The following is an 86,541-nucleotide window of genomic DNA, read 5'->3' on the forward strand; positions in this document are numbered from 1 at the left end:
CATTGCGGATCAATTGGAACAGATTTTTAGACCCTTTGAACAGGTTGATAATAGCCAGCGTAAGTCAGAAGGCACAGGTTTAGGGTTGGCGATTAGTCAACAAATTGTCAATTTAATGGGTAGCCAACTTCAGGTGCGTAGTACTCCAGGAGAAGGCAGTCTATTTTGGATGGACTTGGAAATTCCTGTATTGGACTATGGCGATGGTAATAACCCTATAGCTTTAAATCACACCATTGTTGGTGTTAAAGGGAAAGTCCCCAGTATTTTAGTGGTTGATGACAGTGCAGAAGACTCTAACCTGTTGTTAGATTTTCTTGATTACATGGGATTCCAAGCCCATAGTGTTGATAATGGTCTCTCAGGCTTAGAGTTTGTCAAACAGCAACCCCCTGATCTGATTATCACTGACTTGATCATGCCAAATTTAGATGGCATTGAATTTCTTCAGCAGTTACGCCAGACACAAGAGCTCAATACCATACCTACTATTGTCATCAGCGCTAGTGTTTTTGAAGCTGACCGCCAACGAAGTTTAGCTGCTGGAGCTAATGTTTTCTTACCCAAACCCATTGATTTAGATGCTTTAACAGAAACACTAAAAACACTACTCAACCTACAGTGGATATATGATGAGAGTGATTGTAATAATCTTACCCTTGACACACGTCAGCCTGCTGACATAGGTGTCCATATACCTGTTTTAATTCCCGATGCTGTTTTAGATGAGCTCTATGACTGGGCGATGATGGGGAATGTTCAAGATATTGAACAAAAGCTAAAGACCCTAGTGGTGACAGACGCTCAATCACAACAGTTAATTAACACCCTACAAAAGTTGGCTGAAAATTTTCAAATTTCAGAAATCAAACAACTATTGCAAGTTCACGTGTCATCGAGAAGATTTTTATGAGTGTCTCCTGTGATAAACCAGTGCGGATCTTGCTTGTGGACGATAAACCCACAAACTTAAAAATGCTGTCCGATGCGCTAAAAGGTAATGATTGGACGATGCTGGTTGCTACTGATGGAGTATCTGCCATTGAACAGGCTCAATATGCTCAGCCTAGTCTCATTTTACTGGATGTGATGATGCCAGGTATTGATGGTTTTGAGACCTGTCAGCGGCTAAAGACTAACGCTAAAACGAAAGCAATACCCATTATTTTTATGACCGCCCTCTCGAATTCTGACTATAAAGTGCGCGGGTTAGAGATGGGGGCTGTAGATTATATCACTAAACCTTTTCAGCAAAAAGAAGTCATCGCTCGCGTCAAACTTCATTTGCATTTGAAATTTCTGGCTCAAGAGTTAGAAGAAAAAAATAAATTGTTAACCCAGGAGATTACTGAAAAAACTGTGGCAGAATCTCGGCTGCAACAATTAGCTCAAGAACTTGAACATAGGGTTGAGCAACGTACGGCTGAATTGTCAGATTCCCTAAACAAATTGCAGCAGGCTCAGTTACAGCTAGTCCAAAGCGAAAAAATGTCGGCATTGGGGAATTTGGTGGCAGGTATAGCCCATGAGCTCAATAACCCCATTAGTTTTTTGCAAGGTAATTTAGGGCCTCTCCAAGAGTATATTCAAGATCTGTTAGCTTTAGTTGAAGCGTACCAAAAGACATTCCCAGAGCCAGGGCAGGCCATTCAAGAGCAGATTGAAACAATTGAATGGGACTTTTTACGCCAGGACTTAGAAAAGATTTTGTCTTCATGGTTCACTGGCATGGAGCGTATTCATAATATTAGCGATAGTCTTCGAACTTTTTCACGGGCAGACAAAGAACATAAGGTATTGTTTAATGTCCATGAAGGTCTTGATAGCACATTGCTAATTCTGAGGCATCGCCTCAAGGCCAATGAAACTAGGCCAGAAATCGAAGTTAAGAGACATTACCAGAATATTCCGGAAATTGAGTGTTTTGCGGGGCAACTCAATCAGGTGTTTATGAATCTGTTAGCCAATGCCATTGATACGTTGGATGATGTTAATCAATCATCCAGTTGTGACATGGGTCAATCCCGAGTAAATCTGATAACTGTCAGCACTGGCTTGGCAGTAAATAGTAATAATATTGTGATAAAAATTGAAGATAATGGCGCAGGTATGGATGAAGCGATCAAACCACGCATTTTTGATCATTTATTTACAACCAAAGAGGTTGGTCGGGGGACAGGTTTGGGCTTAGCTATCGTGTGGCAGATTGTAGTTGATAAGCACGGTGGCTCTATTGATGTGACATCTACTTTAGGACAGGGAACGTGTTTTACCCTGATGTTGCCGCTCCAATCTGGAATAATTTAGCTAATGAAAGCAGATTAACGTTGTTGGTAGGCGATATTGATGCCATTGGAATAGGTTCGTTGACATCGCTTCTCTGTTATTCTAGACCCCGTTATCAAACGCTCATACTGCTGAAACGTTGAAAATTATGCCACCAACGGGACACCCGGAGGCAGCTTATAGTTTCTAACTTTGCCGGATGGCATATCAATCGGATTATGGCATTGAGAGACAAATTCTTAGCTAAAGTATTGTTGGGGTTAGGGCAATGTGGCTGTTTACTCTTGTATTCGGCTATTGGCCAAAGGCCTGAAGGCGCTCTCATAGCCCAGGTATCGCCGCTCCCTCCTGATACCCCCCCCGACATACCGCTCCCTCCTGATATCCCCCCCGACATACCGTTGCCAGATGAACCCTTGCCACCTTCGTTACCTTCGCCCGATGAGTTGCTATCGCCTGGTGGAGATACATTATCGCCGCAGGATGATTTAGGTGAGGGTGATGCTGCTTTCTATGTGGCAGATATTGAAGTTGTTGGCAGTACGATTTTTGATGCAGACGATTTTGCGGATCTGCTGGACCAGTACCGTGGTCGCCAGGTTAGTTTTAATGAACTGTTACAACTGCGTTCGGCCATTACTGATCGATATTTAGAGGCAGGATATTTAACGTCAGGGGCGTTTATTCCACCCCAAACCCTGGTCGATGATACGGTCATTGTTCAAGTGATTGAGGGTGAGTTAGAAGAAATTATTGTTCGGGGCACCCAGCGGTTACAGCCCGACTATGTGAGGAGCCGTGTGGGTTTGGTGGCCCAGCCACCGCTTAACGTTGATAACCTTTTAGCGGGTTTGCAGCGGTTACAGCTAGATCCATTAATTGAGACAGTTTCTGCTGATTTGCAGGCAGGTGTGAGCCAGGGCACTAGTTTGCTGGTTATCGATATTGTTGAGGCTGATTCATTTGCGGTGAATACGGGCTTGGCCAACAGCCGGTCGCCCAATATTGGGGGGACTCAGGTAAGTGTCGGTGTAGACGAAGGCAACTTATTGGGTATTGGCGATCGCATTACTCTGGGCTATAAGCACACTGATGGCAGTGATGGTGTGGACTTTAGCTATACTCTGCCAGTTAGCCCCAATGATGATACGGTGCGACTGGCCGCTGGGTATGCCGATAGCCAGGTGATCAATTCTGCCTTCTCAGTGCTCGATATTTCCTCTGACAGTGCCTATTATGAGTTGGGCTATCGTCGCCCTTTGATTGAAACCCCCACCCAGTCGGCGGCTTTGGGCCTCACACTCTCCCACCAAACCAGCCAGACCCGTTTAGGCCTTGATGATATTGGGCCATTTCCCCTGTCTCCGGGGGCCGATGAGAATGGCCGCACTCGCATTAGCACTGTGCGGTTTTTTCAAGAATGGACCCAGCGGAGTCAGCGTCATGTACTGGCATTGCGATCGCAGTTCAATGTCGGTGTTGATTTACTCGGTGCCAACATCAATACTGATGCACCTGACAGCCGTTTCTTTTCCTGGCGAGGCCAGGGACAATGGGTGAAACTGTTGGGCAAACCAGATCAGCTCTTTTTTCTACGGGGTGACATTCAGGTTACCACTGACGATTTGCTCTCCCAGGAAGAGTTCAGTTTAGGCGGTGCTCAAAGCGTACGGGGCTATCGGCAAGATGCTTTGCGACGGGATAACGGGGCGCTGTTATCGGCAGAGCTGCGCTGGCCCATCGCCAGGGTGCCAGAGCTGGATGGCCTGTTGCAAGTGACACCCTTTGTCGATGTGGGCACCGTTTGGAATGATGACGGGAGTTCACCGGGACCCGATACGCTAGCAGGTATTGGTTTTGGCCTACTCTGGCAACAGAGCAACAACGTGTCAGCCCGCATAGACTGGGGCATTCCCTTAGTTGATTTGGATACGGACGATGAAGGCCTGCAGGACAGTGGGATTTATTTCTCAGTGCAATATACGCCGTTTTGAGGTTGCTCCCAATCTAAGGTAGGGCCTCTGGGTTAACGAATCTGCTGAATGATTGTTATGCCATCCAGCAATGTGCGATCGCTACTAATGTGCGATAGTTTTACCTGGGCATCATCAGAAACCCCTGACTTTAAACGCTGCTGTCGTAGTTGTTTAAAGCTACCGGCGGCTAAAAGATTGAGCTGAGGGGAGGTAATATCATTCTTCTTACGCTTCAATGCATAAGACTCATTGGCCCGTTGCATATGGCGGTCAAATGTCCGCAAAAACTGTTGTGGCTCAGCGAGTTTTGTCGCTTCTGCCAATTCCATATTGAGAACGTAATAGGGATCAATGAGAGATTTTGAGAGAGTGACGCAAAAATCTTCGATGGGGAGATTGCCCTGCAAAGCTGCCATTGCCTGGGTAACATGATATTCAGTGGTTTTTTCTGAAATCGCTGAGAGGACTCCCCCCTGGCGATAACGAAAGACGATTACTGGCACACCTTGGTACATATCCACCACCTGTAGGACATCGCCAATGTCATAACGACAAAAACCTGAGTAGTTGGTGACGAGCACGCGATAATATTCACCCACTTCTAGCTGGTGAGGCAGTAACGTTTGGGGATTGCTCTTTTCCCATTGATCGGGAGGAACAAATTCAAAGAAGTTTGTTTTGATAGCTAAAATAGCCCCATCTGCATCAAGTCGACAATAGCTACCAAATGTGGCTTCTGAGGCGGCATAGGTGCCCCCAAAAATCGGTGTTTTGCCAAAATATTTGTCAAAACGCTCGAAGTAAAAATCTGAGGGGCCGCCACGGGCGGTGACCAAAAAAGATAAATTTGGCCAGACATAGCGGGGTAATAAACACCCATGTTGCTTGAGTAAGGTTTGTAGCTGTTTGGCCCGTTGCGGCTGAGGCGATAGGTGTTTTTGTAGAGTCTGACGCAGTTCAGGCTCTAGAAGAATGTCTTGGGAAATATCACCGCGGCCAATATCATCGATCAAGGCTGGCCCAAAACGTTCTAAGTAGCTGCAAAACTGCAGCATAATGAGCGGAAAGTTGGCAGCTATGGACGTGAGGTTTTCCTGACGGAGTCCAAATAGCAGACAGACATAGTTACGGGCAGCTGTGTCGCTCACCCGCATGGCGTCGTAGGGCTGGGGAAATAGCTGTTTGAAGACCCAAGGATGGGTGCTTCTTATCTGATTGCCGCTGACGTGGCCATAGGTAATGCCACCCTCAGTTTGCCCTAAGGGCGTAATCAATGTGGTTAGCAATAGCTGCCCCAAGCCTCTACCCTGGGCTTGAGCTTGCTCAAAGGCATAACCCATGGCAACCTGATTGGCATAGGAGCGAGTTTGCTGGACTCGTTTAGTGATGGGGATGAGCTTGCGGCTGCCGGTGGAGCCGCTGCTCATGTTAAAATCCTGCACCGGAAACGGCGACACCACGTTAGTTTCGCCGGCTGCCGCCCGTTCAAAATAAGGGGAATATCCGTCATAGCGCCAACAGGGCACCCGCTGGCGAAATTCCTCAAGGTTACTGATGCGGTCTAGTTTTAATGCTTTTCCCAGGACCGTGTCTTGCTGTTCTTTCAGTAATTTTTGTAGAAAGCGAGCTTGGATGGCTTGGGCCTGGGGCAGCTGACGGGTAAAGGCTCGTTGCTGCCACTGGGCGGCCATCGCAAACACAGTTAAGGATAAATGCATGGGGGCATGGGGCATGGGCAACTTCACAATCCGTCTTGTCTGCGTAAAAATCCTTCACAATAATAAGATGAAGCAGTAGATTTATTGGCGTGCCTCTGTGTTTGTCCTTAATGGAGTTATCAATGCCTCAGCCTCTAGTTTTTGTCATTAGCTTTGTAGCGGCCTTTGTGTTTGCCAGTTTTGTTGAGTATTGGCTGCATCGGCTAATGCATTCCTCCCCTCAAATTGGCCAGCGCCATCGCGATCACCATCGCCGCAATGAAGGCCAGGGTGTGGTGTGGGAGTTTCGAGATTATGTCGTGGGAAGTGCGATCGCAATGGCCATTCCCTTTATCTTTTCCCTGCTGGTGGGTTTAGGCTGGGCCAGCGGCGCGCTAGTGTATGCCGCCTTTTCTGCCTATGCCCACCAGCTACAGCATGAAAACCCTCGCAAGTGCTTCTGGATGAAGATGCCCGTCCACTACATACACCACAAGTACGGCATGTGGAACCACAACTTTGGCCTGGGCGTTGACTGGTGGGACCATATTTTTGGAACTTACAAGCCAGTCGAGTGGCCAACGGAAGACGATTTGCCAGAGCTACCCATGCTGGCAGTCAGATGGTGGTAGGTCTGTAGAGGCGTTCCAGGGAACGCCTCTACAGACGCCTCTATACACCGTTTCTACCGGCTAAAGCTTTCGTAATTTTCCTTAGCCTGTTTCACCTGAGGTGATAGCGCTAAAAGTTTGGATATAGCCGCATTTACCCAAGACAGAGGAAAATTAAAGGGGCGCTCAATATCTAAAAACAACACCACACGATAGCCATTGGTGTCGTTCCAAACCTGGTGGTAGTAGGTGTCATCAAAGATCAAGCTTTTGCCCTCTTCCCAATGGGTAATGGTGGTGTCCACCCGAATGCGACAGGCTTCCTTCGGTTCTGGCACCCGGAGACCCAGGTGATAGCGAATTAGGCCTTTGTGTTTGCCGCGATGTTCAGGGATGTGTTTCCCAGGGGCCAAAATAGAAAAGAAAGCCACCTTTAAGCCAGGAATATCCTGGAGCAGCTCCCAGGTTTGAGGGCATTTTTCACAGTTTTTAGTAGCAACAAAGCCAAACGCACAAAAATAATAGGTTTTCCATTTATTATCTGGGCTAATCCGATTCTGGCGCGGCATAATATCCTGAAAACTGGGCAGAGCATCCACATCAGCTAACACCTGATCCAGCTCTTGGCGAATGACAGTCCAGTTGTTCTCAAGTGTTGTTGCCCAAGGGAACGTTTCCGGTGGAAAAATAGACGCATTGCCGAGGGGAGATGAGTTGCCAAGCCACGCTTCAAATCGGCGATACCAGGGGCGGTCAAAAATTGGGTGAATAGGGGTGTCTGGACTTTGGGGCTGAGTGATTTGCATAAACAGCGTAATACGTTAAGACAAGCTAAAAAACACTCTAAAAACTGGGCAAAACCCGTGGTTACATCAGTGTAAAGATATAGTATCTGGTTAGGCCCACATGTCAGCATGCTCTACCCCTGCTTCCCTATGAAATCGTTTCTGCTTTTTGTCCTTGGCTCCGTAGCGTTCTATGGAACGCCGGCGATAGCCCAGGTAATTCCTGCTGAAAATACCCCTGAAGTAGCAGGTACTGTGGATCAGGATGGCTACTCCGTGATGTTGAATAACAGCGTTGATCGCATGGAGCTAGAGTGCCGCGCTTATCTGGCGGTGAGCTTTCCTAACGGGATTATCGACCCGGCTTACTTGCGAGAAGACCTGGAAGCCACTTTTTTAGAAGCCGGACGTCGAGGTGGCATAACCCCTGACACTCTCTACAATTCCAGCGAAATCATTGCCAATCGGGTGGGTGAGCTTATGGAACTCAGTGATCAAGCTGCTGATATCGAGTCAGGTCTCAAGCTACAGTTTCTCTATGAAGAGATGGAATCGTTTGTTTGTGAACGATTAGCGAAGGGCTAGTTGATAGGTAACACGACCCATACAAGCTAGCTCAGCTATGGCGTAAACAATCGTTCAAATCGTTTCTGCAAAAATGCTGTTAGCAGCTGTACTTTAGGGGATAAGTGTCGATTGATCGGGTAAATCACACATAGCGATAATGCCTGAGGTTGATAATCCAACACCACTTCTTGCAGGTCCCAGCAAGCTAAACTTTGCTTAACAATGAACTGAGGCAATAAAACAATCCCCAATCCGCGAATGGATGCGTCCCTGAGCACTTCACCATTATTTGAGCACATTGACCCAGTGACAGTGACTCTATTTTCTTTATTACCATTTGATAATACCCACTCATGGCGACCTGACAATTCACCATAGGCCAAACAATTATGGTTACCCAAATCCTGTGCTGATCGAGGAATTCCTTGATGCCATAAATATTCAGGGGCAGCGCAGAGTAAACAATTGAGTTGAGCCAATTCATGCACCACCAACTGCAGGGATGTTTGGGGTTGGGCAATGCGTACCGTGAGGTCGAATCCCTCTGCTAATGGATCTATAAACCGATCTTCCAACGTTAGCTGTACTTGGACTCCAGGATATTGCGCCATAAAATCTGCCAGAATGGGGCCTAAATGCATGGTGCCAAAGGTCATTGGAGCATTGATTCGCAGCGGTCCGACCGGTTCAACTTGGGTTTGGGAAACTGCCAGTTCAGCTTCCTCTAGGTTTGCCAGAATACCCAAACAGCGTTCGTAAAAGGCGGTACCCGTCGCCGTTGGCGTGACCTTGCGGGTACTGCGTTGCAAAAGTTGTGCCCCTAATTCTGTTTCTAGGCTAATCACTAATTTATTGACTGCTGATCGCGACATCCCCATGTCCCGCGCCGCGGCGGCAAAGCCCTTAGCTTCCACGACCTGTACAAAGGCATGAATGGCCGCAAACTTATCCATGCTGACCTATCCTTTCAATCAATCTTGAATAGCTTTTTTCGTGAATCTCAAGTAGGTTCATTGTTGCCTAAAAAAGGACAATGCGTCAATTGAATTGATTATTGTCTTTTTTAAAGACGCAATTCATAATTGGATTAGTTCCACCCAATACACCACACGGGAGGTAGACCTATGATGACTGTTCGCCCTGCATCAGAACGAGGTAGCGCTAATTTTGGTTGGCTCGATAGCCGTCATACCTTCTCTTTTGGCAGCTATTATGACCCAGCCCATATGGGGTTTGGTACTCTGCGGGTTATCAATGAAGACAAAGTGGCTCCAGGGCGCGGGTTTCCTACCCATAGCCATCGCGATATGGAGATTATTTCCTATGTTGTGGACGGTGCTTTAGAGCATAAAGATAGTATCGGCAATGGCTCCATCATCCGCCCTGGTGATGTGCAGCGCATGTCTGCAGGTAGTGGCATTAGCCACAGTGAGTACAATGCTTCTAAAGAGAGTCCTGTACACTTTCTCCAAATTTGGGTGTTGCCTGACAAGCAAGGCATTGAGCCTGGCTATGAACAAACGTACTTTAGCCCTGAAGAAAAACAGGGCAGATTACGCTTGGTTGGTTCCCAAGACGGTCGCGATGGATCCATCACCATCCATCAGGATATGAATCTTTATGCAGCTCAACTAGGGCTCAACGAGCAAGTTGACTATACGCTGCAAGACAATCGTCTTGCCTGGGTTCAGGTGGTGCGCGGGCAGATTAACTTGAATAAGAATCTCCTTAGTGCCGGTGATGGAGCCGCAATTTCGGCCTCTGAAGCAGTCTCCATAGCAGGTCAAACAGATGATACTGAGATTCTGTTATTTGATATGGCTGCATAACCAGGCAAGTCATGCTCAATAGGAGATAGCCTGCAACCATGGGCCTACTTATGTAGGCCCATGGTTTGTCATTGGGATGTTTTTTGCAAGTGCTATTCTGACCTAGCTAACATTAGGGATAGTTTGATGATTACTCGTGGATTCCTAGCATCATTTCTCGGAATAGTTTCCATAGCTACTGCGGCACAGGCTCAGATGAGTGATGTACCCCGGTTTGATACTAACGGAGATTTTTTCTCAGCGCGTGTGCAGGGCAACCGAGGCATGTATCCCCACTGGCAATGGGTTGTTGTAGAGACGGATAACCTGGGCCTTAACTGTCGCAGCGACAACGGAGATGTCATCGTTGTACTGGCCTATGGTGCGGTTGTTGACTCTGTCTTTGAGGGCGATGATGCCATTAGCCTGGTCAACGGTCAACCTTGGCTCAAAGTGAACGCAGACTTAAGGGATGTGCAGCGTAGGGTGGTGGATGACTTTGCTGTTGCTTATACCTGTTATGTTCGAGCCAATAATCAATATATTGTGCCCTTAAATCCAGATACTCAGTGAGATGTGTGAGGTCTCACATGGCCGCAGACTGTGACCATTTTTCTTCACTTAATATCCATCGGTTAACAGTTTGCTGAAAGTTAATCCAGCCTGGAGTTGTTTCATAGGTTTTAACGAGCTCAAACCCCACTTTAGCCAAGGTTCTATTAGGGGCTGGATTCATAGCATAAGGCTCACAAACTAATCGTTTAAGTTCAAATGTCTGAAAGTATTTGCTAATGCTTTGCCCAATAAAATAAGTTCCATGATTTCTCTGGCGCGTTTGAGGTTCCCAGAGATGTAAATGCATGTAGGCTTCTTGACCAAATGTAATCTTATTAATGTTGGAATGACCGATGGCATGGTTATCCAATTCCCAGAGAATATAGTAAAAGTGTCTTTCAGATATTGGGCGGTTAAGGTCTTTGTTCAGAAGGGCTTTCCATTCATCAGCACTGGGTAACTTGGTAGGTTCAACTCCCATGCCTTTAAGGAACTTAGACTCTGCTTTCAGAAAGTATTGGATAATTTGGTCAATGTCATTAGCTTCCAATTCCCTAATAGCTCTATTCAAGAATCTTTACCTCAATCGTTTTGATTTGTAACCTGATTTTCATACTAAAAAAAATGATTCTAGTGGCTAGATAAATTCAGGTTGATTCTGTTATGAATTGTAGACATTTTGGCTGTACTCCTTGACCATTTAGGGTATGTGTAACATAGAATATAGATGTAAAGACCGTTCATCCTTTGATTCAAAAAGCTTTGAATATTGAAGGACGGAAGTAGGGATATTTTCCTGAAGGAACGCGCCTCTGCAATGTGTATTTTTAGGAGGCGATTCTCATGACATCTAACGCTTTAACCGCTACCGAGCTAATTACCGTACTGACAGTCTATTGCATCGTATTTTGTCCGGTTTTGTGCTGGACGATTAGTGGTTCATTACCTTTCAAGCAGCCTTCTGACTCATTTGACGAGCACTCTCACGCTTAGGTTTGTTTGCATTTGACCAATATGCAATCGGTACGGCCTTGCTGATCTTTATGATGCTGTCGTTAGGCATCATAACTGTAGCTTGGCGCACATCGTTCACAACAACAGTTATAGCTGAGAGCTCTGAATATCAGCGACTATGTGTGCAGTAAACTGCTGAATACATTCAGCAGTTTACTATGGGAGATAAAACACAAGCGTCAACGGTAACCCGTTGATGCCTATTTTGTGCACTGCTTAAATCTATAGCTTCCAAATGGGCCGCCGATAACTCTAGTAATACAAGATTGAGTTATTGAAATAGCCACAATTTAACACGCTTACATTTTGAGGCGTTATGTATAGGTTCTGACTCAGGGGATGATTCTTACGCACTTGAGCACTGAGAGTTTCTGAATTGCTTGTGAAGCAAACATTACCTGAGACAACAAAAAATGTGCCGCCAGTCATTTGTCCAATATCGGCTTGGGAAATTAAAACTGGTCCACTACATGTGGTGAGGGGCATGACCAGATAAGCTTCAATGTAATCTTCACCACTGATTTCCATTGTGTTAAATCCGACACTGGCAATGTCTTCGCCTTCATACACTAAAGCTTCACATAGTTCGCTGGCGAGGGCTTTGTTGCCCCACCATGGTTGGTTTCTAAGTACCTGGTCTGTAGCCTCATGATCTAACTCAACACTGTAGGATGAGCCGTAGACATCGACAGTCACTGGCTCGCTAGGAGATGCATAGGTTGATTTGACCAGTGCTAACAGTGCAATAAATCCTACAGCGGTCCCAGTGAAGAGTTTTTCTAACATTCTGGTGGTAGAGAACCTATCTAGAATAATGATTCTGATGCTTTAAGTATTGCCCAACACTTTTTTGAGCTAAACAGAAAAAGTCGATTTGAAATAATGCTTAATACCTCTTTGTACTTAAAATAGTCGTTGCATTAGTGCATGCTTATAAATTTGAAACAACAGTATCATTCGGTATACGTAACCCTTACTCTTAACGACGTTTGATAAATTTCATCTCGCCTGCAAAGTCTCCATCTTGTTCGACTGCGATGGGTGTCCAACCCAGGTGAAGATAAAAGCCATAAGCCCTCAAGTTGGGATTATTTCCAGTGACTAGCGAAATCTCATTAATGTTGCTGGACCATAACCAATCTTCAGCAGCTTGCATCAGCTGACGACCGGCACCCCGACCTTCAAAGCTGGGGCGTACAAACATGCCAAAAATATTTTTTTCTGTTTGATTGGCAATGGAGAAACCAATATCCTCACCATCTAGTTCAGCAATCCAGGCGCAGCAGTCGGTTTCAAGCATTTCTGCGATCGATGCTGGAGTAATACCTAGTTCAGCGATGTCTTCACGGGATTGATGATTTTCAATAACGCTGGTTCTGATTTCAAACAGCGTTTCAATATCTTGCCGCTGGGCAATTCGAATATTCATGGTGGATCTAAGCATAGTCTTATGGGTCAAAAAATATAGTGTTGCTGATCCTCGGGTAGCGTTAATCTGATCAATGCCAATGTAGGAAGATTCTGTCAGGTCAAGTTATTTCCTGGATCAGCAACGGTCAAGATACGAGGTCTTGTTAAGCAGGTTAACGATGTATTTGTCTTTGTCTTAGCTCTGTTGTTCTGGGATGAGGTCGACGAAATGGAGCCAGGGCTAAATGGATAAGCCACATAAGCGGAGTGCTGCCAGTCCAGCAGGCTAATAGGCCGATAATGCCTAACCACCATGGCCAGCTGATGTGCAGGGCAATCCCTATACCGATAAATAAGCCCACCATAAAATTTCCGGCATGGAAATTAATTGATGCACCCATATAGTCAGACGTGTGATATCTGGAGTTGAGCCAATATGCCCACACGTTAGAACATAGGGTGATGCCTGCGATCGCAAACAACACAATTGTGACTGTGTTCATGATGATTTGACTATTTGCTTAGCTTGACCTAGTTAGGCTGCATAAAACTGCGTTTGTTCTTGGGGTAATTTTATGTGATTAGGCTTGAAGGATAGCTCCAGGCAGGTGCATGGATAGCCTGCATTGCTACCTTCAAATGTGTGGACTACCTGAAAGCCTTCGCTGGCGTAGAGCCTACGGGCACGGGTATTGCCACTCAAAACGACTGTCCAGGCTTGGGAGCCAGCGAGCTCTAACCCTAGCTGTAGAAGTTCTCTGCCAATGCCAATGCCAAAGTAATCTGGGTCTACATATAGCCAGGAAACTAAATTTTCGTCAATGCCGACAAAACCAACGACTTGGCCTTGAATGCAGGCAACAAATTTTTCTGAGCGATGAAAATTGTCGATATCTTCTGGGTCCTCTGCCAGGGGCAAAAAGCTATTGGCATCGCAAGAACCTTTTAGCTCATGGGGCCGAGCGCGATCATGGATGTCACATACAACTGACCAATCTTCATCGCAATAGGCTCGGAGTAAAATCGGGCTTTGTGGGATGAGTTGTGTAGACATAGACAGACACCTTGACTGCTGTCGCTTAAACAACAATCCCTTAAGTATGGATTTCGGATAAATCTCATACATGACCCATAGGGGGCCTTTATGTCAGGTGTAGTACAAACAGTCAGGGCAATGCTGGTAGTTGGCAGTCGTTTGTATCGTTGAGTCTGTTCAAGACTATGCTTGAAAAGCAACTGATAAAGGCCTTAATAGGACGATGCCGTTGTGATGGTTAAAGTTTAATGGCACTTAAAAAACAAGAATGAGAGCCAGTTTCTATGAAGATAAACTGGCTCTCATCACTATTTTGGTGCCCAGTTGACATTGCAGTTGTGGACAAGTTGATGTCGCTAGGGCTTTTCTCCCAGTTCATTCAGTAGCTTATATCTGAGCAATACATCAGACATACTAGTCTCAGACGCATTAGTTTTTAGCTTTTTCCTGGGCTCTTCTTTTTTGCCAAGGACGTCTTTGGAAAAGAGCAGAAAAACTGTAGCGAACACTATAATTGCGGGAAAAAGTGTCATGGGAACTCCTTGGTATAACGATCAACAAGATGGCCTAGGCTTGCCTAAGTCACCTCAACACATAAACTCCTCATACCTATCACTTGTCGGACTTGAATGATGATTAATGGACCAATCACCATCAAAGCGTTAATTATGTTCGCTTACCCAAGATAGTGGCTTGGTTTTTGAAAAGTAGGTAAAGACTCTTAGTTTTTCTTTACCTTTGCGATCGCATATCCTAAATGACAGACATAATCATGCTTAAAATTAAAGGCCAGCCGCTATTACAGCAAACTGGCCTCAGCTGATAAGTTGTGATCGGTTAAACCGTTAACACTGATGATCAAAAGTTGTCATATCGGGGAAAAACAAGCCGTTCGTTTGTGTGAACAACCGCCTAAACGAGAGAAGCCTCTTTCCCTTCAGCAATACCCCCTACAATCTCAGGGGCAATGGCAAAGTCCTCTGCTACTAAGCGGGCTGTCATCTTTGCAGACATCATCACACTGGGTGTACCTGCACCAGGCTGTGTGCCTGCACCGACCATATATAGGTTAGCAATGTCCTCACTGCGGTTATGGGGTCTAAAGAATGCCGACTGTATCAATGTGGGTTCAGGGCCAAAGGCATTACCAATGTGGGCCTGTAGCGTAGTCTCAAAGTAGTCAGGTGTGATGTAACTGCAATGGACTAGGCGCTCCTTGATGTTGGGCAAATATCCTCGTTCATCCATGAACGTCAACACATTGTCTTTTAGTTTTTCACCCATCTCATCCCAGTTGATGCCAGAGGCATTATTAGGAACAGGTACAAGAATGTAGGCTGCATGGTGTCCTTCGGGGGCTAGAGACGGATCTGTCAACGTCGGTAAGTGAACGTATTGAGAATAGTCTTTGGGCATAACCTTGCGACCAAAGATATCTTTTAACAGTTCTTCGTAGCGAGGGCCTAAGATAATGCTGTGGTGTCGCAGTTTGGTGTTCTCATTGCCATCGGCCTTAAAGCCCAGGTACAGTACAAATGCCGACATGGACTGTTGAGTCACTTTTACCCGTAGGTCGCTATTCCAGAAGCGATACTTGGGCTCAATCATCTTGCCATAGGTGGTGGCCCAATCGGCATTGGAAACAACAGCATCAGCTGTCATGACGGTGCCATCAGCTAAGGTAATGCCTTTGACTACTTTCTTGCCGTTCTCTTTTTTGACATTAATTTTGTTGACCTTGGTGTTGTAAACAATCTTGCCACCCAGATCCTCAAACTTGTTGACAAAGCCACTGACCAAAGCACCGGTACCCCCCATGGCAAAGTGAATGCCCCAGGTGCTTTCAACAAAGTGGATCATGGCGTAGATGCCAGGTACTGAAAGGGGATTGCCGCCCACCAGCAGCGGTTCAAAGCTGAAGACCTGGCGCAGTTTGTCACTCTTAAAGTACTTGCTAGTAAAGCTAAATAGAGTCCGTACAGCGTCTAGTTTCAGTAGTTCAGGCACTACCCGGAGCATGGAGCCGACGCTGCCAAAATGGGTATAGCCCAATTCCAAAAAACCCCGGTCAAAAACAGCTTTAGCTGCAGCGTGGAAACGTTGGTACCCTTCAAAGTCGCCGGGTTCACCCAGCTCTAAAATTTGTCGGCGAGTGTTCTCAGGGTCACTGTCGTAGTCAAAGAATGTGCCATCATCAAAGTAGATGCGGTAGAAGGGGAGTACAGGAACAATCTTGACGTAGTGACTGGTGTTGGGGCCACCGGAAATGCCGGACTTGATACGCTTGCTTTCATCGACAATTTCTGCCGGGAAGTCGTCCTGGGTTAGGGCTGCTTGATCACGCTCCAGAGAGAACAATTCTTCAATAAAGTGGGGCACTGTGATGACTGTGGGACCCATATCAAAGGTGAAACCATCTGCTTTACGCACGTAAGCGCGACCACCAGGGGCATCCAGCATTTCCACAATAGTGGTATCAAATCCTAAGCTTTGGAGGCGGATACCCATGGTAAGTCCACCAATTCCAGCTCCAATGACGATGGCCTGCTTGCGCCCCATAACCAACTCCCATCCCAATGTAACGAACACTTAATATTTCTAATATTGTAGCGTTCCAGGGCCGTAGCACTACCCCAACTCAAATGTAGTCACCCCAAAAATTCCGCTAAGCGGCAATTCTGGAGTTGTCTGGGTATACATCCGTGTGGTTTCAAATACGTAGTGCATGTTGTATCGCTTGGCTAGTGCGACTGCTGCACCATTGACTTCCGGCACATCTAAGTAAAATGAGTCCCCTGCTGGCACTTTGGCTATTAGGGCCTGAAAAATGCCATCGGCAACGTTTGCTGTGTCGGCAAATAAGGGGCCAATTTTGTATCCGCTGTGACAGAGGCGCAGAACGCCATAGCCTTTTAGGGTTTGTCCTTGCACCATGGCAACGGCATGGCTGTTGGGTTGCGCGATCCAGCATGGGGTAAAGTGCGATCGCACCTCAGGAAAAAATCGTCCATCATATTCAATCACGGTTTCTACCGACAGATTTGCCAGCGGCACACAGCCCGAATCATCCGCTTGACCATTACCCACACCTGCGTAGCGAATATTCCGATACGCCAGGCTAAACCCAGATTTAACGTAGTTATCTTGCTGAGCAACTACGCCGTCTAGACCGACATTTCGTCCCTTTAAATATGCAAGTGCACTATGCCAAATGGCTAGCCCATACCCTTGCCCCCGAAATTCTGGCTTCACAATATAAAAGCCAATAAACCCAAAGGATTCACCGTATTTAACGGCTGAAATTGAAGCGATGGGTGCTCCATCTAGAAATCCCATCAGAAACCCTGTGGGGTCGGCATTATAAAAGCAATCGGCATCGTGCAGGCCTGGATTCCAGCCTTCTGCCGCAGCCCAGTCAACGGCGAGGTCGAGCTCACCGCGAGTCATGGGTCGAATTTGGTAGATGGGTGAGGTCACGGTGTTTTGATAGTGATGAGGGGGAATTTTCAGGGATAAATAATTGCTGTCAGGGCTTTACTCAGAAGGCCAGCTTTCCTGACAGCAATAGCTCTGATACTAAGCCCCTAAACTCTGCAGCGCTAAACGAAACTGCTCCAAACGTCGACGGTTCACACCTAGATCTGACTCTCCTAACCGTGCCGCAGAGCGCATCGCAATGCTATTACCATCTTGCAGAAAGTAAAACTCAGCATCATCCACAAACCCCATCAGACGGCTGGTAAACTCCACCAAAATATAGTCATCAGTCTGTTCGATAATCTCAGTGCGGGGCTGATTGTTAATAATGGCCACCAGCTGAGTGCGAACAGCGTCTTTGTCAGCCGTATACTCAATCGGTGCAATATAGTGCTCATCATCGCTGGCACTACTGCTAACACAGTTAGGCGACGTAGGGCAGGCAACCAGTTGCTGATCATGAATGCCAATGTTAGTCGGCGGTGTGCCCGTAAATACACCCTGCAAGCCAGGTAAAACAGCTATAGGTGCAGCCACCGCAGGGGCACTGGTGAACACTAAGCAAACGGCAACTAACAGGGGAAGTAATACGCGAAATAATTGCATGGGGACTGGGTCTAAAAGTTCTGTAAGCTGCTATCAGTAAGGACTCATTTAAACCGAAAAATTCTGGTTAAGCCGGATGTCAGAATTCAGGAGTCAAAATCCAGCCCTTCGCTGACTTCTGATTCCTGGTTCCTGACTCTCCACGCCGCCAAGATTTGTCAGTTTACTTTGATTCCCTTCAGCTCCTATTGATTGTAAGGGCGTTACCAAGTTAAGGAATGATTCTGTCGAGGATATCTAATGGGTGCCGTGCGGTACGACATCAACCCTATCTGGGGGCTAAGCCTATGGGTAAGCTGCGTTATTTATGGTTAGTGCTGCTGACTGGAGTAAGTGCCTGTGGTCCTAAGAAGCCAGTCATTCCTGACGATGTTGAAGCGATTGCCCATCGCTGTTATGAAACCGTGGCTACCGCTGAGAAGACGCCAAAACTTGCTCCTTCAAAGGCCATGGAAGACGGAACCTTTTTGATTCCTTGGTCCATTGTAGAATTGCCTGATGAACGTGGTTCGTGCATCGTAGACGGTCGCGGAGCGGTGTTGCTGTTGACAAGCAATGCCGCTGACACGCAATCTGAAGAGCAATCAACCGAACAACCTGCCTCTCAAGAGTAGTCGTGTTATCTGTGCGTTAAGGCGAGCTGATAATTAAGCAGTCCCGCAATCTTTAGGAATATGCTGAGTCTGAGCGGTAGTATTCGTCTATGCCCAGATATCAGGTTGCTATGGCAGACTACCTAACGCTTAAAAATGTTCTGAAGAGCAAAATATCAGCTCGTGAATCAGAGCTATCGCTAATTGATAATCTCTGTCGGTCGTATTTTTTATTTCATAGCGAACCCACTGAAAAAGTGTGTCTGTTTTTCCATGGATTTACGGCTGGTCCCTATCAGTTTATTCCCATGGCAGAAACCTTACACAAAGCAGGGTGTAATGTGCTAGTGCCCTTGTTACCGATGCATGGTTTGGCAGGTCAATGGGGGCCGGGTAATCCCCCGCCGCTAGCAGAAGACCCCCGCATCTATCTTAAGTTTGGGTTGCAGTGGCTTAAAATTGCCCAGAGAATGGGCTCGAAGGTGATTATTGGTGGTTTGTCTGGTGGTGCGACCCTGGCGACGTGGCTGGCCATGGAAAAAGCTGCTGATATCTATCGGGCACTGTTATTTGCACCTTACTTTAGTGCCAGCAGCAAGGTGATTGACTTATTTGTTAGGCATATTGATACCTATTTTGAATGGGAAAAATTAATGGGTCCCAGCTATCCAGGGTTTGAAATTTCTGCCCTGCGAGCAGTGTTACGAATTGCAAAATATAACTTTAAGCGGGTCAAAAAGTCTCCCATTGCCCCGATCTTTATGATCTCTAGTGAAAGCGATCGCGCTGTGAACAACTACGATCACCATCGTTTCTTTGAAGCAGCACTAGAGCATCAACCCTATTGCTGGTACAACAGCTTTGATCGGGTGTTAGATATCCCCCATACGATGATGACTGAAGCGGAGGGGAATCGATTTACCAACTTGTTGAATGTGATTACGAAGGCATACATTGAGAGTAATCTGACTTGGGAAGAGGTGGAGGAAATTGCCTATCGCATGACCAAACGCCGCACATTTAATTCGGTGGTGGCTGATCTGGGTTGGCAAGATAAAGTATCCCGTGATATGCCTGCCATGATGACCCTGGTGGATAAGTGGGATATTGCAGTTAAGCGGGAGTTGAAGGGGCGTAAAGGATGGAGACGCCATAGACGGCGGAATGATTAAGACAACAGGGAATGTCCAAATGCCTGCTGGTAGCAAGTAGGAGAGTCAATAGTGAATAGCGGAGCCAGTCTATTGTTAGAAGGGACAGTTGCAGAAGCACTGTTAACGCCGACTGAAACGGCAGTTCTGTGGGGACTGCATCACCCCTATTGGGTGGTTGCGATCGCGATCTCTCTAATTATTCTGCTCCAAGTCGGCCTTTCCCTTGCTGGTCAACTGCTGCGCCGTCTACTTAAGTGGCTAGGACGCTCTCCCTTCTCCTTGGGGCGTTGGCTCATTACCAAGACCACAGCTGGAGAATCAGCCCAAGAACAACACGTTGCAACAATTTTGCAGCGATTAAACAACCTTCAGGAAGAGCAGGCAATATTGTTGGCAGAGCTAAAAAAGCAATTGCCCAACAAAGAAGAGTTTTGAGTTTTAGGTTTTGAATTTTGAGTTGATGCGGTTTTTCTACAATTCCTGCTTTCGTAAAAATGGCACCACCGCCTCGCTCACCTTATCAGCCCAATCTTCTTGGGCATAATGGCCTACTTCTGTCATTTCGATATACTCGCCATCTTCAACTCCTTTGGCGAATGCTTTGGCGCTTTCTGCTGATAGCCAGGGGTCCGATATGCCCCAAGCCACTAAGGTAGGACGTGACCAGTTGGCAAACCCTTGGGAAATTTGCTCAGTAATTTGAGGCATTTTCATCGCGCGGATTGTCCACATCAATGAACGGCCCACATCAGAGCTTTTTAGAAATGGACGGCGGTAAACATCTAGATCGTCATCCGAGACCTGGTAAGGACCACCACCTTCCAGGGTGCGATCCACCAAGAGCGGGTCTTGGGTCACCATGTCACCTACAAAAGGCCAGCCCATCATTTTTACAGAGAAAGGTAGCTCTGCTTTGGGTGGGAGAGGTGTATTGAGAATAATTAATCTTTCGATTTTGTCAGGGTTCTGCGCAGCGTAGAGTAAACCAGTAACCCCTAAAAACCCCTGCACTACTAGGGAAAAACGGCTCAGCTCCAAAGTATCGATATAGTCGCTAAGGGCTTTGAGATAGGTGGCCTGGTCATAAGCAAATTGACGTTTATCAGGTTTTGAAGAGGAGCCGTGGCCAATCCAATCAGGGGCAATGCTACGAAACCCTTGTTCAGCCAGTGCTGGCTGAACATCGCGCCAGCTGTAACTTTGGGATACCAGACCATGGAGCATTAAAACAGGTGGCTTATCGTTGGGGGTGTCGGGCACTAGCTCGCGATATACCCAGTTCAGATCCCCAATTTGCACATCCTTGAGCTCGATTTTGGCCATAGCTTTTTTCTCCCACCTGTGGGAAAAAGCTTACCGCATTATTGACAGCCAGGGGATAAGCGTCTAAGTAGCTCTGAAAGTAAGGGCGACAGGAGGGGGCGATCCGCCACAGATTAATGGACCAGCGTTCGAGGTCAGGGCTAATCACCCGATGGGGATTTTGACTGTTGAACACGATAATTGACCCCGGTGGTAAGCGATGGATTGTTTCCGTGGCCCGCTTTTGGTGGAGTTTATCGTAGCCAGTATAGTTCGGGGTATATCCCCACTGAGTTGGAACAGTTGACAGGTTAATACTGACAGCTGGACAGGCGGCATAGGGATCGTCGCGATGCTCACGAATGCCCACACCGCCATAGGCAACGAGTCCCACATCGGGGGTAAGTGCGTCCTGATCGGGTAGGGCAACTTGGCTAGCCCGTTGATAGATGGTGCGGCAGAAGCCCCAAAACTGGGTGTGCTGCACGGCGGGTTGATAAGACCGACCACAGCTGCCTAAAATCGGCTGATGTTCAAGCCAATAACGCTGTCGTCCTATACCATAGCTAGACGTATCCAGTTCTAATAGGGATCGATGCTTGTTGAGATGTTTGCGGAGCTTATGCTGCTTGGCAGGAGGTAAGATGCTGACTATTTTAAGCATGCAGCTAACGGATGCTAGGGCTTGGAATTCGAGCGGATTAATGGTCCTGCACTACTCTACAAATCTGCTATTGGTATGGAAATAGATTTGAGTAAACATTAACGATTAGATGCGTCTGTTAATAATTGATCGTTATCCAGTTATATAAGGTATCCCGCTGTTGGCTGGGACGATTAAGGGTTGCGATCGCACCCGTCAAATCGTCCACTGACTGACAAGTACCCCCTTGCGCTCCGGCCATGGAGGTAATGTGCTCTTCCATCAGGGTGCCACCAATGTCGTTGCAGCCCCAGCGTAAGGCTTCAGTAGCACCATCCAGACCAAGTTTTACCCAACTAGGCTGATGGTTTTTGATCCAACGACCCAAATAAATACGCGCCACTGCCGTTAGTAATAGTGCATCTGAGATCACTGGCTGATCTCGACCGACTCGTTTCCGCAAGGGAGCTGGCGCATCCTGTCCCACAAAGGGCAACAATATAAACTCAGTGATGCCTGTGTCACCCTTTGCTAAAGAGCGCTGTTGCAGCTGACGTAGTTTTTCAAAGTGGCCAATTTGCTGCTCAATGGTTTCAATATGGCCTGACAGCATTGTGCTGGTGGTGGGCATGCCTAGCTCGTGGGCCTGGGTGACAATCTCGATCCAGGTGGCAGTGTCAATTTTTTCAGGACAGAGCACCCGTCGCACCCGATCATCAAGCACTTCAGCGGCGGTCCCTGGGAGTGAGCCGACACCGGCTTGGGCCAGTTCACCTATGACCGTTGCAAAGTCTAAATTGTCTTCGCGGGCAATAAACTGCACCTCCTGGGGTGAGAAAGCATGGATGTGGAGGTGAGGAAACGTTGTCTTGATGGTGGTGACGAGCTGTTGGTAATAGTCCAAAGAGCGACCGTTAATTTTTGCCGTTGGGTGCAGGCCTCCCTGCATGCAGATTTCCGTTGCGCCTGTCTCTACGGCAGCGGTTGCTTTTTCTAGAATATTTTCCCAGCTGAGCCAGTAAGCCCCCGCCTGCCCTGCATCGCGACGAAATGCACAAAAGCTACAGTGCTGTTCGCAAATGTTGGTGTAATTTATATTGCGATTGACCACATAGGTGACGGTGTCTCCCGCTTGCTGTTGACGTAGTTGATCAGCAGTCGCTCGGATGGTTTCCACGGCTGCGGCTGTGGTCTGGCTCAGTAAGGTGATGCCGTCGTCTGGCGAAATATTCTCACCGTCTAGGGCTCGGTCTAAAATGTCGGCTATGGTCGGGACTACGGGGAGGGGCATTACACTCGTTGCGGTATAGATCTAATGGACTGTGGGAAATTAATTCCTCAAGAGATCGTCGATGATCGCGGGGTATCTAAAAGGGCGTGCCAACGACTTTCTACATTCTCCAACTATCACGTTAAATTTGACCTGATTTCGAAATCATTATGATGCAACTACTAGCGGGTGACATCGGCGGTACCAAAACAATTTTGCGGTTGGTGCAGTCTGGCACTCATCCCCAAGAAACGCTCCATGAACAGCGCTTTGTCAGTGGCGATTATGCTGATTTGGTGCCGATGGTAAAAGACTTCCTGGCAGCAGTTTCAAATGCCCAGCCCCAAGCGGCCTGCTTTGCTATTGCTGGACCTGTGGTCAATAATCGTTCCCAGCTCACAAATTTAGCCTGGTCTTTGAGTGGCGATCGCATCGCTGATGAACTGGGTCTCAAAACGGTAGAGCTGATCAATGACTTTGCTGCCGTTGGCTATGGTGTACTAGGACTAACGTCAGATGATGTGTGTACGCTACAGTCGGGAACCCATGATGATCAAGCGCCCATTGCCATTATTGGTGCTGGGACTGGACTGGGCCAGGGGTTTTTAATTAACTGCGGTGGCCAATACCAGGTATTTCCTTCTGAAGGTGGCCATGCCGACTTTGCCCCTCGCTCTGAACTGGAGTTTCAGTTACTGCATTACCTGTTAGACAAACATCCTATTTCCCGTGTTTCTGTCGAGCGGGTGGTTTCTGGCCAGGGTATTGTCTCTATCTATCAGTTTTTACGCGATCGCAACTTTGCCACTGAGTCCGAAGAACTCGCTCAAGTGGTGCGTAATTGGGAGCAAGGCGCAGGCAAACGCAGCGAACTCCCCGATCCAGCCGCTGCCATTTCCAAAGCTGCCACCGTTGACCGTCTTGCTGGCCGCACCATGGAAATTTTTATTGATGCCTACGGGGCGGCGGCTGGCAATTTAGCCCTCAAACTTTTACCCTACGGCGGCCTTTACGTAGCCGGTGGCGTCACGGCCAAAAACATGCCCCTGATCCGCGACGGCAGTTTTCTCACAGCCTTTAGCCACAAAGGTCGCGTGGGCCCACTGCTGGATAATGTGCCCATTCACTTGGTTACCAATCAAAGCGTAGGGTTGATTGGGGCAGCGTTACGGGCGGGACAACTTGCGTGAGGCTCCCCTGTAGGGGCGTTCCATGGAACGCCCCTACAGGGGAGATTTTCCCATGGCCCATTCCCTATTTCTTTCCCAACCTTTCCAATTTCCTTTCAAAACTTCTCGCTACAATAGTGGGCTAGTGTATGACGACTAAGACGTTATGGCAGGGCATAGTAAATGGGCCAATATCAAACGCCAAAAGGCACGGGTTGATGCGGTTAAGGGCAAAGTATTTGCCAAGCTGTCACGGGAAATTATTGTGGCAGCAAAGCATGGTGGCGGTGACCCCGATGGTAATTTTCAGCTGCGGACGGCCATTGATAAAGCGAAAGCAGCGGGGGTGCCCAATGACAACATTGACCGTGCGATCGCAAAAGGGACTGGCAAATTAGGCAGCGATGGTGACTTAGAATCCATTCGTTACGAGGGGTATGGTCCGGGCGGTGTTGCTGTACTGGTGGAAGCCCTGACCGATAATCGCAACCGCACCGCTGCCGATCTGCGAGCGGCGTTTAGCAAAAACGGTGGCAACCTTGGCGAAACTGGCTGTGTCGGCTGGATGTTTGACCAAAAAGGCGTAGTTGTCGTCAAGGGTGAGTTGGAAGAAGATGCCCTATTAGAAGCGGCCATTGAAGGGGGAGCTGAATCTTACGAATTGACCGAAGTGGATGAAGATACCCCCGGTGCAGAAGTGTTGTGCCCCCCTAGCGATCTGGAGAATCTCAGCATTCATCTCAAAGGTGAAAGCTATACAGTGAAGGATATTGAGGTGCGCTGGGTACCGAGTAATACCGTTGATGTGACCGATATTGATCAAGCAAAGTCTCTATTAAAAATGATGGATGCTTTGGAAGATCTTGAGGATGTGCAATCGGTGACTGCTAACTTTGATGTTAGCGAAAAAATACTTCTAACTCTGCTGTAACCTTGCAAGAACGTGATGTAAACAGCCTGTGAACTCAACAAGTTTGCTTAATGCATTGCTCTAAAACAATGGTGTTTCTTCAAGAAAATTTCCCGATGATCATTGGCTATGAGGAGAGGTTGTTTGAAAATCTTTCCTGATCATTTATAAGCAAAGCCTATTCTTTATTGGTCTATGGGAAGATTCCATTTAAAATCAGGATACAACTGTTTAACCTGGCTAAGCTGAGGTTGGATTTCTACAAAAGGTACTTGTAGTTTCTGAGACAGATCAAGTACGTTGTTTGCAAAGTCAGCAACACCTGCAATACCACCTCCCAAAGTAACTACTATACTTAGGAGAGAAAGAATTCTCATACGAAGCTTGGATGGATTTTTTTCTTTTTGCTTTAAATCACTGCGTAAATCCTCAACATATGTTATAGCAAGTTCCTTATACTGGCTACTGAAAGATTCGGCTATTTGAACTAAGGATTCCAATATCTTTTCTATGCTATCAGTTCCACTGATATTCTGCTGATATTGAGCATCTATGGAGTTTATAAAATTTCCAGAAGACGAACCACTACCAATACTGTTAGCACCGGTTATTTGCGAACCACTGATGTTGATTTTATCGTTCATGATTATATAATAATCCTCGAATATCCTATCTAGCTATTCTTTCTTCAAAAAAGAACAGCTAGATAAAGTAATAATCAGAAACTTGATGTTTCTCTAACTTTACTTTTTATCCTCCCTTATAAAAAATGCTTAATTTTAAAGCCTTCAGAAATACCCTAAAGATCTTCATCAATTATTTCCTCATTCTCGATAGAGTTGTTAGCTGAAAACCCACTACCAATGGTATTCGAACCCGTAACTTGAGACTTACTGATACTAATTGTATCTCCTTCACTAACTCTCTTATCCATGTTCTGTTCAACCGTTACACTTACGGTGCTGTTGTAAAAATTCATTGGATTACTTTGTGTCTGACTTTTACCATTATCGTGAGCTTCCTTCGGCTTGGTATAACCTTCATCTCGACTCTTGATCATTTCTGATGATAGATCTTCTCTGTCGCTTCCAGTAACATTGATAATGCCAGAACCTACTACATTAGAAAAATCACTCTTTCTGAGAACTGCGTTCCTAAAGTAAACGTTAGTTAAAGAGGATTTACTAAAGCTAGTTTGCAACCTACGTATGAGCGAATCGAAAGCCTGATTAATTAACGGATGCTTCCTTCTTCTATCATCATCTGAGCTAACAGCATCATTTGCAAACATCTCACCGAAAAGCAACATTCCGATAGCTAATATAGTCACTAATAGAGCTGAAATTAAAGCACTTTCACCTTCCAACTTCTCCTTAGCAAAAACTCCTGCAGAAAGCATTGCTCCTAGAAATGCTCCAAGTATCGAAGGTATTAAAGTTAATATCCTCCTGATAAATAAATATCTCCTGTCGCGTCGATCAATTAAGTCAGAGTTCTTTAATACTTGCTTATCTAATTCCAAGTTAAGATAAGATACCTGTGATTGAGTTATAATTCCAACAAGACCTCCCATAACGCTCGCAAAGCCAAGGATTGATGTTGTTGCGAATGGATCAGGTAGTAAGCTTGTGAGTAAGAAAGATAAGGTTGTGATCCCAACTATGAACATTGCAAATACGGCACGAGTACCCTTGTAAATTGCAATAACGATTGATATAAAAAATATTATTACAAAGATAAAACCAAGGAATGAATTAAACTCACTGACTTGCGCTATATTGCCATCAGTAATGCTTTCACCACAATAAGCTTCATTAACTTTTTCAATAGGTACAGAAGCTAGACCATACATAAATACCGATGAGTATCCACAAATCAGCCCTGCTATTGCTCCGATTGGGATACAACAGAGCCTTAAGATAAAAAACCAAAATCGCGTAAAACCAGCCTTTACACGATCAAAACTAACATTAATAAGCCTTGTTTTTTGGAAATTAGCTCCATGAATCAAAGAGTCTGAAAAGCTTATTTGTTCAAGAGTAATTCCCTTAAAAGATGCTCCTCGTAAATCTGCATACGAAAAGCGACTGCTATATTCTTTGAGTTTCTGGCCACTTATTTTTGAGAAATCAAAACCTCTAAAATCTGAACGTTTTACATTATTAGTTGTAGTTGCCAAAACTTTACCCTCTTTAGATCTAAGAAACTTTTGAAGTGATAGCTGTCGATTTTATATCCAAGCTTTAAACGATTGCTTGTAAAAAGTGAAATATTGATTTCCTTAAGTATTCTAGAGATTACAAATCCAAGAACCTCTGAACCATCTTACTTGACATATAAGCGCTTGCTCAGAACCAACTCTTCTACTTGCATTCGCTCGAACGCTGTCTCTTTCTGCTCGAATGCTATTGAGAATTATTGTTAAAAGATTATTCACGTTCAAATTATCAAGTCTGCTAATCAAAGTTTCGCTTCTTACAGAGAGTAAAACCTGTTCCAAGGTTCCAACTTGCGAAGATCGTAATCCTGACCTCAGTTTTTCGACATCTCCCAAATTCTCAAATGTAGCTTCAAAAGCCAGAGTTAACTCGATACTACCGAGTTCGGATCTTGCTAGCTCTCTGAGTGAATTTCCTGCCTCTATCCTGACCGATGGATATTCTCGCTCATTCCAAAATACCCCAGTTAAAGATTCTATAATTCTTTTTCTGTAGTAATTAGAGGTTTTCTCCGATGTAAACGCAATTTGAGTGCCTAATGAAATCGCAGCATTCTTTCGTACAGTTATATCTTCATCATTGTTTACTGCATTGATTAGTGCTTCTGTTAAGCAAGTATTTTTATCGTTTTGAATATTTTTCAAAACTTCGGTTACATAGTTATTGTTATTGATATCGTTAGCTGACGGTTCTTCTCTGGGAAGTGCACATTCCCACTCTTCGTGTAACAGTCCTCCAGAATAAGTTGCTGCAATTGCTCTGATATTAAAAGGTTGATCAGACTTTAAACTGTTTACAAATAGTCTAGAAACACGGCTATCGTCAAACCCTAGCTGCCCCATCGAATATAGTAAAACTGCTTTCAGTTCATCGGAATCTGTGCTGTCCGAATTATAGTGAGCAATTAAAAGAGCATTCAGCACTTCTTGGGGATCAAGACCTACCATTGTTCGATAAGCATTTACACCTATCTGAGACACTGCATGAGCTGCTGTTGCCTGTAATTCAATAGTTTCAGACCCACTGGCATTAACAGCAATAGAATGTAACTCTGTCAATGCTAAAGATCCAAGCCTTGGATGAGTATTACCAATCTTGCCCAAAGCATAGGCTGCCGCTGCACGAGATGATGAATCGGTTCTACTTATCAAAATGTCTTGTAGTACATCCTGAGCTTCAACAGAAGCTGTTCTCATTTCACCTAAAGCATAGATGATTTCATTAGCTAACCCAGTATTAAATGTCGACTGTCTTAAACGAGCAACTAATGCTGTAGTCAAAGTTGAACTAGGCAATGCGGTTTGCCAGTCTGGATGACTATTTTCAGCATTACTACTGTAAGACACTTGTGCCAGGAGTCTAATAGCATGAGCAGCTTGCCAAGCGACAGTAGCCTCTGCTTCAAGGTCTTGTGCTAATTTTGGAATGACCTCTCTAGGATTAGCTTGTAAAAAACTTTGAATAGACTGAGCCACAACACGGGGTTCATCATTCCCTAAACGCCCTAGTAACAAATAATAGCTCTCATCATTGCTACTTTGATTAATTTTACCCAGTGCTTGAACAGCACTGGCTCGAATTACTGCACTTTCCTTGTCTTCAGCTAATCTCCTCAGTGTGTCTGTTACAGACTTGGTAAGGATAGACTCACGATTAATTTCAGGATGCCAAGCACTGCTAACTATATTAGTTAAACCTAAGCAAAGATTCTCTCGTCGAAGCAGTCCAATGGATGCATTTTCACAATCCTGTGCGAGTTGTATCGCGTCACTTGAAAAGTCTCTAAATCCTAAATTCTTAATAAAGATTTCTCTTTCTGATGCACTAAACCATTCAAAAGCATTAGGACCTAAAAGAGATAGAGTACCAACGGCAGTATCACTTAGACGTGTGTCTAGGCGTGTGTCATCTGTGTCATCAAGCTCAACTGTCGATGCTAGAGGTAGCAAACCTTCGTTGATGATAAGAGCAATTTTGTCTCGCTTTTGATTACGGTCAAACCGAGTCGAGGCTTGAACATATAGAGCAATCTCCTCCAACAGTTCTACCCGAACGAGGTTCAAATTATTTGATTTAACAATAGGTATCTTATCAATACTGCCTAGATCTAGGGTAACTAAAGCTTTCAAAGCTTTTGTGTCTGGTTCTCTCAACGCAATCTGCCCTAATGCCTCCAGAGCTGGTCTACGTAACTCTTGTCGAAGCAGATAATAATCAGATACCTCTTCTATACCCCATCCCTCTGCTTGATATTCAGCAGGTAGCTGCGCTCTTTGCTCCTCATTTTCTGGATCTTCAGGGGCAAAGTCGGGCAAACGCTCAGGTAATCGAGATGAGCCATTGGCTAAATTACTTGGTAAACATCTACTCTGTTGAATTGAGGCAGTTAGGGGATCTCCTGCTGTTGGGTCAGTTAAACGATCTTCTGAATATTCATGAGAGACAATGCCATACTCCAATGAATCAAAATGAAAATAGCGATCAAAATATGGGTGCTGTCTAAAGTCTTGGTATTGTGCTGGGGTTAAACACCAATCTAACTGACGATTTCGTCGTTCATTATTTTTACCTTCCTCCCCTACATTTACAGGGCAGTTAGCATTGGGTGTCAAATTCCGTCTACTGTTACCAGCTAAGCTGACCAAGCAACTAACTACAGCCTGTCGCCGCCAGTAATATGGATCAATCTGTCCAAGTGCAGCGATCGCACCGCTCTTCATAAGTCGTAGCTGTTCGATCAGTGATGGTTCATCTAAAACTGGCTCTCTTGTACCAGGTTCTTCTAGATTTGAAACTGTTTGACGATTTGACGCGCAAAAATGTCTGTAGGGCTGAGGATAAACATAAATTCGATCCATTAATTCTTGGACGACAGCATCATTATCAATGCCGACAGCTTCAAGAGCATAGCCAGAACCCGCACAGGCTAGTAATGAACTGTAGGGTAGAGAAAGTGTATGTTGAGCTTGGTTTAAATCATTAGCTGTGTCGTATAGTGCCTTACTGTCATTTTCTAATGCATCAAGTAAGTTACGACTCAAGCGCATTAACCGCCTCTGATCATTGGCATCCAACCATCTATCACTGCTGTGGAGCTCTTGTTCGTTGAGTTTATATAGCCCTTCCCATAATTCCTGTAGTTCTGCATCAGCTCTACTATTGCTACTCTCAACAACGCTAGTAACAGCCGCTTGCACGCGATTACTAGCATCAAGGTCTGAGGTTAGTAGCCGACGAAACCGACTAATGTATTTTTCTTGCCCATCATCAGGTTTATAGCTAATAAATTGTCTAAGGGATGTTCGTTCTAGACCAATTTGGTCCAATGCTTCGATAACAACTGCCCGAGTCACTGGATTATGAAAGTAGCTTAAATATTCATCCTTTATTGGCTGGTCAATTCGGGGATCAGGAAGAGTAATGGGGTGTAGAAGTCTCTCTATAAGATCATGTTCTCTAGAGTCAATCTGAGCAAAGACATAACTAGCAATGCTGTCCCGCACACTGTCAGAAGCGAATGTATTAGAGTCATTGCTTGCTAACAGCACATCGCGCACCCTTAAAACCCATAATAGGTCTTCAACTATTTGCTTTTCTTCTAAGCTAGCCTCTATTTTCCCGTCGCTAATACCAATTTGACCTAGCACAAATGCTGCGGCTACAGCTGCTCGATCAGTTTTAGAAACCTCTACATTTGGTATTTCTAGTTTGCAGGTTTCGTGCAAAGTATTGCTCTTGCTCTGCCAAGAGATACTAATGTCTGAAGCCATTTCCGCAGCTAATGCACTAATTTCTTCAAGAAACATTTCATACTCATACTGACCTAGGGAAAGTGTCTGTCTCAATTCATGAGGTTTTTTACTCTTAATGAATTCAAATAGTACTTGTCCTAAGTTATTTTGAGCATTAAACCTCTCTGTACTCATATCCACAGAGGTAGGTATAGTCATAACCTTGAGGCAAGTTTTGAGTTCCTGTAATTTTTGTGTGATACCTTGAGCACTTTCATTATCCCCAGATAACCCAAACTTTTCTTTAAGCTCTACTGCTTTACTAGTTTGCTCTAAAGCACGACCGTAGCGCCCTATGGTAAAAGCAACAGTAGCAATAACATTTTCTGATTGCTTTTCGTCTATACCATAGTCGTTGAGGCCTAAAAATAGTGCTTCTAGTACGCTGATTTCTCCACCGTCAATCTTGTATGCAAATTTTTGCTGCTGTAATATTTTTGGATGGAAAGATGCAATTTGGCCTAGGGCATAAGCTGCCTGCTGACGAATTTCCCAGCTTCTGGAACTCAAGCTTCTGCCAAGGAAAACAGCGAGTTTTTCCAAGGAATCTGAACTTTCTTCGGTTAGATTGAGCCTTCGATAATTAACACCGCCTGCAGCTTTTGTAGCAGATAACTGTAGTCGCTCATTACGGCTACCATTAATAGATCCCTCAGCTGCCTTAACTAACTCTCTAAAATCCTTGCTGTAGTACTGACGAAATGCGACTTCGGCTGTTTGCCTGAGCTCTTCATCCTTATCTACAGCGAATCCTTGTTCAAGGGTAACAAATAAGTTGTCTGCTCCTTGTGACAGGGATCTTGGTCTTAGGGGGATTTGAACTCCTGCATCGTTCGCTTGGTTATTAAATGTTGAATTAGATTGCGTTTCCAGTGAGCCAGATGACTGTGGCTCTCTCCTCGCGTCAAGGCGACTGGCAATATCAAGTGCTGATAGCTGTTCTGCAGTCTGCTGTTCAATGGCGTCGCGATCATTGTGATATTCATCTAAATCTTCTTGAGCTACACCATATAGGTTTCTAACTGCAAAAGAATAGAAACGATCCCCAACACTACCAAGGCGTTCTATAGCTGCGATCGCACCTGCTCGAACCTCACCAGTCTCTTCAGCATTAGCTGCGATCATATTTAATAAGCATAAAGTATGAGAAGACAGCACGTAAGGGGAATCAGTCTCCTCTTCAACGTCATTACCATTCTCCTCATCTTCAGCAGTCCGTATTGGGCAATTTACGTTTGTATTATTTGAGCTGGAGCTTGGATAAAAGATCGATGCTGCTAAAGCTTCGATAGTTGCAATCCGAATATCAATCAGTAGGGCATCAGAAGCAACATCACGATTCTCAATCTCTAAAACTGTTTGTAGATATTTTTTCAGTAAGTCATCCGTATTCTCAGAAATGAGCTTCAGCTGTCCTCTATAGTAATCACTATCAGACCTTGCTAGATATTGCTGTAGTCCCTGTCCTATATCCTTTAGAGCCTTAAGAGCTGTTAAATGAAAAGCTACTTGAGCTCTGTAGGTAGCTGCTTGAACTTTTTCTGTTTGTGAAGCATTACTACCAGCACTTAGTCTTTCACGAAAGGTCCTAGCGTCTTCAGTATTAGATATGTCTAACGTAATAAGACTATCATCGCTATTCACGAAAAAACTTACGAGCTTTTCTAGATGCTGATCCCCATTCGATGAGGCTACCGACAGAATTGCAACTTTGCTTAGTAGAGTCATAACAGAAGTTTGCAGTTGCCATGACTCAGCGGAGTTAGTAGTACGTTGAGTTTTTAGAAGCCTCTCAGCTATACTCAGTAATCTGCTTATATCTAAAGGATCTATATAATAACTATCGGTTTCTGGCTTGATTTGATCAATAACTGCTCCCAAACCATGTAACACCATTGTTTTATCGGTGTCATCGATGCTTTGTTCTTCTGACTCTAAAACTATTAGCAGCTCATTAAAAATACGACTTAAGTCTTGGTTGGAGCAGCTATCGATAGAGTTAATAACTTCATATAGCTGATTGCTGAAATCCGTGTTCTGTCTCTCTAAACTTTCTAGATAAATGTTTTCACATCTATCACTTCCATCGATCTGAGCGAAGCGTGAGTTGCGACTTAGGTCGGAAGGCCTTGGTGTAATCGCAAAAGTAATATCAGCTACCAATAACGGGAATATGCCAATACCTGCCAGTAAACGCTTGAGTACTTGCTGAGAAACCTGCTGCTTCATAGATGCCCAAATCTATTGATAGAAAAACACTTACAAAATAACAATATGATTTGAAAAGTACGTATATGCACTGACACAATCACAATCTTCAAATATCTTTAGAGTAAATGCTCTTAAATTGAGATGTATGAAAACGATTAGCGTTGATACGTGAGTTTGACTATAATTTTAGGCGAGTAAATAATAAAAAAGCAAAGGTTGTTTGAGAAGATTAATATCATAACAGTTGAAAGCTTGATAGCTTGATTCACGTACATTTGCTGTACTTAGAAAGGTATCTTCGTTTGTTTAGTAATGAGAGAGTAATGTGTTTTTGTTAGATTTTTATGACATTTAAATTGATAATGATGTTTGTTTTGACTTAGCTTTTGACTCTTTTAACCACTGATTATGTAAAGGGTGTTTCGATGTTCAAGATTGAGAACAAGATAGTTTGGCGAATTTTAGGTCGTTCAGTCTCTTTAGGACTTCTCTCGCTTATATCTTCTGAGATAGTTGAGGCGAACCCTGTTCCTTCTAATGATGGAACAGGTACTATTGTTACTATTGAGGGATCTCAATTTAATATTGATGGCGGCCAATTTTCAAGAGATCAGGCAAATCTTTTCCACAGCTTTCAGTCGTTTGGGCTTACCCAAGAGCAGATTGCCAATTTCTTATCCAATCCTCAAATTGAAAATATCCTAGTACGTGTGGGCGGTGGTCAGGCATCCCTGATTGACGGACTTTTGGAGGTCAGTGGTGGTTCATCGAACCTGTTTTTCATGAACCCTTCTGGAGTTGCCTTTGGACCTAATGCAATTCTAAACCTGCCAGCTGATTTCATAACCACTACGGCGAACGGTATTGAGTTTGAAGACGGTTGGTTTAGTGCATCAGGTGTCAATGACTACACGTCCTTATTAGGTACCCCTCAAGGTTTTGCATTTACAGGGAGCCAACCTGGTGCGATTTTAAATCTTGCTGATTTATCGACCCAGTCTGGCCAAAACTTGGCTCTGGTTGGCGGTACAGTTATTAGTTCAGGTACATTGTCAGCTCCCAATGGAGAATTGTTGGTGACTTCTGTGCCAGGTAACCAAGCCATTCGTATTGGCCGACCTGGTAGTTTTTTGCAACTTGAAGTTAAATTACCCAGTGAACTGGAGTCTTTGCCCCAAGATTGGGCATTACCAGTTTTGTCTTTGCCGCAGATGTTAACTAGCACAGCGGAGGCTGCTAATACCTCTGTAGAGGTCGTATCTGACCAGGTTCAAGTTGCTGGTGGTGAGTTCCAAGTTTCACCAGGAGATATTTACGTTCAACAAGCAGATGGTGGTTTTCTAAGCCTTTTGTCAAGTAACGATTTAACCTCGGTTAGTGGAGATTTTCAGGCAACTCAGGACCTGCAACTTTCTGCTAATGATGCTCTACAGTTACGAGATACCCTAGAAAATCCCTTTATTGCCGTTGCAAGAAATAATTTGCAACTACAGGGCAATCAGTTCGTTGATATCTTAGCACTGACTCATCCTGAGACAGCATTTGCTAGTGGTGGTAATTTGCAATTAGTGAGTAGCCAACCTATCTCGGCTGATGCTCACTTTTCTAGTGGCGGCAGCTTTTCAATTCTTGATCTAGATGCAGCTCCTGGTGACTTTAGGAGTTTATATGACCCCATTATTAGTGCTAACGGTGATGTTGTATTTGGTGACTATATAGGGTCTTCTCTCAAAGTTGAGTCACGAGGAAGCATTCAAGGTGGCAATATAATTATCACTTCTCCTGATGTAGGCCTCACCGGTTCTGATCCAGACATTAGACTTTTAACAAGTGCCCGTACGGTTATTCTTCGGGCGGGATTAGATACTCTAGCAAATCCTGATAACCTCCCCGCCTCAGCTGGAAGCTTTTTCTTTCCGACTCAATTTGAACCAGTTGATGGACTTTCAAATCCAGGAGATATAGTTGTAGGTAATATTCAAACTAGTTTCGGTGAAACTGGGGGGAATATTCTACTCAATGCAGAAGGCAGTATTACGGCTGGTAATTTGGATACATCTACCTCGTCTTCAGATGCAACTGGAGGCTTAGTTAACATAAATGCAAGTGGTAATATTACTTTAGGTAATATTAGATCTACTGCACGAGAGAATAGAGGTGGTCAAGTTACTATTAACTCCGCTTCGGGCGACATTGTTGTAGGTGATATTGATGCTTGGGCTTTTAATGGTCCTGGCGGAGATATTAATATCTCCGCTATTTCGTCTACTGGTGATGTTACTACTGGCAACCTTCGAACCGAGAGTTTTGGACAAGATAGAACAGGTGGGACTGTTAGTCTTGCTGGAAGCAGCATATCGACGGGAACAATAAATTCTAATCTAATTTCTACGACTTCATCGACGTTAATTGAACCTCCTCCAACATCAACTTTCGTGTCTTCTCCAGAGGTTGAAGCGGAGATCAACACGGCTGAGTTAGACGCACAAAGAAGCGAAGAGTTTGAACAGTATTTTGGTCGTGACTTTACTCGCAAAATTGTAGATTCCAGTACTATTCGATACGCTTTGCATGAAATGGAATTACAGGAGCCATCTACTAAGGCTGCTGTAGTATATATATCTTCTGATGATAAGCGTGTTTTTATCCGTGTTGAAACAGCTCAAGGTGGAGCTATTGAAATTGAGAGCATTGCTGATTTTGAGCAAAAGCTAACTGAGGAAAGGAGAATTGATCCTGATGATCCCGAAGTTGATGATTCTGGATTCGTTTTAGATAAAGCTGTTTCTCACGATGCGCAAACTGGCTTAAACTCTGCTCGTAGTAATAGTAATATCTATAGAAGAAAAAATCAGTTAGCAGAGATATTGGCGCAAAAAGAGCCAGAGCTTCTTTCTTCTGAGGCTGATGATACTGAGAGTGAGCAATTTGAGCTTGAAGAAACTAATGAAGTCTCTCGTGATAGTTTAGTGGAAGAGGTTGAAAATCTATGGAGAGAGATTCAAAAGCCAGGTACGGATACCCATTTGCAGTATTCTGATCGCTTATACGATTTACTCATTCGTCCAATCGAGGCTAAGTTTGAAGAAGAGGGAATAGAAAACATCAATACTCTACTGTTTTCTATGGAAAGTGGATTAAGACTTATTCCCCTTGCTGCACTCTACGATTCGGAAACAGATCAATACCTCACTGAGAAGTATAGAATTAGTGTTATTCCAAATTTTGAATCCCTTGATATCCGTCGTAGTGATTTGACGAAAGCAGATGTGCTAGCAATGGGGATCTCTGAGTTTCAGAATTCTGATATATATCCTCCTCTTAGTGCAGTTCCGTTAGAACTGAAGCTTATTCAAAATATATGGAACGGTAATACTAATGGAGGTGATACTGAATTTGAGCAGTCTTCAAATCGTTTTGTTGAGGTAAAGTCGAATCAACAGGTTACGTTAGACAACGTCCGAAATGCGCGGAGAGATCATCCGTTTCAGATTGTTCATCTTGCAACCCATGCAAATTTTAGTGCAGGCAGTGTTAGTGATTCTAAAATTCAACTGTGGGATACTACGCTACCCTTAAATGCTCTCCAAATTGATACACTTAATTGGCGGAAACCACCAATTGATTTGCTGATTTTGAGTGCTTGTCAAACCGCTTTAGGTGACTCGAACGCGGAACTTGGTTTTGCTGGGTTGTCTTTGCAAGCAGAAGTTAAGTCTACATTGGCTAGTCTTTGGTATGTCAGTGATTTGGCTACATTAATTTACATGATGGAATTCTATCGTAGCTTAGGTAGTTCGAAGACAAAAGCAGAAGCCGTCCAAAAAACTCAGCTAGCTATGTTAGATAAACAGCGTCTTCGACAGAATCTTCAGGAGTTAGAGATCATAATAGAATCTTTATTAGTGAGCCAAGATGCTACATGGGCTAGTAATACTGAGGAAGTATTGACAGAAACTGCAATTCAAGGAATTAGAAATATCCGAAAGAGATTGCGCGAAAATAGGTCTGAAGTTGTAGAGCAACTGAGTCATCCTTTTTACTGGTCTGCTTTTACCTTGATAGGGAGTCCTTGGTAAGTATTGCTAGAAGCAAAGTTCTTTGTTCTTTGAAAAGAATTTTTGCGCTTAAGCAGATTTTACATGGTTGTTGGTGTTTTCTTTAAGATGTATTCTATCTCTTCCAGTCGGCATTATGTTCTGTCATTTTTTAGTTTTTCCCTTGCTTTGTCAGTCACTACATCTACGCAGGCTCAACCTTCTGAGGTGCAATCGAAAACTCTTAAAACTTCTTTGTTAGAACAACCAGTCAGTCTATCGGGAAATTTTGCCTTAGAGAATTCTAGCCTTCACTTAGAATATGAGAGTAGTAATGCTAACATTACTACTCTAGTAGGAACTAATTCTGAAGGCTTCAATGATGTGGGCATTTCTGTTTCTAATTTGGATTCAGATCCGGCGGAAATAGCTGACAATGTTCCTGTCAATGTGGTTTCAGGTGCTACATCATTTGTTTGTAGCCAAGATGATGTCTTAAGTGTCTCCTCCAATCAATTGATTGAATATGATGATCATGAAAATATTGTTATTTTAGAATACTGCTTTAGTGAAAGTTCTTTGTACGATAGAAGAAATGGAGACAAAAAGAATGAGGAGTTTGCGGCAAAGCTTGATGCTCTTCTTACTCCTTTCCTTGGACAAACAGTGCTACCTGCACAGATTAGGAATATTCAAGAGGCTGTAACGCTACAATATCTTAGTGCTGGTTATATTACGTCTCGCGCAATAGCTCCACAAGTATTGCTTGATGGGACTTTATTAATTCCTGTAATTGAAGGTTTTATTCAAGATGTAAGGGTTACGAGTCAATATTCTTCAGAGTATATCTACGATAGTGAGAGTAAACCTGTAGATAATGAAGAGCTTATACTTCAAGAACTCGAACCTCAATCCTTATTAGACAACTTTGATGAGACAACAAGAAGCTTGGAATCTAGCGTAGAACCTATAAGGCTTGGAGAGCGCACTCCTTTAGGAAACTATATTCGAGCACAATTGAGACCGGTAATAGGTGATATACCGATATCAGATGATATGTTGGGCTTCGAATTTGAACGCCCAGTTAATTTGTCAGATTTAGAAAGCTATGTCCGTCTACTTGCTTTAGAGCCTCGCTTTGAAACGGATCGTACCTTATCAGTATTACGTGTTCCGGAATTAGAGCTAGGGGAAGATACGTCTCTTGAAGGGGGCAGCATATTAGATATCACGGTACAGGAGGTTGTTTGGGATGTCGAAGCATCATTTAATAACTACTCACCACCCAGCCTAGGAGATCTTGGACTCGATTGGAATGCAAACTATTTTAACGAATACGGCGAGACATTTGTAGTTAACGGGCGACTAAATTTGGATGAGGATACTACTGGATCTGTTTTTAGCTCTGAGGATAGAGATATTTTGAGCGATGAATTATTTTCATCTTGGCAGGTTAGTTATAGTCCTCCTCCAATAAATCGTGGATTAGGGCGCTTAAATTTCAACGTATCTCATGATCAAAATGATGTTGTGCAGGGCAATTTTGCACCCTTTGGTTTTCGTTCTGATACTGAAAGATACTCCCTAAATTATCGTCAACCTTTAATTCGTTCGCTTCGCCGAGAATTAGCTCTCGAGTTTGGTTTCTCAGTCGAAGAAAATCAGACCTTCATTGGGAAAACGCAGCCTTTCAGAGTTGGTTTAGGCCCAGATGATTCTGGTGTTAGTCGTACATCAACGCTATCCTTCGCTCAAGAATATACTGAACGGGATAGTGATGAACTATGGCTTCTACGTTCTCAGTTTAATTTGGGGTTAGATTTATTTGATGCCACCAGCAATGACTCATCCATTCCAGATGGTCAATTTTTTAGTTGGAATGGTCAAGCCCAGTTTCTTAAGACACTGAGCAACAAGCACACTTTGTTTACTCGTGCGTCAGTCCAACTGACTCCGAACAGTTTACTACCGCTTAACCAATTTGTAATGGGAGGAGCACGTTCCGTTAGAGGCTACCGAGAAAACTTTCGTTCTGGCGATAATGGCATAGTTTTTTCTGTAGAAGACCGTATAGATTTTGATTTGCTTGGTAGCGAGAAGCTACAATGGTTAGACTTACAAGTTATTCCATTCGTTGATGCGGGGTGGATTTGGAATAACGATAATAATCCTAATCAGACATTAGATCCTAATTTTATTGCAAGTGTTGGAATTGGCCTGCAAGCTAACATCCTAGAGTCAGAAAGGTTGAAAATTAGACTAGACTACGGTGTGCCACTCGTTGATAGAAAGGAATTGGATAGTAGCTTGCAAGATCAAAGATTACATTTCAGTATTAGCTACAACCATCACTTTCACTGAGTTAATGCTGTTCCTATAGTATTAGATTAACCTAGATCTATACCTATTATGTATACGCCTTATTCCAGGTTAAACATTTGGCTTAGTATTTGATGAGAAGGTGTATAAAACGAACTCTGTATTCAACCTAGACTACTAGATGGACAACTCTTAAAAAACACAATAACTATTCACAGTTGCTTATGGAAAAGCTGACTCACTTCAAAAAATATATGGACATATCTACATATTGTTAGGCGATAGCAAAGATACTACTTTAATTGTTTTTTTAGAGCATCGTATCACTTTAACGGTTTTACTATAGTAATAATTCTTGGTTTATCAAATGCCTAGATGAACCGACTATGCTTTTTCTGCACTCAGGGAGAATTCGTTCAAGGTATAAAAACTACAATGCCTGAATAACGTATGTTTGGGGTGTTGAGGATGTCAGTCAGTCTAATCGAAGAGTTGAAAACTATTCGTGATTTTCGCTCTGGCAAAGGTCGTCGGTATCCCCTTTGGTTGATCTTGTTGCTGATTGTGATGGGGACAATGAGTGGTTGTCAAGGGTATGCCGCTCTGGAAGACTTTGGCACCCGTCACTACTCGGTCCTCTGTGACGCCCTAGACTTAACCCTGAAAAACAAACGATTACCCTCTGATACAACCTTTCGACGGATCTTAGAGCGTCTTAACTTTCAAGTACTCAATGCCCATTTTGAACGATGGGCCATGCAATATACCGATATCACTGCCAACGATTGGATGAGTCTCGATGGCAAAAGTATCAAAGGGACCGTGATTGAGGGGGGCACAGAGTATCAAAATTTTGTCACCTTAGTGTCGTTGTATGCCCAATCTCAAGAGACTGTGTTGGCTGTCGAGCAATTTGAAACTCATCAGACGAATGAAATCAAGGCCGTCCAAACCCTCTTAGATCGCCTGCATCTGACATCGGTGGTGTTCACCTTGGATGCTATCCATGCACAAAAAAACAACTGAACAGATCATAGACGGTGACAATGACTATGTGATTACCCTCAAGGCGAATCAACCCACACTTTATCAACAGGCTCAGATGACAGTAGAAGCGGCCATCCAATCCAGTGACTATGACCAGTTCATTGACATTGACACGAGTCGTAATCGCTATGTTTGTTGGATTGTTAAAGTTGTTAACGACCTGACGGATATTGACCTGGATTGGCGAGGGCTATCCTCAATCATTGAGGTCACCCGCTGTGGGCTCAGAGAAGGTAAGCTTTTCCATGAAGTTCATTACTATATCAGTTCCCTTCAGGCTACGGCTGAATCACTTGCCCAAGGCATTCGGGGGCATTGGGGGATTGAAAATCTAGTGCATTGGGTCAAGGATGTCGTCATGGGAGAAGATCATGCTCCTTTTGCAGCTTTTAATGCAGCGACCAACTGGTCCATTATCCGTAATATGGTCATCAATATTGCACGGCATAATGGCTATCATTCTTTGACCAAAGCTAGGCGATTCTTAGCTCATGACATTCCAACAATTCTTTCCTTTCTTAAATGAATTCTCCCTGCTTTTTCTGCACTTTTATTCATAAAGTTAGACATCTTCAATAGATGTCTAACTTTATGATACAGATGCGATAGCTTATGAGTTTTTACAACACCTTGTCTAGACTCAAGCTTAATAGTGGAAAAAGCGCTTTAAAAAGAAAAATGCCTGACCCCATAAAGCCCCCAGGGTCAGACAGCTCACCTGTAAAACGCATGGATACAAGATTCAAATAAACCATCCAAATGCCCCCTCGGATGATTAGTCGCCTTGCACGCGTTCTTCAGAATTAGCTTTATTTTCCCCTGCTTATATGGGTAAAAGCTTCCTCGTAAACACGTAAATTAGAGCCAAAATTGACGGAAAATCTGAGCCAATTTACGTATATTTACCCCTGGTTTTTATGGGCGGTCTGAGCAGGAGGCTAGTCGTTATCAGTGTGTGTTACTCGTCATCACTGACAACTTTTTCTTTATAGAGGGTCAACAGCTTATCCAAGACGCTTTCAATGGCCAGAGAATCTGTAACAACTTCAATGGCATCATCTGCTTGGCGCAGAGGAGAAATCTCTCGCGTACTGTCTTTATGGTCACGCTCACTAATGGCTTGAGCCAAATCAGACAGCTCAGGAACAGGCTGGTTCTGGTTAGCCAAGTCTCTTTGACGACGACGAGCCCGTTCTTCAACGGATGCTGTTAAAAAGATCTTGAGCTCAGCATCGGGGAAGACATGGGTCCCAATATCTCGACCATCTGCCACGACACCACCGGTTAGGCCATATTGCATCTGCTGTTTGACCAGCGCTTCCCGCACAGAACTCTGGGCGGCAATCGTGGATACGTTGGCAGTGACCTCTGAGGTGCGAATAGCTTGGGTTACCAATGTATCGTTTACCCAGACTTCCGGGGGGTGAGGGCCTGCATCGGTAGGAGTTGCAACAAGCTTGATCTCACACTTAGGTAGCAGGTCAGCAACAGCAACTTCATCGTCTGGGTTGCATGCCTGGGCAAGAACGTACCAGGTAAAAGCACGGTACATAGCCCCAGTATCTAAATAAAGCAGACCCAATTGCTGAGCCAACTGCCTAGCCACCGTTGATTTACCAGCACCAGCGGGACCATCAATGGCAATGATGGGTCGCCGTGCCCGTAAAACGACGTTATCGATTAATCGTGTAGTCCCTACAAATGCTGCTACTGCCAACATACCAACTGTTTCAACTTTTTCTAAGGGGGCCAACGTATATGGATTTACCAGTTCGATGTACTGGGGAGCGACAGCGGGTGCCGTTTCTAAGTACTGAAAGACGATGCAAGCGAGAGAATGTTGCGATCGCACACCTGCTTTAAACTTCTCTTTGGCTCTCCTTAACCCCCGATAGAGTATAACTGCTTGTTGACGTTCCTGCTCGCTTAAATACTTATTCCTAGAACTAAGGGCTAATCCGTCCGCTTCTCGCACAGTTGGGCAACCAATGATGCTTCCTGGCAGATTTAAGTCCTTAACCAATCGGCGAATGATGGCTAATTGCTGCGCATCCTTTTGACCAAAATAAGAGCGCTGTGGTCTCACGAGGCTAATAAGTTTCGTGACGACCGTGGCGACTCCGTTAAAGTGTTCAGGGCGAAACTGTCCACACAGGGGTCTCGCCAATGCGGGAGGGGGCAAAACTGTAACCAGAGCGTCAGCGTCTTGAAAATTAGGTCCGTAAAGGTCTAACGCTGTTGGCGCGAAGATACAGTCAACGCCAGCAGCTTCACACATTCTGGCATCTAAGTCTAAGGTTCGCGGATAGGCTGCGAGGTCCTCATTGGGGCCAAACTGTAGGGGGTTAACAAAAATGCTGACAATGACCAACTCACTATCGCGTCGTGCCCGATGAATCAGACTGAGATGACCTTGGTGCAATGCTCCCATGGTAGGCACTAGACCAATGGAGCCAGACTGTTTGCGTAGCCAACATCGCAATCCTTCTATCGTTTTTAGTAAACGCAAGACAGTCTCCTGGCAACCGCCTTAGACACAAGGTTTAACGATAGCAGACGGCCTAGTTGTCTTACTAAGACAATCATCTAGGGATAGGCCCGTAGCCTGTCTCTAGATGATTGCAACACTTGGGTGTCGCCATGGCCACATAGGGTTAGACCTGATTGACCCAGACTAACGCAGCACTTCAACTTGTACAGGACCGACACCAGCTGCTTGCAGCCCAATGGCACTGGCCGCACCAGCTGAGAGGTCAATGATGCGCCCACGGCTGAAAGGGCCACGGTCATTGATGCGGACCACAACCTGCTGACCATTGTTCAAGTTGGTGACCCGAACTTGAGTGCCAAAGGGTAGGGTGCGGTGAGCGGCAGTCATGGCGTATTGGTTAAAGGATTCACCACTGGCACTCATCCGACCGTGAAATCCTGGCCCATACCAGGAGGCCATGCCACTATAGCTAGAACGGATGGCTGCCACTTGCTGTGGTTCGGGTCTACCGATGACTTCAGTAATGGGCTCTGTCGCACCATCACCGATAAGACGGCGTAACCGATTGGTAATTTGCAGAACGTTTTCTGCGTCATTTTCGGTGGCATCGGAAAGCTGCACTGTTTCACCCAGGGTGAGCAGCGGGCTGTCTCCAGCTTTGACCATGTAAGTGCCGTCATCCCAATGGGCGGTGAAATCTGTGTTGCGATCGCTCAATTGCTCCAGCTGTGATGCCATTTGAGTTGCATCAGCAATAACCCTGTTGGTTGTAGCTTCTTCTAGGGGCACCCAACCAGATACAACCTCAGCTGTATCAGATGAATCGATGTAGGTTAATACGGGAATATCTTTAACGTAAACCGTTGCAGCTTGCCGACTTTCATGGGCATGGGCATTAACGCGAACGGTGGTCGTCGACCGATTAAATTTCTGAAGCGTATCGGTTGAAGACGACTCCAAGGACTGGTCGTTGACTGAAACCTCAAACGCTCCACTGGGACCTGTATCAAAGGTTTGGGCATGGACCCGTTCAGGAATCGAAACGGCAGTGGCAAGCAATGTGGCAACTGCTACACGACCAATAAACTTTTTGTTCATAAATCAGAGTGCACCAGGCATATGCGTCTACATCGCAGAGCGAGAAGTGGCAAATTCAATGGATTGAATAGGGTAGCTTCAAGATGACAATGCATCGCGGACAAAATAAAAATTGGCAACGCGAGCTAATTTATCACGAAGATTTTGCTGTTTGGAACCGCATTTTTGACCGGGAAAACAGACAATGGCCTAGCGGAACATCTTTACAATTTCTTCATTCGCCAGTTACAGGCTTCGACAGCCAAGGCTTATAGACGGTTTTCTAGCTGTCCTAGCAGACTAATTAGTTTTTGAAAAATTATGTATGGCTTTGCAATGATTACAGATTATTAATAGATGCCAAATAACCTTACAGTTCGTTTTTAGACTTTGTCCCCGTGGTAGGTCTAGTTTCCATGACCAATAATGTTCTTGTCAACGGACATATCATGAAGATTCTATAGGTTTGGGCATTGTCTTTGGGTATTGTCTTTAGGCATTGTCTACTGGAGGTATCGCCCATCTTCCCTTAGGGGCTGAGGCCCTTAGCGCGTAGGGTGGGCATTGCCCACCGTCCACAAGTATTCTAAGGGATGCTATTTCTTGTAAGGTCTATGGATTATCGACAGGCAGGGGTGGACGTTGAAGCAGGTCGTGCGTTTGTGGAAACTATTCGCAGCCTGGTGGAAGGAACTCGCCGTCCTGGAGTGTTGGGTGGTTTAGGTGGGTTTGGCGGTTATTTTGAGCTTCCCGAGGGATATTCTCAGCCCGTTCTGGTTTCGGGGACAGATGGTGTAGGTACCAAACTCAAGTTGGCCCACATGTTGAATCGTCACAATACAGTGGGCATTGATCTTGTGGCCATGTGTGTCAATGATGTGCTGACGTCAGGGGCGGAACCTCTCTACTTTTTAGATTATTTGGCTACGGGGCAATTGGCCCCTGAGCAGCTGACCCAGGTGGTAGCAGGGGTGGCCGAGGGGTGTCGTCAGTCGGGCTGTGCCCTATTAGGTGGAGAAACGGCTGAGATGCCTGGATTTTATGGTCAGGGTGAGTATGACATGGCCGGATTCTGTGTCGGTATTGTCGAAAAAAGTGCCATTTTAGACGGTTCTCGGGTGCGCATAGGGGATGTCTTAATTGGACTACCCAGCAGCGGTGTGCACAGTAACGGCTACAGTCTGGTGCGCAAAATTATGGCGGAAGCGCCCCGGCAGGAGTCTTTGGGTGGGCAAGCCGTAGATCGATCGGTCGGTTATGGCTGGGATGAATGCCCGGAGCTATTGGCGGGTCAGTCCCTGGGCGAGGTGTTGCTGACACCCACTCAACTCTATGTAAAACCAGTGTTAGCTGCCCTGAAGAGTGGCTTAGAAATTCACGCTATGGCTCATATTACGGGGGGTGGTTTTCCTGAGAACTTGCCTCGTTGCCTCGGTGAAAATCAATCTATATATATAGAGGCGGATAGTTGGCCCATACTGCCGGTATTTAAGTGGTTACAAGCAGCTGGCAATGTAGCGACTGCTGAAATGTTTAAAACCTTCAATATGGGTATTGGTTTTGTACTGGTTGTACCTGCTGATCAAGCCGAAGCTACGTTGGCTCATTTTCAATCTGCCTATCAAATTGGCACTGTGATTGATGGAGATAAAGTGGTCACCGGGTTGCCAGAAGGTTAGGATACGTTGGGGAAAGAAAATTTTGTCTAAAAAAATTTTCCCCATCTACACTCGGAGGAACTAATTTTGAGCGCTCGGACGGGTAGCTGGCAGCCAGCTGCGATCGCACTTTTGGCCATTATTACCGGCCTGATTTTGACCAGCACTTTGGTCATTATTAATCCTGGTCAGGCCGGTGTCTTAAGCATTCTAGGGAAAGCCCAAAATGCCCCCTTGCTAGAGGGGATTCACATCAAGCCACCCCTGGTGTCTTTTGTGGATGTTTACGATGTTACGGTTCAGAAATTTGAAGTGCCCGCTGAAAGTTCCACTAAGGATCTTCAGGATTTACGGGCTCGATTTGCCATTAACTTTCGGTTAGATCCTAGCAATATTGTGGAAATCCGCAGAAAGCAAGGAACGTTGGCCAATATAGTTACCAAGATCATTGCCCCCCAGACCCAGGAATCCTTTAAGATTGCTGCTGCCCGTCGTACTGTAGAAGAGGCGATTACGCAACGAACTAAGCTAAAGGAAGATTTTGACGATACTCTCAGTAGCCGTTTAGAAAAGTACGGCATCATCATTCTCGATACGAGTGTTGTTGATCTCTCATTTTCAGAAGAATTTGCCCGAGCGGTAGAAGAAAAGCAAATTGCTGAGCAAAGTGCTCGTCGAGCTGTGTATGTAGCCCAGCAGGCTGAACAAGAAGCCCAGGCAGAAGTCAACCGGGCCAAAGGTCGCGCCGAAGCCCAGCGTTTGTTGGCTGAAACATTAAAGGCCCAAGGGGGGGAACTGGTGCTTCAGAAAGAGGCCATTGAAGCCTGGAAACTCGGTGGTTCCCAGATGCCCAGGGTGTTGGTTATGGGAGATAAGGGCGGTCAGGTACCCTTTATCTTCAACATGGAAAACGAATAGGCGAGAACGTAATCACGTTGTTGTCGATAATTACGCCTAATTACCAACCCCGATGTAGAGACGTTCCATGGAACGTCTCTACATCGGGTCTCGTTTTATATGAGAGATCTCGGTTTTCTAACGTACGTGGATGTGAATAAACCCGTTATCATTGCGTTCGATGCTGCCGGTTAAACCGTTGTGCTCAAAGGGAAATTGATTTGCCTGACCGGTACGTACCTGTTCTAACCCCCCTTCAATCTCTCGGGTAGATTGTCCATTGAGCATACCTGCTAGCGCTGTGCGCATGATTAAACGATCGTAAGAAGGGGCAAAGACGGCCTCGGCTTGCTGAATAGTGTCACCAGCAGCATTGTATATATAGGCAACGGTTGCTCTATTGGGATCTAGCTCGTATACAGCCGTTGTGGCTGATGGAGACACAGACTGTCGTGTGGGTTCCCCCAGGCGATTAACAACAGCTGTTGCCGCTGTGCCAGGGGCAAAGCCAGGTACGGGTACGATACTGCCATTGCCAGGTGTAGCAGTATTGGGATTGCCACTGTCTTTTAATATTAGTCGTGGCGATGTGGCAACAGGTGTTGGCGGTGCGCTCTCAGCAGTTGTTGGATCCGGAAGGACTTCTGTTGAAGTGCTGGGTTCTTCTGCTAATGTTTCCTCTGGCTCAGGTTGGGGGACTTCGGGAAGTCTAATCTCTGGCATAGAGACTTCAAAGTCTTCTGTCTTGTCCCTTACATTACTGACCGCTTGGCGAACAGCAATATATACGCGATAGCCTAAAAATCCTGAACCTGCTATCAGTCCCAGGAGCATAAGAGAAAAGAATGTTTTAATAACGCCTGGACCCTGTCGTTTCTGTTGTTGCTTCTCCTTAGCACCAGTTTGAAAATCATCCTGACCTGAAACATAGCCTGAAGGGCTGCCAGGGGCCACAACCTGGGTCGCTTGGGTGGTGGGTGGTTGTATCCCCTGTTTGTTGGCTGCTGGTAACAGCATTAGCCAGGTGGCAATTGACTGGGGGCGCTCAGTTAGTTGCAACGCCATGCCCTGGAGGATTGCCTGTTCTGTGCTGGGGCTGAGAGTGGCGTTGATCTGTCGAGGGGGAGTGAGGGGGTGGTGCGATCGCACTACAGAGGCTACCGGCACTTGACCGGTGACAGCAGAGTAGAGGGTGGCCGCTAAACCATAAACATCTGAGGCCGCTGAACGTCTTGCCTTGGGCAAATACTGCTCTAGGGGAGCGTAGCCTTCAGAAACTAAATTTGTATGGGTTTGGGTTTGACCACTCACCAGTTCTCGGGCAATGCCAAAATCAATCAAAATCGCATTGCCCTGGTTAACCATGATGTTTTGAGGTTTCACATCGCGGTGAAGCAAGCCTTGGGCATGCACGGTTTGTAATGCACTGGCAATTTGTCGAATATACTGTAAGGCTAGGTCTTCCTGTAAAGGTCGATTGGGAAAAATAAGCTCTGATAGCGGTTGCCCTGGAATAAAATCCATGACCAGATAGGGGCGCTCCGCCTCGATAAAAAAGTCAGTAACGTTAACGATATGGGGATGCTGGCACTGAGCTAAACGACGTGCTTCTGCCTGAAACTTTTGCAGTTGCTGATCGTTTTCTGCATCATTGGTTGGCCAACGTAGCGTCTTAATGACGACTACTTGATTGAGGCTTCGGTGCATAGCGCGATAGGTCACCCCAAAACCGCCGCGTCCCAGCTCGTTCTCGATGACGTACTTTCCGTTTTGGAGACGGGTGCCCACCAAATTTATGCCGCTCACCGTGCCACTTTGTATAATTTCACACGATTACCTCTAACATAAAATTTCCTTGAGTGCATGATATTAGCGACAGCCTAAAAACTGTGCCATGGGTTGCTGTCAAGATAATCCTAGACAAGATATGACCCAATGTCTCAATCGTTTTAACCTCTTGGGAGCAAGGGGCTTAATATATCTGACTATCCGTGGTAGGTTCAGAATCATATTTTCATATCTTTTAAAGAAATCTTTAAGATTGGGACCAATTTATGCTTTAATGTCCGCTGGGACGGATATTTTCAATGTTTTCCGGAGTTCTTGTTCATGAAGTCTGAGCAGAAGCAACGTCTTTTAAATGCAAAGGAAAATATAAAGGCAGCTCAGCTATTAGCCCATAGTCACTTTTACGATATTGCTATTTCTCGCGCCTATTACGCCATGTTGTATGTGGCTGAGGCACTTCTCCTGGAGCAGACTGCAGCTGTACCTACTCAAAATGAAGCTGTCAATAGTCTATTTTCAGAACAATTTTCAGAAAAAAGGCCTCTATTTCAACCCTATAGTGCATATCTAAACGATGGCTTAAACGCAAGACTGCGCGCAGATTATTCTCATACAGATAAAGCCACCCTGGCTGATGCTAAGCAACACATTAATCGTGCTAACGCGTTTTTAGATTTAGGTAAGCATTATCTCTCTACTGAAATAGCGCCAGCAGAGCCAGCGGAAGTTGGTGCTCGCCGACGCAGTTAGTGGTGTTGCCTACTGCTGTATTTGTTTACGGCGTTCAGCTAGCTTAAGTAGGGTTTCGGCATGGACTGCTTTGGTGATGGGATAGAAGTATGCCAGCACCATGCCACCCACGAGTAAGATCAAGGGCACAGGTCCCATAAAAAAGCGAATTGCCCACAGTGCAGAATCTGGCTGTGTGGCAAAGCTTTTGTCGAATCCTGATGTTTCTAGCGCTAAACTGACGAGAAAAATACCGACAGCAAGCCCTATTTTTTGTAGCAAAGTCATAAATGCATAGAAGGCCCCTTCACTACGTTGCCCTGTTTTGAGTTCATTAAGTTCGATCACATCTGGCAAAATCGACCAGGGAACAACATAGGCTGTGGCTACACCAAAACTGGCAAGGATACATAGTCCATACATGGTCATGAGTTGCCCTGGCTGTAGGGAAAATAGAGCAATTTGCACCATTGTCCAAACGCCAGCTCCTAAAAAGTAAAGCCCTTTTTTACCAATACGTTTAGCCAATAAGTTGCAGACAAACATCATCAGAATGGCCGTACCTTGTACCAACAGTGCGGCTAAAAAATAATCATCGGCTCCCATCCAAAAAGTCACGTAGAAGGGAATGATGGCGGCTGTAATCTGGAGCGCCAGCCATGAAAAAAGATAAATTCCTACGACAAATAGAAAGGGGCCATTGCTTAAAACAATTTTTATCTGCTGTAAAAATGAACCGTTGTTGTCAAAATCGCTGTTTTTAAGCGATTTCCCGAGATAAGCTGCCTGTTCTTGAGAGTGCCGAAATGTGCCAAAGACACACCAATAGATCGTTGCAATTGAAATGCCACCCCCCAGGATGCCCAGGATGCGATATTGCTGTTGGGGATCTGTGGTAATTTGACCCACCACCAGGCCTAACGCCAAAATTAGCACCGCCCCTGCTAAGGAGAATGACAGTCGAAAGGATGTAAGCTCTGTCCGCTCGTCATAATCCTGAGTCATTTCGGCGGTCAGAGTCGAGTAAGGCAAGTTTGTCGTCGTAAAAAATATCTGAAATACCACAGAAACAAAAACGTAGTACCAAAACAGTACGTTTTGATTGGTACTCCCTGGAACAATCCAATTTAGGAAAAACGTAGCTCCAAATGGAATGCCCGTTAGCACTATCCATGGATAGCGTCGTCCCCAACGGGTGCGGGTGCGATCGCTCAAGATCCCGACAACTGGATCATTGACAGCATCCCAAATTTTGCCAATCAGCAACACGGTGCCTGCTTTGAGCGGGTCTAATCCAGCAACATTGGTTAAGAAAATCAGAAACGAAAACGCTAATAAATTAGAGGTTAGACCCGCTCCCATATCCCCGGCACCGTAGGCCAGTTTTGTAGACCAAGTCAGTTTTGGAGGATGCGATGGTTTGCCTGAAGTTTCCATAGTGTGGAGAGGTTGCTAGAAATTATTAAATCATCTGTAGAATGAGGCTCAAACCTGACTGTATCGTCACACCAAGCGTCACACTAGAATCTTTGTACGCTGCCATTGCCTGGTGGGGCAACGTTTTTAAGAAAAGACGCTGCTTTCAGGCCATGTAACAACGCTATATTATTGCCCTATTGGTGTCCCCCCTTTCCTCCGAGTTATCCATGTCCGTAACTTCAGATCTTGCAGCTACTAGGCCTTCTACCGATACTGATCTTTATGTGTCTTGGTCAGACTACTACCAAGCCGTTGAAAATTTAGCAGTCGCTATTCATCAGTCAGGATGGCAATTTAATCAGATTGTCTGTCTGGCTAAGGGCGGTCTGCGGATTGGAGACGTTCTTTGTCGTATTTATGGTCAACCGTTGGCTATTCTCTCCACATCGTCCTATGGCGGTGAAGGCAACCGGACCCGTGGGTCAATCACATTTTCTAGGGATTTGAGTATGACCACCACCAATCTTGGCACCCATGTTCTTTTAGTGGATGATCTGGTGGATTCAGGCCAAAGCTTGCAGCGTAGCATTCGCTGGTTGCAGCATCGATATGGGTTCTATATTGACGATATTAAGACTGCCGTACTTTGGTACAAAGCCTGTTCAGTGATTAAGCCTGACTATTATGTTGATTATTTAGAAACCAATCCATGGATTCACCAACCCTTTGAAAAGTACGAAGAGATGACTATCGATGACCTTGCGGAATCCAAAGAACGATAAATATTAAGCAATTTGGCTGAAAAATACTGTGGTTTAAACCGTATAGTCTGGGCTTTTATGCTGTTTTAGCAGAAGTTGTTTGTTTTTGTTGTTATTGGAGTGAAATAAACTAAAAATGCTTCAAAGAAATCAGCTTCTAGCCCCTTCTATTATTGTTTTAGTGGCGCTTGGCGTGATTGGAACAGTGTTTGGATTAATTTGGGGGAGTCTAAATCAGCACTCAAACTATTCTCAAACGACGACACAATCTGCGGATGGGTCAATAGCAGCGGCACCAACGCCAACACAGCATTCTCTGGCACAGCATACCGCCACGGTACTCAGTGTTGCCATGCAGCCAGAGGCAGCCCTTGTCGCTAGCGGGAGTTATGACCAAACGGTTAAGCTTTGGGATCTAGATACAGGTAAAGTACAGCGTACTCTCAACCATGCAGGGCGGGTGAATAGTGTCGCGTTTACCCCTGACGGAAAATATTTGATATCAGGTGGAGGTGACGGCAACATCGTTGTATGGAACGTTGAAACAGGATTAGAAGAACATATATTTACGGGTCGCTCTGGTCGAATAGTGAGTCTAGCAGTGAACGCTGATGGCACTCTTATCGCTAGCGGAGGCAGTAACGGCACCATTCGAGTTTGGGATCTTGACCTGAGACGTGAATTTACAACCTTGGTGGATTCTGGAGCACAGGTGAACAGTTTGGCATTCTCTTCTGCCAGTTTTCAGGAATTAGTGAGCGGCGATCAAGATGGAGTGGTGACTCTGTGGGATGTTGTGACCTCAGAATCAGTGCGAACTTACAAATCGGGAACGGATAGAATAACAGGTGTTGCCGTTAGTCCCGATGGTCAATATATTGCTAGCAGTAGCTATGATACCAATGTGCAAATTTGGAATTTAGCAACCGGCGTGGCTGAACAAACCTTAAGCGGACATGATTTTGTTGTCGCTAATGTTGTATTTAGTGACGATGGAGGGGTGCTGGCTAGCAGTAGCTTTGATGAAACTGTTAAGGTATGGGACTGGAAACAGGCGGTAGAACGCTGCACTTTGCGGGGCCATTCTGGATTTGTGTATAGTCTTGCCTTTAACCAAGAGGGCACTATATTGGCAAGTGGTGGGTATGATGGCTTGGTAAAAACTTGGCTACTGACAGATGAGAAGACTGGCTGTTTGCCAAGCTAAAAGGCTTATAGGAGGGGGGTAAGTTCTCAGGGATAAGGATTTTATAAATCCAACAATCGTGCTGACAATTATCTCTGAAGAAGCATGCTATAGAACGCTTTTGCGCAAAAATAGGCTCTAATTCAACCCTCATTTCTGAGTTTGAAATCAACTAAAGCCGAGAACTCAAAATTGAAAACCTAGCTGATTTTCTCTAGTTTGCATTTATCACTTGGCAGCCTGTTTGGCATCTTCAATCCAATCGTCAAAGGTGCCTTGGTTGTCGCGGATCCAGTCTTCTGCATGACGACGAATGTCTGCGGGAGTGTTTTCTCCATCACGCATACGCTGATTTTGCAGGCTGACGTCTGTGATGGGAATATTAACGAGTTCAAACCATCGAGCGATGTCTGGATGTGCTCGTAAAAACTGTCGATTGGCTAAAATTTCAATCTGATTAACTTCAAAGCCAAGATTTTTACCATCAATCACAGAGGCGTTTTCTTGAATACCGACAACGGGAACGTCTAACCAGACAACATCCTCATCGGGTACCAGCACACCACTTACCCATAGCGGAGTCCAGGTGTAGTAAAGTACTGGTTTACCTTCATTGTAGCGCTTGATAGTTGTCTCCATCAAGGCAAAGTAATTCTCATTATCGTGCTCTACAGTATCTCGCAGATTGTAATCGTTGAGATGAGATTCGATCACGTCTCGGCATCCCCATCCTGGTGGGCAACCGATTAAGTTGGCTTTACCATTCCCATCGGTATCAAATAGCTTAGCAAGTTCTGGATCTCTCAGATCTTCCAAGCTACCAATACCTTTTTGGGTCGATGTTTCTTTGTCAATTAGATAGCCCTGTAAAGCATTATCGATTAATGGGTTGACTCGTTTTAGTTTTTCATGGCCTCCATTTTCTTCAAAGAAATTCCGATGGAGGGGATTCCAATGAACGGCTGTGTAATCTAAGTAGTCACGGGAAATAGCCTGGTGAATAACGTCATATTCCAACTCAGAACCAGCGATTGGTTTATAGCCTAATGATTCTAAGCCAATATTAATTACCTCTGTTTGAAACAGCTCTTCTAAAGTTCCATAGGCTGAACGAATTACGTTATCTGAACTGACTAATGAAACATTCTGGCTTGTGTCGTTGCTGCAACTAGTAAACAGTGTTAGAGCGCTGAGGGCCGTAACCAGTGGGCAAAATCGTTTCCCTGGTTTCACGACACAACTTGATAAATTAAGCAATAAATCTCTCATGATTAGTCGATATATTCGTCAAGTAATAAAGTTATTGTTATGGGGGTTAATTATATGCTGCATTAATGATAAACCTCGAAAAAAACTCTGGTTTCTTAACTTGTTTTTAACCTTTTCGTTCGTCTTTAATGATACTTAAGTGGCGTCATTTTGTAAGAGATAAACATCTAAATGGTTGCTGTTTATACTTGTTTGATACAGTAACTATGGCGATCTCTTTGATGCAAAGGTTGGGTTGATTTCGATGCTGAAAAATTGTTTTTAAACATACTTACCAAAACTACTAAATTCAGGAAATAAGACTCACAATCAGGATGAAGATTTTATTTGTCTGCGATGGAAACATTTGTCGCAGTCCGACGGCGGCCACCTTCTTTTGTTCTATTTTAGAAAATGGCAGTATTGAGGTTCGTTCAGCTGGTATTTATGCATCGGAGGGGCGACCGATGATTAATAAGATGCAGCAAACGCTTGCAGAGTATGGATTTTCTGTTGAACATTGTTCCCAGAAGATTTCGTCTGAAAATTTGGCCTGGGCTGATTTGATTTTTACCATGACCCGGCCCCAGAAGTTTCTTCTCATCAGTATGGTGCCAGCTATTGCTGATAAGGTATACACAATACAGGAATACATTGGTCATCCAGCCCAAGATATTCCGGTGCCCCATGGTGAGACATTTCAGGCATATCGACAATGTGCTGAATTTATTCAGCGGAGTTGCGTATTGCTCTATAGAGAATTGTGTCAAGCTGGATGCGATCGCAACAAATAGTGCACAATTTTGACAAGTTGTTGACTACTCAACCTTACTTAACCCCTTTGACCAGGCCAGGGCAGCTTCCCAAATCAAATCGTAAACCGGATCTTTAATGTCATAGTATGCATCAATATCATCGCCATGACGCTTGGCAATTTCTCGTTTAATCAGCTCTACAGATTTGGCTGAATTTGGGTGACTACGAAGGTAATCGCGAAATAACAAAGGATATTGTTGATTAGGATTGCCCTCAACTCTCACGTGGATGTTTGCACGCCGTTGCCCATCCGGTTGATGGAAGAATTGTTTTTTCCATAGGTGAGGAGTGGCATCTGCACCCAGGGGAACGTGATCACAGGTAATATGCTCCCGATGGTAATAGCCTGCCTCCGTTAGCTTTTCTGGAATGTTGGGTGTAAGGGCCTGTACGGTGAGCTGAATGTCAATAACGTCTTTTGCTCCCAAGCCAGGTACTGAAGTTGAACCAATGTGGTCAATACAGAGAGCCTGTGCTCCTAAAATTTTTGTCAAAGCGGCTTGAATCACTGCAAATTCTTGGGGCCATGTGGGTTTGTAAGAGTGGATAACGATCATGGTTTTTGTCAATTAATTAAAGCCGTTGAGTTAATTGTTCTGATGCTGTCGCTTTTGCCGCTTCATGGCTATGCGAATCCATCGCTGTAGTAGTTGTTTCCAAGCCTCGAAGTCGACATCACTGGGATTTGTTGCCTGCCAGGCCAGGCGAGCGGTGATGTGATTGTTCCATTGATTGAGGGCAGGATAGTCTGTTAGCCCTATGCCCAGTCTGCAGAATAATGGCACCGTTGCACCCACTACAATGTCAGCCAAGTTTAAATGAGTGTCGCCAAAATAACCTCCTTTGCCCACGTGACTATTCAGAAATGTTAAAGCAGCATTGAGTTGTTGTTTGACATCTGCTGTCAATGGAACATGGTCTTGGTTAATTACTTTAGAGAGTTTTGAGACCAATTCATTGACGGTTACCATTTGAATCATTCTCATGGTTGTCCGTTCCCTATGACATGCCGGTACCAATGGAATATGGGGATGCTGATCCTCTAGATAGTCTAGAATTGCGATGGATTCAATCACGCGAAAGCCATTTTCAACAATCACAGGGATATGGTGAAAGGGGTTGAGGGTGAGGAAATCAGTCTGAAACTGTTCACGTTTACTCAGATCCACGATGACGGGTTGATAGGGAATCTCTTTTTCCAATAACGCTAGCCAAACACGTCGGGAGATAGGCGATAGGGGGTGATAGTAAAACGTCAGCATCGAGTCCTCCTTAATCCTTAATAGAAATAAAATTTAAAAAAAGACCGATCGGTCTTTTTTGAGGAAAAAGCAATGGTGAAAAAAATAACCTGAGGCTAGGTTGGGTGGCTCCCTACTCCAAAAGACCTAGGGGGGTGGAGTCATCTGTTTGCTGAAGGGTTGCAATGTATTGAAATAAATGCTGTTTAGCCCAGGATAGGTGGACGTGATCACCATAGAGATGGCTCATCATTAAAGCACCTTCCAAGGTGGAAATTACAATGGTAGTGGTGGCATCTGCATTGAGTGAAGATTTAATTTCACCATGTTTGATGCCGAGACTGATAATTTTGCGAATCATTTGCCGCCAGTTATCCATGGCTTGGCAGGTGCGATCGCGCAAAGTTGGATGGGTGTCATCGCTCTCAATTGCCGTATTCATTAACGGACATCCCCCTTTGAAAGCGGGTTTATCCACCATGCTGCAAAAGGTTTCAATAATGACCTTAAGACGTTCAATAGAGTGGCGCTTCCCTTGCAGAGCAATTTTGTATTGCTGTGCCACCAAGCCAACGGTAAAGTCAAAAGCCGCCAAGGCTAATTCATCTTTGCTGCTGAAATGGTTATATATGCCTCCTTTTTTTAATCCCGTCGTCTGCATGATGTCAGCCATTGATGTTCCCGCATAGCCCTGCTGGTTAAAAACAACAGCCGCTTGTTGGATAATATGGGCCTTTGTAGTCTGGGCTTTAGACACAGTCGCAACAGGTAAACAAGTTTAGAGCCTGAGAAAATCCTAAAAAGACCGATCGGTCTTTCTTGAAAGTATCAGAATAGCTATCGCCAAGTAAAGTTCACCTGCATAGGTATCTAATCCAATGGTCAACTTTTTCGTAATAGGCGCTTCAAACCAAAAACTGACGAATTTCATCAGCGAGTTGGGCACTCCCTTGATCAGCGGTCACCAGTTCTATTTGCTCGGAGCTAACGGCTCCTAAGCCTAAATCAGCTGCTCGCCTAATCTGAGCCTGATCCCAAATTGACCCACTGGATACTTCGCGAGTTGTGCCTAGCTTGCGTAGCATGGCAATGCCAACCGCATCAATGGCAATGCGATCTGTGCTGGCTAGCATGAGCCCTGCCTGTACCCGCCGTCCCTGTTCAGGACCGCCGCCGACAAAGGCATCTACACCATCAATCATGATGAGCGAGGGGCGATGGGTTTTATTGACTTCGGCGATCATTAACCGTTGGCTGCTAGAGCGATGTAATTCACGCATATAGTCATGGTCATCACCCGGCACATAGCGAGCCACCATGCCGATGGTATTTTTCAGGGACAATGTAAAGTGGCCACCAAACCGATGGGTTTTAAGACAGCAGACATTGACAATGGCATCGGCATTAAGAACAGGCCGGGCGATCGCAAATCCCTGGGACCAGTTTGTGCCAGTCGCTGCAAAATATTGCCAGTCGTCTCGGCTCAACTCATCAAACACAAGGGTGTTGAACCCATAGCGCTGACTGAGATTGAAAACCTGCATTTGGGCCATAGCGTTGCGAGTGTTTGCCATGCCAGACCGGTCACCAACGGTAATAGCGCTTGCTCCAGCTGCCTGAATTTCTTGCACCAAAGTTTCCAATACAACTGGATCTGTGGCAGCTGGAGCTGGATCGCCTGTGTTGTAATTAGGTTTAATAAATACGCGCTTTTGCTTAAAGCTAGGGGGCTGCAACAACGCTATGGCCTGCCTTACACCAGCTGCTCGATCCGTCGTTTTAACAAGAGCCACTCGGTGGGGATTAAGGCCAGTTGCTGCCAGGGGGGTAGCTAAGCTTGAAGATAGCTCTGGGGGGAAGCGAGATTGTTCTGACGTGGAGGCTGATTCTGCACTACATGAATTGAGAACAGGGGGTAAGGTGGCTGCACCTGCCAGTAGCCCTAAATATTTCAGTAGGCCGCGACGAGTTGGTTGTTGGTTGGATTGGGGGGACATGGCAAGCAGAGGCTTTTTGTAACTAGAGATAGATCGCCTCCATTCTGATTAGCGCATATGAGAATTCCCTGAACCCTAATTTCTTACTCACATAAAAATTGCATAACGACATTGATGCTTTGGCCCATAGAACGACATTGATTTCATTCTGTTCGATATACCCTACGTAGCGTTAGAGACCTGATGGATTGACAAAAATCCAAACAATGCATAGCCTTATCTCAGGTGGTCAGACTTTAGGACGTTGTTGGACCTCTTAAGTTTAAGAAATGTAAATATATTAAGTTGATCTTAAGGCCATAGCTAGATAATCAGTAACAAGTTCTGAAGTTTGTACTGAGTTCAGCTTGTCGTTCCAACTGACTTACTTGACTTGCGCAGTGATATGTGAACCGCGTTGATGATTGTTGTGTTGATAGGTAGGAGCTATGGGATCACTCGCTTAGCTGTGGGGACTAATGGTTTGCCGGTGATGGATCTTGTTGGCAAATTGTTTTATAAGTGTGTCAACGTTATTCCGAGAGTCTCGTTTGAAGACAATGTTTGCCGAATCTTCTATAGGGTCATCTGTTTCACAAGAAATTGACTTATCTAAAGTTAATCAATTAGACTCGCCGTCTTCATTCTCTAAAGCTTGGGCTGTTCGCTACATGCGCATGGTCAAGGAAGGAGCATCACGACCCGTCTTTTCTGATGAACGTGAATTGCGGGCTGCAGTTGCAAAGATGCTGCATCAAGATTTGCGCTCCATTAGTGCGAGGGCATGGAACAAAACCGAGCAACTTCTCTCACAACAGGTAGTACAACATCAGTTAGACCCCGATATTATTGACCCATGGGCGATTGCTGGTGATGTGTTTCAGATCTTTGACAGAGCGTTTGAAAGCTACGCCTCATTTGTTTACCCTGAGCGATTTGCCGTCAATATTGCCCCAGATTTAGGCATTATTCGAGCAAAATTTACGGCTGTAGATCCTAGGGTCATTGGCTTTGTCAGTATGCAGTTCCATTACACTGGGCAGCTATTGCTAGAATCAGTTGAACCATCGCAGCGGGGAATATTACAGCTTTATTTCAAAGCAATTGATGATCACCTCTATATGCCGCTGCAAAGAGCCTATGATGCTGCATCGTATTACGGCTATAATTCGTCGGAACTAAAGGTTGTGCGAACGCTTCTACCTCAGAGTAGTACCATTGCCCAGCATGTGGTAACTCAAGTTCTAGAGGTTTTCCCAAGGCACCAGTGCTATAGTGGCTCTTTGGGTTCAACAACTGTTAGGGCCTCTAGTACCCGAGATACAGAAATGTTTCAAATTTATCTTTGGGTCTGTTTACTAGAGAAAAATACCAGTGTTGTTCAGCAAGAACTGTTTCCGTTGTGTGTGATGCTATATCCCACATTCAATGTGAGATGGGAGCTAGTGCGCTATATGCTAAAGCTATTACAACGAGAATATGGTCAGCTGCTCACCTCCGATGAGTTTGCCCTATGTTTACCTCACTTTGATTTACTCCAAACCATATTTTCTGCAGAGGTTGTGGAAGCTGCCTATAGTTTTTAGGTTTTAGGTATTTTTACGTCAAATCTCCGTTGATGCAGAGATGGCGGATAGGTGTGATATCGGCATGGTTAATGATGTTCTGTAAGGCTCTATAGAGCTTTGCTGATACTGTTACGTTGATTCATGATTTGGTTGGCCTTGATGTGACGGAGTTTCAGAGGAATTTTTAGGTGGGTTCTGGAAAGTTTAGGATGGTGATTGTATAAAAAAGAGCCTCTATTTCAGAACAAGGAAGCTCCCATGACACAAAAAATTACATTGTCTGGAAAAGTTCGCGATTTTAAAGACAGCCATAATGATTTTCAACATGTGATTGCTGCCGAGAAAAATATTGTTGAATCTAAACTTGGCGTTGATAAAAAACCTATTTATAAGGGAGGGAAAGGTAAAACCACCACAGGTAAGGAGAACTTTGACCAGTGGTTCCGTGACGTTGTAGATGTTAACAAGAGTAAGCAGTTAGATATTCTTTTGGAAGATGCCGACAATGACGGTGTCTTTACCTATGAGAATTCGGAATTTTTCCCCATTGACAATGAGCTATTTGGCAATGAGGGACGTGCCCATAACTATCACTTTACCTACGAAATTCACGCTAAGTTTACCTATAAGGGCACTGAGAAATTTACATTTGTCGGCGACGATGATCTGTGGATCTTTATTGACGGCAAGCTAGTGATTGATTTAGGTGGTGTGCATCCACCCATGACCGATACCATTGATCTTGGTATTAGTGCTGGCGAAACTCAGTTTAACCAAGCTTTAGCAACCGGTGAAACTCTTGTTCTAGAAAAGGGCAAAGATTATACCTTTGACCTTTTCTTTGCTGAGCGGCACACTACAAAATCGCATTTTCGCATTGATACCTCTCTCCTTTTGGAGCCCGCTCCAGAGGTCTGCATTAAATCGCCCGATCCTAAAGCAACTGAACCTTACAAAGGTGAAGTTTGTATTGATACAGGCAAGTTCCTAATTTGCACGGAAGAGCCCGTCATGCAGGATACTGTAGTTTCCTACAGTGTTAGTGGCACAGCTACAGAGGGCAAGGACTATAAGGCAATTAGTCGCAGTGTCACGATACCCAAGGGTAAGAGTGAGGTCTGCATTGAAGTGAAGCCTCTAGCTGATGCCGTTGCTTGTGAAAAGGATGAAACGGTTGTGGTGACTCTAGAACCTGGTAAAGGCTATACAGTGGGTGACTGCAAGGTGGCCAAGGTTGTGATCGCAGAAGCCCCTCGGAAGATCAGCTATCTATTTATCTACCTGGTTTTGGCCTTCCTGGCCATCTGCGGCCTCTGGTACTTCCTGCATTAGTCCATTAATGTGACACGGTAACATTCAAATAGGTGTCTGTGATCCTTTCAACTGAGTGCGACTGATGTTTTCAATCATTGGAAACATCAGTCGCACTGTTTTCAGGTAGAGGTTTAACAGCCATATCCAATGACTGTTGGTTATATGGGGCTTTGCAAATACTTGATACCTGGCTTTAATTCTTCAAAGAGATGATAAGGGCATTGGGTCATACCCAATGCTGCATAGGTCTCCTTGGCTCGCATATTGTCTTGTTCAACATAGAGACGAAATCCGCAAACATCTGGCTCCTGATGTGCAAGCTCTTTAATGAATTGGTACATGCGGCGATAAATGCCACGACGACGATAGTTGGGACTGACAAAGACACTTTGAATCCACCAGAAAAGACTGTTTCGCCAGTCACTCCACTCTGTCGTAATCATCAAACAAGCCACTACTTGAGTGTCAACCTTAGCAACGATGTAAAAGCCCCGGGATGGGTTGTTCAATAAAGAATTTACCCCTGCTAAGATCACTTCAGGAATCAGGTCTTTATTCTCAGTTTCCTGTGCCATGGCTCGGTTGAAGTTGGCAATGATTTGGGCATCACTTAGCTGAGCCCGACGTATTTTTATGGAATCCAAATGGTTCACCTTTTGGGAGTGTAAAATTTGGTGTCTAGTCTAGCGTGAGTGGGTGGGTGGGGAATAGGGCGTAGGGTGTATTTAGCACGATTGACAATTGCTATATTTATTTAATGTCTCAATAAAACTGTCAAGACAACAAGAGATTATTGCAGAGAGAATCAAAATAGGAGAATAAGGAACTACGGATTTGGTTCTGGTTACCGGCGCGAGCTGTGTAAACAAGGTTAGAGCCATGCAAGGAACCTCTACCCCTGTTAACCTAAATCTGATGATGACTTGGTCCCCATGCTGTCTGATATTCTGCAGAAAACTTTTCTAGGTAATACCCTGGAGGCCTATGGTATTTCGCTCCTTAATATTGGTGTAGGTATTGCGATCGCACATCTGCTTAAGCGTCTTATCCTCCGTCGTCTCAAACGCTGGGCTAAACGCACTGCCAATACCTTAGATGATCAGCTGGTGCGCTTGATAGAGCGTCCGACACTGTGGCTGCTTTACCTGGGGTTTGGCTACATCAGTTTGCAAAATCTGACATTGTATCCCACTGTTGCTGAGCTGCTGACCGTTGTGGGCGTTATCTTTGCCACGTTACTGTTGCTGCAGCTAGTGGGGTCAGTGGCTGAATATAGCCTGCGTATTTATGGATTTATCCATCGCGACCAGCCCAATATGCGCCAGAGCCTTAATGCTCTAATCCCAGCTGTGCGTGTATTTCTGTGGGCGATTGGAATTGTTTTTGTTTTAGATAACCTGGGGTTTGATATTTCTGCCGTTGTAACCGGTTTAGGTATTGGTGGCGTGGCCATCGCCTTAGCCTCCCAAGGTATTTTGCAGGACCTGTTTAGCTATTTTTCTATTTTGTTAGATCGCCCATTTGAGATTGGTGATTTTATTGTTGTTGGCGACATGTCTGGCACTGTACAACAGGTCGGTATTAAAACAACTCGACTGCAAAGCCTGGATGGAGAACAGCTGATTTTAGCGAATACCGATCTAACGGCTTCGCGCATTCAGAATTTTCAGCGCATGGCCCAACGACGGATTGCGTTTAACTTAGGGGTTACCTACGAGACTAGTAAGACCCAACTGGAGCTGATTCCCGATATTTTGCGTCACATCATTGAAGGAATCCCTCAGGTCACGTTTGACCGGGCTCATTTTGCTAGTTTTGGTGATAGCAGTCTTAACTATGAAGTTGTTTATCTCGTAGAAACTAACGACTACATGGTTTATATAGATGTACAACAACAGATGAATTTAACCATTAAAGAACAATTTGACAAGGCTGGAATTGAATTTGCCTATCCAACTCAGGTGTTGTACTTAAATCGACTCAACACTAAGCCCTAAGACCTCAAAACCCCCTAAACTGCGAGGCTAAAGCTATCTCGACGGTGGAAATCCGGTTCTTGGCCTGTATGGTCTAGAGCCCAGTGGGAAACACTGTCAGTTTTGATCACGGTGCTGATCCCCAGCTCTAGGGGTTGATCGATAGCAAGCCAGTCGTCTGTAGGTAACTCTAGGGTTAAATAGTAGCCTTTCGTCAGAGGCTGCCAGGTGCTAGCAATTTTGCTACAGGCGGGTTCGGCCACCATAGCTTGACGATAATCATCAAAGCGATATACATTCCAATTGCCATTGGGGGAAGCATTAACTTCCCAATAGCGGGATGAGTCCGGTATGCCAATAAAGACCTCGAAGCAGGTATTTTCCCAAAGATGATCGCGGCGGCTAGGGGTTTTGCTGTCAGTAGGGGGGAGCTTGAGATCTTCGACAGCACCGGTAAGGGTGTATTCGACCGTGAGAGAGGATTGAGCCCGGACCACCCGACCAGAAATCACTAAATTCGAGACTGGTTCGAAGGGTTTTAGCGAAAATGGTATAGCCATTGATGTCTCCTAAGGGAACAAACACAAGATAAATAAGGTCTACCAAGGGAGGAGCCACAACGATGTTGCTAAGCTCCTTTGCCCAAGGGCCTAGAGGCCTGGGGACAGCTACTGAGTTACCTGTAGAACTCAGTACGTACTAAATAGTTCTAAGCTACATACCCAACTTCAGAACAGTAATGGGCTTTTAATTGATTAATTACGGTTTGAATTAAGGGTTTCTGATGGCAAATGCTTTCAGCCAACTGAAATTGAACTAACGCTCGTTCAAGGTTATGGTTCGGTCGCTGAGTCTTAAAATAAATGTCCCCTGCCAGGTGATCGCTAAAAAAGCGCAATCCTAGCTCAAACGTAATCAGCCAAATAGCGTCATAGATGTAGTCATATTCCACCGCATTCAAGAAATCACTAGCGCTGGAAAGATACCCCTTTAGTACAGCTGCACCCAGCTCCACATCAAAGATGACAGCTTGCCAATTTTGGGTTTCTTCCCCTAATGGGTTGCAACTAGAGCGTAGGCAATCGCCAATGTCATAGTGGACCAGACCGGGTTTGACAGTGTCTAGATCAATAAGGCTGGTGGCCTGTCCGGTGGTCGTGTCAATCAGGATATTGTTAATCTTTGGATCCCCATGAATCGAGCGTAGGGGCAAACTACCTGTGGCTTTGGCATCTTCCAAGACCGATAGTCGTTGGCGATGGCTATCAATCAGTTGGCAGCAGTGATGTTCTTCAAAAGATAGGGAAGCAGCTTGGGGCAGAATCGCATCGTACTGTTTCAGATAGTGAGGGGTGATGTGAAATCCAGGTAGGGTATCTGCCAGATTTGCACAGGGCAGATCGCTGAGTAAACTGTGGAAACAGCCAAGACCATAGCCAATCTCAGTGGCATGTTCCTGGTGTTGAATGGTGTTGAATGTGGTGGTGCCTTGTACAAAGCTCAGACCGCGCCAAATATTACCCTGGGTATCTATCCAGTGGTGCTGATTGTCATCTGTTTTAAGAACAGTGGGGACTTCCCAACGACGATTGAGGGGAGCTTTGTCTAAGCGCTGATGAGCATGGCTGACAAACTGGCACAGGTTATCCATAACCTGATGAGGCTGGGGAAATACCTCAGTATTGATGCGCTGGAGGACAAACGGCTGTTCTGCATCAACTAGATATGTATCGTTGATATTACCGCTACCGAGGGGGCGAATATCTCCCACAGTGCCATAGCCAATAAATTGTTGGGCAATGTGAGCAAGGGTGTTGTTTTGGCTTGTTGATGATTTGGGCAGCTCAGCCTCAGAGAGCATGGGATTGTCTAATAAAACTTTGGCTAATCATACGTTCATCCCTAGAACTAGGGAAACCGGATAGGCCATAAAAAGGTTCCATCAACGGTTTTAGAAGTTTCAATATGTTTAAGCTCCAGGACATGATTGATGTCGAGCCATGGGTGATTAAAAGAATATTCCTAGGACTTTACTGCAATGTCAATGCCATACCATTATTTAATAGCCAGTAGAGCGCCTAGTGCGATCGCAACTACAGCCCCAATCAGCGTATTAATAATGTTCACCACATCGTGGGTCAATCCTGGCAGCTTGTCCTCAATTGTTGCCCCGATCAAACTTTCAATGGTGGTGGCAACAAAGGCTGCAATGGCACAGATAACAACACCGACCACTGGAATCAAGCCAACACCCCAGGCTGCGACTGCCAAAATCAGAGAGCCGACGACTCCGGCCAGTGTGCCTTCCAGGCTGACAGCGCCTTCTGTACCCCTTGGTACGGGCTGTAGTGTCGTAATTAAAAATGTCCGTTGACCGTAGGCCTTGCCAATTTCTGTCGCGGACGTATCCGATAGCTTCGTACTCAGGCTGGCCACAAACCCCAGAATCAGCAGCTGGGTCACTTGGCCAGTGGTTAATCCTGCTAGGGTGGCAGATGTCAGGCCTGTAAACCATACCAATAGGGCACAGAGGGCCGCTGTCAACGCTGACCCCCAGACATTGCCGGGGCCTCGCACGCCGCCCCGATCTTCTGCAATGCCTGCAGCTGCTTTTTGGGCAAAGCCTACTTTAGTGACTGTAGAACCGGCTGCAAAATAAACCAACGTGACAAAATACGCCTGCCAGCCCAGGCACCCCCAGAGGATAACGCCCAAAACCCAAGCATGGATATAGCCCATGGGAGTTAAGAGCTTTTTGGGACTAGCAAAGGCGAGGCCGATGAGAACTAGGTTGAAAAGGGCTGCAACCAACCAAGGGTTTTGCCATGTCATGGGTCGGTTTCCTTATGCTTATAGTGTACCGGGAGCGGGCTGTTAGTGTTTTCTGTGGTGGGAGTGGCCTACTTCTAAGATGATATCGTTGTCGGTTCTGCCAATGGCATTTTGACTAACTTGTAGACCAAAAACAGCATTAGGACAGTCATGTAGGCTGTTAACGCTGTCCATAGCAAATAGCTGTTATGCCAGTAGACGGCCAACGATGCTAAGGGAATGAAACCGATGCCAAAACCTAGCAGGGCACCATCCCTTAACACTGCCCCTTCTTTTAAGCCAATAAAGTAGCCTTCTAACATAAAGGCAACGGACGTGATGCTGAGTAGGGGCACCAGCCAAGCGGCATAGCTGCCCATGGCCTGACTCACTTCTGTATGGCTGGTGAGCAGGCTGAATATCGTGTTGGGAAAGATCACTGCCGATAGGGCAAAGCCAAGGGAGATAACCAGGCTCGTTACAATGGCGGTTTTAAGGACGGGTACACAGTTATCTGTACGTCCTTGCCCCTTAAAGTTGCCAATCAGGGTTTGGGCCGTCATCCCCACTCCCTGAACCGTAAACTGGCTGAGTAGCGCAATTTGCAGCAATAAACCGTTTTCTGCTAAAGACACGGTACCAAAGGTGGCGCTCAGGTTAGTAAAAATGGAATAGGCAGAAATTAGGGCTAAAAAACGGACCAGGATATTGCCTTTGAGAATCAGGGTGGAACTGAGTGCTTGACGATCGAGCACTTGCCCCATAGCCTTACCTAGATAAGTCCAGTCTATGGTCAGCACAATGGCGATAAACCCGACTAACAAGCCCAGGTACTGACTCAGGGCAGTGGCTAAACCAGCTCCGGTACTTTCCCAACCCCAGCGGTTGATCATGATATAGTCCAGCAGCACATTAGAGCCGTTGGCCATGAGGGATATGAGAAAAACCACGCCATTTTTCTCACGTCCTAAAAACCAGCCAATGAGAACAAAGTTCAGAAGCACCGCTGGGGCTCCCCAGATGCGGGCATTAAAGTAGGTGATGCCCGCCTGTTCAGTTTCAGGGGCTCCGGACAGGATAGTGAAGCCTAGTTCATGGATGGGGTATTGGAACAGTAAAATGACGGCTGCGATCGCAAGTGCCACCAACCCACATCGCAAGGCCGCGACCAATACGCCTGTCATATCGTCTTCACCGACAGCCTGGGCCGTTAATGCATTGGTACTGTTGCGTAAGAATTTAAGAATGCGATAGAGGTAATCAAATAAAATACTGCCTAGAATCACTCCAGCCAGATAATGAATATCAGATAAATGCCCTAGAAAAGCAGTATCACAAAGACCTGCTAAAGGCACCATCATGTTGGAAAACACCCCAACGATTGAGAGCCGATAAAACCGAGGCAAAAAGCTTTTGTACGATGCTGGGATAGCAGAAACCATAGATTTTGAGGCAGTCCAGCCGATTGCAGAGAGTTACACTACTGACTTAAATTAATAATGCTTAAGTAAACGTTAATATTGCATACTTAAAAGCATTTTTGCCAGTTTTTCAGGTCTTAGCTGACTCCTTAAAGGCTGACCCTACAGTTATTTCTGCGTTTTTTATGGATTCTATCGAAAAGCTCATCACCATGGCCGAAGACGAGCTGACTCAATACAGTACAGAAGCGCGAAAAATTGAAAAATTACGGCCTAAGGTTGGGCTGACGGTTCCATATCCTCAGCAAAAGCAGATTAAAGAGCAGATCCTGGCAGATATACCTCAAAATATGTTTGCCAAAATTGTTGAACGCGACCGACAGATGGTAGCACTACCTTTTTGGGGCATTGGCGGTTTAGGACTGCTGTTAGGGGTTGCCATGCAGCAACCCCTAGACTTCATGGCTACAGGCGTAGGATTCTACGTTGCGTATGGTATTCAATCATGGGGTTGGAAGCTAGAGGCCAAACGCTTAGTTGTGAAAACCCTGGATATGATTGAAAAAGAAATGCAAAGCGAGGTGTGACATCGTCAGTTATACCCAATTGTATTTTTAGCTATAGGTAAATGTTTGCAGCCAAAGAAAATTTAGTTGCCATCATTTGAGAGAACGCCTCAATTCAGAGGTTATGTTGATCAAACAAAACATAAATTTCTGAATCATTCAGATACATTATTTAATGTTTTCTTAAGTTTTCATAGAAAAAAACACTGTACAAAAGTGACCATTGATGGTCCAATATCTCTATCTATACAAGACTTTCGACGATTAGTAACAATTCTAATCTTGGCTTGATGTCTTTAAGTTGGTATTGCTGAGCGTACGTGGATTTTTATTATTGGCAGGCTGTCTTTTTTGTGAGAAAAGGTTCACAATAATAGAGCAATACCCTTTCGGTATTAGACTTTTCTTAATAAGATTGGAAGTACTAAAAGATTTTTATCAATACTGACAATAATTAAGCGTCAATGACAATTTCTGAAGACAATTTCGAAAGCGTTGTACTAGCTTCTCCTGTGCCGGTTCTAGTGCATTTTTGGGCTCCTTGGTGTGGGTTGTGTCGTCGAGTGACTCCCATGCTCAATAGGTTTCAGCAAGACTGGTCAGGTCAGGTAAATGTCTTTAATATTAATGCTGATGAAAATCTCAAGCTGGCAAATCTGTATCGACTGCAGACGTTACCCACGCTGCTATTTCTAGATCAAGGACAGGTGATTCAGCGGTTTGATGTGTTGCGCAATCGTGATGAGTTTGTCCGAGCGCTCAACTTATTGATGCGTCGTCATCAGTTAGAGGCTGGGCTGACTAAGGATCGTAGGACTGGTTGGTAATAGCTAGCGGTTTTAAGGTACTTATTTTTTACTTAATCCTTTAGATATCCCTCAATCAGCCAGTCTGGACCTATTTTTTGTAGCTCTATGTTGTTTAGGGCTAAGGCTTCAGTCATTTCTCTAAAGCCCATATCGCCGATTGGTGTTTGAGCGTTGCTGCCACCAATCAGCTTAGGGGCGATAAATGCCCATACTTTTTGAATAACGCCCTGCTGTAGAGCTACTGCACTCAAGGTGCCACCACATTCCCACAAAATTGTGGATAACCCCCGTTCAAATAAGTTATTAGCGACTGCTTCGGGTGTTAATGGATTGAGGGAAACGACGTCTATAGATGTTGGCAATATGGACTCTGCCTGTTTCTGATTGATTTCTGTAAATACTAATGTCGGGGCAATGTCAGTTTGCCAAAGATGAGCATTGGTGGGTAGCTCTAGGCTGCGACTCATCACTACACGGAGTGGGTTGCGATCGCACACTCCATGGCTAGTCAATCGAGGATTATCTTTTCGGACCGTATTGCCACCGACAATAACGGCATCGCACTGACCTCGCAGTTGATGTACATGTCGTCGTGATGCAGGGCTGGTGACCCAGGCACTATGGCCAGTATCCGTAGCAATTTTGCCATCAAGGGTCATGGCATATTTCAAAATGCTAAAGGGTTGACGGTGACGTATGCGATGGATAAAGGCTTCATTGAGGCGTTCACAGGCGACTGTTTCCACATCGGTAATAACTTCAACGCCAGCGGCGCGTAAACGCTCTATGCCGCCGCTGGCCTTAGGATTGGGGTCCCGCATGCCAATCACTACCGTAGCAATGCCTGCCTGTAACACAGCTTCTGTGCAGGGTGGGGTGCGTCCTGTGTGGTTGCAGGGTTCTAAATTTACATAGATTGTGGCCCCTCGGGCGGCCTCACCAGCTGCTCGTAGGGCAAAAACCTCTGCATGGGGTTGTCCTACTTGGGGGTGAAACCCTTCTCCAACAATTTGTCCATCCTTAACAACGATCGCCCCCACCATCGGGTTAGGCGCTGTTCGCCCGGCTCCTTGAGCCGCTAGCTCTAGACAGCGATGCATCATTGTGATGTGACTCTCACCTGTCGGTAGTGACGAATCGTTCTGTGAAATCATGGGCAAATTTATCTAGAATTTTGTATTAGAAGAAGAGTTATTAACATAACCCCATGACTACTGAGAACACTAGCGTGAACTGTGCCGTTGAGTGCGTTAACGGCTGCATTAAAGGCGATGCTTGTCCCAATGAGGCTTATACTCAACAGGCGTCGAATTTTATTGAAAACACGTCTCTCGACAAAATGTTAGAAATTGCTGAAGAGGCACTGCGTAAGAAGATTTTGGCACGGGCAACAGAACCGAGAAAGTGGGTGATGCCGGAGGAGTTGGGAGAATAGGGAGTAGGGTAAGGACCTGAAAAATCCGTTTGGTTTAACAGCGTCTTCGTGTACCTCCCGCTGCCCATGCCCTACTCACCAAAAAAATCTTGAATCCCTGCTACCAATCGATCAATGTCTCCCCTCGAATGGGTTGCCATTACCGTTGCCCTTAGACGACTGGTGGGGACAGTGGGGGGGCGCACTGCGGAGGCAAAAATTCCTTGTTTTTTTAGGTGTTGACCCAGTTGAAGTACTGTTGCTGCGTCTTTGACTTGGATGCAAACAATTGGGGATTCGGAGGGTAAGCGACTAATGTGGGACAGCTGGTCTAGGCGCTGTCTGAGGTAGGTGGCGTTGTGTGCTAGCTGGGTGAGTCTTTCGGGCTCTTGAGAGAGAATTGCGATCGCAGTCCTGGCGGCGGCGGCATCGGCGGGGGAGAGACCTGTTGTATAAATCCACGTGGCGGCACGGTTGCGTAAAAAATCAATCAATTCAGCGGAACCGGTGACGTAGCCGCCTAAGCTGCCCAAGGCTTTGCTAAGGGTGCCGACTTGTACCATGGGGCGATGACGACAGCCGAGAAGTTCTACGGCACCACCACCGGTTTTACCGAGTACGCCGGTGCCGTGGGCTTCATCCACCATGACCATGGTGTCCCACTGGTCGGCGATGGCTAAAATTTCTGACAGCGGGCACAGGTCTCCATCCATACTAAAGACACTGTCGGTGACGATGATGCAGCGACGATATTGGGGGCGCATCTGCGTCAAATGATGCTGTAGCTGTTCTAAATTGTTGTGGTCATATATGGCAATGGTGGCTCCGCTGAGGCGAGCGCCCATTTGTAGGCTGGAGTGATTGTATTGATCCGCCACAATCAGATCGCGGTGATCCACCAGGGTGGCGAGGGTGCCCAAGTTTGCTAAATAGCCTGAACTAAAGACAATGGCATCGTCGGTCCCTTTAAGTTCTGCGATGGCCTGTTCTAACTCTCGGTGGATGGGGCGCTGACCGCTAAGCAGTCGGGAGCCGGTGCTACCGGTGCCGTAGGTTGCGATCGCATTCGCAGCTGCTTTGGCTAATCTTGGATCGCCCGCCAGGCCCAGATAATCATTGCTGGCGAAGTTTAAGCAGGTATGCCCATTGACGCTGATGGTAGCACCACCTTTGCCATCAACAGTTTGAACCTGGCGGTACCAGTTAGCTCGCTGCAGTGTCTGCAGTGATTTCGTAATCCATCCGTAGGGATTGGTTGCTACCAAAGTCGTGATTGCTAGTCTAAGTTCGATATCCAGGTATGATACCGCCCAGATACACGCACCCGCCCAGTTTCTGAAAATCTAAGAACGACTGTGCTCGATGCCCCATTAGCATCACTAATTTCTAGAGAGCCATCGACCCAGCGATCAAAGTAATTGGTGGCACTGTGAACCCGAATGTCGTAAATTCCCGCTTCGAATTGAAATTTTTTGCTGCGGTTCAGGGTACGAGGGGAAAATAAGCGGCGATTATCAATGTACACATCGGCCCATTCATCGCCCTGGGCGACAATTTCTACGGTGACTTCTCGCGCTGCGCGGTCATGGTGATTGTCCTCGTCGCTATGGTCGCGCTCGTCAGTTCTTGACGTGGACGAGTAGTTGATAATTGTCTCACTAATAAGGGTTTCTGCAATAAGAGTTTCTGCTGTTATGGGAGTGGCTAAATGGTTGATTAAAGAAGGTGTAACTGCACTAACCAGCAGGGCTGCTAGCCCTAATTTGAGCCATTGTTTCTGTGTCATAGTGACCCTGGTTTAGTTGATAGGTACTCATTGAAATGATCTAAATTTTGCTGTGACGATAGGTGTAATCAAATTCCACCTATCAAATTTCGGAAATATCACACTAGCGCATTTAGATTTTTTCCTGAGACGTATCTCCAGTCCATGCTGGTAGTCTGTCAGGATTTAATTTTGGAGAGAGAGTTTCTCAGCAGAGTAGCTTTCATGATCGCAATCCCATTCGCTAGTCACGATTCACCCTCTTACGTTGAACTTTGAACTTGACAAACTATTAGCGACGATGACGCCTTGAGGATCTGCGCTCTGTTGAGATTGGAATCCAGGCATAGGGATCGCCGGAAACCCTTACGCCTCTTTCTGAAAAGCTGACGACAATAATGTTGGTATCATCGCGACCCACATCTAAATAGCCTTCTGCCCAGATATCAAAATAATCGGCACCGGTAATTTTGATTTCGTAGGCCCCTTCTCTGAAGTTGAAGCGCTTACGGCGATTGGCATTGCGGGGTGAAAAAATGCGACGACCGTCAACGTACACATTGGCCCATTCGTCGCCCCGAGCAATAAATTCTACGGTTACATCGTCTCTTGCAGGGTATCGCCGTTCGTAAATAGGATATCGATGGTGCCCGTGGTGGTCGGTGCGAATGATAATCTGATTTGCTTCAGCCAGTGGGGGAACGACAAGCGGGGATGCGATCGCACAGAGCATCCCTAAAATTCCTAGCCTCAGCCATTTTGGGCGTGTCATAGTGGCCTCAATGTGCATTGCACGTAACGTTACAGGGGCACCTCTATTTCCATTTTAGATCTACGGCCAAAACATCCCTTGCCAGTGGTCAGTTTGCCTCAGTGGTTAGGTTTGCTTACATATTAAAAACCTTCCAGATGCCTAAAACTAGGCATCTGGAAGGCCATGGCTCAGTCACGACTTAACCGCCGCTACGATTTTTGATTGGGCGCTACTAGATCAGACCAAACATTTTCTGAATCAACAGATTGCCATCGGTGACCGGCTGAACCTTAGCAGGGTTTTCGTAGGAGAGACGCTTCTCGACCCGAGCTTTGTTGGAGCCTGCCTTGTCACTGGTGGAAACGCTGGTGAGCATATCGAACATGTTGACGTAGCCTAACAGACGCTTACCAGTCTGGGTTTTATAGCCACGGTAGTAAGGAACTGTATTCTCACCAAAAGCAGTTTGATATTCCTCACTGTCGATGTAAGCATCAATGTCAGCATCGTAACCCTGGTTGTCCACGACGGCACTGTGATAAACAGTCTCGTCATAGCTTTCAGGAGCCCGTCCTAACAGATGCTTAAAGTTCAACTCATGGCAGCGATAACGGGGGGCATTATCAATAAAGCGAGACTTATATAGGTCTGACTTAGCCAATACACGCACAAAGCCGCGTACGGTTAAGTCACCGTTGCGCAGTTGGGATTCTGCACTAGCCAACCGCTCGCTCTCCATGATGTGGGCATTGCCCAACACCTGCTTATAGATAGCGCTAATCGCCAGATTCACATCTTCATCCGATGCACCGGCGTTGAGTTTGATGGGATCCTGATTCGCCAGAGCGTTGTATTGCCCTTGCCAAATGGACGTACGTTCAACTGAAGCTAGAGGGCTTGTGGCCTCCAGGTTAAAGGAATAATCAGGGGTTATGACTGGAGCAGCGGGCTGAGTCTTAGGACGAATATCGGCTACCGGAACAGTCTGCTCGGAGATATCAGGAATACGGCTGGACTGGTTTTTGAGAATGGACTGATCAACGGCAGCACTACCATACTGGCTCAGTTGCTTATCGCTGCTGGAGGCACCACGTAATAATTGGAAGGAATGGGTATAGCTGGCCATTCCTTTCCCAGTTTGGGTTTGGTAGCCACGGAAGTAAGGAACGATGTTGGCCCCAAAGGTTTCAAAGTACTCGTCGCTATCCAGGTAGGCGTCAATTTCAGCGTAAAATCCTTCCTCAGCCAAGATTTGAATATGACGCGAGATCTCTGCACCACTCTCGGGTGCTCGGCCCAGCAAGTGCTTAAAGTTCAGCTCCACTGCTTTTAAGTTAGTGCAACGCTCATAGAATAGGGTGCGATATCTATCTGACTTTGCTAAAGCCCGAACAAATTCCAAGACAGTAATGTCACCGTTGCGTAGCTGTGACTCAGCGATGGGGAAGCGCTCGCTTTCCATTAGATGGGCGTTACCAAACACCTGTCTGTAGGCTGCTTCAATCACTATATCGATTTGAGCAGTACTATCACCCGCTATCAGTTCAACTGGTTGTTGTTCAGCAAATGAGTCAGTATAGGCTCCGATGATAGAAGACGTCCCCACATCCTGTTTAGAAACAAAGATGGGCGTACCAATGGCCTGGGCTAATTGGAACCCCTTAGGATTGAAAACGTTTTCTTGCTTGGATTCGAAGGTCTTGGTTAGGGCTGTTTGCAGTTGGGATTTCTGACTCGCTTTTATGGACTCAGAAACCGAGCGATCGCTGCTGGAAAGACCCTTAATCAGATCAAAGATGCGGTTGTAACCAGCAACATTCTTACCTGTCTGGGTGGCGTAGGCTACATAGTAAGGAACGGTATCTTTACCAAAGTTTTCGTCATACTCCGCACTATCAAAGTACGAATCAATTTCAACTTCGAGACCGCCTTCCGCCAGGATGCCAAGATGCTTAGACACTTCCTTGAAATTATCAGGAGCCCGGCCTAGCAAATGCTTGAAGTTCAGCTCGATGGCACGAACATTTGAACAGTTCTCAAAGAATAGAGAACGATAGGCGTCAGACTTAGCTAAGGCCCGGATGAATTCTTTAACCGTCAAAGCCCCATCCTTGAACTGGGACTCAGCCGTCACCATGCGCTGGCTTTCCATCAGGTGAACGTTACCAAACACCTGCTTATAGGCAGCTCGGATAACAATTTCAACATCTTCACCAGAGGCACCGGGGGACAACTTAACTGGCTGGCTAGCCCGAGAGGCTGGGAATGTGGCCGCCGCCTGCTTAGCGTTGTACTGTTTAACCCATTCATTGGGCGTGATCGGCTCCGATAAAAAGGCAGCTGACTTATAGACAGGAATAAAGTCTGCTTTGGTGAGTTGCTGCTGAGGCTGCTGGTATTCCTGTTCTGGAATAACAGGTGTGGAGAAGGGGAGTGTTGCTAGGGGCTTAATTTCAGTCGGTGTGCCACTTAGCAAACCTGACTGGATTTGAGGTGTGGTGTTGCTCTCAATGGATTTATCGCTGCTAGAGGCTCCCTTGACCAGCTGAGCAGAGTGGGTAAAGCCAGATACAGACTTGCCTGTTTGGGTCTTATGACCGCGATAGTAGGGCACTAAATCTGTACCAAACGCCTGGAAGTATTCGTCGCTATCCAGGTAGGAATCAATCTCGGCCTCAAAGCCATCTTCAGCCAGGGTTTGAATGTGCTCAGAAATCTCTGCGTTATTCTCAGGAGCCCGACCCAGCAAATGCTTGAAGTTTAATTCGACCGCTCTGATGTTGGGGCAGTTTTCAAAAAATACGGCGCGGTAGCGATCGGACTTGGCTAGCTGACGCACAAACTCCAGCACGGTGATTTCGCCTCTACGCAGTTGAGATTCTGCGATCGCAGAGCGCTCACTTTCCATTAAATGAGCATTACCAAATACCTGCTTATAGGCAGCGCGGATAACAACATCTAAATCTGTAACGGATGTTGTGCCGATGAGCTCTACAGGTTGACTGTCTGAGAAAGGACTTAAATAGTTTTTTTGAACGTCAAAATCAGCTGTTGGAGGAGTTGCCGCTTTTGCTGCTTCAGCTGCCTTTTTTTTCTTCAGAGCTACAGCTAAATCAAAACCCTCAGGATTAAATTTCTTTCTGTTAGCCTTTATTGCTGTAGGGCGAAACAAAGTGTTGTTAATCATGGATTTGGCAATACCTTCCTCTATTTGAAAACTTTGGTACACTCCACCGTTTAGAACGGCAACGCTTTGATCTAGCCAACTTTGACCGTTTATGAGAGCTATGCATAAATGGCTTCAACTTTCTTAGAGCTTGTGTAGAGCTGGGCTACACCGTAATTAACTGCGAAAACTCGTGCCCGGTCAACGTTTCAGATAATAGCTACATATCCGAGTCTGCCAGAAAACGGGATCCAGGTGTAAAGAGTTGTAATAACTTGAAAAGCTACATTTAATTTTGGCTGATCGTGATGGGGGGCTGCTCCCCGCCACCCTACAATCTGCTCCCCGCCACCCTACAATTAAATAGCCAAGTTTTTGCATGGCTCAGTTTTTGCATAGCTCAGTTTTTGCATAGCCCAACCTCCCGTGCAGCATCCTTACTAAGGCAGCTCCTATGAAGTTCTTTGAAAAGCCCGGTCCTGACGTTGCTGATCGTGTACCTCCAGGTCAGCATTTAGCTAAAGGGTTTCCTGTGTTGACCTATGGACCTACGCCAGAGGTGACCCAGGACGAGTGGCAGCTAAATCTATCGGGTTTAGTCACCGCTAAAACCTTACGTTGGGCCGATTTAATGGCATTACCGCAGCACCAGTTCACTGCGGATTTTCACTGTGTAACGACCTGGAGCAAGCTAGATGTGACGTGGACTGGTGTCAACGTTATGGATTTATTATCGACGGTTGAGGTGGATGGGCGGGCCGCCCATGTGATGGCCCACTGCTACGGCGGTTACACTACAAATGTAGCCATGGCAGATTTTGCCCGACCTGAAAATTTCCTGGCCCATACCCTGGAAGGCCAGCCTTTACCCTCGCAGCACGGCGGACCCCTGCGATTAGTTGTCCCCCATCTTTATGCTTGGAAAAGTGCTAAGTGGCTCAGTGGTCTAGAGTTTTCTGTAGAGCCAGTGCTTGGTTTTTGGGAACGAAATGGCTATCACAAACGAGGTGAACCTTGGGCCGAAGAGCGGTATAGCGATTAGACGGAACACAAAAGTTTCCTGATCGTCTGCTTACTTATCTGTAGTCCTGAACAGGCCTAAACCAGGTTGTTCAGGTCAAACTTCCTGAAAATGTCAGTGCACTGTGTGATGCAAACCGGTAAATTACAGGTCGCATGTCTGCGATTAATGGCCCCCAAACAAAACAATTAATTCAATCTCTGCCTCCAGAAGCTCAACAGTGGTTATTAGGGTTGCCCTGGGTACAACGCCGCTACGTGTTGTCCCTATGCCATGTGATGTGTGCGACTCCACTGGAGGAGCAGATACAGTTCTTGGATGAGTACACAGCTGATGGTGTGATTTCGCGCATCATTCACGATCGCGATACGACGCAGCGCATTTATCATCATCTACAGCGTTTTCATATTGAGACCAAGCTGACTGAAAGTGTCCTGCGGCGCTATGTGCGTCAGTATTATGTCCACACTGCCCAGGCGCGTCATCATGAGGGTGAAGCCTACCTGGAATCTGCCATTCGGCTGATGATAGATGGCCAGGAACACAATCGCGTCCTCACCTACATCCTTGGATTTGAGCTACTCATATTGCTGTTTAGTATGAGTTGGGAGCAGCACGAGCGGTTTTATGGGTTGCAGCCCAATCAAGAAGACTTTTTTAACCTGTATATTCGACCGGTGCAGCGAGCCCATCGCCTAAATGGTGTAATTGTGCCTAAGGATGAAAATCGCTTTTTTGCCCGTCGCGAATATTTTATCCGTATCCCTCAGCTGAAGCCTGGACAAACGGTGGCGCTAGTGATGGCAAGCTTCTCCCCCAAACAGATTAGTCATTTGGGGGCCATTGTGATGCGTCATCAAAATGCGTTGCAATTTGACTACGAGCATATTTTTCAACAAAACTCCGATGCGGCTATTTTTGGCTAACGCCTATGCCAATATTCCACAGAGTTTCTATTCCACAATACGTATGCCCCCTGCTTGAATGGCATCGAATAGGCGATTAATTTGACGGCGTTCTTGCTCATCGACGGTGCCATCGGCCAAGACCATTTTTGAAAGGGATTGATATTGGGTGTAGGTAATACGCTTGGCCCTGATGAGTTGATCAACTAGCTGAACGACATTATTTTCATCCGTTTCAGCGTTTTCTTGCTGTTCATTACTGTCTGCAGGGTTCATTGCCTTGTCAGAAGGTTCGTTCATAGCTTTAAGATATGAGCGTTTGCCAAGAATCGATGTCTTAAATATTGGCATCCTACCGGAAAGCCTTTACTGATTGGCGGAATGACCCAATCTGAAACAAATGCTATCGAGTAGCAAACTATAAATTAGCTTCTCTTGTTCTGCAATGGGTTTATCATGCTGCCAGCGTAAAATACGAGGAAATCGGACAGAAATCCCTGATTTGTGTCGCTTAGACTGGGCGATTCCCTCAAAACCAATTTCAAATTAATCCTTCGGCCCGATGCTCACGGGATGTCTCTCTGAGAGTTTGAAGCTGCTCAAATCCAAATGCACTTTATAAAGTCTGGATAAAACCTTAAGAAATAATTAATATTTCATACTATTCTCAATATAACCAGTCTGCATGTTGCGGCATATCAGCTTCAATCAACTTTATGGAAAATAATATTGAACACAATGGGGCGACTCATTCTTCCCATGGCTCAAACGGTCGTATGGCACGAGGAGGGGATCTTAAGCTGTCGCCCATAGATGGCACATTGTTTGCTCCCTATACGGGCAATCATGTTGCTGCTAGTTGCGATCGCATGGCCGTCTTAATTGACGGCGCAAACTTATTTTATTCCGCCTCTTATCTGGGGATTGAAGTTGACTACGTTCGGTTGCTCAATGCGTTAGTGGGCAAGCGGCAGTTGCTGCGATCTTACTTCTATACCGGTGTAGACCCTAAAAATGAAAAGCAGCGTGGCTTCTTATTATGGCTTAACCGCAATGGGTATCGAGTCATTAGTAAAGATTTAGCCCAGGTCGCTGATGGCTCCCGTCGAGCCAATCTACATGTGGAAATGGCGGTGGATATGCTACGTCTGGCTGACAGTTGCGACACCATCACCTTATTGAGCGGTGATGGTCATTTAACCTATGCGGTAGATGCCCTGAGCTATCGTGGTGTGCGGGTAGAGTTGGTGAGCCTACAATCGATGACGAGCGATACCTTAATTGATCTGGCTGACCACTACACAGATTTGGCAGAGCTACAAGAGTATATCTGTAAGCTGCCCTAACTATAGATTGGTCCCCATAGTTCACACCATCAGTGATTGCTGACAGCGTATCTTGTCGGGGATTTGCCTTGTGCAAGCTCCCATGTGTTAGGGGCGATCAACCAGGGTTTCCACATTATAGATTCATTAAAAAACCAGCCGATCTAGACTCAGATCGACTGGTTTTCCTGATTCTGTAGAAGTTTGCTTAATTATTTCCGAAAGCGTCGCCAAAGACCTAAGGTAACTAGCGTTCCCAACGATAGGGCCCAGCCAATATAAGAGGTACCGCCGTAGTGGATATCGGTGTCACCGATATCGCTAATCAGTTCTGTAGTCACGCCAGTTTCATTGACGGGGACTGTCAAAATATCGCCGTGACCCTGCTGACGGATGATCACTTCCCAGTCACCTGTGAGGGTTTGGTCAGGGCTAAAGCTAAACCGACCTTCCTGGTCAGTAACGCCCTGGGTCCAGGGTTTGATCGGATTATTGGGAGAATACACGTTCACCTTAGCGCCCTTAAGTGGTGCACCGTTGCTAAAGGTGCTCTGCATTCTTAAAACCTGCTGGGATTGCTCGTTCGAAAACTGGTCAAGAAAGTAGTTAGTCTCAACCATATGGGCCGAAGCCTTGCCTGCGACTGTAAGCAGTCCGAATACGATGAACGGTGTTAGTTTTCGAAGAGTCATCCTAAAATCCCTCTAAATCTGATGCCAATGCTGACGGCACAATTTAACAGCGTTTTCCAATGGAACATCCCAATGCTACCCCTTTAAATTCAAAATGCGCAGTTAATTTTATGAGGAGTGATCGATAGATATTGTTGACGAGCAATTATTGTTGATGGGCAATGCATGTCTATCCTAGAGCCTAAGGACGAATAAGACTCCGTTCCACATTACGACGATACAGGGCAATAGCCTTGGCCTGCTGGATAGGCATATAGGTCAGCATAGTGCCGATGGCAATCACGTTAGCAATTAATCCGAACGTAATCCAAGGACCGCTAAGGGCCAGACCCTGGACCAGGCCTAGGCTGGTGCCCAATAACCCGGTTAGTAAGGTTAACCCAAGGGAAAATTTGGGTTGAAAGCCCCGTTGCCAAAAACGGTCGATGGTTAGACCATCGATTACCCCAATGACACTACCGCTGATGATGCCAAGACCCACAGTGATAGCGGAGGTAACGTAGTCGGTAGCGGTGATGTCTAGCAATAGGCATAGCGGTGCCACCAAGGCGACCGCGATGGCTCCTGCGATTGTAATAATGCGAGCTGCTGGGGATTTAAGACTGACTTCATGTAGCAGCCAACCACCGATTTGCATCCCCAGGCTATTGCCGAAGAGTGCCAGTAGTATCAGTACGTTTCTAATGCCCGGTGTAATCACTTCATACTCTGGGGCCAGTGCCGCTAAAACCCAAACCGTTACCCAACAGGTTGCTAATAAAACTAGCAGTGATGGATAGGGTGATCCTTGGGGCTTCAGTAGCGGCATGGGGGCCGTTTGCACATTTAAATTAAGGGAATAAATTGCTTCTTGGGCATTGCTTCTCAGTAATAGATTGCGCTGATAGGTTTGCCCCGACATTAACTGACTCGTATCAATCTGAAGCTGAGTTGTGATGTCATTGCCATGGAACTCAGTTGGGGAGAATTGAATCCAGCTATGGTAAGCGTTATCAAAATTGGGGTCACTGCTGTGGGGTGCAACCTGCCAATGCCCCGTTAAGGTGGTTTCGGGGACAGAATTGTTTAATGTGATTGCCGTTGTTAATAGCTCTCCCCGGTCTGTGGCGACCAGGTTGATAGTGGATTGGCTAAACTTTGCCTGGGGTTGGCGTAGACCATGTTCTGGGATATTGTCCAGGGCGTCACTGGCGTTTTCGAAGCGATCGCTCAGACGCGGCTGGACCATTTTTTCGAGCCACGTTATCCATTGGGGGCTTAAATAGGCTTTGAACTGACTAAAATCAACCTGGTAAGTGACATCGACTAATTTCCCTACGTGATGGGCGGGTGTGTTGGTCAGCAGACAGATCAGGGTCATTCCTAACCCATACAGATCTGAGGCTTCGGTAAGCTGCCGGTTAAAAATTTGCTCCGGCGGCATGAATCCTAGCGTTCCTTTAACAACGCTGCTCATGCCAACTTCACCATCACCAATGCGCGCAAAGCCAAAATCTACGAGGTAGACCTTTAAGTTATCGCTGACCAGAATGTTTGCAGGCTTAAAATCGCGATGGATAATGGGTGGGATTCGACTTTGTAAATAGGCCAGAATTTCTAAACAGGAGACGGCGATTTGACGAATTGCGTCGGGGCTAAAACTACGGGGCTCCGCTAAGCTTTTGGCATGTTTATACTCTTGCACCATGCAAAAGCCTTCTTCGGCTTTAAATGCTCCCAGATACCTGGGAATGCCTGGATGTTTGAGGCTTTTGAGAACTTGCCCTTCCTGGAGTAGTGCGTCATACCCTTGCCAATCAGAAGACTTAGCAAATTGAAATTGTTTAATAACTACTCGCCGTTTAGTTTTTAGATGAGTAGCTGAATAGGTAACTCGTCCCCCAGCTCGATTGACACCCAGCTCAGACTCAAGTTGAAAACCATATTTATGAAAATCAGGTAGGTCAGATGCTAGAGATGAACCTGTAAGGCTTGTCATTCTTACAATATGGGTAAGTATATCTCTTATCCAATAGCGTACAATGCTGCCTTAATCTAGAAAAAATGAAGCGTCTTTAAAGTGAAAACATCCGCCGTGTGAATAGTGTGTTGATATTTCCTAGCCCATGGCGTGTTGATACCGAGTATGCGCTAGGAAATACGTAATTAAGCCAGTATTGTTTTGCATGGCTGACTTAGAGACTGATCAACCACTGATCAACCATGGTTCTACTGTTATTCCCCTGTGATCGATAATTCATCAATCCATACATGAGGAGCAACACCACTAGGCGTCACTTTTTCGTCGGGGGAGACATAGATGATGGATTGCAGTAGCTGACGAAAATCTCCAGCAACCGTTGCAGATTCAATACTTGTGCGTTTGCCTTTTTGGATGAGCCAACCGTCAAAGGGCAGTGAGAAAGAGCCCTGCAGTGCATTGACCCCGGCGTGAAGTGCCTGTAAGTCGTCAATTAGAACGATATTATCATCAGCATCTTCCAGACTATAATTTTGTTTTGCTGGTTGTCCCTGGGTAATATGGAGAAAATTACTGCCGACGCTGACTTTGGCACCGATGCTAGCGTGACCTGTGGGTTGAGCCCCCATGCGTTTGGCGGTACCTGCACTATGTAGAAAGTTAGTCAGCACACCATTTTCAATAATGGGCAGTCGTCGAGTGGGGGTGCCTTCCCCATCAAAGGTTTCGGAACTAATATTGCCTGGATGCAGGGCGTCATCGTAAACCGATAGCAGCGGTGATGCAATGGTGGTATTGAGACTCTCGGCAGTGGAGAGACTACGTTTGTCGAGAACACTCTGAGCGTTATAAAGGTTGCCAAAAGCCCGAATTAGGCTTAAGAATGCATCGGGTGAAAAGACAACGCGATATTTGCCTGACTGAATTTTCTCATAGTCTAAGTGGCTAAGGGTTTTATCTGTTGCTTCCTTGAGACAACCGTCGATATCAAGAGAGTTGGGACCTACACCCACCCGCATGGCATGACCAGACCGGGGTTTGCGGCCTTCTTGTTCTGTTTTGGTGTACAGATAAACGGAAGCGAAGGTGCGTTCAGCACTACGTTGGGCACCGTCGCTGTTCACATAGAAGTTTTCGCTTGTGTTTTGGGCGATGCCGTTATACGGGACACTTGCGATCGCATCATGGGCATTCAATAATGCCTGTTCAGCGGTCACCAGCCGATCAATCAGTGTTCCCACTGGAGCCGGATCAGCTAGGATAATCTCCACCTCTGGTAATGGAGCCGTAGCTTCAGGACTAAAATCAGGAATATTTTCAGTGGCCCCAAAGGCGCTGGCTTCAGCCGCTGTTTTTAAGGCTAGTTCTAAACCCCGTTCATCCACATCGGTGGTGGAGGTAACCCCCAACCGGCCCTGGTCGTTCCACACACGTACGGTAACGCTGGCCCGATTTGATGCTTTAACTTGTTTAGGTTCGCCCTTATCCACCTGCACACTGGTGCTATCGGTGGTAGCACCGTAGATATCGTACTTGGTGATGCCGAGACGCTGGGCAATGGCTTGGGCGTTAGAAGAAATTTCGATGACTTTGGACATGGGTTAACAATAACAGCGAGATGTTTGAAGAGAATGTCATTGCGTGGGGAGGGGGGCATTGCCCATCCTCCGGGGATATCGGGGGTTTGGCCGGTGGCAATGCCTACCCTATTGGCTGGTTTGTGGTTTACCGGCCACCGACTGTGATGCTGTCCACCTTCAGGTGAGGCTGACCAACAGTCACATAAACGCTGCCGCTGATGGAGCCACAGAAACCAGGGGCTAAGCTCAAATCCTGGGAGCACATGGAAATCTTTTGCATAATGTCCACGGCTTCACCAATCAAGGTGGCACCCTTAAGGGGCCGAGTGACTTTGCCATTCTCAATTAAATAGGCTTCATCCACTGCAAAGTTAAACTGACCGGTGGCACCAACGCTACCGCCACCCATTTTCTTGCAATAGATGCCCCTGTCTACCGATGCAAACAGATCATCCAGACTGTAGTCACCGGTATCAATAAAGGTGTTACGCATCCGAGATGCTGCGGAGAACGTATAGTTCTGACGACGACCACTGCCAGTGCGGGGGTGGCCAGTGCGCATAGCCCCTGCCCGATCAGACAGGAAGTTCTTAAGGACACCATTTTCAATCAACAGGGTGCGCTGGGCAGGCATGCCCTCATCATCCATATCGATGGTGCCAAAGGACTCGCTAGAACGACCTTCATCCCAGGCGGTTAGATTTTCGTGGGCAATCTTTTCGCCCTTCTTATCAATGAAAGGTGTGGTGCCCCGCTCGATTTGCGTAGTCTCTAGCAGGTGGCCACAGGCTTCGTGGAAGATCACACCGCCAAAGTGGTTGGCCATGATAATGGGATAGCTACCCGATTCCACATAGTCGGCATAGAGCATTTTGCCTGCGGACTCGGCCAGTTCTTCGGCAGTGGTGCCATAGTCCCACGCGGTTAGAAAGCTGGGGTCGCTGGTGTTGCCCAAACGCTGACCAATGGAGGAGCGATGGTCACCGTCGGCGCAGAGGACGTTGGCCCCCACCGACTGAGTCAGGCGGATATCACGGGCAAAGGTGCCGTCGCTACTGGCCACCAAGACCTCTTGCCAATCTCTAAAGTAGGCTGTGCGTCTTGCCTGGAGGTGCTTGGCCACCTTTTCTACCGAGGCGTTGGCCCCCAGTAATACATCGCCCATGACCTGCATTGAGCTACAGTTAGCTAGCCAATTTTCCTTGGTGGCAGCATAGTCGCGGAACATTTCCAGGGTGACTTCTGGCACATAGGCGGAGTTCGCGGGTAGCAATAGTCCCATAATGGATAGCCCTTTTTCAAGGGCAGCTTTGAGGCCGTGGAAGCTGACATCATTAGTGCTGACGTAGCAGTCGGCTTTGCCTTTGAAAACCCGTACCCCTGCACCGGTGGTTAGACTGGGGGAAATGCTTGTGATAGCATCATCTTCGGCCAGGCAGCTAATGTAGTTGCGCCGCTCTAGAAAAAATTCAATGAAATCGGCTCCAGCCGCCCGACCCAGGCCCAGTAGTGTCGACAGGGGAGCAGCCCAAGAGGCATCAAATCGATCGGTGGCAGCCTGGTAGGTTTGATTAGGAATTTCCTGCAGGCGTAGGGATGACAGTGGCGGAGCAGCAAGAGTCATAGCGGTTGCCTAATTTCTCAAAACGTGGGTGAATTCCCATCAGTCTAACGCATGGGTTTAATTAGGGATCTTTGGGAGACCTAAGCGGCTGCTCATGGGATCCTTCGCTAATTTTCAGGATAGACTCCTAGGAACTTTGTATGATGGCCCCTAGGGGGGCTGACCCAGCATAGGGTTGGCCATAACATCAGTGGGCGTCTGTCATTATCGATGGGTATTAAATCTATGTAGGTAGCTATTTAGAGTGGTTGTTGTTGACCGTCACCATGGTTAGTGTTTTACAGACGTCATTGGGGTTACTCAAATCTCGCTTGTCTCGAAAAATTGTTGCGTCAATTTTTCTCAGCCTTGTTGTTATCGAATTTATAGTTTTTATTCCGTCCTATCGCCAGCGACGGGCGGACAAACTGAGGGAGCTAGAGACGCTCTCGCAAGAGGTGATTGCCACCATTAAGGCCAACGCGATGCTAGATATGCTGTCTACATCACTGTTGGTAGAGGCGCAGGCAGTCTTAAAAACTGACTCAATTATTCTAGGGGCTGCCCTCTATGATGAGGCGGGACAGTTTATTGATGGGTTTGGAGAAATGCCTTCGTTAGGGGTGCCAGCCACTGGGTTGACCCAGATTGAAACACAGCTGACAGATGCAGGTACCCGTTACGATGTGGCCTGGCCCAGCAAACAATTTCAGGATCGCTACATACTGGTTATTCGCCATGATGCGAACTCTGTTAAGCGATACATGGTGCAGTATTCGGCTCTAATTTTCTTTATTGTTATTATTATTGCTGCTTTTGTTACCCTGGTGACGATTTTTATGCTGGAGCGGATGTTGATTAACCCGCTACTGTTGTTACGAGATGATTTATGTCAAGCGGCAGATGTGGTTGATCAGCCCCAGTTAGCTGAGTTTAGAAGTCTTAAGCAGGCTCAACAGGATGAGCTTGGAGAGGTTATTCAGGCGTTTGCTGCGATGTTTGGTCAAATCTCTCAAGAAGTGCAGGAGCGTAAGCAAGCGGAATTGGCACTGCGGGGTGAGCAGGAGAAAACAGAGGCATTGTTGCGTAATGTGTTGCCGGTTGCGATCGCAAACAGACTCAAAAACGATCTCTCCAACCACACCGCCATTGCCTCCCGGTTTGAAAACGTCACCATCTTGTTTGCCGACATTGTTGGTTTTACCCGGCTAGCAGCCCACACGGCCCCCACTGAATTGGTTTGCCAGCTTAACGATATCTTTTCTGTGTTCGATGCTCTGGCGGAACGCCATGGTCTAGAAAAGATTAAAACTATCGGTGATGCCTACATGGTGGTAGGTGGTGTGCCCGCACCTATGGCTAACCATGCCGAGGCTGTCATGGCCATGGCCATTGATATGCAAGCGGCTGTGAAACAACATCCCTTTAAGTTGAGGATTGGGATTAATACTGGCCCCGTTGTTGCTGGTGTTATCGGTAAAAAGAAATTTAGCTATGACCTGTGGGGAGACGCCGTTAATATTGCCAGTCGTATGGAATCCCATGGTGTAGTAGATCGCATTCAGGTCAGCGCTGATACCTATGAGTTACTCAAAGAAAAATTTCAATTTGAAGACCGAGGCTGTATTCCTATTAAAGGGAGGGGTAAAGCCCACACCTACTTATGGTTGACACGCCAGACAAAGGCTGTGACATTCTCCAAGACATCTGCCAAGTATGGACACGAGGATGGACAACGGTACCTTAAAGACCTTGATAACGTTTTGTGGGGAAGTGGTGAATAATTTTAGTGCTGATAACACTGTGTTTGTATTTTTTTAATACTTGAGCCTTGTGGATATTAGTTGATAAAGAATACTCTATGTAAAAGGCGTCCTACGGAACATAATGGCCTCTTTAGAAAGAAACTTTTGGAAGTACGGTCTTTTTCAAATTCCGGCGATTTTTTTAGTCCTTTTCCTATTAATGGCAGCAATTGTCTCTAGGGCACCTCGATTAATTCAAAAATAGAGTCTCAATATGAGATCATGGTTACGGATTAGGGTTGACAGGGAGACTTCTGATGGGACAACAAGGATTTTGGGATTTTGAGACCCGTCATCAAAAGCTGG

72 protein-coding genes, 2 pseudogenes and 1 riboswitch (1 of these 75 cut by a window edge) are annotated in these 86,541 nt (G+C 45.8%); of the genes and pseudogenes, 32 read left to right on the top strand and 42 right to left on the bottom strand.

Annotated features, from left to right (window positions below; genetic code table 11):
- From QGP82_RS28755 to QGP82_RS28765, 3 genes are all read left to right on the top strand, one after another.
- Positions 1 to 913, top strand: partial view of a CHASE2 domain-containing protein gene (locus QGP82_RS28755; protein ID WP_348918717.1) — the end only. 1,823 nt of this gene lie to the left of the window's left edge; 913 of the gene's 2,736 nt are visible here — the last part of the coding sequence; its start codon lies beyond the left edge, outside the window; it ends in the stop codon at positions 911 to 913.
- The gene (locus QGP82_RS28760) at positions 910 to 2,307 is read left to right on the top strand and encodes a sensor histidine kinase (RefSeq protein WP_499061732.1); all 1,398 of its coding nucleotides are present in this window, start codon (positions 910 to 912) and stop codon (positions 2,305 to 2,307) included. The genes QGP82_RS28755 and QGP82_RS28760 overlap by 4 nt, the downstream gene beginning before the upstream one ends.
- A 197-nt stretch (positions 2,308 to 2,504) precedes the next feature.
- Positions 2,505 to 4,280 carry a ShlB/FhaC/HecB family hemolysin secretion/activation protein gene (locus QGP82_RS28765; RefSeq protein ID WP_499061733.1) on the top strand — a complete coding sequence of 592 codons (1,776 nt, stop codon included), beginning with the start codon at positions 2,505 to 2,507 and terminating at the stop codon, positions 4,278 to 4,280.
- A gap of 32 nt (positions 4,281 to 4,312) precedes the next feature.
- Here QGP82_RS28765 and QGP82_RS28770 read toward each other — a convergent pair whose 3' ends face one another.
- Complete coding sequence (locus QGP82_RS28770) at positions 4,313 to 5,980, bottom strand: GH3 auxin-responsive promoter family protein (RefSeq protein WP_163667326.1); 1,668 nt, start codon at positions 5,978 to 5,980, stop codon at positions 4,313 to 4,315.
- 122 nt (positions 5,981 to 6,102) lie between these two features.
- Here QGP82_RS28770 and QGP82_RS28775 point away from each other — a divergent pair, with 122 nt between their 5' ends.
- The gene (locus tag QGP82_RS28775; RefSeq protein WP_163667329.1) at positions 6,103 to 6,591 is read left to right on the top strand and encodes a sterol desaturase family protein; all 489 of its coding nucleotides are present in this window, start codon (positions 6,103 to 6,105) and stop codon (positions 6,589 to 6,591) included.
- A 53-nt stretch (positions 6,592 to 6,644) separates the two neighbouring features.
- Here QGP82_RS28775 and QGP82_RS28780 read toward each other — a convergent pair whose 3' ends face one another.
- Positions 6,645 to 7,376: an aspartyl/asparaginyl beta-hydroxylase domain-containing protein gene (locus QGP82_RS28780; RefSeq protein WP_499061734.1), complete on the bottom strand. Its 732-nt coding sequence runs from the start codon at positions 7,374 to 7,376 to the stop codon at positions 6,645 to 6,647.
- A 129-nt stretch (positions 7,377 to 7,505) separates the two neighbouring features.
- Between QGP82_RS28780 and QGP82_RS28785 the strand changes: the two genes are divergently transcribed.
- On the top strand, positions 7,506 to 7,940 hold the full coding sequence (locus QGP82_RS28785) for a hypothetical protein (RefSeq protein WP_499061735.1): 435 nt from the start codon (positions 7,506 to 7,508) through the stop codon (positions 7,938 to 7,940).
- A gap of 35 nt (positions 7,941 to 7,975) precedes the next feature.
- Here QGP82_RS28785 and QGP82_RS28790 read toward each other — a convergent pair whose 3' ends face one another.
- Positions 7,976 to 8,875, bottom strand: coding sequence for a LysR family transcriptional regulator (locus QGP82_RS28790; protein WP_499061736.1), 900 nt, complete (start codon positions 8,873 to 8,875; stop codon positions 7,976 to 7,978).
- A 171-nt stretch (positions 8,876 to 9,046) separates the two neighbouring features.
- On the opposite strand from QGP82_RS28790, the gene QGP82_RS28795 reads away from it, so the two are divergent.
- Both QGP82_RS28795 and QGP82_RS28800 read left to right on the top strand, forming a co-directional pair.
- Positions 9,047 to 9,751, top strand: a complete 705-nt coding sequence (locus QGP82_RS28795; RefSeq protein WP_499061737.1) for a pirin family protein — start codon at positions 9,047 to 9,049, stop codon at positions 9,749 to 9,751.
- A 126-nt stretch (positions 9,752 to 9,877) separates the two neighbouring features.
- Entirely contained in the window at positions 9,878 to 10,303 is a 426-nt protein-coding gene (locus QGP82_RS28800) for a hypothetical protein (RefSeq protein ID WP_163667345.1), read from the top strand.
- Positions 10,304 to 10,316: 13 nt separating this feature from the next.
- Here QGP82_RS28800 and QGP82_RS28805 read toward each other — a convergent pair whose 3' ends face one another.
- Positions 10,317 to 10,856 (bottom strand): GNAT family N-acetyltransferase, encoded by a 540-nt coding sequence (locus tag QGP82_RS28805; RefSeq protein ID WP_163667348.1) that lies wholly within the window; start codon positions 10,854 to 10,856, stop codon positions 10,317 to 10,319.
- Between the two features lie 164 nt (positions 10,857 to 11,020).
- A riboswitch (Glutamine riboswitch) is annotated at positions 11,021 to 11,096 on the top strand.
- 32 nt (positions 11,097 to 11,128) lie between these two features.
- Between QGP82_RS28805 and QGP82_RS28810 the strand changes: the two genes are divergently transcribed.
- Positions 11,129 to 11,278, top strand: a complete 150-nt coding sequence (locus tag QGP82_RS28810; RefSeq protein WP_006515402.1) for a hypothetical protein — start codon at positions 11,129 to 11,131, stop codon at positions 11,276 to 11,278.
- A gap of 273 nt (positions 11,279 to 11,551) precedes the next feature.
- On the opposite strand, the gene QGP82_RS28815 is transcribed toward QGP82_RS28810, so the two are convergent.
- From QGP82_RS28815 to QGP82_RS28845, 7 genes are all read right to left on the bottom strand, one after another.
- Complete coding sequence (locus tag QGP82_RS28815; RefSeq protein WP_163667351.1) at positions 11,552 to 12,085, bottom strand: hypothetical protein; 534 nt, start codon at positions 12,083 to 12,085, stop codon at positions 11,552 to 11,554.
- 193 nt (positions 12,086 to 12,278) lie between these two features.
- Positions 12,279 to 12,728, bottom strand: a complete 450-nt coding sequence (locus QGP82_RS28820; protein ID WP_490795534.1) for a GNAT family N-acetyltransferase — start codon at positions 12,726 to 12,728, stop codon at positions 12,279 to 12,281.
- A 154-nt stretch (positions 12,729 to 12,882) separates the two neighbouring features.
- Positions 12,883 to 13,212: a hypothetical protein gene (locus tag QGP82_RS28825; protein WP_163667354.1), complete on the bottom strand. Its 330-nt coding sequence runs from the start codon at positions 13,210 to 13,212 to the stop codon at positions 12,883 to 12,885.
- 32 nt (positions 13,213 to 13,244) lie between these two features.
- Complete coding sequence (locus QGP82_RS28830; protein ID WP_499061738.1) at positions 13,245 to 13,763, bottom strand: GNAT family N-acetyltransferase; 519 nt, start codon at positions 13,761 to 13,763, stop codon at positions 13,245 to 13,247.
- A gap of 894 nt (positions 13,764 to 14,657) precedes the next feature.
- A complete protein-coding gene (crtI, locus tag QGP82_RS28835) occupies positions 14,658 to 16,304 on the bottom strand; it encodes a phytoene desaturase family protein (RefSeq protein ID WP_499061739.1) in 1,647 nt (548 codons plus the stop codon).
- 69 nt (positions 16,305 to 16,373) lie between these two features.
- On the bottom strand, positions 16,374 to 17,222 hold the full coding sequence (locus tag QGP82_RS28840) for a GNAT family N-acetyltransferase (RefSeq protein ID WP_499061740.1): 849 nt from the start codon (positions 17,220 to 17,222) through the stop codon (positions 16,374 to 16,376).
- A 99-nt stretch (positions 17,223 to 17,321) separates the two neighbouring features.
- On the bottom strand, positions 17,322 to 17,828 hold the full coding sequence (locus tag QGP82_RS28845) for a DUF1499 domain-containing protein (RefSeq protein WP_499061741.1): 507 nt from the start codon (positions 17,826 to 17,828) through the stop codon (positions 17,322 to 17,324).
- A 287-nt stretch (positions 17,829 to 18,115) separates the two neighbouring features.
- On the opposite strand from QGP82_RS28845, the gene QGP82_RS28850 reads away from it, so the two are divergent.
- The 3 genes from QGP82_RS28850 (at position 18,116) to QGP82_RS28860 (ending at position 20,010) form a co-directional block, all read left to right on the top strand.
- Positions 18,116 to 18,442, top strand: coding sequence for a hypothetical protein (locus QGP82_RS28850; RefSeq protein WP_163667370.1), 327 nt, complete (start codon positions 18,116 to 18,118; stop codon positions 18,440 to 18,442).
- Between the two features lie 110 nt (positions 18,443 to 18,552).
- Positions 18,553 to 19,593 (top strand): alpha/beta hydrolase, encoded by a 1,041-nt coding sequence (locus tag QGP82_RS28855; protein WP_499061742.1) that lies wholly within the window; start codon positions 18,553 to 18,555, stop codon positions 19,591 to 19,593.
- Positions 19,594 to 19,644: 51 nt separating this feature from the next.
- Positions 19,645 to 20,010 (top strand): hypothetical protein, encoded by a 366-nt coding sequence (locus tag QGP82_RS28860; protein ID WP_499061743.1) that lies wholly within the window; start codon positions 19,645 to 19,647, stop codon positions 20,008 to 20,010.
- Between the two features lie 36 nt (positions 20,011 to 20,046).
- Here the strand turns inward: QGP82_RS28860 and QGP82_RS28865 are convergent, their stop codons facing one another.
- The 3 genes from QGP82_RS28865 to cofH form a co-directional block, all read right to left on the bottom strand.
- On the bottom strand, positions 20,047 to 20,898 hold the full coding sequence (locus QGP82_RS28865) for an alpha/beta fold hydrolase (RefSeq protein ID WP_163667378.1): 852 nt from the start codon (positions 20,896 to 20,898) through the stop codon (positions 20,047 to 20,049).
- Entirely contained in the window at positions 20,813 to 21,541 is a 729-nt protein-coding gene (locus QGP82_RS28870; RefSeq protein WP_499061744.1) for a hypothetical protein, read from the bottom strand. Before QGP82_RS28870 ends, QGP82_RS28865 begins: the two co-directional genes overlap by 86 nt.
- 118 nt (positions 21,542 to 21,659) lie before the next feature.
- Entirely contained in the window at positions 21,660 to 22,811 is a 1,152-nt protein-coding gene (gene cofH, locus QGP82_RS28875) for a 7,8-didemethyl-8-hydroxy-5-deazariboflavin synthase subunit CofH (protein ID WP_163667383.1), read from the bottom strand.
- Between the two features lie 149 nt (positions 22,812 to 22,960).
- On the opposite strand from cofH, the gene QGP82_RS28880 reads away from it, so the two are divergent.
- Complete coding sequence (locus QGP82_RS28880; RefSeq protein ID WP_499061745.1) at positions 22,961 to 23,980, top strand: glucokinase; 1,020 nt, start codon at positions 22,961 to 22,963, stop codon at positions 23,978 to 23,980.
- Positions 23,981 to 24,125: 145 nt separating this feature from the next.
- Positions 24,126 to 24,890: a YebC/PmpR family DNA-binding transcriptional regulator gene (locus tag QGP82_RS28885; RefSeq protein ID WP_499061746.1), complete on the top strand. Its 765-nt coding sequence runs from the start codon at positions 24,126 to 24,128 to the stop codon at positions 24,888 to 24,890.
- A 164-nt stretch (positions 24,891 to 25,054) separates the two neighbouring features.
- Here QGP82_RS28885 and QGP82_RS28890 read toward each other — a convergent pair whose 3' ends face one another.
- The 3 genes from QGP82_RS28890 to QGP82_RS28900 form a co-directional block, all read right to left on the bottom strand.
- The gene (locus QGP82_RS28890; RefSeq protein ID WP_499061747.1) at positions 25,055 to 25,513 is read right to left on the bottom strand and encodes a hypothetical protein; all 459 of its coding nucleotides are present in this window, start codon (positions 25,511 to 25,513) and stop codon (positions 25,055 to 25,057) included.
- Between the two features lie 155 nt (positions 25,514 to 25,668).
- Positions 25,669 to 27,048 carry a pentapeptide repeat-containing protein gene (locus QGP82_RS28895; protein ID WP_163696979.1) on the bottom strand — a complete coding sequence of 460 codons (1,380 nt, stop codon included), beginning with the start codon at positions 27,046 to 27,048 and terminating at the stop codon, positions 25,669 to 25,671.
- Positions 27,049 to 27,159: 111 nt separating this feature from the next.
- On the bottom strand, positions 27,160 to 33,108 hold the full coding sequence (locus tag QGP82_RS28900; RefSeq protein WP_499061748.1) for a HEAT repeat domain-containing protein: 5,949 nt from the start codon (positions 33,106 to 33,108) through the stop codon (positions 27,160 to 27,162).
- A gap of 368 nt (positions 33,109 to 33,476) precedes the next feature.
- Here QGP82_RS28900 and QGP82_RS28905 point away from each other — a divergent pair, with 368 nt between their 5' ends.
- The 3 genes and pseudogenes from QGP82_RS28905 to QGP82_RS28915 all read left to right on the top strand — a co-directional run.
- Positions 33,477 to 37,169, top strand: coding sequence for a CHAT domain-containing protein (locus QGP82_RS28905; protein WP_163667401.1), 3,693 nt, complete (start codon positions 33,477 to 33,479; stop codon positions 37,167 to 37,169).
- A gap of 63 nt (positions 37,170 to 37,232) precedes the next feature.
- A complete protein-coding gene (locus QGP82_RS28910) occupies positions 37,233 to 39,488 on the top strand; it encodes a ShlB/FhaC/HecB family hemolysin secretion/activation protein (protein ID WP_499061749.1) in 2,256 nt (751 codons plus the stop codon).
- 456 nt (positions 39,489 to 39,944) lie between these two features.
- A pseudogene (locus QGP82_RS28915) lies at positions 39,945 to 41,016 on the top strand (ISAs1 family transposase); the annotation flags it as partial.
- 435 nt (positions 41,017 to 41,451) lie between these two features.
- On the opposite strand, the gene QGP82_RS28920 reads toward QGP82_RS28915, so the two are convergent.
- A complete protein-coding gene (locus QGP82_RS28920; protein WP_499061750.1) occupies positions 41,452 to 43,002 on the bottom strand; it encodes a bifunctional pantoate--beta-alanine ligase/(d)CMP kinase in 1,551 nt (516 codons plus the stop codon).
- Positions 43,003 to 43,167: 165 nt separating this feature from the next.
- The gene (locus tag QGP82_RS28925) at positions 43,168 to 44,082 is read right to left on the bottom strand and encodes a septal ring lytic transglycosylase RlpA family protein (RefSeq protein WP_499061751.1); all 915 of its coding nucleotides are present in this window, start codon (positions 44,080 to 44,082) and stop codon (positions 43,168 to 43,170) included.
- 593 nt (positions 44,083 to 44,675) lie between these two features.
- Here QGP82_RS28925 and purM point away from each other — a divergent pair.
- Positions 44,676 to 45,740 carry a phosphoribosylformylglycinamidine cyclo-ligase gene (gene purM / locus QGP82_RS28930; RefSeq protein ID WP_499061752.1) on the top strand — a complete coding sequence of 355 codons (1,065 nt, stop codon included), beginning with the start codon at positions 44,676 to 44,678 and terminating at the stop codon, positions 45,738 to 45,740.
- 66 nt (positions 45,741 to 45,806) lie between these two features.
- A complete protein-coding gene (locus QGP82_RS28935; RefSeq protein ID WP_163667415.1) occupies positions 45,807 to 46,637 on the top strand; it encodes a prohibitin family protein in 831 nt (276 codons plus the stop codon).
- Positions 46,638 to 46,754: 117 nt separating this feature from the next.
- Here the strand turns inward: QGP82_RS28935 and QGP82_RS28940 are convergent, their stop codons facing one another.
- On the bottom strand, positions 46,755 to 48,422 hold the full coding sequence (locus QGP82_RS28940; RefSeq protein ID WP_499061753.1) for a serine/threonine-protein kinase: 1,668 nt from the start codon (positions 48,420 to 48,422) through the stop codon (positions 46,755 to 46,757).
- 303 nt (positions 48,423 to 48,725) lie between these two features.
- Between QGP82_RS28940 and QGP82_RS28945 the strand changes: the two genes are divergently transcribed.
- A complete protein-coding gene (locus QGP82_RS28945) occupies positions 48,726 to 49,154 on the top strand; it encodes a HEPN domain-containing protein (RefSeq protein WP_163667421.1) in 429 nt (142 codons plus the stop codon).
- A gap of 9 nt (positions 49,155 to 49,163) precedes the next feature.
- Here QGP82_RS28945 and QGP82_RS28950 read toward each other — a convergent pair whose 3' ends face one another.
- Positions 49,164 to 50,570, bottom strand: a complete 1,407-nt coding sequence (locus QGP82_RS28950) for an MFS transporter (RefSeq protein ID WP_499061754.1) — start codon at positions 50,568 to 50,570, stop codon at positions 49,164 to 49,166.
- A 209-nt stretch (positions 50,571 to 50,779) separates the two neighbouring features.
- Between QGP82_RS28950 and QGP82_RS28955 the strand changes: the two genes are divergently transcribed.
- Together QGP82_RS28955 and QGP82_RS28960 are read left to right on the top strand one after the other, a co-directional pair.
- Entirely contained in the window at positions 50,780 to 51,334 is a 555-nt protein-coding gene (locus tag QGP82_RS28955; RefSeq protein ID WP_163667426.1) for a phosphoribosyltransferase, read from the top strand.
- A 115-nt stretch (positions 51,335 to 51,449) separates the two neighbouring features.
- Entirely contained in the window at positions 51,450 to 52,520 is a 1,071-nt protein-coding gene (locus QGP82_RS28960) for a WD40 repeat domain-containing protein (RefSeq protein ID WP_499061755.1), read from the top strand.
- Between the two features lie 207 nt (positions 52,521 to 52,727).
- On the opposite strand, the gene proX is transcribed toward QGP82_RS28960, so the two are convergent.
- Positions 52,728 to 53,732, bottom strand: a complete 1,005-nt coding sequence (gene proX, locus QGP82_RS28965) for a glycine betaine/L-proline ABC transporter substrate-binding protein ProX (RefSeq protein ID WP_499061756.1) — start codon at positions 53,730 to 53,732, stop codon at positions 52,728 to 52,730.
- Positions 53,733 to 54,082: 350 nt separating this feature from the next.
- Here proX and QGP82_RS28970 point away from each other — a divergent pair, with 350 nt between their 5' ends.
- Positions 54,083 to 54,541: an arsenate reductase/protein-tyrosine-phosphatase family protein gene (locus tag QGP82_RS28970; protein ID WP_499061757.1), complete on the top strand. Its 459-nt coding sequence runs from the start codon at positions 54,083 to 54,085 to the stop codon at positions 54,539 to 54,541.
- A 24-nt stretch (positions 54,542 to 54,565) separates the two neighbouring features.
- On the opposite strand, the gene QGP82_RS28975 is transcribed toward QGP82_RS28970, so the two are convergent.
- The 4 genes from QGP82_RS28975 to QGP82_RS28990 all read right to left on the bottom strand — a co-directional run bounded on the left by QGP82_RS28975 (position 54,566) and on the right by QGP82_RS28990 (position 57,801).
- Entirely contained in the window at positions 54,566 to 55,120 is a 555-nt protein-coding gene (locus tag QGP82_RS28975) for a GrpB family protein (RefSeq protein ID WP_163699011.1), read from the bottom strand.
- Between the two features lie 30 nt (positions 55,121 to 55,150).
- Positions 55,151 to 55,825, bottom strand: coding sequence for a glutathione S-transferase family protein (locus QGP82_RS28980; RefSeq protein WP_499061758.1), 675 nt, complete (start codon positions 55,823 to 55,825; stop codon positions 55,151 to 55,153).
- Positions 55,826 to 55,937: 112 nt separating this feature from the next.
- Complete coding sequence (locus QGP82_RS28985) at positions 55,938 to 56,561, bottom strand: TetR family transcriptional regulator C-terminal domain-containing protein (RefSeq protein ID WP_163667443.1); 624 nt, start codon at positions 56,559 to 56,561, stop codon at positions 55,938 to 55,940.
- A 148-nt stretch (positions 56,562 to 56,709) separates the two neighbouring features.
- Positions 56,710 to 57,801: a DUF362 domain-containing protein gene (locus QGP82_RS28990; RefSeq protein WP_499061759.1), complete on the bottom strand. Its 1,092-nt coding sequence runs from the start codon at positions 57,799 to 57,801 to the stop codon at positions 56,710 to 56,712.
- A gap of 503 nt (positions 57,802 to 58,304) precedes the next feature.
- On the opposite strand from QGP82_RS28990, the gene QGP82_RS28995 reads away from it, so the two are divergent.
- Positions 58,305 to 59,366 carry a hypothetical protein gene (locus QGP82_RS28995; protein WP_499061760.1) on the top strand — a complete coding sequence of 354 codons (1,062 nt, stop codon included), beginning with the start codon at positions 58,305 to 58,307 and terminating at the stop codon, positions 59,364 to 59,366.
- 240 nt (positions 59,367 to 59,606) lie between these two features.
- The gene (locus tag QGP82_RS29000; RefSeq protein ID WP_163667450.1) at positions 59,607 to 60,680 is read left to right on the top strand and encodes a fibro-slime domain-containing protein; all 1,074 of its coding nucleotides are present in this window, start codon (positions 59,607 to 59,609) and stop codon (positions 60,678 to 60,680) included.
- 140 nt (positions 60,681 to 60,820) lie between these two features.
- Here the strand turns inward: QGP82_RS29000 and QGP82_RS29005 are convergent, their stop codons facing one another.
- Positions 60,821 to 61,306, bottom strand: coding sequence for a GNAT family N-acetyltransferase (locus QGP82_RS29005; RefSeq protein ID WP_163667453.1), 486 nt, complete (start codon positions 61,304 to 61,306; stop codon positions 60,821 to 60,823).
- A 288-nt stretch (positions 61,307 to 61,594) separates the two neighbouring features.
- Here QGP82_RS29005 and QGP82_RS29010 point away from each other — a divergent pair, with 288 nt between their 5' ends.
- Positions 61,595 to 62,659: a mechanosensitive ion channel family protein gene (locus QGP82_RS29010; RefSeq protein WP_163667456.1), complete on the top strand. Its 1,065-nt coding sequence runs from the start codon at positions 61,595 to 61,597 to the stop codon at positions 62,657 to 62,659.
- Between the two features lie 14 nt (positions 62,660 to 62,673).
- Here QGP82_RS29010 and QGP82_RS29015 read toward each other — a convergent pair whose 3' ends face one another.
- From QGP82_RS29015 to gntT, 4 genes are all read right to left on the bottom strand, one after another.
- Complete coding sequence (locus QGP82_RS29015; RefSeq protein WP_163667459.1) at positions 62,674 to 63,198, bottom strand: DOMON-like domain-containing protein; 525 nt, start codon at positions 63,196 to 63,198, stop codon at positions 62,674 to 62,676.
- A 149-nt stretch (positions 63,199 to 63,347) separates the two neighbouring features.
- On the bottom strand, positions 63,348 to 64,499 hold the full coding sequence (locus QGP82_RS29020; RefSeq protein WP_163667462.1) for a phosphotransferase enzyme family protein: 1,152 nt from the start codon (positions 64,497 to 64,499) through the stop codon (positions 63,348 to 63,350).
- Between the two features lie 194 nt (positions 64,500 to 64,693).
- Positions 64,694 to 65,470: a TIGR00297 family protein gene (locus QGP82_RS29025; RefSeq protein ID WP_499061761.1), complete on the bottom strand. Its 777-nt coding sequence runs from the start codon at positions 65,468 to 65,470 to the stop codon at positions 64,694 to 64,696.
- 74 nt (positions 65,471 to 65,544) lie between these two features.
- Positions 65,545 to 66,891, bottom strand: a complete 1,347-nt coding sequence (gntT, locus tag QGP82_RS29030) for a guanitoxin biosynthesis MATE family efflux transporter GntT (protein WP_163699021.1) — start codon at positions 66,889 to 66,891, stop codon at positions 65,545 to 65,547.
- Between the two features lie 164 nt (positions 66,892 to 67,055).
- Here gntT and QGP82_RS29035 point away from each other — a divergent pair, with 164 nt between their 5' ends.
- Together QGP82_RS29035 and QGP82_RS29040 are read left to right on the top strand one after the other, a co-directional pair.
- A complete protein-coding gene (locus QGP82_RS29035; protein ID WP_163667470.1) occupies positions 67,056 to 67,457 on the top strand; it encodes a hypothetical protein in 402 nt (133 codons plus the stop codon).
- Between the two features lie 443 nt (positions 67,458 to 67,900).
- Positions 67,901 to 68,263 (top strand): thioredoxin family protein, encoded by a 363-nt coding sequence (locus QGP82_RS29040; protein ID WP_163667472.1) that lies wholly within the window; start codon positions 67,901 to 67,903, stop codon positions 68,261 to 68,263.
- A 32-nt stretch (positions 68,264 to 68,295) separates the two neighbouring features.
- Here QGP82_RS29040 and ribD read toward each other — a convergent pair whose 3' ends face one another.
- Complete coding sequence (ribD, locus tag QGP82_RS29045; RefSeq protein ID WP_163667475.1) at positions 68,296 to 69,399, bottom strand: bifunctional diaminohydroxyphosphoribosylaminopyrimidine deaminase/5-amino-6-(5-phosphoribosylamino)uracil reductase RibD; 1,104 nt, start codon at positions 69,397 to 69,399, stop codon at positions 68,296 to 68,298.
- Positions 69,400 to 69,452: 53 nt separating this feature from the next.
- Between ribD and QGP82_RS29050 the strand changes: the two genes are divergently transcribed.
- Positions 69,453 to 69,680: a hypothetical protein gene (locus QGP82_RS29050; RefSeq protein ID WP_006515358.1), complete on the top strand. Its 228-nt coding sequence runs from the start codon at positions 69,453 to 69,455 to the stop codon at positions 69,678 to 69,680.
- A 71-nt stretch (positions 69,681 to 69,751) separates the two neighbouring features.
- Here the strand turns inward: QGP82_RS29050 and bioF are convergent, their stop codons facing one another.
- The 4 genes from bioF to QGP82_RS29070 all read right to left on the bottom strand — a co-directional run bounded on the left by bioF (position 69,752) and on the right by QGP82_RS29070 (position 75,365).
- On the bottom strand, positions 69,752 to 70,924 hold the full coding sequence (bioF, locus tag QGP82_RS29055; protein ID WP_163667478.1) for an 8-amino-7-oxononanoate synthase: 1,173 nt from the start codon (positions 70,922 to 70,924) through the stop codon (positions 69,752 to 69,754).
- Positions 70,925 to 70,935: 11 nt separating this feature from the next.
- Complete coding sequence (locus tag QGP82_RS29060) at positions 70,936 to 71,445, bottom strand: hypothetical protein (protein WP_163667481.1); 510 nt, start codon at positions 71,443 to 71,445, stop codon at positions 70,936 to 70,938.
- Positions 71,446 to 71,716: 271 nt separating this feature from the next.
- A complete protein-coding gene (locus QGP82_RS29065; protein WP_499061762.1) occupies positions 71,717 to 72,196 on the bottom strand; it encodes a hypothetical protein in 480 nt (159 codons plus the stop codon).
- A gap of 214 nt (positions 72,197 to 72,410) precedes the next feature.
- Entirely contained in the window at positions 72,411 to 75,365 is a 2,955-nt protein-coding gene (locus tag QGP82_RS29070; protein ID WP_499061763.1) for a phycobilisome rod-core linker polypeptide, read from the bottom strand.
- 433 nt (positions 75,366 to 75,798) lie between these two features.
- Between QGP82_RS29070 and QGP82_RS29075 the strand changes: the two genes are divergently transcribed.
- Both QGP82_RS29075 and QGP82_RS29080 read left to right on the top strand, forming a co-directional pair.
- Complete coding sequence (locus tag QGP82_RS29075) at positions 75,799 to 76,386, top strand: sulfite oxidase-like oxidoreductase (protein ID WP_163699035.1); 588 nt, start codon at positions 75,799 to 75,801, stop codon at positions 76,384 to 76,386.
- Positions 76,387 to 76,520: 134 nt separating this feature from the next.
- Complete coding sequence (locus QGP82_RS29080; RefSeq protein ID WP_163667493.1) at positions 76,521 to 77,291, top strand: cobyrinic acid a,c-diamide synthase; 771 nt, start codon at positions 76,521 to 76,523, stop codon at positions 77,289 to 77,291.
- 27 nt (positions 77,292 to 77,318) lie between these two features.
- Here QGP82_RS29080 and QGP82_RS29085 read toward each other — a convergent pair whose 3' ends face one another.
- Entirely contained in the window at positions 77,319 to 77,570 is a 252-nt protein-coding gene (locus QGP82_RS29085) for a hypothetical protein (protein ID WP_163661787.1), read from the bottom strand.
- A 66-nt stretch (positions 77,571 to 77,636) separates the two neighbouring features.
- A pseudogene (locus QGP82_RS29090) lies at positions 77,637 to 77,816 on the bottom strand (hypothetical protein); the annotation flags it as partial.
- 170 nt (positions 77,817 to 77,986) lie between these two features.
- Between QGP82_RS29090 and QGP82_RS29095 the strand changes: the two are divergent.
- Positions 77,987 to 78,616 carry a LabA-like NYN domain-containing protein gene (locus QGP82_RS29095; RefSeq protein WP_490794886.1) on the top strand — a complete coding sequence of 210 codons (630 nt, stop codon included), beginning with the start codon at positions 77,987 to 77,989 and terminating at the stop codon, positions 78,614 to 78,616.
- A 191-nt stretch (positions 78,617 to 78,807) separates the two neighbouring features.
- Here QGP82_RS29095 and QGP82_RS29100 read toward each other — a convergent pair whose 3' ends face one another.
- From QGP82_RS29100 to QGP82_RS29115, 4 genes are all read right to left on the bottom strand, one after another.
- A complete protein-coding gene (locus QGP82_RS29100; RefSeq protein ID WP_163667500.1) occupies positions 78,808 to 79,287 on the bottom strand; it encodes a DUF4198 domain-containing protein in 480 nt (159 codons plus the stop codon).
- A gap of 181 nt (positions 79,288 to 79,468) precedes the next feature.
- A complete protein-coding gene (locus QGP82_RS29105) occupies positions 79,469 to 81,265 on the bottom strand; it encodes a serine/threonine protein kinase (protein ID WP_499061764.1) in 1,797 nt (598 codons plus the stop codon).
- A 236-nt stretch (positions 81,266 to 81,501) separates the two neighbouring features.
- Entirely contained in the window at positions 81,502 to 82,845 is a 1,344-nt protein-coding gene (locus tag QGP82_RS29110; RefSeq protein WP_163667505.1) for a TldD/PmbA family protein, read from the bottom strand.
- A gap of 127 nt (positions 82,846 to 82,972) precedes the next feature.
- Complete coding sequence (locus tag QGP82_RS29115) at positions 82,973 to 84,451, bottom strand: TldD/PmbA family protein (RefSeq protein ID WP_163667508.1); 1,479 nt, start codon at positions 84,449 to 84,451, stop codon at positions 82,973 to 82,975.
- A gap of 266 nt (positions 84,452 to 84,717) precedes the next feature.
- On the opposite strand from QGP82_RS29115, the gene QGP82_RS29120 reads away from it, so the two are divergent.
- A complete protein-coding gene (locus tag QGP82_RS29120; protein ID WP_499061765.1) occupies positions 84,718 to 86,214 on the top strand; it encodes an adenylate/guanylate cyclase domain-containing protein in 1,497 nt (498 codons plus the stop codon).
- Positions 86,215 to 86,541 lie beyond the last annotated feature (327 nt).

It is taken from the genome of Leptothoe sp. LEGE 181152 (assembly GCF_032906605.1).
GTDB lineage: Bacteria > Cyanobacteriota > Cyanobacteriia > Phormidesmidales > Phormidesmidaceae > Leptothoe > Leptothoe turfae.

What these genes read in the sequence shown, in the direction of transcription:
- QGP82_RS28925 (WP_499061751.1), bottom strand. Translation starts at nt 44,082, where the DNA reads ATGAACAAAAAGTTTATTGGTCGTGTAGCAGTTGCCACATTGCTTGCC.
- QGP82_RS29000 (WP_163667450.1), top strand. Translation starts at nt 59,607, where the DNA reads ATGACACAAAAAATTACATTGTCTGGAAAAGTTCGCGATTTTAAAGAC.
- QGP82_RS28880 (WP_499061745.1), top strand. Translation starts at nt 22,961, where the DNA reads ATGATGCAACTACTAGCGGGTGACATCGGCGGTACCAAAACAATTTTG.
- QGP82_RS28855 (WP_499061742.1), top strand. Translation starts at nt 18,553, where the DNA reads ATGGCAGACTACCTAACGCTTAAAAATGTTCTGAAGAGCAAAATATCA.
- QGP82_RS29075 (WP_163699035.1), top strand. Translation starts at nt 75,799, where the DNA reads ATGAAGTTCTTTGAAAAGCCCGGTCCTGACGTTGCTGATCGTGTACCT.
- QGP82_RS28945 (WP_163667421.1), top strand. Translation starts at nt 48,726, where the DNA reads ATGAAGTCTGAGCAGAAGCAACGTCTTTTAAATGCAAAGGAAAATATA.
- QGP82_RS28865 (WP_163667378.1), bottom strand. Translation starts at nt 20,898, where the DNA reads ATGGCCAAAATCGAGCTCAAGGATGTGCAAATTGGGGATCTGAACTGG.
- QGP82_RS29105 (WP_499061764.1), bottom strand. Translation starts at nt 81,265, where the DNA reads ATGACAAGCCTTACAGGTTCATCTCTAGCATCTGACCTACCTGATTTT.
- crtI (WP_499061739.1), bottom strand. Translation starts at nt 16,304, where the DNA reads ATGGGGCGCAAGCAGGCCATCGTCATTGGAGCTGGAATTGGTGGACTT.
- purM (WP_499061752.1), top strand. Translation starts at nt 44,676, where the DNA reads ATGGATTATCGACAGGCAGGGGTGGACGTTGAAGCAGGTCGTGCGTTT.
- QGP82_RS28870 (WP_499061744.1), bottom strand. Translation starts at nt 21,541, where the DNA reads ATGCTTAAAATAGTCAGCATCTTACCTCCTGCCAAGCAGCATAAGCTC.
- QGP82_RS29020 (WP_163667462.1), bottom strand. Translation starts at nt 64,499, where the DNA reads ATGCTCTCTGAGGCTGAGCTGCCCAAATCATCAACAAGCCAAAACAAC.
- QGP82_RS28765 (WP_499061733.1), top strand. Translation starts at nt 2,505, where the DNA reads ATGGCATTGAGAGACAAATTCTTAGCTAAAGTATTGTTGGGGTTAGGG.
- QGP82_RS29080 (WP_163667493.1), top strand. Translation starts at nt 76,521, where the DNA reads ATGTCTGCGATTAATGGCCCCCAAACAAAACAATTAATTCAATCTCTG.
- QGP82_RS28830 (WP_499061738.1), bottom strand. Translation starts at nt 13,763, where the DNA reads ATGTCTACACAACTCATCCCACAAAGCCCGATTTTACTCCGAGCCTAT.
- gntT (WP_163699021.1), bottom strand. Translation starts at nt 66,891, where the DNA reads ATGGTTTCTGCTATCCCAGCATCGTACAAAAGCTTTTTGCCTCGGTTT.
- QGP82_RS28790 (WP_499061736.1), bottom strand. Translation starts at nt 8,875, where the DNA reads ATGGATAAGTTTGCGGCCATTCATGCCTTTGTACAGGTCGTGGAAGCT.
- QGP82_RS29065 (WP_499061762.1), bottom strand. Translation starts at nt 72,196, where the DNA reads ATGACACGCCCAAAATGGCTGAGGCTAGGAATTTTAGGGATGCTCTGT.
- QGP82_RS28900 (WP_499061748.1), bottom strand. Translation starts at nt 33,108, where the DNA reads ATGAAGCAGCAGGTTTCTCAGCAAGTACTCAAGCGTTTACTGGCAGGT.
- cofH (WP_163667383.1), bottom strand. Translation starts at nt 22,811, where the DNA reads ATGCCCCTCCCCGTAGTCCCGACCATAGCCGACATTTTAGACCGAGCC.
- QGP82_RS29040 (WP_163667472.1), top strand. Translation starts at nt 67,901, where the DNA reads ATGACAATTTCTGAAGACAATTTCGAAAGCGTTGTACTAGCTTCTCCT.
- QGP82_RS28975 (WP_163699011.1), bottom strand. Translation starts at nt 55,120, where the DNA reads ATGATCGTTATCCACTCTTACAAACCCACATGGCCCCAAGAATTTGCA.
- QGP82_RS29095 (WP_490794886.1), top strand. Translation starts at nt 77,987, where the DNA reads ATGGAAAATAATATTGAACACAATGGGGCGACTCATTCTTCCCATGGC.
- QGP82_RS28890 (WP_499061747.1), bottom strand. Translation starts at nt 25,513, where the DNA reads ATGAACGATAAAATCAACATCAGTGGTTCGCAAATAACCGGTGCTAAC.
- QGP82_RS29115 (WP_163667508.1), bottom strand. Translation starts at nt 84,451, where the DNA reads ATGACTCTTGCTGCTCCGCCACTGTCATCCCTACGCCTGCAGGAAATT.
- QGP82_RS29085 (WP_163661787.1), bottom strand. Translation starts at nt 77,570, where the DNA reads ATGAACGAACCTTCTGACAAGGCAATGAACCCTGCAGACAGTAATGAA.
- QGP82_RS28910 (WP_499061749.1), top strand. Translation starts at nt 37,233, where the DNA reads ATGGTTGTTGGTGTTTTCTTTAAGATGTATTCTATCTCTTCCAGTCGG.
- QGP82_RS28980 (WP_499061758.1), bottom strand. Translation starts at nt 55,825, where the DNA reads ATGCTGACGTTTTACTATCACCCCCTATCGCCTATCTCCCGACGTGTT.
- QGP82_RS29070 (WP_499061763.1), bottom strand. Translation starts at nt 75,365, where the DNA reads ATGATTAACAACACTTTGTTTCGCCCTACAGCAATAAAGGCTAACAGA.
- QGP82_RS29035 (WP_163667470.1), top strand. Translation starts at nt 67,056, where the DNA reads ATGGATTCTATCGAAAAGCTCATCACCATGGCCGAAGACGAGCTGACT.
- QGP82_RS29025 (WP_499061761.1), bottom strand. Translation starts at nt 65,470, where the DNA reads ATGACATGGCAAAACCCTTGGTTGGTTGCAGCCCTTTTCAACCTAGTT.
- QGP82_RS28950 (WP_499061754.1), bottom strand. Translation starts at nt 50,570, where the DNA reads ATGGAAACTTCAGGCAAACCATCGCATCCTCCAAAACTGACTTGGTCT.
- QGP82_RS28820 (WP_490795534.1), bottom strand. Translation starts at nt 12,728, where the DNA reads ATGAATATTCGAATTGCCCAGCGGCAAGATATTGAAACGCTGTTTGAA.
- ribD (WP_163667475.1), bottom strand. Translation starts at nt 69,399, where the DNA reads ATGATTTCACAGAACGATTCGTCACTACCGACAGGTGAGAGTCACATC.
- QGP82_RS28955 (WP_163667426.1), top strand. Translation starts at nt 50,780, where the DNA reads ATGTCCGTAACTTCAGATCTTGCAGCTACTAGGCCTTCTACCGATACT.
- QGP82_RS28970 (WP_499061757.1), top strand. Translation starts at nt 54,083, where the DNA reads ATGAAGATTTTATTTGTCTGCGATGGAAACATTTGTCGCAGTCCGACG.
- QGP82_RS28960 (WP_499061755.1), top strand. Translation starts at nt 51,450, where the DNA reads ATGCTTCAAAGAAATCAGCTTCTAGCCCCTTCTATTATTGTTTTAGTG.
- QGP82_RS28770 (WP_163667326.1), bottom strand. Translation starts at nt 5,980, where the DNA reads ATGCATTTATCCTTAACTGTGTTTGCGATGGCCGCCCAGTGGCAGCAA.
- QGP82_RS28775 (WP_163667329.1), top strand. Translation starts at nt 6,103, where the DNA reads ATGCCTCAGCCTCTAGTTTTTGTCATTAGCTTTGTAGCGGCCTTTGTG.
- QGP82_RS29050 (WP_006515358.1), top strand. Translation starts at nt 69,453, where the DNA reads ATGACTACTGAGAACACTAGCGTGAACTGTGCCGTTGAGTGCGTTAAC.
- QGP82_RS28780 (WP_499061734.1), bottom strand. Translation starts at nt 7,376, where the DNA reads ATGCAAATCACTCAGCCCCAAAGTCCAGACACCCCTATTCACCCAATT.
- QGP82_RS29120 (WP_499061765.1), top strand. Translation starts at nt 84,718, where the DNA reads ATGGTTAGTGTTTTACAGACGTCATTGGGGTTACTCAAATCTCGCTTG.
- QGP82_RS28810 (WP_006515402.1), top strand. Translation starts at nt 11,129, where the DNA reads ATGACATCTAACGCTTTAACCGCTACCGAGCTAATTACCGTACTGACA.
- QGP82_RS28800 (WP_163667345.1), top strand. Translation starts at nt 9,878, where the DNA reads ATGATTACTCGTGGATTCCTAGCATCATTTCTCGGAATAGTTTCCATA.
- QGP82_RS29060 (WP_163667481.1), bottom strand. Translation starts at nt 71,445, where the DNA reads ATGACACAGAAACAATGGCTCAAATTAGGGCTAGCAGCCCTGCTGGTT.
- QGP82_RS28825 (WP_163667354.1), bottom strand. Translation starts at nt 13,212, where the DNA reads ATGAACACAGTCACAATTGTGTTGTTTGCGATCGCAGGCATCACCCTA.
- QGP82_RS29100 (WP_163667500.1), bottom strand. Translation starts at nt 79,287, where the DNA reads ATGACTCTTCGAAAACTAACACCGTTCATCGTATTCGGACTGCTTACA.
- QGP82_RS28785 (WP_499061735.1), top strand. Translation starts at nt 7,506, where the DNA reads ATGAAATCGTTTCTGCTTTTTGTCCTTGGCTCCGTAGCGTTCTATGGA.
- QGP82_RS28990 (WP_499061759.1), bottom strand. Translation starts at nt 57,801, where the DNA reads ATGTCCCCCCAATCCAACCAACAACCAACTCGTCGCGGCCTACTGAAA.
- QGP82_RS29110 (WP_163667505.1), bottom strand. Translation starts at nt 82,845, where the DNA reads ATGTCCAAAGTCATCGAAATTTCTTCTAACGCCCAAGCCATTGCCCAG.
- QGP82_RS28885 (WP_499061746.1), top strand. Translation starts at nt 24,126, where the DNA reads ATGGCAGGGCATAGTAAATGGGCCAATATCAAACGCCAAAAGGCACGG.
- QGP82_RS28815 (WP_163667351.1), bottom strand. Translation starts at nt 12,085, where the DNA reads ATGTTAGAAAAACTCTTCACTGGGACCGCTGTAGGATTTATTGCACTG.
- QGP82_RS28850 (WP_163667370.1), top strand. Translation starts at nt 18,116, where the DNA reads ATGGGTAAGCTGCGTTATTTATGGTTAGTGCTGCTGACTGGAGTAAGT.
- QGP82_RS28760 (WP_499061732.1), top strand. Translation starts at nt 910, where the DNA reads ATGAGTGTCTCCTGTGATAAACCAGTGCGGATCTTGCTTGTGGACGAT.
- QGP82_RS29015 (WP_163667459.1), bottom strand. Translation starts at nt 63,198, where the DNA reads ATGGCTATACCATTTTCGCTAAAACCCTTCGAACCAGTCTCGAATTTA.
- QGP82_RS29010 (WP_163667456.1), top strand. Translation starts at nt 61,595, where the DNA reads ATGCTGTCTGATATTCTGCAGAAAACTTTTCTAGGTAATACCCTGGAG.
- QGP82_RS28795 (WP_499061737.1), top strand. Translation starts at nt 9,047, where the DNA reads ATGATGACTGTTCGCCCTGCATCAGAACGAGGTAGCGCTAATTTTGGT.
- QGP82_RS28845 (WP_499061741.1), bottom strand. Translation starts at nt 17,828, where the DNA reads ATGCAATTATTTCGCGTATTACTTCCCCTGTTAGTTGCCGTTTGCTTA.